Annotated in this window: 107 protein-coding genes (2 of these 107 only partly in view); 60 read left to right on the forward strand and 47 right to left on the reverse strand. The window is 70.2% G+C overall.

Features of this window, described 5'->3' with window-relative positions; all coding sequences use genetic code 11:
• From FXO23_RS00875 to FXO23_RS00910, 8 genes are all read right to left on the reverse strand, one after another.
• Positions 1-325, reverse strand: the beginning of a protein-coding gene (locus tag FXO23_RS00875; protein WP_158879542.1) for a phosphoenolpyruvate carboxykinase (GTP). It extends 1,499 nt beyond the left edge of the window; the window shows 325 of its 1,824 coding nt (coding positions 1-325); it begins with the start codon at positions 323-325; the stop codon falls past the left edge of the window.
• Positions 326-741: 416 nt separating this feature from the next.
• Complete coding sequence (locus FXO23_RS00880) at positions 742-1,443, reverse strand: hypothetical protein (RefSeq protein ID WP_158879543.1); 702 nt, start codon at positions 1,441-1,443, stop codon at positions 742-744.
• A 92-nt stretch (positions 1,444-1,535) separates the two neighbouring features.
• The gene (locus tag FXO23_RS50685; protein ID WP_179956629.1) at positions 1,536-2,075 is read right to left on the reverse strand and encodes an Rv0361 family membrane protein; all 540 of its coding nucleotides are present in this window, start codon (positions 2,073-2,075) and stop codon (positions 1,536-1,538) included.
• Positions 2,076-2,079: 4 nt separating this feature from the next.
• Complete coding sequence (locus FXO23_RS00890) at positions 2,080-3,927, reverse strand: dynamin family protein (RefSeq protein ID WP_425484828.1); 1,848 nt, start codon at positions 3,925-3,927, stop codon at positions 2,080-2,082.
• 9 nt (positions 3,928-3,936) lie between these two features.
• The gene (locus tag FXO23_RS00895) at positions 3,937-4,455 is read right to left on the reverse strand and encodes a nucleotide exchange factor GrpE (protein ID WP_179956637.1); all 519 of its coding nucleotides are present in this window, start codon (positions 4,453-4,455) and stop codon (positions 3,937-3,939) included.
• Between the two features lie 3 nt (positions 4,456-4,458).
• Positions 4,459-5,055, reverse strand: coding sequence for a TetR/AcrR family transcriptional regulator (locus tag FXO23_RS00900; RefSeq protein WP_158879545.1), 597 nt, complete (start codon positions 5,053-5,055; stop codon positions 4,459-4,461).
• Between the two features lie 3 nt (positions 5,056-5,058).
• The gene (locus tag FXO23_RS00905; protein ID WP_218951866.1) at positions 5,059-5,724 is read right to left on the reverse strand and encodes a YqeB family protein; all 666 of its coding nucleotides are present in this window, start codon (positions 5,722-5,724) and stop codon (positions 5,059-5,061) included.
• 126 nt (positions 5,725-5,850) lie between these two features.
• Entirely contained in the window at positions 5,851-7,422 is a 1,572-nt protein-coding gene (locus tag FXO23_RS00910) for a dynamin family protein (protein ID WP_158879547.1), read from the reverse strand.
• Between the two features lie 153 nt (positions 7,423-7,575).
• Between FXO23_RS00910 and FXO23_RS00915 the strand changes: the two genes are divergently transcribed.
• Together FXO23_RS00915 and FXO23_RS00920 are read left to right on the forward strand one after the other, a co-directional pair.
• Entirely contained in the window at positions 7,576-8,742 is a 1,167-nt protein-coding gene (locus FXO23_RS00915) for a sensor histidine kinase (protein WP_425484829.1), read from the forward strand.
• Positions 8,739-9,395 (forward strand): response regulator, encoded by a 657-nt coding sequence (locus tag FXO23_RS00920; RefSeq protein WP_158879548.1) that lies wholly within the window; start codon positions 8,739-8,741, stop codon positions 9,393-9,395. The genes FXO23_RS00915 and FXO23_RS00920 overlap by 4 nt, the downstream gene beginning before the upstream one ends.
• Here FXO23_RS00920 and FXO23_RS00925 read toward each other — a convergent pair.
• The 3 genes from FXO23_RS00925 to FXO23_RS00935 all read right to left on the reverse strand — a co-directional run bounded on the left by FXO23_RS00925 (position 9,392) and on the right by FXO23_RS00935 (position 11,976).
• Positions 9,392-10,381 carry an endonuclease domain-containing protein gene (locus tag FXO23_RS00925; protein WP_246256801.1) on the reverse strand — a complete coding sequence of 330 codons (990 nt, stop codon included), beginning with the start codon at positions 10,379-10,381 and terminating at the stop codon, positions 9,392-9,394. The two genes, FXO23_RS00920 and FXO23_RS00925, sit on opposite strands and share 4 nt — an antisense overlap.
• Before the next feature lie 79 nt (positions 10,382-10,460).
• A complete protein-coding gene (locus FXO23_RS00930; RefSeq protein ID WP_158880056.1) occupies positions 10,461-11,381 on the reverse strand; it encodes an SDR family oxidoreductase in 921 nt (306 codons plus the stop codon).
• A 28-nt stretch (positions 11,382-11,409) separates the two neighbouring features.
• On the reverse strand, positions 11,410-11,976 hold the full coding sequence (locus tag FXO23_RS00935) for a TetR/AcrR family transcriptional regulator (protein ID WP_158879549.1): 567 nt from the start codon (positions 11,974-11,976) through the stop codon (positions 11,410-11,412).
• A 291-nt stretch (positions 11,977-12,267) separates the two neighbouring features.
• Between FXO23_RS00935 and FXO23_RS00940 the strand changes: the two genes are divergently transcribed.
• The 6 genes from FXO23_RS00940 to trmB all read left to right on the forward strand — a co-directional run bounded on the left by FXO23_RS00940 (position 12,268) and on the right by trmB (position 17,332).
• Entirely contained in the window at positions 12,268-13,212 is a 945-nt protein-coding gene (locus FXO23_RS00940) for an ATP-binding cassette domain-containing protein (protein WP_158879550.1), read from the forward strand.
• A 24-nt stretch (positions 13,213-13,236) separates the two neighbouring features.
• On the forward strand, positions 13,237-13,995 hold the full coding sequence (locus tag FXO23_RS00945; RefSeq protein WP_158879551.1) for an ABC transporter permease: 759 nt from the start codon (positions 13,237-13,239) through the stop codon (positions 13,993-13,995).
• A gap of 159 nt (positions 13,996-14,154) precedes the next feature.
• A complete protein-coding gene (locus FXO23_RS00950) occupies positions 14,155-15,066 on the forward strand; it encodes an ABC transporter ATP-binding protein (RefSeq protein ID WP_158879552.1) in 912 nt (303 codons plus the stop codon).
• Positions 15,063-15,809 carry a hypothetical protein gene (locus tag FXO23_RS00955; RefSeq protein WP_158879553.1) on the forward strand — a complete coding sequence of 249 codons (747 nt, stop codon included), beginning with the start codon at positions 15,063-15,065 and terminating at the stop codon, positions 15,807-15,809. The genes FXO23_RS00950 and FXO23_RS00955 overlap by 4 nt, the downstream gene beginning before the upstream one ends.
• Before the next feature lie 280 nt (positions 15,810-16,089).
• Complete coding sequence (locus tag FXO23_RS00960; RefSeq protein ID WP_246256803.1) at positions 16,090-16,584, forward strand: hypothetical protein; 495 nt, start codon at positions 16,090-16,092, stop codon at positions 16,582-16,584.
• 52 nt (positions 16,585-16,636) lie between these two features.
• On the forward strand, positions 16,637-17,332 hold the full coding sequence (gene trmB / locus FXO23_RS00965) for a tRNA (guanosine(46)-N7)-methyltransferase TrmB (RefSeq protein ID WP_158880059.1): 696 nt from the start codon (positions 16,637-16,639) through the stop codon (positions 17,330-17,332).
• A 54-nt stretch (positions 17,333-17,386) separates the two neighbouring features.
• Here trmB and FXO23_RS00970 read toward each other — a convergent pair whose 3' ends face one another.
• Together FXO23_RS00970 and FXO23_RS00975 are read right to left on the reverse strand one after the other, a co-directional pair.
• Positions 17,387-19,615, reverse strand: coding sequence for an ABC transporter permease (locus tag FXO23_RS00970; RefSeq protein WP_158879555.1), 2,229 nt, complete (start codon positions 19,613-19,615; stop codon positions 17,387-17,389).
• Positions 19,612-20,307, reverse strand: a complete 696-nt coding sequence (locus FXO23_RS00975) for an ABC transporter ATP-binding protein (protein ID WP_179956638.1) — start codon at positions 20,305-20,307, stop codon at positions 19,612-19,614. The genes FXO23_RS00970 and FXO23_RS00975 overlap by 4 nt, the downstream gene beginning before the upstream one ends.
• A gap of 178 nt (positions 20,308-20,485) precedes the next feature.
• Here FXO23_RS00975 and FXO23_RS00980 point away from each other — a divergent pair, with 178 nt between their 5' ends.
• The 4 genes from FXO23_RS00980 (at position 20,486) to FXO23_RS00995 (ending at position 24,825) form a co-directional block, all read left to right on the forward strand.
• On the forward strand, positions 20,486-22,222 hold the full coding sequence (locus FXO23_RS00980) for a sensor histidine kinase (RefSeq protein WP_246256805.1): 1,737 nt from the start codon (positions 20,486-20,488) through the stop codon (positions 22,220-22,222).
• Positions 22,219-22,875, forward strand: coding sequence for a response regulator (locus tag FXO23_RS00985; protein ID WP_158879557.1), 657 nt, complete (start codon positions 22,219-22,221; stop codon positions 22,873-22,875). The genes FXO23_RS00980 and FXO23_RS00985 overlap by 4 nt, the downstream gene beginning before the upstream one ends.
• Before the next feature lie 172 nt (positions 22,876-23,047).
• Positions 23,048-24,361, forward strand: coding sequence for an amidohydrolase family protein (locus FXO23_RS00990; RefSeq protein ID WP_158879558.1), 1,314 nt, complete (start codon positions 23,048-23,050; stop codon positions 24,359-24,361).
• The gene (locus tag FXO23_RS00995; RefSeq protein WP_158879559.1) at positions 24,358-24,825 is read left to right on the forward strand and encodes a hypothetical protein; all 468 of its coding nucleotides are present in this window, start codon (positions 24,358-24,360) and stop codon (positions 24,823-24,825) included. Before FXO23_RS00990 ends, FXO23_RS00995 begins: the two co-directional genes overlap by 4 nt.
• 140 nt (positions 24,826-24,965) lie before the next feature.
• Here FXO23_RS00995 and FXO23_RS01000 read toward each other — a convergent pair whose 3' ends face one another.
• Positions 24,966-25,658 (reverse strand): SDR family oxidoreductase, encoded by a 693-nt coding sequence (locus FXO23_RS01000; RefSeq protein ID WP_158879560.1) that lies wholly within the window; start codon positions 25,656-25,658, stop codon positions 24,966-24,968.
• 57 nt (positions 25,659-25,715) lie between these two features.
• On the opposite strand from FXO23_RS01000, the gene FXO23_RS01005 reads away from it, so the two are divergent.
• Positions 25,716-27,035, forward strand: coding sequence for an MFS transporter (locus FXO23_RS01005; RefSeq protein WP_158879561.1), 1,320 nt, complete (start codon positions 25,716-25,718; stop codon positions 27,033-27,035).
• Between the two features lie 48 nt (positions 27,036-27,083).
• Here the strand turns inward: FXO23_RS01005 and FXO23_RS01010 are convergent, their stop codons facing one another.
• The 3 genes from FXO23_RS01010 to FXO23_RS01020 all read right to left on the reverse strand — a co-directional run bounded on the left by FXO23_RS01010 (position 27,084) and on the right by FXO23_RS01020 (position 31,079).
• Positions 27,084-29,177 (reverse strand): PhoX family protein, encoded by a 2,094-nt coding sequence (locus tag FXO23_RS01010; protein WP_158879562.1) that lies wholly within the window; start codon positions 29,175-29,177, stop codon positions 27,084-27,086.
• A 233-nt stretch (positions 29,178-29,410) separates the two neighbouring features.
• Complete coding sequence (locus FXO23_RS01015) at positions 29,411-30,625, reverse strand: MFS transporter (RefSeq protein ID WP_158879563.1); 1,215 nt, start codon at positions 30,623-30,625, stop codon at positions 29,411-29,413.
• Positions 30,618-31,079, reverse strand: coding sequence for a MarR family winged helix-turn-helix transcriptional regulator (locus FXO23_RS01020; protein ID WP_158879564.1), 462 nt, complete (start codon positions 31,077-31,079; stop codon positions 30,618-30,620). Before FXO23_RS01020 ends, FXO23_RS01015 begins: the two co-directional genes overlap by 8 nt.
• Before the next feature lie 65 nt (positions 31,080-31,144).
• Here FXO23_RS01020 and FXO23_RS01025 point away from each other — a divergent pair, with 65 nt between their 5' ends.
• Complete coding sequence (locus FXO23_RS01025; RefSeq protein WP_158879565.1) at positions 31,145-31,801, forward strand: HAD family hydrolase; 657 nt, start codon at positions 31,145-31,147, stop codon at positions 31,799-31,801.
• On the opposite strand, the gene FXO23_RS01030 is transcribed toward FXO23_RS01025, so the two are convergent.
• The 3 genes from FXO23_RS01030 to FXO23_RS01040 all read right to left on the reverse strand — a co-directional run bounded on the left by FXO23_RS01030 (position 31,787) and on the right by FXO23_RS01040 (position 34,266).
• Positions 31,787-32,389, reverse strand: coding sequence for a Uma2 family endonuclease (locus FXO23_RS01030; RefSeq protein ID WP_158879566.1), 603 nt, complete (start codon positions 32,387-32,389; stop codon positions 31,787-31,789). The genes FXO23_RS01025 and FXO23_RS01030 overlap by 15 nt on opposite strands.
• Positions 32,390-32,545: 156 nt before the next feature.
• Positions 32,546-33,637: an inositol-3-phosphate synthase gene (locus FXO23_RS01035; RefSeq protein WP_158879567.1), complete on the reverse strand. Its 1,092-nt coding sequence runs from the start codon at positions 33,635-33,637 to the stop codon at positions 32,546-32,548.
• 62 nt (positions 33,638-33,699) lie between these two features.
• Positions 33,700-34,266, reverse strand: a complete 567-nt coding sequence (locus FXO23_RS01040; protein WP_158879568.1) for a PadR family transcriptional regulator — start codon at positions 34,264-34,266, stop codon at positions 33,700-33,702.
• Positions 34,267-34,530: 264 nt separating this feature from the next.
• Between FXO23_RS01040 and FXO23_RS01045 the strand changes: the two genes are divergently transcribed.
• Both FXO23_RS01045 and FXO23_RS01050 read left to right on the forward strand, forming a co-directional pair.
• Positions 34,531-34,929 carry a DUF5318 domain-containing protein gene (locus FXO23_RS01045; protein WP_158879569.1) on the forward strand — a complete coding sequence of 133 codons (399 nt, stop codon included), beginning with the start codon at positions 34,531-34,533 and terminating at the stop codon, positions 34,927-34,929.
• 70 nt (positions 34,930-34,999) lie between these two features.
• A complete protein-coding gene (locus tag FXO23_RS01050; protein WP_246256807.1) occupies positions 35,000-37,762 on the forward strand; it encodes a transglycosylase domain-containing protein in 2,763 nt (920 codons plus the stop codon).
• 20 nt (positions 37,763-37,782) lie between these two features.
• Here FXO23_RS01050 and FXO23_RS01055 read toward each other — a convergent pair whose 3' ends face one another.
• Complete coding sequence (locus FXO23_RS01055) at positions 37,783-38,841, reverse strand: Gfo/Idh/MocA family protein (RefSeq protein WP_158879570.1); 1,059 nt, start codon at positions 38,839-38,841, stop codon at positions 37,783-37,785.
• Between the two features lie 424 nt (positions 38,842-39,265).
• Between FXO23_RS01055 and FXO23_RS01060 the strand changes: the two genes are divergently transcribed.
• The gene (locus tag FXO23_RS01060) at positions 39,266-40,831 is read left to right on the forward strand and encodes a glycosyltransferase family 87 protein (RefSeq protein ID WP_158880067.1); all 1,566 of its coding nucleotides are present in this window, start codon (positions 39,266-39,268) and stop codon (positions 40,829-40,831) included.
• On the opposite strand, the gene FXO23_RS01065 is transcribed toward FXO23_RS01060, so the two are convergent.
• From FXO23_RS01065 to FXO23_RS01075, 3 genes are read right to left on the reverse strand one after another with little or no spacing between them, the layout of a single operon-like run.
• The gene (locus tag FXO23_RS01065; protein ID WP_158879571.1) at positions 40,795-41,337 is read right to left on the reverse strand and encodes a hypothetical protein; all 543 of its coding nucleotides are present in this window, start codon (positions 41,335-41,337) and stop codon (positions 40,795-40,797) included. The two genes, FXO23_RS01060 and FXO23_RS01065, sit on opposite strands and share 37 nt — an antisense overlap.
• A gap of 40 nt (positions 41,338-41,377) precedes the next feature.
• Complete coding sequence (locus tag FXO23_RS01070; RefSeq protein ID WP_246256808.1) at positions 41,378-42,763, reverse strand: glycosyltransferase family 87 protein; 1,386 nt, start codon at positions 42,761-42,763, stop codon at positions 41,378-41,380.
• The gene (locus tag FXO23_RS01075) at positions 42,760-43,536 is read right to left on the reverse strand and encodes a deoxyribonuclease IV (protein ID WP_158879572.1); all 777 of its coding nucleotides are present in this window, start codon (positions 43,534-43,536) and stop codon (positions 42,760-42,762) included. The genes FXO23_RS01070 and FXO23_RS01075 overlap by 4 nt, the downstream gene beginning before the upstream one ends.
• Positions 43,537-43,657: 121 nt before the next feature.
• Between FXO23_RS01075 and FXO23_RS01080 the strand changes: the two genes are divergently transcribed.
• From FXO23_RS01080 to FXO23_RS01200, 25 genes are all read left to right on the forward strand, one after another.
• Positions 43,658-44,476, forward strand: a complete 819-nt coding sequence (locus FXO23_RS01080) for a hypothetical protein (RefSeq protein WP_158879573.1) — start codon at positions 43,658-43,660, stop codon at positions 44,474-44,476.
• Positions 44,477-44,622: 146 nt separating this feature from the next.
• On the forward strand, positions 44,623-45,522 hold the full coding sequence (locus tag FXO23_RS01085) for a hypothetical protein (protein ID WP_158879574.1): 900 nt from the start codon (positions 44,623-44,625) through the stop codon (positions 45,520-45,522).
• A 73-nt stretch (positions 45,523-45,595) separates the two neighbouring features.
• A complete protein-coding gene (locus FXO23_RS01090) occupies positions 45,596-46,480 on the forward strand; it encodes a hypothetical protein (RefSeq protein ID WP_158879575.1) in 885 nt (294 codons plus the stop codon).
• Positions 46,481-46,560: 80 nt separating this feature from the next.
• Complete coding sequence (rpsF, locus tag FXO23_RS01095; RefSeq protein ID WP_179956639.1) at positions 46,561-46,908, forward strand: 30S ribosomal protein S6; 348 nt, start codon at positions 46,561-46,563, stop codon at positions 46,906-46,908.
• Positions 46,909-46,919: 11 nt separating this feature from the next.
• Positions 46,920-47,414 carry a single-stranded DNA-binding protein gene (locus FXO23_RS01100; protein ID WP_158879576.1) on the forward strand — a complete coding sequence of 165 codons (495 nt, stop codon included), beginning with the start codon at positions 46,920-46,922 and terminating at the stop codon, positions 47,412-47,414.
• Between the two features lie 34 nt (positions 47,415-47,448).
• Positions 47,449-47,697, forward strand: a complete 249-nt coding sequence (gene rpsR, locus FXO23_RS01105; RefSeq protein WP_020669136.1) for a 30S ribosomal protein S18 — start codon at positions 47,449-47,451, stop codon at positions 47,695-47,697.
• 14 nt (positions 47,698-47,711) lie between these two features.
• A complete protein-coding gene (rplI, locus tag FXO23_RS01110; protein WP_158879577.1) occupies positions 47,712-48,170 on the forward strand; it encodes a 50S ribosomal protein L9 in 459 nt (152 codons plus the stop codon).
• 191 nt (positions 48,171-48,361) lie between these two features.
• A complete protein-coding gene (locus tag FXO23_RS01115; RefSeq protein WP_158879578.1) occupies positions 48,362-48,742 on the forward strand; it encodes a hypothetical protein in 381 nt (126 codons plus the stop codon).
• Positions 48,739-49,344, forward strand: a complete 606-nt coding sequence (locus FXO23_RS01120; RefSeq protein WP_158879579.1) for a DUF3558 domain-containing protein — start codon at positions 48,739-48,741, stop codon at positions 49,342-49,344. Before FXO23_RS01115 ends, FXO23_RS01120 begins: the two co-directional genes overlap by 4 nt.
• Positions 49,345-49,436: 92 nt before the next feature.
• Positions 49,437-50,777 carry a hypothetical protein gene (locus FXO23_RS01125; protein ID WP_158879580.1) on the forward strand — a complete coding sequence of 447 codons (1,341 nt, stop codon included), beginning with the start codon at positions 49,437-49,439 and terminating at the stop codon, positions 50,775-50,777.
• Between the two features lie 40 nt (positions 50,778-50,817).
• Positions 50,818-51,651 carry an ESX secretion-associated protein EspG gene (locus FXO23_RS01130; protein WP_158879581.1) on the forward strand — a complete coding sequence of 278 codons (834 nt, stop codon included), beginning with the start codon at positions 50,818-50,820 and terminating at the stop codon, positions 51,649-51,651.
• Between the two features lie 384 nt (positions 51,652-52,035).
• A complete protein-coding gene (gene dnaB / locus FXO23_RS01135; protein ID WP_158879582.1) occupies positions 52,036-53,439 on the forward strand; it encodes a replicative DNA helicase in 1,404 nt (467 codons plus the stop codon).
• Between the two features lie 225 nt (positions 53,440-53,664).
• Positions 53,665-54,393: a TnsA-like heteromeric transposase endonuclease subunit gene (locus FXO23_RS01140; protein WP_218951867.1), complete on the forward strand. Its 729-nt coding sequence runs from the start codon at positions 53,665-53,667 to the stop codon at positions 54,391-54,393.
• Entirely contained in the window at positions 54,393-56,546 is a 2,154-nt protein-coding gene (locus tag FXO23_RS01145) for a Mu transposase C-terminal domain-containing protein (RefSeq protein WP_158879583.1), read from the forward strand. Before FXO23_RS01140 ends, FXO23_RS01145 begins: the two co-directional genes overlap by 1 nt.
• Positions 56,543-57,706: an ATP-binding protein gene (locus FXO23_RS01150; RefSeq protein ID WP_158879584.1), complete on the forward strand. Its 1,164-nt coding sequence runs from the start codon at positions 56,543-56,545 to the stop codon at positions 57,704-57,706. The genes FXO23_RS01145 and FXO23_RS01150 overlap by 4 nt, the downstream gene beginning before the upstream one ends.
• Positions 57,703-60,645 carry a TniQ family protein gene (locus tag FXO23_RS01155; protein WP_281356463.1) on the forward strand — a complete coding sequence of 981 codons (2,943 nt, stop codon included), beginning with the start codon at positions 57,703-57,705 and terminating at the stop codon, positions 60,643-60,645. The genes FXO23_RS01150 and FXO23_RS01155 overlap by 4 nt, the downstream gene beginning before the upstream one ends.
• Before the next feature lie 426 nt (positions 60,646-61,071).
• Positions 61,072-62,127 (forward strand): nucleotide kinase domain-containing protein, encoded by a 1,056-nt coding sequence (locus FXO23_RS01160; protein ID WP_218951868.1) that lies wholly within the window; start codon positions 61,072-61,074, stop codon positions 62,125-62,127.
• Positions 62,128-62,148: 21 nt separating this feature from the next.
• Positions 62,149-62,751: a dTMP kinase gene (locus FXO23_RS01165; protein WP_158879586.1), complete on the forward strand. Its 603-nt coding sequence runs from the start codon at positions 62,149-62,151 to the stop codon at positions 62,749-62,751.
• A 375-nt stretch (positions 62,752-63,126) separates the two neighbouring features.
• The gene (locus FXO23_RS01170) at positions 63,127-63,537 is read left to right on the forward strand and encodes an acyl carrier protein (RefSeq protein ID WP_158879587.1); all 411 of its coding nucleotides are present in this window, start codon (positions 63,127-63,129) and stop codon (positions 63,535-63,537) included.
• The gene (locus FXO23_RS01175) at positions 63,534-64,415 is read left to right on the forward strand and encodes a thymidylate synthase family protein (RefSeq protein ID WP_158879588.1); all 882 of its coding nucleotides are present in this window, start codon (positions 63,534-63,536) and stop codon (positions 64,413-64,415) included. Before FXO23_RS01170 ends, FXO23_RS01175 begins: the two co-directional genes overlap by 4 nt.
• Positions 64,412-64,810 (forward strand): holo-ACP synthase, encoded by a 399-nt coding sequence (locus tag FXO23_RS01180; protein WP_158879589.1) that lies wholly within the window; start codon positions 64,412-64,414, stop codon positions 64,808-64,810. The genes FXO23_RS01175 and FXO23_RS01180 overlap by 4 nt, the downstream gene beginning before the upstream one ends.
• Positions 64,794-65,249 (forward strand): helix-turn-helix transcriptional regulator, encoded by a 456-nt coding sequence (locus tag FXO23_RS01185; RefSeq protein WP_158879590.1) that lies wholly within the window; start codon positions 64,794-64,796, stop codon positions 65,247-65,249. The genes FXO23_RS01180 and FXO23_RS01185 overlap by 17 nt, the downstream gene beginning before the upstream one ends.
• The gene (locus tag FXO23_RS01190; RefSeq protein WP_158879591.1) at positions 65,246-66,616 is read left to right on the forward strand and encodes an ImmA/IrrE family metallo-endopeptidase; all 1,371 of its coding nucleotides are present in this window, start codon (positions 65,246-65,248) and stop codon (positions 66,614-66,616) included. The genes FXO23_RS01185 and FXO23_RS01190 overlap by 4 nt, the downstream gene beginning before the upstream one ends.
• Positions 66,613-67,359, forward strand: a complete 747-nt coding sequence (locus FXO23_RS01195) for a C1 family peptidase (protein ID WP_158879592.1) — start codon at positions 66,613-66,615, stop codon at positions 67,357-67,359. The genes FXO23_RS01190 and FXO23_RS01195 overlap by 4 nt, the downstream gene beginning before the upstream one ends.
• Positions 67,356-68,243, forward strand: coding sequence for a nucleoside triphosphate pyrophosphohydrolase family protein (locus FXO23_RS01200; RefSeq protein ID WP_158879593.1), 888 nt, complete (start codon positions 67,356-67,358; stop codon positions 68,241-68,243). Before FXO23_RS01195 ends, FXO23_RS01200 begins: the two co-directional genes overlap by 4 nt.
• Positions 68,244-68,304: 61 nt before the next feature.
• Here FXO23_RS01200 and FXO23_RS01205 read toward each other — a convergent pair whose 3' ends face one another.
• A complete protein-coding gene (locus FXO23_RS01205) occupies positions 68,305-69,378 on the reverse strand; it encodes a hypothetical protein (RefSeq protein ID WP_246256809.1) in 1,074 nt (357 codons plus the stop codon).
• Positions 69,375-69,680 carry a PadR family transcriptional regulator gene (locus FXO23_RS52620; RefSeq protein WP_158879594.1) on the reverse strand — a complete coding sequence of 102 codons (306 nt, stop codon included), beginning with the start codon at positions 69,678-69,680 and terminating at the stop codon, positions 69,375-69,377. The genes FXO23_RS01205 and FXO23_RS52620 overlap by 4 nt, the downstream gene beginning before the upstream one ends.
• 419 nt (positions 69,681-70,099) lie before the next feature.
• Between FXO23_RS52620 and FXO23_RS01215 the strand changes: the two genes are divergently transcribed.
• Positions 70,100-71,152, forward strand: coding sequence for an LLM class flavin-dependent oxidoreductase (locus FXO23_RS01215; protein WP_158879595.1), 1,053 nt, complete (start codon positions 70,100-70,102; stop codon positions 71,150-71,152).
• 26 nt (positions 71,153-71,178) lie between these two features.
• On the opposite strand, the gene map is transcribed toward FXO23_RS01215, so the two are convergent.
• Positions 71,179-71,973 carry a type I methionyl aminopeptidase gene (map, locus tag FXO23_RS01220; protein WP_158879596.1) on the reverse strand — a complete coding sequence of 265 codons (795 nt, stop codon included), beginning with the start codon at positions 71,971-71,973 and terminating at the stop codon, positions 71,179-71,181.
• Positions 71,974-72,035: 62 nt separating this feature from the next.
• Positions 72,036-72,476, reverse strand: coding sequence for a pyridoxamine 5'-phosphate oxidase family protein (locus FXO23_RS01225; protein ID WP_158879597.1), 441 nt, complete (start codon positions 72,474-72,476; stop codon positions 72,036-72,038).
• Between the two features lie 77 nt (positions 72,477-72,553).
• On the opposite strand from FXO23_RS01225, the gene FXO23_RS01230 reads away from it, so the two are divergent.
• Positions 72,554-73,162 carry a TetR/AcrR family transcriptional regulator gene (locus FXO23_RS01230; protein WP_158879598.1) on the forward strand — a complete coding sequence of 203 codons (609 nt, stop codon included), beginning with the start codon at positions 72,554-72,556 and terminating at the stop codon, positions 73,160-73,162.
• Between the two features lie 36 nt (positions 73,163-73,198).
• On the opposite strand, the gene FXO23_RS01235 is transcribed toward FXO23_RS01230, so the two are convergent.
• The 3 genes from FXO23_RS01235 to FXO23_RS01245 form a co-directional block, all read right to left on the reverse strand.
• A complete protein-coding gene (locus tag FXO23_RS01235; protein ID WP_158879599.1) occupies positions 73,199-73,606 on the reverse strand; it encodes a PPOX class F420-dependent oxidoreductase in 408 nt (135 codons plus the stop codon).
• Positions 73,607-73,687: 81 nt separating this feature from the next.
• Positions 73,688-74,293, reverse strand: a complete 606-nt coding sequence (locus FXO23_RS01240; protein ID WP_158879600.1) for a TetR/AcrR family transcriptional regulator — start codon at positions 74,291-74,293, stop codon at positions 73,688-73,690.
• Positions 74,294-74,347: 54 nt separating this feature from the next.
• Positions 74,348-74,791: a pyridoxamine 5'-phosphate oxidase family protein gene (locus FXO23_RS01245; RefSeq protein WP_158879601.1), complete on the reverse strand. Its 444-nt coding sequence runs from the start codon at positions 74,789-74,791 to the stop codon at positions 74,348-74,350.
• Between the two features lie 58 nt (positions 74,792-74,849).
• Here FXO23_RS01245 and FXO23_RS01250 point away from each other — a divergent pair, with 58 nt between their 5' ends.
• A complete protein-coding gene (locus tag FXO23_RS01250) occupies positions 74,850-75,524 on the forward strand; it encodes a cysteine hydrolase family protein (RefSeq protein WP_158879602.1) in 675 nt (224 codons plus the stop codon).
• Here FXO23_RS01250 and FXO23_RS01255 read toward each other — a convergent pair.
• Entirely contained in the window at positions 75,521-75,901 is a 381-nt protein-coding gene (locus FXO23_RS01255) for a hypothetical protein (protein WP_158879603.1), read from the reverse strand. The two genes, FXO23_RS01250 and FXO23_RS01255, sit on opposite strands and share 4 nt — an antisense overlap.
• Positions 75,902-75,933: 32 nt before the next feature.
• Complete coding sequence (locus tag FXO23_RS01260; protein ID WP_158879604.1) at positions 75,934-76,395, reverse strand: MarR family winged helix-turn-helix transcriptional regulator; 462 nt, start codon at positions 76,393-76,395, stop codon at positions 75,934-75,936.
• A 101-nt stretch (positions 76,396-76,496) separates the two neighbouring features.
• Between FXO23_RS01260 and FXO23_RS01265 the strand changes: the two genes are divergently transcribed.
• Positions 76,497-77,282, forward strand: a complete 786-nt coding sequence (locus FXO23_RS01265; RefSeq protein ID WP_158879606.1) for a dioxygenase family protein — start codon at positions 76,497-76,499, stop codon at positions 77,280-77,282.
• A 75-nt stretch (positions 77,283-77,357) separates the two neighbouring features.
• Here the strand turns inward: FXO23_RS01265 and FXO23_RS01270 are convergent, their stop codons facing one another.
• Positions 77,358-80,222 (reverse strand): beta strand repeat-containing protein, encoded by a 2,865-nt coding sequence (locus FXO23_RS01270; RefSeq protein WP_158879608.1) that lies wholly within the window; start codon positions 80,220-80,222, stop codon positions 77,358-77,360.
• A 187-nt stretch (positions 80,223-80,409) separates the two neighbouring features.
• Complete coding sequence (locus FXO23_RS01275; protein ID WP_158879610.1) at positions 80,410-81,402, reverse strand: hypothetical protein; 993 nt, start codon at positions 81,400-81,402, stop codon at positions 80,410-80,412.
• Between the two features lie 293 nt (positions 81,403-81,695).
• Here FXO23_RS01275 and FXO23_RS01280 point away from each other — a divergent pair, with 293 nt between their 5' ends.
• From FXO23_RS01280 to FXO23_RS01290, 3 genes are read left to right on the forward strand one after another with little or no spacing between them, the layout of a single operon-like run.
• Complete coding sequence (locus FXO23_RS01280) at positions 81,696-82,901, forward strand: AI-2E family transporter (protein ID WP_246256811.1); 1,206 nt, start codon at positions 81,696-81,698, stop codon at positions 82,899-82,901.
• Positions 82,898-84,037 carry a MacS family sensor histidine kinase gene (gene macS, locus FXO23_RS01285; RefSeq protein ID WP_158879618.1) on the forward strand — a complete coding sequence of 380 codons (1,140 nt, stop codon included), beginning with the start codon at positions 82,898-82,900 and terminating at the stop codon, positions 84,035-84,037. Before FXO23_RS01280 ends, macS begins: the two co-directional genes overlap by 4 nt.
• Positions 84,034-84,699 (forward strand): response regulator, encoded by a 666-nt coding sequence (locus FXO23_RS01290; RefSeq protein WP_158879619.1) that lies wholly within the window; start codon positions 84,034-84,036, stop codon positions 84,697-84,699. The genes macS and FXO23_RS01290 overlap by 4 nt, the downstream gene beginning before the upstream one ends.
• On the opposite strand, the gene FXO23_RS01295 is transcribed toward FXO23_RS01290, so the two are convergent.
• Positions 84,696-85,742: a hypothetical protein gene (locus tag FXO23_RS01295; protein ID WP_158879621.1), complete on the reverse strand. Its 1,047-nt coding sequence runs from the start codon at positions 85,740-85,742 to the stop codon at positions 84,696-84,698. The genes FXO23_RS01290 and FXO23_RS01295 overlap by 4 nt on opposite strands.
• Before the next feature lie 72 nt (positions 85,743-85,814).
• On the opposite strand from FXO23_RS01295, the gene FXO23_RS01300 reads away from it, so the two are divergent.
• Both FXO23_RS01300 and FXO23_RS01305 read left to right on the forward strand, forming a co-directional pair.
• Entirely contained in the window at positions 85,815-86,453 is a 639-nt protein-coding gene (locus FXO23_RS01300) for a DUF1707 SHOCT-like domain-containing protein (RefSeq protein WP_158879623.1), read from the forward strand.
• A gap of 4 nt (positions 86,454-86,457) precedes the next feature.
• Positions 86,458-87,084: a DUF1707 SHOCT-like domain-containing protein gene (locus FXO23_RS01305; protein ID WP_158879625.1), complete on the forward strand. Its 627-nt coding sequence runs from the start codon at positions 86,458-86,460 to the stop codon at positions 87,082-87,084.
• Here the strand turns inward: FXO23_RS01305 and ptsP are convergent.
• From ptsP to FXO23_RS01340, 7 genes are all read right to left on the reverse strand, one after another.
• A complete protein-coding gene (gene ptsP, locus FXO23_RS01310; RefSeq protein ID WP_158879627.1) occupies positions 87,065-88,705 on the reverse strand; it encodes a phosphoenolpyruvate--protein phosphotransferase in 1,641 nt (546 codons plus the stop codon). The genes FXO23_RS01305 and ptsP overlap by 20 nt on opposite strands.
• Before the next feature lie 30 nt (positions 88,706-88,735).
• Positions 88,736-89,530, reverse strand: a complete 795-nt coding sequence (locus FXO23_RS01315) for a hypothetical protein (protein WP_246256812.1) — start codon at positions 89,528-89,530, stop codon at positions 88,736-88,738.
• Positions 89,531-89,644: 114 nt separating this feature from the next.
• Positions 89,645-90,505, reverse strand: coding sequence for a ribokinase (locus FXO23_RS01320; RefSeq protein ID WP_158879629.1), 861 nt, complete (start codon positions 90,503-90,505; stop codon positions 89,645-89,647).
• Between the two features lie 306 nt (positions 90,506-90,811).
• Positions 90,812-92,047 carry a hypothetical protein gene (locus FXO23_RS01325; RefSeq protein ID WP_158879631.1) on the reverse strand — a complete coding sequence of 412 codons (1,236 nt, stop codon included), beginning with the start codon at positions 92,045-92,047 and terminating at the stop codon, positions 90,812-90,814.
• Positions 92,040-93,140 (reverse strand): hypothetical protein, encoded by a 1,101-nt coding sequence (locus FXO23_RS01330; RefSeq protein WP_158879633.1) that lies wholly within the window; start codon positions 93,138-93,140, stop codon positions 92,040-92,042. The genes FXO23_RS01325 and FXO23_RS01330 overlap by 8 nt, the downstream gene beginning before the upstream one ends.
• Complete coding sequence (locus FXO23_RS01335) at positions 93,133-93,453, reverse strand: hypothetical protein (protein WP_158879635.1); 321 nt, start codon at positions 93,451-93,453, stop codon at positions 93,133-93,135. Before FXO23_RS01335 ends, FXO23_RS01330 begins: the two co-directional genes overlap by 8 nt.
• Positions 93,446-93,982, reverse strand: coding sequence for a YbaB/EbfC family nucleoid-associated protein (locus FXO23_RS01340; RefSeq protein WP_158879637.1), 537 nt, complete (start codon positions 93,980-93,982; stop codon positions 93,446-93,448). The genes FXO23_RS01335 and FXO23_RS01340 overlap by 8 nt, the downstream gene beginning before the upstream one ends.
• Positions 93,983-94,136: 154 nt before the next feature.
• On the opposite strand from FXO23_RS01340, the gene FXO23_RS01345 reads away from it, so the two are divergent.
• Complete coding sequence (locus tag FXO23_RS01345) at positions 94,137-94,880, forward strand: TetR/AcrR family transcriptional regulator (protein ID WP_158879639.1); 744 nt, start codon at positions 94,137-94,139, stop codon at positions 94,878-94,880.
• A 1-nt stretch (position 94,881) separates the two neighbouring features.
• Here FXO23_RS01345 and leuS read toward each other — a convergent pair whose 3' ends face one another.
• The gene (leuS, locus tag FXO23_RS01350) at positions 94,882-97,716 is read right to left on the reverse strand and encodes a leucine--tRNA ligase (RefSeq protein ID WP_158879641.1); all 2,835 of its coding nucleotides are present in this window, start codon (positions 97,714-97,716) and stop codon (positions 94,882-94,884) included.
• 179 nt (positions 97,717-97,895) lie between these two features.
• Entirely contained in the window at positions 97,896-98,984 is a 1,089-nt protein-coding gene (locus FXO23_RS01355) for an esterase-like activity of phytase family protein (RefSeq protein ID WP_425484825.1), read from the reverse strand.
• Between the two features lie 120 nt (positions 98,985-99,104).
• Here FXO23_RS01355 and FXO23_RS01360 point away from each other — a divergent pair, with 120 nt between their 5' ends.
• Positions 99,105-99,527, forward strand: a complete 423-nt coding sequence (locus tag FXO23_RS01360) for an SdpI family protein (protein ID WP_158879645.1) — start codon at positions 99,105-99,107, stop codon at positions 99,525-99,527.
• A 1-nt stretch (position 99,528) separates the two neighbouring features.
• Here the strand turns inward: FXO23_RS01360 and FXO23_RS01365 are convergent, their stop codons facing one another.
• Positions 99,529-100,110 carry a YqgE/AlgH family protein gene (locus tag FXO23_RS01365; protein WP_158879647.1) on the reverse strand — a complete coding sequence of 194 codons (582 nt, stop codon included), beginning with the start codon at positions 100,108-100,110 and terminating at the stop codon, positions 99,529-99,531.
• 371 nt (positions 100,111-100,481) lie between these two features.
• Here FXO23_RS01365 and FXO23_RS01370 point away from each other — a divergent pair, with 371 nt between their 5' ends.
• From FXO23_RS01370 to FXO23_RS01390, 5 genes are all read left to right on the forward strand, one after another.
• On the forward strand, positions 100,482-101,720 hold the full coding sequence (locus FXO23_RS01370) for an MFS transporter (RefSeq protein ID WP_158880085.1): 1,239 nt from the start codon (positions 100,482-100,484) through the stop codon (positions 101,718-101,720).
• Between the two features lie 111 nt (positions 101,721-101,831).
• Entirely contained in the window at positions 101,832-102,479 is a 648-nt protein-coding gene (locus tag FXO23_RS01375) for a YbaB/EbfC family nucleoid-associated protein (RefSeq protein ID WP_179956641.1), read from the forward strand.
• Positions 102,479-102,802, forward strand: coding sequence for a WXG100 family type VII secretion target (locus tag FXO23_RS01380; protein WP_246256813.1), 324 nt, complete (start codon positions 102,479-102,481; stop codon positions 102,800-102,802). The genes FXO23_RS01375 and FXO23_RS01380 overlap by 1 nt, the downstream gene beginning before the upstream one ends.
• 3 nt (positions 102,803-102,805) lie before the next feature.
• Positions 102,806-110,338: a WXG100-like domain-containing protein gene (locus FXO23_RS52180; protein ID WP_158879649.1), complete on the forward strand. Its 7,533-nt coding sequence runs from the start codon at positions 102,806-102,808 to the stop codon at positions 110,336-110,338.
• Positions 110,299-111,507, forward strand: coding sequence for an amidase family protein (locus tag FXO23_RS01390; RefSeq protein WP_281356464.1), 1,209 nt, complete (start codon positions 110,299-110,301; stop codon positions 111,505-111,507). The genes FXO23_RS52180 and FXO23_RS01390 overlap by 40 nt, the downstream gene beginning before the upstream one ends.
• Positions 111,508-111,512: 5 nt before the next feature.
• Here FXO23_RS01390 and FXO23_RS01395 read toward each other — a convergent pair whose 3' ends face one another.
• Positions 111,513-111,995, reverse strand: a complete 483-nt coding sequence (locus FXO23_RS01395; RefSeq protein ID WP_158879651.1) for a hypothetical protein — start codon at positions 111,993-111,995, stop codon at positions 111,513-111,515.
• Between the two features lie 191 nt (positions 111,996-112,186).
• Here FXO23_RS01395 and FXO23_RS01400 point away from each other — a divergent pair, with 191 nt between their 5' ends.
• Positions 112,187-113,680, forward strand: coding sequence for a TNT domain-containing protein (locus FXO23_RS01400; protein ID WP_158879653.1), 1,494 nt, complete (start codon positions 112,187-112,189; stop codon positions 113,678-113,680).
• A protein-coding gene (locus FXO23_RS01405; RefSeq protein WP_158879655.1) for an ADP-ribosylglycohydrolase family protein crosses the window boundary here: on the forward strand, positions 113,680-115,343 show its 5' portion. It continues 529 nt past the right edge of the window; the window shows 1,664 of its 2,193 coding nt (coding positions 1-1,664); the start codon lies at positions 113,680-113,682; the stop codon falls past the right edge of the window. The genes FXO23_RS01400 and FXO23_RS01405 overlap by 1 nt, the downstream gene beginning before the upstream one ends.

The following is a 115,343-nucleotide window of genomic DNA, read 5'->3' on the forward strand; positions in this document are numbered from 1 at the left end:
TCGCCTTCATCTCGACCGGGTCCATCCAGTGGTTGGTCGGCCCGGCGTCCTCCTCCTTTTCGGAGCAGATGAAGGTGCGCTCCTCGACCCGCGCGACGTCGCTCGGGTCCGAGGCGGCCCAGTAGGAGTTCGGCTTCGACTTCAGCGGCACGAACGTGCCGGCTTCGACGAGTTCGGCGTTGATCCGTGCGGCTTCTTCGTCGGAGCCGTCCACCCACACCACTCGGTCCGGGGTGGTCAGCTCAGCGACCTCCCGCACCCAGGACAGCACGCCACTGTGCGAGGTCGGCGCTTTGTCCAGTCCGGGGATGGCTACTGCAGTCATCTCTTCTCCTTGACTCCGACGACAAGAGCCCACACCGAACGACGTTGTCCGGATGCGGGCTCCTTTGCCGGCGACCGAATGGCTTCGCACACCGGCTGCGAACCGGTGTGCAGATTTTGGGATTCTCCGAGAGTAGCCGGGTGACCGGCAGGTAACCGAGGGCTGGCCTGTCGGTTCTCTCACAGGAACGATAAGGGAATCGATTCAGATCTTGCTGAATCGGGCCAGAGAGAAAGACTTTCCTGTTCGGCGACTTGGACAATCCGGCGATACGTCCCCGCGGCGGCGTTTTCCGATCCGGAAATGAGCGCGACTCGCCGCCGAATTGTGACGCCCGTCTCCCACCAATGGGGCAACGAAAACAAAGGCCCGGCACGGGGAAGCCGTGCCGGGCCTTCGGGAATTCGGAGCGCGGATCAGTTCTGGCTGATCCACTGACCGGTCGCCGAGTCGATCTTGGCGACGCCCTCGACGGTGTCGTGGCCGCCCCCGCCCCAGACCGCGTCGCTGTCCGCGGCCGGTGCGGCGTCGCCACCCACCACGCCGCTGGCGCCCGGGACCTCGGTCCACTCGCCGTCGCCGGTGTGGTTGTAGGTGTGCGTCTCGCCGTCCGGCGTGATGATCGTCTGGACGTCGGCCTTCCCGTCGCCGTCGACGTCGGTGAACATCCGGGTGTTGCCCTCGGAGTCCTCCACGACCGCGGTGTCGTTGGTGCCGTCGTGGTTGGAGTCCACCGTGGCCGGGCCGACGTTGACGTCCCCCTCCCGCATGTCCGCGGTGATCCCGCCGCTGGAGCTGGTCTGGGAGTCGGTGCTGTCCTGGCCACCGCCGTCGGTGGCGATCCAGTCGCCGCTGGCCTCGTCGAACCGCGCGCTCTCCAGGACGTTGCCCTGTGCGTCGATGTGCAGGTACTGGTCGGCGTCACCATCACCGTCGGTGTCGGTGTACCCGGTGATCGTGCCGTCCTCGTTCTCGATGCGCACGGTGTCGTTGGTGCCGTCTTCGTCGATGTCGAAGTTCACCTGCGCGGTGTACTCCTGACCCTCGACGGTGACTTCCATCTCACCCGAGGCGCCCGTGTCGGTGGTTTCCGTGCCGCCACTCTCGTCGACCCACACGCCGAACTCCCCCTCTTTGAGGCTCTCCGTTTGCGCTGTCGAGAATTATGACTCACCGTAGGCCGGTTCGGTTCCCGTGCACAACCGATCCGCTAGCTGGGCAACCCGGTAGTGGAGAGGAAGCCTTGGTGGCACCACCGCTCGCCCTTCCAGTCCAGCGCGAGCATCAGCTTCGACTCCGGGCGCGAACCGCGCTGGGTGTAGTGGAGCAGCACGTAAGCCGAGGTCCCGCCCTCGCTCTGCTTCTCCACCCGCAGGATGCGCACCGACTTCTGGTTCAGCCCGGCGAGCCAGTCCTGCTTCTCCTTGTCGGTCGGCGCGTCGCACAGCACGTTGGCCATCGCGTTGACGTCCCGGCTGTTGACCGCGTCGGCGTAGGCCTGCGCGACCGGCACCGGATCGGAGTCCGGTCCCGAGTCGCCGAGCAGCAGGATCACCGCGGCCGCGCCACCGCCGAGCAGGACCACCAAGCCGATCACCAGGCCGATGATGAGCCCGGTGTTGCTCTTCTTCGGCGGCGGACCGTAGCCGTACGGCCCCGGCTGCCGGCCGTAGTAGGGCTGGCCGCCCGGTTGCTGACCGTACGGCGGTTGCTGGCCGTACGGTCCCGGCTGACCTGGCGGATAAGTCATCGGTTCACCCCTGGTCGCGCAGCGTGCGGATCCGGGCAAGCAGCGCTTCGGCCCGATCCCGGCCCTCGGCGACCTCCTTGAGCCGCTTGCCGACCACGGCGAGCTGCTTCGCCCGTTCCTGGGCGCCCATCTTGATGGCCTTGTCGACTTCCTTCAGTTCGGCCTCGATCGCGTCGATGCGCCGGCCGAGCGCTTCGTCGAGGGCCAGCGACAACTGCTGTTCGGCTTCGATCAGCTGCTCGGCGACGAGCTGGTCCAGGGTGGACCGGGCGTCCGCGATCGATTCGACGAGCCACTGCTTCAGGTGCTGCTTGTCGGCCGCGTGCCGCCGGGTCCGCGCCATCCACCAGCCCGCGCCGAGGCCGATGATGATCGTCGCCGGGAGCACCACCGGGTTGAGGATCGCCACCCCGGCCAGCGGCAGCGCGGCGACCTTGCCCGCGCCGACCCCGCCGGAGACCCCCATGAACACCAGCAGCTTGTCCTCGGCGGTCGGCGGGCGCTTGTCCGGCGGCCGCAGCACCACGGGCGGCCCGCCGGCGCGGGCGAACTGGGCGCGGATGACGTCGAGTTCCTCGGCCGAGAACAGTTCGGCCAGCGCGACGTTGGTGACCTGGTTGAGCCGTTCGGCCAGCGCGACCGAGACCTGGTGCGAGATGCTCTGCAGCGCGAGGTCCACCTGCTGCGGCAGTTCGGCGAGCTGGTCGCGCTTCGCCGCGTCGATCCGCTGCCGGAAGTGGGCCTGCGCGTCACGCATCTGGCGGGCGCCCTCGTGCCCGATCTCGACCCGGGTCCGCTGGATCTCCCCGCGGAGCTTGAGCTGCCACCCGCGGGTCGACGACCGGCGCTCGGCGGTCAGGACGTCCCGGCGCTCGCGCAGCGATTCGGCCTCGGCCTCGCCCGAGGACAGCGCGCGGCGCTCGCCGAGAAGTTTCGTGTGCTGCTCGCCGAGCGCGCTGGACAGCGCCCGCAGCGTATTGGCCTCGCCGAGCATCGCCGACCGGCCGACGAGCAGTTCCTGCAGGGCGCCCTGCAACTGGGCCACCCCGGACCGTTCCCGCAGCATGGCGGCGGCCTGCTCGTTCGGTGCCTTGGCCGCCATCTCGAACATGCGCGCGGAAACCGGATGGATCATCGCGTCGGCGAACCGGGGCGCGTGTTCGGCGAGCAGGCGGCGGTCGGCTTCCAGGATCTCCCGCCAGCCGCGGAACTGATCGGTCTTCGACAGCGCGAACAGCACGGTCTCGACCCGGTCGCCCATGTTGCGCAGGAACTGCAGTTCGGTCGAGGTGAAGGGGGCGGAGGCGTCCACCACGAAGAGCAGGGCGGTCGCGTTGGCCGCGGCCTCCATCGCGAGCTCGCCGTGCACCGAGTCCAGTCCGCCGACTCCCGGAGTATCCACAATGGACAGACGTTCCAGGAGCGGGATGGGGCCGCTCACCTCGACGTACCGCGGCGGGAGCTGGCCTTCCGGCAGCTCGTGCGACGCGGACACCCAGCGGACGAGTTCCTCGAGCGGAACCGCGACCGGCGCGAGCTGACCGGGATAGCACGCCTGCGCGGCCCACTGCTCGGCGTGCGCGAAGGCGAGGTAGGTGGCGGTGGCGACGTCCGCGTCGACCGGGGACAACCCCGGCGTGGCGAGCAGGGCGTTCACCAGCGAGCTCTTGCCCCGGTTGGTTTCCCCGACCACGACCACCGACGGCAGTTTCGGCCGGGTGCGGCGGATGTCCTCCACCCAGGCGGCGGCCCGCGGATCGGCGTCGCGCAGCAGCGCGAGCAGGGCTTCGCGGGCCTGTTTGACCTGGGCGGGCAGGCCGAGACCGCGGACCGAGGAGGGGGCGCTCACAATTGTGAAACCCTAGCCCAATCTGCTCGCGCGCAGCGTGTACACCGTGACAATCGGGGCCCGCAGCAGGCGGTCGCCCTCGGCGAAGCCGACCACCTCGGTCTCCGCGACGACCCCGTCCAGCGCCGCGTCCTCGGTCTCCACCGCGCCCCCCGCTTCGTGCCGGGCCGGGTCGAACCGCTGGCCGTCCGGGCGCAGCGCGGTCACCCCGATTCCGGCGAGTCCTTGTTCGATGCGCTCGACCACCCCGCCGCTGCGCGCCCGATCCAGCGCGTAGAGGCAGAGCTGGATCAGCGCCTGGCGGTCGGCCAGCGCCTGTTCGAGGGAGCCGGGACCGGCCGGGGCGAGTGCGGGTACGGGTTCCACACCGGGTTTCGACGCGCCGGTGTCCGGATCGGTTCCGGGTTCGCCCGCTTCGGATTCCGCTTCGGTCTCGGCGGCCAGTTCGGCGATGACCCTGGCCGGGATCTGCCCGGTCGGCTCGTCGTCCGGATTCTCGTCCGGCGCGTCCCTGCGGAACCACGCAGCCACCCGTCACCGCCCCTGCAGGAATCTGGTCAGGACCAACCGAAGTATGGGCAGTTGCCCGGAGAGTGTGAAGTCCGGGTCCATGCTCGCCCGCGAGTACAGCGCGTCGACGAGCGTCACGATCCAGGTCGCGGCCGTGGCGGGGTCGAGGTCCTGGTCGATCCGGTGCTGCGCGGCCGCCCGCCGGAGCAGTCCGGCCAGGCCCTCGCGCAGGGCGTGGTCGTTGCGGGTGATCAGCGCGGCGAACTCGGGGTCCCGCCCGGCTTGCGCCACGGCCTCGACCGCGAGCCCGGCCACCGCGGGATCGGCGAGCGGGGCGGTCAGGAAATCGACCAGGTCCAGGATCGCCGCCCACGGGTCCGCGGCGTTCCCGGCTTCCGCGATCTTCCGGGCGGTCTCCTCGCCGTCGAGTTCGAAGACCGCCCGGAAGATCGCCCGCTTGCTGGGGAAGTAGTGGAACAGGCTGCCCGTGCTGATCCCGGCCGCGGTGCGGATCTCGGCGGTCGTGGTCTTCTCGAAACCCTTGCGCGCGAAGCAGACCGCGGCCGCCTCGACGATGTGGCGGCGCCGGGCCTCGTGCCGGACCGGATCGACGGTGCGCACGCGCTAGTTCTGCTTGGCCAACCGGTAGTACTGGCGCTTGTTGTCGTCGCGCACCACGACGCCGAGCTTGACCAGTTCGCGGCGCATCTCCGCCGCCTCGTCGGTTTCGCGCTTCTCCTGCGCCCGCTTGCGGGCCTTGAGCAACGCGTTCGCCGAACCCGGGAGATCGGGGGTGTCCTCGACCCAGAGCTTGTACTCGCCCGCGTACGGATCGCCGCCGTCGTGCCACGGATACCCGTGCTCCCGGAAGACCTCGCGCAGCCGCTCGTTGTTCATCTCCCAGGTTTCGCGGGCCAGTTCCTCACCCGACTCGCCGAGGAACACGAGCTTCTTGCCGTCGAGGAAGACCGAGCTGATCGCCGGGCGCTCGAGGTGGTTTTCGGTGTCCCCGCGCTTGAGGCCGACGCGCTCGGCGGAGATGGTGACGAAAAGCCGGTCCTGCGCCCAGAAGAACGCGAACACCAGCCCGGCGATCACACCGATGGCGATCGCGCCGAGGGTCCGCGCCGGTTCCGGGATCGAGTTGTACAGCTTGAGCGGGCCCTCGAAGGGAACCCAGGGCAGGTTCACCACCCAGCCCGCGAGCAGCCGCAGCAGGTAACCCGCCACGGCTCCGAGCACCGGGCAGATGATCCACGAGCCGATCTGCACCCACTTGGGCTCCGCCACGGTTGTTTCTGTTCCGGCCTGACCCGTCATCTGCGTCCCCGAACTGTCGGCCTGCATAGGGCCCCATTATTAGACCGCGCGCTCGGGCTAACAACCCGGGGTCGGGGTGGCACTGGGCGTAGCCAGTCAGTTCTCGCGGAGTTGTTGCCAGATGAGGAAGTAGGCGCGGTGCACGACGTGCGCGACGCGGCTCTGCGCGGGTGTCGCGCCGAAGGAAGCGAACGAGCGCCACCAGCCCGCGCGCTCCAGCGCGAAGGCCGCGAGTTCGGGGCGGGGGCGGCCGGGCATGCCCAGCTGGGCGCCGAGATCGGCGTTGCTGCCCACCCGCAGGACCTCTTCGACCAGGTCCTCGGGCATGTCGACCGCGCCGGAGGCGACCAGGGTGAGCGCCTCCAGCAGCCGGAGCTGGTGCGCCTCGGGTTTGGCCAGCAGCACCTCGATGGCGTCGTGCACGCGCTGGCGCTCGGCCGGGTCGCCGGACGCGTGCGCGAGCGCGGTCACCGAGGCGAGCGCGGCCGCCGCCTTGATGCCGTCCGCGCGCGCGGCGAACACCACGTTCAGGCGCGCCCGCACGGCGGCCAGGCCGGAGGCGTCGAGCAGGGTGCGGCGCAGGGCCCCCGCGGTGATCCGCGGTTCCGCCCGGATCGCGGTCACCGCCCGGCGAACGCCGTAGAGGTCGAGTTTCTCCAGCAGCCGCAGCCGGGTCCCGCTCGGCACCTCGCATTCCCAGCTGGTGAAGATGTCCGCCGAGAGCAACATCGTGTCCAGGATGTCGTCGTCCAATGTGGACAGTTGGCGGAGGGCTTCGGCGTCGGCCGAGGTGAAACCGCCGGACTCGGCGGATTCGGCGATCAGCCCGATGACCGGGAGCACGTCGGCCACCCGCGGTTTGAGCGTGGCGGCCTGCTTCTCGGCGAGGATCCGCGCGGCGGCCCACACCGGGTCCTCCGCCCCGTCGGCGCCCTCGACCGACTCCGGCGCGATGGTGTCCGCCTTGTTCAGCACGGCGATCGCGTTCACCGGGCCCGCCTCGCGGCTCGCCGTGGCGGCGGTGAACGCGGCCAGCGCCTGCTGGTCGTCGGCCCGGATGCCCTGGGTGACCACGTAGAGCACGGCCTCGGCGCCGGCGACCGCGTTGCGGGAGGTGTCGTCGAGCTCGTCGGAGCCTTCCTCGTCCTCGTCGTCCGCGCGGTGCTTGGCGGCGCCGAGCAGCTGCTCGGTCCGGGAGACCGACGCGGCGTCCAGCGAGCCGAGGCCCGGGGTGTCGATCACGGTCATGCCCTGCAGCACGGCGTTGGTCAGGTAGGCCTCGATGTGCGAGACCTCGGCGATGTCCACGCCCAGCTCGGCCGGGATCATCCCGTCCGGCGCGAACGGCAGCACCTGCTTGCGGCCGTCGTTGAAGACGACCTCGATCCGGTCGACCGTGCCGTACTGGAAGCGGGTGACCAGGCGGGTGCACTCGCCGACGTCGGTCGGCGCGACCCGGCGGCCGATCAGCGCGTTGACCAGGGTGGACTTCCCGGACTTGATCCGGCCGGCGACGGCCACCTGCAGCGGCGCGCCGAGCCGGCGCATGACCTCGGCGAACCCGGCGGCCGTGCGCGCGGAGACCTGCGGCTGCAGGCGCCGGCACAGGTTGGCGACCGAGACCGACAGCGGGCCAGCGAGGTGGCCCTGCTCCGTGGCTGCCGTCACGAGTCCGTGCCCTCCCGTCGAACCGCGTCCTTCCCCGGCGTGAATCGTGCCATGAGTGTCATCCTCCGGTCGCACCCAGCGTGCTACCGCCGGGCGACGCGGGACCGGCGGCGCCGGACATAGGCTGCTGGCGTGCGACGGCTGAGTCTCTGGATGCGGGCGCACCCGATGGTCGGCGACAGCCTCATCGCGGTGACGCTCGCCCTGTTCGACCTGCTGTTGCTGGTCGGAGACGCGGTCGAGGATGAACCGCCGCTGCCCGCCTGGTACGTCACGCTGCCGCTGGGCATCGCGATCGTGACGCCGCTGGTGTTCCGGCGGAAGTACCCGCTGACGGCCGCGTACCTGGTGCTGCTGGTCGGGGTGCCGCACAGCGTCCTGAAGCTCGGGGTCGCGAGCTTCCTCGGCGGGGCGATCATGGTGTACACGGTGGTCGTCTACGCCGGGCGGCGGCGCGGCGCGCTCTACCTCGTCGCGACGTTCGTGGTCAGCGGCGTGCAACTGATGCTGGACACCCCGAACGACCTGCCCGCCGAGGCGCTGATGCTCGGGCTGACCCTGGCGTTCTGCTGGGTGCTCGGGGAGTTCGTCGGCGCGCGGCGCGCGTACCACGCGGAAGTGGAGGCCAGGTTGCACCTGCTGGAGACCGAACGGGACCAGGCGACCCGGCTCGCCGTCGGCGAGGAACGCGGCCGCATCGCGCGCGAACTGCACGACGTGGTGGCGCACGCGGTCAGCGTCATGGTGGTGCAGGCGGACGGCGCCTCGTACGCGATCCGGTCGAATCCCGAACTCGCGGAACGGGCGGTGCGGACCATTTCCGAGACCGGGCGGGAGGCGCTGGCCGAACTGCGGCGGCTGCTGGACGTCCTGCGCAACGACCACGCCCAGGGGGAGCCGCGGGTGCCGCAGCCGGGGGCCGATTCGCTCGCCGAACTCGCCGACCGGGTCCGCGCGGCGGGGGTGCCGGTGCGGCTCGACCTGGAAGGCTCGCTGACCGGGCTGCCCGCCGGGGTGTCGCTCGGGGTGTACCGGATCGTGCAGGAATCGCTGACGAACACGCTGAAACACGCCGGCCGGGGCGCGCGGGCCGAGGTGCGGATCCGGCAGGACGGGGAAGTGGTGGACGTCGAGGTCACCGACGACGGCGGGGGCCGCTCCCCGGCGCTGATCCCGGCGACCGGGCCGATGCCCGGCGGGAACGGGCTGATCGGGATGCGGGAACGGGCGCACGTGTTCGGCGGCTCGCTGGAGGTGGGCCCCCGACCGGGTGGCGGGTGGCGGGTGCACGCCACGTTGCCGGTTAGGTTGGCGCCGTGATGCGGGTTGTGGTCGTGGACGACCAGGAGTTGATGCGGGTCGGGTTCCGGATGGTGCTGAGCGCCCAGCCGGACATCGACATCGTCGGCGAGGCCGGGGACGGCGAGGAGGCCGTGCGGCTGGCCGCGGAAACCCGGCCGGACGTGGTGCTGATGGACGTGCGGATGCCGGTGCTGGACGGGGTCGAGGCGACCAAGCGGATCGTCGACGCCGGGACCGCCCGGGTGCTGGTGATGACCACGTTCGACCTGGACGAATACGTGTACGCCGCGTTGCAGAGCGGGGCGAGCGGGTTCCTGCTGAAGGACACGCCGCCGGACCACCTGGTGTCGGCGCTGCGGGCGGTGGCCAGCGGGGACGCGGTGGTGTCGCCGAGCGTCACCCGGCGGCTGCTGGACCGGTTCATCGGCGCCGGCGGGCGGCCGTTGCGGGACGAATCGGTGCTGAGCGCGCTGACCGACCGGGAACGGGAAGTGCTGGTGCTGATCGCCAAGGGCATGTCGAACCTGGAAATCGCGGAAACCCTGTTCCTCTCCGAAGCCACCGTGAAAACCCACGTGGGCCGGATCCTGTCGAAACTGAACCTGCGCGACCGGGTGCAAGCCGTCGTCCTCGCCTACGAAACCGGCCTCACCCGCCCCGGCCTCACCTAGCCCCTCCGCCGATCCCGAAAGTGCGCGCGCTTTCGGGCCAGCTGGTCGCGCACGAGGTCCACCACCCCCGCCGGGTCGCCGTAGAGCTGGTCCTTGGTGACCACGACGAAATCCCAGCCGACCGCACGCATTCTCGCTCGGCGCTCGGCGTCCAGCCTCGGTTGGTCGCCTTCGCCGTGCCATTCCCCGTCGTACTCGACCGCGAGCTTGCATCGAGGAAAGGCCAGATCCAGGCGACCGAGGAACAGACCCCGCTCATAGACCTCGAACTGCACCTCGGGTTCTAGCCCGCCGAGCCGAAGCCAGACCCTCAGTTCGGATTCGGGAATCGACTCCGCGCGGGAATCGGCCAGCTCCAGTGCCTTGCGCGCACGAACCACGCCGTGGTCGTGGCGCCGTTTGACGAACGTCGCGAGGGCAGCCAGGTCCACGGCTCCGCCGCGCACGAGCACGTCCAGCAGTCCGACTACGCGGGGCAGCGATCTGTGCAGCCGAGTGTTGATCAGGATGTCGAAGGCCATGCGCAGCGGTGTGGCCAGGCCGATGTCCCGCCACGGCTCGCTGTCGATATCGGGATACTTGGTTCGCCGGATGTGCATGCCGCGCTGGGCGATGAACCTCGCCCGCTCCGGCACGATGAATTCGACCGGCTCCCGCTCGGTCACCAGACCGAAACCCCGCACCACGGCGGCCGAACATCCCGTGAGCACTGCGTCCGGTGGCGCGACCAGTGCCGCCGCCGCACAGCGCAACTCATGAGTGAGTGGAATTCCTGCCGGTACGTGGACCCGGTGGAAAAGCCGTCGGAACAGCGGAGAGTAGAGCTGTTCCTTGGACAACCAACCCTCACTGACGGCTTGCCCGCCGAGGAAAGGGCCAGTCAAGTCGCCGGGATCGAGAACATCTGTGCGAGCCACGTAATTCAGCATGCCGGTAGACCCTGACCAGAATCCCGGACCAAGATCATCAAGCCCTGAGTTGTCCACATCCGGCGACGCCTGTGGATATCCGAAAGTGGCGGCACTTTCGGGAAGGAGGAGCCCGAAAGTGCCGCCACTTTCGGGGTCAGCGGTAGGGCGACGGGTCGGTGGTGGCGGGGTTGAGGCCGCGGTCGCGGACTTCGGTCATCCAGCGGCCGAAGTCGGGCTGGGAACCGTCGACGTCGGTGAAACCGTATTCGTGCATGAGGGTCCACGAGGCGAGGGTTTTCCCGGCGAAGCGGGAGACCTCCGGATCGGCCGCCAGGGCGGCGACACCGCGGCCCAGGTAGGACGGGGTTTCCGAGATCGCGAAATCGGGGCCGTGCGGATTGCCCGGATCGGTCACCGCGTCCCGCCAGTTCTCCTCGGTGACCCCGAAATGGTCCAGCATGAACTCCGACCGCAGGAAACCCGGGGTCACGGTCAGCCCAGTGCACCCGTGCTTCGGCAATTCCGCGCCCAGTGCCCGGCCGATCGCCCGGATGCTGCACTTGGCCAGGTAGTACGGGATCCCGGCACCCACGTAGTCGTCGTTGTCGCCGTCGGTGACCTCGATGACCAGCCCGCCCGGCCGCCGCACCACCAGCGGCAGCAGGCGGTGCAGCGCGATCAGATGGGTGTCCACCGCGTTGCGGACCACCAGCAGCGCGTTGTCGAGTGAGGACTCCCAGTACGCCGAATCGAAGTCGACGAACGGATCCCCGCCCCACACGTCATCGACGAGCACGTCCAGCTGTCCGTCTACTTCGGACTCGATACGATCCCGCAGGGAGTCCACATCGGACACCGAGGTGAAGTCGCAGCGCACCGCGATCCCGCGTCCGCCCGCCGCGTCGACCAGTTCCGCGGTGTCCTCGATGGTCTCCGCTCGCTTCATCGGCGACCCCGCCGACCGGGTGGTCCGCCCGGTGACGAACACCGTCGCCCCCGCCCGGCCCAGTTCGACCGCGATCGCCCGGCCGCAGCCCCGGGTCGCCCCGGTGACCACCGCGACCTTGCCCGTCAGATCCTTGTTCACCGCTCGGTCCCCATTCTCAGCGCCAGCCCGCCAGCACCGCGTCGATGTCTTCTTCCAGCCGGTCGACCAGGGGGCCCTCGGGCCGGATCGACCAGTCGATCGCGACCCCGTTGATCACCGACAACAGCGCACGCGCGGCCCGGTTCACCGGCGGCGCCCCGGGCAGCTGCGCGGCCCGCACGAGCACCCGCAGTTCCCGCTCCACCGCGGTGAAGTGCTCGCCGAGCAGCGCCCGCAGTTCGGGATCGCCGATGTCCACCCCCAGTTGCCCCAGGTGGTTCGCCGCCGTCTCCGCGTCCCCGAGCAGGTCGTATACGCAGACGAGCGCCGCCCGCAGCCCGGCCACCGGACCGTCCGGATGCTCGGCCAGCGCCCGCATCCGCTCGACCACCTGCCGGGTGTTCTCCCTGCTCAGCGCCCGCAGCAGGCCCAGTTTCGAACCGAACCGGTGGGCCACGGTGCCGACCGCGACCCCCGCCTCCTCGGCGACCTGCGCGAGCGTGAACCCGGGCCCGTGCCGGCCGATCACCTCGCCGGTCGCGGTGAGCAACCGCTCGTCGGTGATGCTGCGTGGTCGCGCCATGGAGTTATTGAAGCACCGTTCATTAACTTCGGCAAGCCGGGGGTGACCCTGGTCGCACCCGCGCCGGGGATCAGGGTCTATTCAGGGTCATCACCGATCGCCTACCGCCGGAAAATGGCCCAAAGTACTACCCGAGTCGGGGTGAAAGTTCGGCCTGCAGGATGACGCGCTTCCACCTGTGAATCCGAAAAGATGACGTCAGTCGCAATGAATCGGCATCGGCGCCACGCTCAGTAGGACACCGATCCACCACGCGTCACCGCGGGGGAGAAACCGCAGCCAGGAGGAGACATGATCGAGGCGGCAGGCCTCACTAAGCGGTATGGCAAGACGCTGGCGGTGAACAATCTGTCGTTCAGCGTTGAAGCCGGTCGGGTGACCGGTTTTCTCGGCCCGAATGGCGCCGGAAAATCGACAACCATGCGCATGATTCTCGGTTTGGACAATCCCACTTCCGGGCATGTGACGATTGCCGGAAAGCGCTACCACGAACTGAAGCACCCGCTGCGCACGGTCGGCGCGCTGCTGGACGCGAAGTGGGTGCACCCGAACCGCTCGGCGCGGGCGCACCTGGCGTGGATGGCGAAGTCGAACAAGCTGCCCGCGCGCCGGGTGGACGAGGTGCTGGAGACCGTCGGCCTCACCTCGGTGGCGGGCAAGCGGGCCGGGGGCTTCTCGCTGGGCATGTCGCAGCGGCTGGGGATCGCCGGGGCGTTGCTGGGGGACCCGGAGGTGCTGCTGTTCGACGAGCCGGTCAACGGCCTGGACCCCGAGGGCATCCTGTGGATCCGGAAGTTCATGCACCGGCTGGCCGACGAGGGCCGCACGGTGTTCGTGTCCAGCCACCTGCTCTCGGAAATGGCGCTGACCGCCTCCCAGCTCGTGGTGATCGGCAAGGGGCAGCTGATCTCGCAGAGCAGCACCAAGGACTTCGTCGCCCGGGCGGCGGAGAACACGGTGAAGGTGCGCAGCCCGCAGCTCGACCAGCTGGCCGGTGCGCTGCGCTCGGCCAGCGCGGGCATCACCCCCGACCCCGAGGGCGGCCTCGTCGTGTCCGGATTGGACAGTGAGAAGATCGGCGAACTGGCCGCCAACAACGGCATCGTGCTGCACGAGCTGAGCCCGCAGACCGGCTCGCTGGAGCAGGCGTTCATGCAGATCACCGGGGACGCCGTCGAGTACCACACCGGACTGGAAGCCGAGGCCACCCAGGTGCTCGCGCCCACCGGCCGCTGACCAGCCAGGAGATTCGAGAAGACCATGACTCTGCTCGCAGTGGAACGCATCAAGCTGTTCACCACCCGATCGCCGTGGTGGTGCGCGCTCATCGCGCTGGCGGTCACCATCGGCTTCGCCGCGCTCATCACCGGCACCGCGGACAGCGGCGCCGGCACGGTCGCCAGCACGCAGTTCGGCTACCAGTTCGGCCTGCCGGTCATCATGGTGCTGGCCGCGCTCGCGGTGACCACCGAATACCGCTTCAACACCATCCGCACCACCTTCCAGGCGGTTCCGAACCGGGCCGCGGCGCTGCTGGCCAAGACCGGTGTCGTCGCCGCGCTCGCACTGGTCATCGGCGAGCTGTCCGCCTTCGGCTCGTGGGGCATCGCCAACGTGATCAAGCCGAACGCCGACTTCGCGCTCAACAGCGCGGCCGAATGGATCAACGTGGCCGGGGTCGGCGTGGTCTACGCGCTGGCCGCGGTGATCGCGATCGCGGTCGGCGTCCTGGTCCGGCACAGCGCCGGCGCCATCGCGCTGCTGATGATCTACACCCTCGCCGTGGAGAGCCTGGTCCGGCTCATCCCCAGCGTCGGCGACGACATCTACAACTGGCTGCCGTTCAACGTGGCCAACAAGTTCCTCACCGGCGACGGCGCCGCCCGGGGCGCCGAGATGGACGGCCCGCCGCTGTCCACCTCGACGCTGAGCCCGGCCTGGGCGCTGGCCTACTTCGCCGGATTCGCACTGGTCATGCTGGCCATCGCGATCGGCGTCGCGAAGAAGCGCGACGCGTGAGAGACCACCACAGGGAAAACTCCGGAGACCGTCGCGAAAAACGGGGAGCGGCAACCACCGGATAGGGGAAAGAAGGCCCGGGTCGCCTTTCGGGGGGCGACCCGGGCCTTACCCGTACGAGCATTCGCCCTCCGCCGCCGGGGCTGGAAGGATGCGGACATGATCGAGGCAACCGGGCTCACCAAGCGCTACGGCAGCACGCTCGCGGTGGACGATCTGTCGTTCACGGTGAACGCGGGGCGGGTGACCGGGTTCCTCGGCCCGAACGGCGCCGGCAAGTCGACCACCATGCGGATGGTCCTCGGCCTCGACCGCCCGACCGCGGGGCGCGTGCTCATCGACGGCAAGCACTACCGGCAGCTGCGCGATCCACTTCGGACGGTCGGCGCCCTGCTGGACGCCGGGTTGCGCCATCCCGGCCGCTCGGCCCGCGATCACCTCCGCTGGATCGCCGCCACGAACAAGATCCCCCGGGCCCGGGTGGACGAGGTGCTGCACCTGGTCGGGCTGAGCGGGGTGGCGAAGAAGAAGGCGGGCGGGTTCTCGCTCGGCATGCTGCAGCGGCTGGGCATCGCGGTCGCGCTGCTGGGTGATCCGCGGGTGCTGCTGTTCGACGAACCGGTCAACGGGCTCGATCCCGAGGGCATCCGGTGGATCCGCGAGCTCATGCACGCGCTGGCCGACGAGGGCCGCACCGTCTTCGTGTCCAGCCACCTGCTGTCCGAGATGGCGCAGACCGCGCAGGACCTGGTGGTGATCGGCAAGGGTCAGCTGATCTACCAGGGGACGACCGAGGACTTCATCGCCCGCGCCACCGAGCACACCGTGCGTGTGCGCAGCCCGCAGCTGGACGCGCTGCGCACGGCCCTGACCGAACGCGACGCCGAGTTCCGCGAGGAGGACGGCGCCCTGCTGGTGTCCCATTTGGACAGTGACGAGATCGGCGAGCTCGCCTTCGCGGCGGGCGCCACGCTGCACGAACTGAGCCCGCAACGGGGATCGCTGGAGGCGGCCTTCATGCAACTCACCGGGGACGCCGTGGAGTTCCACACCGGGGAGGTCGTCCGATGAGTTTGCTGACCGCCGAGCGGATCAAGCTGTTCAGCACCCGGGCGCCGTGGTGGTGCACCGCGATCGCGATCGCCGCGTCGCTCGGCTTCACCGCCCTGTTCGTCGGGCTGTCCGGCGAAGAGGTCAGCATGTCCGTGGCGAACACCCAGGTGGCCGCGTCCTTCGGCCGCACGGTGATCCTGGTGCTGGCCGTGCTCGCCGCGTCGACCGAGTTCAACTGGGGCACCATGCGCATCACCTTCCAGGCGGTGCCCAGCCGGAAACCCGCACTGCTGGCCAAGGGCGTGGTGGTCGGCGCCTGGTCCGCGCTGGTCGGGCTGGTCGTCGGATTCGGCGCGTGGCTGATCGGCACGCTGCTCGCCCCGGACGTCGACCTGGCGCTGAACAGCGGCGCGGACTGGCGCGCGGTGGCCGGGCAGGCCCCGCTCTTCCTGCTCACCGGGCTGCTCGGGGTGGGCGTCGGCCTGCTGCTGCGCAACACCGGCTTCGCGCTCGCCGTGGTGCTCGTGTGGACCCAGCTCGTCGAGGGGCTGGTGCTCCTCATCCCCGGGATCGGGGACGACCTCTACAAGTGGATGCCGTTCTTCGCCGCGGGCCAGTTCACCGGCAGCGACTTCGCCATGTCCGCGATGAAGCTGGGCGACCTGCCGATGGGCCCGCTCGGCTACGGCCTGTACTTCGCGGCCCTCTGCCTGGCGCTGTTCGCCGCCGGGGTGCTGGTCACCGATCGCCGCGACTCCTGATCAGCTGTCCGATTTGCCCGAAGTAACGTTTCGCGAGATCAATACGACGTAACGTGTCGCAATACCGCAGGGCGGCGGATTAAGACCACGTTAAGACCGCGTGGGCCGCCTCACAGCGAGCGGACGCGCGGCCGTCACCAGGCGATATTCGAGGTATCGGAACGGAAACGAGCAATCCCGTCACGCAGCTCTACGGAGGTGACCCTTGACGGTGGATATCGGTCGAGAAGTCGAACGTCCCGCGGTCCGGCCCAGTCTGCCCCGGCCCCGGCTTGAGCCCATGGTCGGTCTGGAATGGTCGCAGGCGATCGAACTTCCCCGGATCGCGGCCACCGCGACCAAACCGTCCGAGATCCGCCAGGCCTGGGTGCACCGCGCGCCGGAGGACCACGTCCTGGCCCTGTTCCGCTCGATGAGCGCGGGCGGCGATCCCGTTCCCGCGCCGTGGTGGCTGCGGGCGGTCGCGAAGGGCGAACTGGAATCGCGGGACGACGGGTTCCGCGTCGAGGACCGGGTGGCGCAGCTGCTCAGCCGCCGGCCGGGCTGGGAGTACGTGCCGTGGGCCGCCGACGGCGAGTCCGGGTACTGGGAGTTCATGCCGTCCGAGCGGGGCCCGTCCGGGCACCGGATCCCGACCACGGTGCTCAACACCGACCGGCATCCGGGCTGGATCGACGTGCTGCCCGCACACAGCGGCACCACCCCGGCACCGATCGCGGTCGCCGGTCTGGCCGGGCTGCGCGCCCGGCTGGGGGAGTTCGAAGCCGTTCGCTGAGCCCCGGCTATCGTGCGACTTCCTGGGATCGAACGGGAAGTTGAGCGGGGTTTTGGAGAGCGAGCAGCGGCCGCGCATGCGCAGCGTGGTCAGTTACGTCCAGCGCGGCGGGCGGATGACCGTCGCCCAGCAACGGGCCTGGGACGAACTCTGGCCGTCGATGGGCTGGAAGGTTTCCGAACTGCCCCCGGGCCCGATCGATTTCGCGGACTGGTTCGCCCGCCCCGCGCCGGTGCTGCTGGAGATCGGCTCCGGGATGGGCGAGACCACTTCGCAGCTCGCGGCGGCCGCACCCGAGGTCAACTACGTCGCGGTCGAGGTGTACGAGGCCGGGCTGGGTCAGCTGATGCTGCGCGCCGAGCGGCTGCGGGTGCGGAACCTGCGCCTGCTCAACGGGGACGCGGTGGTGCTGCTGACCGAGCACATCGCCCCGGAGTCGCTGTCCGGGGTGCGGATCTTCTTCCCGGATCCGTGGCCGAAGAAGCGGCACCACAAGCGGCGGCTGGTGCAACCGGAGTTCGTGGCGCTGGTGGCGTCCCGGCTGGCGACCGGCGGGACCCTGCACCTGGCGACCGACTGGGAGCACTACGCGGAGCAGATGCTCGAGGTGTGCTCGGCCGAGCCCGCCCTGCGGAACCGGCATCCGGACTGGGCGCCCCGGCCGGGCTGGCGCCCGGTGACCAAGTTCGAGAGCCGGGCCCGGGAAGAGGGCCGGATCAGCCGGGACCTGATCTTCGAAAAGGTGTGAAGCCCCGGTCGCCCTCCCCCCGACGAGAGGGCGACCGGGGCGCGACCCCCTGGCCTATTCGTCCGCGAGTGGTTCGGAGCGGACGCGGTTGAGGGCGGGTGTGCACACCGACGCGGCGAGCACCGCCACCCCGACGCCGAGCACCACCGGCGCCAGGATCCACGGGCTCAGCACGATCGATCCCTGGTTGACCATGCTGAACAGGCCGAGCCCGACGAGCACACCGGTCACCCCGGCCCCGATCGTCGCGACCAGCGCGGGCAGCGCGGCCTCGGTGCGCAGCGCCCGGGCGAGCACCCGGACCGGCGTCCCGGCGGCCATCAGCGCGCCGAACGTCCGGCGCCGGTCCATCACCGAACCCGCGGTCGCGACGGCCGCGCTGCATCCGGCGAGCACGCCCGCGGCGACCAGCCCGATCACGGTGACCCGGCGCAGATCGGACAGCTGCGTCTGCTGGCTCTCCAGGCGCAGTTCCCGGCTCTGCACCTGGGCCCCGGCCGCGGCGCCGACCAGCGCGGTGCGCACCACCTCGCGGTTGGCGGCGGTGCTGGGCACGGCGACCGTGACGTCGTCCGGGACCACCCCGGCGGGCACCACGGACGGGTCGACGATCGCGGAACCGTAGAGCTCGGACGAACCCCGCGGGAGCTGGTGCAGCGGCGTGCCCACCGCGAGGGGCGCGCCCGGTTGCCCGTACCGCGCGCTCACCGACAGGTTCGACACGTTCAACGGGACCGTGCTGTAGACGCCCGGCCCGCCGCACGCCCCGGCGAGGTCGAACCGGGTCAGTTCGGCGGCCTTCGCGCACGGCATCACCAGGGCGCGCACGCTGGAGCCGTTGGTGTCGGTCACCGTGGCCTCGCCGATCGGCGTGGCGCGTTCGGCCAGGCCGTAGCGCGCGAGTTCGGCGTTGGCCTTGTCCACCATCGGCCCCGCGTGCGCCGCGTCGGTGTCCACGTAGAGCACCGAATCCTGGAAGGACCGGCCGCCGCCGGCCATGGACTCGAAACTGGGCAGCAGGGTCAGCGCCATCGATCCGGCGAAGACCGCGAGCACGACCCCGGCCGAAGCCCGGTAGGCGCCCTTCGGATCGTCGCGCAGCCGCCGCCCGGCCAGCAGCCCGGCGGGCCGGCGCCAGACGCGGACGAACGTGCCGCCGACCGCGGCGGTCACCCACGGGCCGACCACCGCCGCGGACCCGACCACGAGGGCCAGGCCGAGGAAGACGAAACTCGGGCCCCCGGCGCTCTTGGTGGTCGAGATGGCGAAGAAGAACACCAAACCGGCGGCGGGCAGGGCGAGCAGCCGCCACCAGTGCGGCGCCTTCGGCGCGTGCCGCCCGGCCGCGCCGAGCGGGGACCGGACCACGCGGCGCAGCCCGAGCACCCCCGCCAGCACCACCAGCACCGGGATGGCCACCACGATCGCCGCGGTGAGCGGGCCGGGCAGGGTGAAGTCGCTCGCCTGCCAGGTGCCGCCCGCCCACGGCACCAGCGTGGCCAGCCCGTGCAGGGCCGGGCTGATCGCCAGCCCGAGCAGCGCGCCGCCGACCGCGCTGAGCGCGGTTTCCGCGGCGACCATCCCGCTCACCTGGCCCGGGGTCGCCCCGGCCAGGCGCAACGCGGCGAGGCGGCGTTCCCGGCGGGCCGCGGTGAGCCGCGCGGACGAGGCCACCAGCACCAGGCTCGGCACCAGCAGGACGACCACGCCGACCCCGGCGAGCAGCTCGAGCAGCGGATCCGGTTCCGCGGTCCCGGTGCCGAACCCGGCGATCGGCATCCCGCTTTCCGGCATGTCCTCGGGCGTGTGCCCGACCAGCGCGACCAGCTGCTCCGGGAACTGGAGGGCGTCCGGGCCGAGCGCGCCGACCGGTTTCGCCCCGAAGCGGTCGGCGAGTTCGGAGCCGGGCAGGCCGTGCAGCCGCTTGCCGAGTTCCGGTGAGACCAGGACCTCGCCCGGTCCGGGGAGTTTCCCGATCCCCGGTGGAAGCTCCACTGTGGACGGATCGGCGACGGCGGCCACGTCGACCCGGGTGATCTTCTCGCCGTGTGAGTAGTCGCTGCTGGTGGCGTAGAGCAGCGCGGCCTTGTCCGGACCGGAGATCGAATGCGGCTGCTCCTGCCAGAGCGCACGCTGCGCGCGGGCCTGGGTGGCGAACGGCAGGCTCACCAGGAGCAGCACCAGACCGGTCGCCACCGCCACGCCGACCGCGGTCAGGATCGCCGAGGTACGGGTCCGCCGGTCGACGCGCAGCACCCGGAACGCGATCTTCAGGGCGTTCATGCGGCGACCTTGGTGGCGATGAGCCCGTCGCGGATGGCCACGGTCCGCGGCAGCGAGTCGGCGAGTTCGCGGTCGTGCGTCACGACGATCACCGCGGCGCCGGTGTCCGCGGCGGCGACCAGCAGCGCGTTCATGGTGTCGCGACCGGTCCGGGTGTCCAGGGCGCCGGTGGGCTCGTCGGCGAAGATCACCTTCGGCCGGTGGGTCAGCGCCCGCGCGATCGCGACCCGCTGCGCCTCACCGCCGGAAAGCTGGCCCGGGCGCCGGGTTTCCTTGCCGCGCAAGCCCAGCTTGCCCAGCCACTCGCGGGCGGCGGCGATGGACTCGCGGCGACCGGCGCCGCCGAGCAGCAGCGGCAGGGCCGCGTTCTCCTCGGCGGTCAGCTCCGCGACGAGCATCCCGGACTGGAACACGAACCCGAACTCGCGGCGGCGCAGTTCGCTGCGCTTCTTCTCGCCGAGCTGGTCGATCCGGCGGCCGGACAGGGTGATCTCGCCGGCGTCGGCGCGCAGGATCCCGGCGAGCACGTGCAGCAGCGAGGTCTTGCCGGAACCCGACGGGCCGACGATCGCGACCGCCTCACCCGGCTGGATGTCGATGTCGATCCCGGCGAGCGCGTGCTGGTCGCCGTACCGCTTGACCAGTCCGCGGCCGGAAAGTACCGGCGCCCCGGTCGGCCATGCTGAAGTCACCACGTTCTCCTTCGGTTTTTCGCTGGCGAATTGCTCGGGACGCAGCGTCGCCGAAACCGCGGAGTGTCCACTTCGGGCAGACGGCCATCAGGCGCGGGCGAAGGGTCGGCCGATCGGCCGACCCGCGGTGGCCAGGCGGCCAAGGTGCGCCCGCGCGGGAATCCTCTAACGTCACGGTGTGCCCGCCCCGAACGACGCCTCCGCACGGGTCAGCGCGATCCTGCGCTGGCTCGGCCTGTCCGGTGTCGTGTTGCTGGCCGCGTTCATCGTGGACCTGGCGATCCTGCTGCCCGCGAGCGTCGACGACACCGGTCCGCGCGGAGTCGATCTGGCGATGCTGCCCGGCATCGTCGCGATGTCGGCGTGCGCGCTGTGGGCGCGTTCCCGGGCGGCGGTCGCCGCGTTCGCCGGGGCCGGGGCACTGGTGGTCTCGACCGTGCTGATCCGGCTGTCCGACGCCGTTCCGTACACGCCGTTGCTGGCCAACATCTCGCTCGCCGAGACGGTGGCGGGGTTCGAACTGGTGTACCTGTGCGTGCGCCGGGTGCGGCCCGGGGTGGCGTTCTGCGCGGTGAGCTCGCTGGTGGTGGCCTGCCTGCTGGCGGTGGCCGGGCGGTCCGAGTACACGGAGCTGAACTCGGACAAGTTCACCATTTCGCTGGTGGCCGGGCTGGCGCTGCTCATCGCGGCGGTGGTGTTCGGGTTGCAGGGGCGGCGGCCGCATCCGAAGCAGAAACCCAACCGGCTGGCCGAACTCCTGCGCGGGCAATGGCCGCTGCTCGGCGGGCTCTCGTTCCTGCTGTTCTTCGAGCTGGCCTCGGCGGTCAACGGCGGGGTGCGGGCGTTCCCGCTCGTGCTGTGCTCGATCGCGGCCGCCGGGCTGGCGGTCCTGGCCTCGCGGCATCCGGTGCCCGCCGCGCTGGGTGTGTCGGCCGTGGTGTTCTTCTCGGCGGTGGGGAACGAGGTGCTCAACCTGGGCTCGCGTTACCCCATGCCGGGCGGGGTGCCGACCACGCAGATCGGGGCCGGGATGGCCGTGGTGGCGATCCTCGTCCGGTACGTGAAACCGGCGCGCGCGTGGTGGTGCATCGGCCTGCTGACGGCGGTCGTCGCGATCGCCTCGCTGACGAACGAGAAGTACGGCGGCCTGTCCACCATCCGGCAGAACTTCGTCGCGGCCAGCCTGCTGCTGGGGATCTCGGTGGCGGTCGGGATGTTCCTGCGCTCCCGGGACTCCGAGCGCGCGCAGGTGGTGCAGTCGGCGGTCACCGACGCGCAGACCTCCGAACGCATGGCGCTGGCGCGCGAACTGCACGACGTGGTCGCGCACCACGTGACCGGAATCGTGGTGCAGGCCCAGGCCGCGAAGATGATGGGCGGCAAGGATCCCAAGCTCGCAATGGACGCGCTGGACCGGATCGAGGACGCGGGCACCGAGGCGCTCGCCGCGATGCGGCGGCTGGTGCGCAGCATGCGCGGGGACGCGCCCGCCGGGAGCAGCGGGTTCAGCGAGCAGGCCACCACGGACCTCGCGGCCGACCTGCGGCGGCTGGTCGACGGCGCCAACCACGGCGTGCCCACCGAGGTCGACCTGGACCTGCCGCGGGCGGTGCCGCAGGAGGTGGCGCGTTCCGCGTTGCGGCTGGTGCAGGAATCGCTGACCAACATCGGGAAGCACGCCGCGGGCGCGCGCGGCGCGACCGTGCTCGCCGAGATCGCCGGGGAAGAACTGCACCTCCGGATCGACGACGACGGCCGCGGCCAGGACCAGCGACCGGCCGGTGGGTCGGGCGGCTACGGTTTGATCGGGATGCGCGAGCGGGTCGAGCTGCTGCACGGCCGGCTCGCCGCGGGGCCGGCGCCGGACGGCGGCTGGCGGGTCGAGGCGTGGTTGCCGCTGGAAGGAGTGGAATGATCCGGGTGCTGATCGCGGACGACCAGGACATGGTGCGCATTGGTTTCCGGATGATCCTCGACGCGCAGGACGACATCGAGGTGGTCGCCGATGTCGCGGACGGCGTCGCCGCGGTGGGCAAGGCGCGTGAGCTGCGGCCGGACGTGTGCCTGCTGGACATCCGCATGCCGGGCCTGGACGGCCTGGAGGTGACCCGGCAGCTGGCCGGCCCCGATGTCGCCGACCCGCTCAAGGTGGTCGTGGTGACCACGTTCGACCTGGACGAGTACGTGCACACCGCCCTGCGCAACGGCGCGAGCGGCTTCCTGCTCAAGGACGCCGGCCCGGCACTGCTGATCGAGGCCATCCGCGCCGCGGATCGCGGTGACGCGCTGGTCTCCCCGCAGATCACCGTGCGCCTGCTGAAACATTTCGACGGCGCCACCGCCAAACGGGACGTGCGGCCGCCGAACGAACCGCTCACCGCACGCGAACTGGACGTGGTCCGCGCCGCCGCCCGCGGCCTGACGAACACCGAAATCGGCGCGGAGCTGTTTCTTTCGCTGTCCACGGTGAAAACACATCTGGCATCGGTGCAGGGCAAGATCGACGCCCGCAACCGCGTGGAAATCGCCGCCTGGGCCTGGCGCTCCGGCCTGATGGACGAGAACTGAAACCCCACCCCCCACCACTCCCTGGGGGGCGACCCCACTCCATTTTATCGGGCCACGCCCCGGAAAAGGGGTGCGCGGGAAATCTGTGGACAACTCGACCCCGAGCAGGCCGCCTGTGGACAAAATCGATCCATCGCCGCGGACCGTCGCCGGAATCGGGCAGGATGGCCGCATGAACACCCGCCGACTCCGTGCCCCCATCGTTCTCCCCGCCGACCCGGCCTGCTCGGTCATCCGGGACGGCGTGGTGGACATCGACGACGACGGCCGGATCGCCTACTGCGGTCCGGCGGCCGGTGCGCCTTCCCCGGAGGGTGCGCTGGTCACCACCCTGCCCGGAATCCTGTTGCCGGGCTTGGTGAACACACACGCGCACAGCCCGATGACACTGCTGCGGGGGATGGGCGGCGAACTTCCGCTGCTGCGCTGGCTGCGGGAGGTGATCTGGCCCGCCGAGGCGAACCTGCGGCCGGACGACGTGCGGGTGGGGATGACCCTGGGTTCGCTGGAGATGTTGCGTCACGGCGTCACCACCAGCGCCGAGATGTACTTCCACGCCGAACAGATGACCGAGGCCGTGCTCGCCACCGGTGGGCGGGTGCTGCTCGGCTCGCCGATCATCGACCTGCCCGGCCTCGACTGGCACGCGATGATCACTGAGACCGAGCGCTGGATCGCGGCGGACGGATTGCGTTTCGGCCCCGGGGAACGCGTCGAACTGTCCTACGCGGCCCATTCCGCGTACATGCTGCCGGAGGAAGCGCTGCGGCTGACCGCCGAATCGGCCGCCGCGCGCGGGGCGCTGGTGCAGATCCACGTGGCGGAGGCGCCGGACGAGGACGCGCGCCAGCGCGCCGAGCACGGTTCGGTGCCCCTGCTGCTGGACAAGGTGGGCATGCTCGACGGCCGGATCATCGCGGCGCACGCGGTGCATCTGTCCGATGAGGACATCGCCCTGTTCGCCGCGCGGGGCGTGGGTGTCGCGCACTGCCCCGGGTCCAACGCCAAGCTGGCGTCCGGTATCGCGCGGCTGACCGACCTGCGCGCCGCGTCGGTCCCGATCGGGCTCGGCACCGACGGGCCCGCGAGCAACGACGATCTCGATCTTTGGGAGGAGGTGCAACTGACCGCGATGCTGGCCCGTCTGTCCACACAGGACTCCACGGTGCTCGGCGCGCGGGACGCCCTGCTGCTGGGCACCCGGGGTGGCGCGGAAGCGCTGGGGCGAAACGACATCGGGGCGCTCGAGACCGGCCGGTGGGCCGATCTCGTGCACGTCGACGTCGACGATCCCGCGTTCGCCACCGGGCTGGACGTACCGGACGAGCAGCTGCTGGCGAACCTGGTGTGGGGAGCCGGATCCCGCCGGGTGCGCGATGTCTGGGTGGCGGGGGAACAGGTGGTCGGCGAAGGCGAGTCGCTGCGGGTGGACCGGGACAAGGTGCAGCACGGCGTGGCCGAGGCGGCGGCGCGGATCCGCGGGTGACCGAGCCCGCGCTACCGCCGGTCGCTCCGGTGCGGGTGGTGCTGGACGCGCTGGCGGCGCGGGGCGCCGAGGCGGCGGTGGGTGGATCCGGCCTGCTCGCCGCGCTCGGGCTCGGCTCGGTGGTGCACGACTGGGACGTCACGACCGAGGCGCCGGCCGAGGTGGTGCGGTCGGCGCTGGGCGACACCGGGCTGACGTTCCGGCCGGACACCGTGCGCGACGGCCCCTACGCGACGCGGGAGCGGTTCGCGGTCGACGAAGGGCCGGTGGACGTGCTGGTCGGTTTCGCGATCCGGACGGCGACCGGCGTCGAGGCGCTGCCGACCCGGGTCACCGGGCACTGGCGGGGCCTGCCCCTGGCCGATCCGGCGGTCTGGGCACGGGCCTACCGGTTGCTCGGCCGCACCGCGAAGGCCGACCTGCTCGACGAGTGGCTCCGGGCGAACCCCGACCGCGCGCGCTGACCGTGGAACTCGGCGACGTCCGCTGGCCGGGATCGGTCGGGATCGGCGGGAGCGCGCCGGGTTCGCTTCGCCGCCGAGGGGGCCGGACCGCTCGTCACGCCGACATCGTTCGAGGTGGCCGGGTTCGGGCGAACCTCCGGCTAGCGGGCCGGGCGGGGGCGGAGCACGAGTTCGGTGAGGTGGGCGTCCGGGGTCGCGGAGACCGCGGCCAGGACGGCGGTGGCCACCGAATCCGGACGCAGGTACTGCTCCGGCGCGTAGTCCTTGCCTTCGCCCGCGATGATGTCGCGCTGCATCTCGGTGTCGGTGCGGCCGGGGAACACCGAGGTCACCCGCACGCCGTGCGGCTCCTCCTCGGCGCGCAGCACGTCGGCGAAGGCGCGCAGGGCGAACTTGCTGGCCGCGTACGGGCCCCAGCCTTCGCGGGCGGTCAGGCCTTGGCCGGAGTTGATCAGCACCACGTGTCCCCGGGCGGCGCGCAGCGTGGGGAGCAGCAGGCGGGTCAGCTCCACCACGGCGAGCACGTTGACCTCGTAGTTCTTCCGCCACGCCGCGGTGGGGGCCTGCTCGACCGTGCCGAGTTCGGCCACGCCCGCCGAATGCACCAGCACGTCCAGTGCGCCGATCTCGGCGGTCGCGGTGCGCAGCGCCTCGGGGTCGGTCAGGTCCACCGGCCACGGCCGCGCGCCGGGCAGTTCGGCGGCCCGTTCGGTGAGGGTGTCCGCGTCGCGGCCGCCGAGCAGTACCCGGTGGGTCGGTTCGAGGGCGTGTGCGACGGCGGCGCCGATGCCGCGGGTGGCGCCGGTGACGAGCGCGAGTGGGGTGTCCGCCATGGGACAAACCCTAGGCGGCCGCTTGACTCGCCGCTCTTCGCGGCATGAGATGCCCGAATGGACTCGACGAAGATCCAACCGGGCAACCGCGTGCTCGCCAAGGTCGCGCTGCGGATCATGCCGTTCCTGGCGCTGCTGTACTTCGTGAACTACCTCGACCGGGTCAACATCGGCTTCGCCGCGCCGAACGGGATGAACAAGGAACTGGGGCTGAGCGCGACCGCGTTCGGGTTCGCCTCCGGGGTGTTCTTCCTCGGCTACCTGGTGCTCGAGGTGCCGAGCAACCTCGCGCTGCACCGGTTCGGCGCGCGGCGCTGGATGGCGCGGATCATGATCACCTGGGGTGTGGTGGCCACGGTCATGGCGTTCGTGCCGAACGCGACCACGCTGATCATCCTGCGGTTCCTGCTCGGGGTCGCCGAGGCGGGCTTCTTTCCCGGGATCATCCTGTACCTGACCTACTGGTTCCCGGCGTCGCAACGGGCGAAGGCGGTGGCGCTGTTCATGGCGGCGGTGCCGGTGTCCACCGCGATCGGGTCCACGCTGTCCAGCCTGCTGATCGCGCACGGCCACGGCGTGTTCGGGCTGTCCGGGTGGCGGTTCATGTTCCTGGTCGAGGGCGTGCCCGCGATCCTGCTCGCGGTGGTGACCTGGTTCTACCTGACCGACCGGCCGGAGAAGGCGAACTGGCTCACCGCCGCCGAACGGGACTGGCTGGCCGCCGAACTCGACGCGGAGCGGCGCGCCACCGAGGCCGAGCACCACTGGCCGCTGCGCAAGGCGCTCACCCATCCGCGAATCCTCGCGCTGGCGTTCGTCTACTTCGGAATCGCCTACGGCCTGTACGCGCTCGGGTTCTTCCTGCCCACCATCATCAAGGGGTTCGCCGAGCAGTTCGGCACGAGTTTCACCACGACCCAGTCCGGGTTGATCAACGCGATCCCCTATGTGATCGGCGCGGTGGCGATGGTGCTCTGGGCGCGGCACGGGGACCGCACCGGCGAGCGGAAATGGCATGTCGCGCTGCCGATGCTGCTCGGCGGGGCGGCCATCCCGATCGCGCTGTACCTGGGCAATCCGTTCGCCGCCATGGTCGCGGTGACCGTGTGCGCGACCGGGGTGTGCGCCGCGCTGCCCACGTTCTGGGCGCTGCCGTCGAACTTCCTGTCCGGGGCGGCGGCCGCCGGCGGTATCGCGCTGATCAACTCGCTGGGCAACATCAGCGGATTCGCCGCGCCCTACCTCACCGGCTGGCTGCGGGACCTGACCGGCACGCAGCGCGCCGGGATGTGGGCGGTCGGCGGGTGCATGATCGCCGCCGCCTGCGTCGCGCTCGCCCTGGGCGCGAAACCCAAGGCGAGCGCGAGCCGGGAGTGACCGCGCCCGCCGCGCCCGAGCCCGCGGCGGGTGCGGCCGCTGCCGGGTCTAGCGGCGGCCGATCTGGCCGACCGTGCCCCAGCGGCCCTTCTTCCACACCGAGACGATCGACGGGCGGGGCTGGGAGGCGCCGCCGTCGGGCCAGTGCGAGGTGGGGTTCGCCGAACTCGGCGCGTCCTCGCCGGGGTGCTGGACCGCGACCAGCACCAGGTGGTCGGTGATCACCGGGCCGCAGGTCTCCGCCCCGACCGGCACCGAGAGGAACTGCTTGACGTGCCCGCGCTCGGGCCCGGTGACCGGCACCGAGAACAGGCCGTCGTTGGCGCCGAGGGCGTTGCCGTCGGTGGAGATCCACAGGTTCCCGTGCCGGTCGAAGGCGACGTTGTCCGGGCAGGAGATCGGGCTCACCTGGTCCTTCGGGAAGCCGCCGAAGTAGGTGTCCGCGGCCTTCGGGTCGCCGCAGACCAGCAGCAGGCGCCAGGAGAACTTCGTCGACGCGGCGTCGCCGTTGGCCTCCTCCCACTCCAGGACGTGGCCGTTCTTGTTGCGGTTGCGCGGGTTCGCCTCGTCCGCACCGGCCTTTCCGGTCGCTCCGCGGTCGGTGTTGTTGGTCAGCGCCGCGTAGATCCGGCCGTTCACCGGGTTCGGCTCGATGTCCTCCGGGCGGTCCATCTTCGTCGCGCCCGCCTTGTCCGCGGCGAGCCGGGTGAAGACGTACACCTCCTCCGCGGTGAAACCGTCCACAAAGGACTGATTGCCGCTGGCCAGCGGGATCCACTCGCCGGTGCCGTCGAACTCGCCGTCGGCCGGGAGCTTGCCGCTGCCGTCGATCTCGGCGGCCGGGCTGTCGCCGGTGAACCTGGCGACGTACAGCGTGCCGTCGTCCAGCAGCGCCGAGTTGTGCCGCCGGGCGTGCGCGCTCTTGCCCTTCTTGTACTTGCCCTTCGAGACGTACTTGTAGATGTAGTCGAAGCGCTCGTCGTCACCGGAGTACACCGCCACCCGGCCGTCGGCGGTGATCTTGATGTTCGCGGCCTCGTGCTTGAACCGGCCGAGGTGGGTGTGCTTGATCGGCGTGGAGTTCGGGTCGTTCGGGTCGATCTCCACCACCCAGCCGAAGCGGTTGGGCTCGTTGGGTTCCTGGGCGATGTCCCAGCGCTTGTCGAAGCGCTCCCACTTGCGGGTGCTCGCCGTGCCCTTGAGCCCGTACCGCGCCTGCCGAGCCTTCGCGACCGGATCGGTGACGCTGTCCGCGTTGGCGAAGTACTGGTTGAAGTTCTCCTCACCGGAGAGCACCGTGCCCCACGGCGTCACGCCGCCGGAGCAGTTGTTCTGGGTGCCGAAGACCTTCTTGCCGGTCGGATCGGCCGAGGTCTTCAGGAACTTCGACCCGGCGGCCGGCCCGCGCACCTCGAACGGGGTGTTCAGCGTGATGCGGCGGTTGTACGGGCTGGGCACGGCGCGCAGCGCGCCGCCCACCGGGTCGCGGAAGGTCTGCACCACCGACAGCCCGTGCGCGGCCCAGGCGATCCTGGCCTGCTCCTCGGTCGGGTTGTCGGGGTCGTACTGGTCGGCCGGGAACATGTGCACCTCGGTGGTGTACTCGTGGTTGACCACGAGCAGGTTCCGGATGCCCAGCGGGTCCTGCGGGATCAGGCCGGTGAAGTCGTTGTTGTAGCCGAACTGCTTCTCCTGCGCGGCCGCGGTCTGCTTGGTGAAGTCGAACTTCGGCGCGCCGGGCACCACCGGGTCGCCCCAGCGGATCACCACGCTCTGCGCGTACCCGTCCGGGATGGTCACCGCGTCGGCCGTGTTGGGCGGCACCGGGTCGAAGTCGGTGCCCGGCACACTCCGCCCCGCACCACCCGCGACACCGGGCGCGGCGGGGGTCGCGGGCTCGGCGGCCGCGCTGCCGGACAGGGCGGCGAACCCGCCGGCGGCCGCGGCCATCACCGCACCGGCCTTGAGCGCGCCGCGGCGGGAGACCACGTCCTTGACCACGTCGCCGAAGTATGCGTTGCCGGACTCGTTCGGGGCTTCATGCGCGCACGCGTTGCCGCAGCGGTACTCGCACGTGATGGGCGAACGGCCACCGGGGTGGTGGGCGAACAAGGGCAGCAGCCGCCCAGGCTCGACTGACACAAGGCCTCCAGGTCACTCAGTCGGGGAACGGCCCGACGCTAAGCAACCAAAACAAGGCGACTAGGACATTCAGGTGAACAACGCGCGAACGCGAATATCCGTTCGATCACTCTCCGAAGTCGCCGAGTTCGACACCCGCACCGGACCTCCGACACCAGTTCGGAGCTCCGACGCTAAGGCAACGGGCCGGCGATCGGTACTACCGTTCGTTGGCCCGTTGTTCACCCGGAGCTTCAGAACTCCTCACCGACGAGCGCGGCTTCCGCGGGCACGTCGTGCGGGTCGCGTGCGCGCTGCCGCACGGCAAGCAGGCCCCCGGCGAGCAGGCACAGCACGGCGGCCACCACGAACGGGGCCTGCGGCGAACCGAACCACTCCGCGACATGACCGACCAGGGTCGCGGCCGCGGCGCCGCCGAGCCAGCGGCAGAAGTTGTAACCCGCGCTGGCCACCGGCCGGGGCGCGTCGCTGATCGACATCGCGGTACCGGTGAACAGCGTGTTCAGCAGCCCGGAGACCAGACCGGAGGCGATGATCGCGACGACCAGCAGCGGTTTGCTCGGAACCGCCATCACCAGCATGAGCAGCGCGTAGCCGAGAACGGCGACCACGGTCGCGTGCCGCTCACCGAGCTTGCCCGCCAGCTTCGGCGCGAGCAGCACGCCCGCGACGGCGACGCACACGCCCCAGCCGCAGAACACCAGGCCGACGGCGATCGCGTTCCACTTCAGCACGAACGGCGACCAGGCCAGCACCGCGAAGAAGGCCGCGGTGTAGAGCGCCGAGCCGATCGACGTGCGCAGCAGGCCCGCGTGCCCGAGCGCGCGCAGCGGGTCGAGCAGGCGGATCCGCGCCCGTTTCTCGTGGGCGTCCCCGGCCAGGTACACCGCGCAGAGCACCAGCGCACCGGCCATCAGCACCGCCGTGCCGAGGAACGGCCCGCGCCAGGAGATGCTGCCGAGCAGGGCGCCCAGCAGCGGGCCCACCGCCAGGCCGACGCCGAGCGCCGCCTCGTAGAGCAGGATCGCCCCGGCCTGCCCGCCGGTGGCCGCGCCGACGATCACCGACAGCGCGGTCGCGATGAAGAACGCGTTGCCCAGCCCCCACACCGCGCGCAACCCGACCAGCTGCTCGATCGACCCGGCGGCGGCGCACAGCGCGGTCGCGGCGACGATCAGGGTCAGCCCGGCGAGCACGGTGCGCTTGGCGCCGAACCGCGCGCTCGCCGCGCCGGTGATCAGCATCGCGAGCACCTGGACGCCCAGGTACGAGGAGAAGAGCAGGGTCACCTCGGACGGCGTGGCGTGCAGCCCCTCGGCGATGGACAGCAGGATCGGGTCCACCAGGCCGATGCCCATGAACGCGATGACCGCGGCGCCCGCGGTGATCCACACCTGCTTGGGCTGTCCCTTGACCGCGTCCAGCAGGCTCGAATGACGCTCACTCACCGGGGATCAGTTCCTCCTTCTTCTCGTTCGCGGGTTCGAGCAGCCGGCGCAGCGCGGGCAGCGCCGCGTCGATCGCCACGCGCTCACCGGGATCCAGCGCGGCCAGCCGCTCGCGCAGGAACTCCTCCCGGGCGACCACGATTTCGTCGTAGTACCGCTCGCCTTCGGCGGTGACCCGCACCAGCACCGCGCGACCGTCCTCGGGATCCCGGGCGCGGCTGACCAGGCCGAGACGCTCCAGGCGACCGACCACGTCGGTCATCGACGGCAGCCGCACCCCCTCGAGCTCGGCCAGCGCGGTCATCCGGCGCGGGCCGCGCGCGATGAGTTCGGAAAGGACCGAGCCCTGGGTGAGGGTGAGCTGGTGCTGCGGGGTCTGCCGCCGCACGACGTAGTAGAGCCGGAATACCAGCGGGCGCAGTTCGTGGGCCAGTTCGGCTACTCCGGAAGTCACTTAGCCAGGCTAACTAATATTGCTTAGGGTGTCGAAGTAATTTCAGGCACAGGTACCGTCGCGGCATGGACGCGGTGGTTTTCGATCTCGACGGCGTGCTGGTCGACTCCGAGCAGACCTGGGACGAGGTGCGGCGCTCGGTGGTCGCCGAGCACGGCGGCGCCTGGACCGCCGAGGCGACCCGGGCGCAGCAGGGCATGAGCACCCCCGAGTGGGCGCGGTACCTGGTCGAGGAGCTGGGCGCGCGGCTGACTCCGGAACGGATCGCCGAGGTGGTGGTCGAGCGGATGGTCCAGGCCTACGCGGACGGCCCGCCGGTGCTGCCGGGCGCCACCGAGACCGTGCGCGCGGTCGGCGCGCGCTACCCGGTGGCGATCGCCAGCTCCTCGCCGCCGGTGCTGATCAAGGCTTTCCTCGACGCCACCGGACTCGGCGAGCTGGTGCGGGTCGCGGTCTCCAGCGAACAGGTGGCCGCGGGCAAACCGGCGCCGGACGTCTACCTGGAAGCCGCTCGTCAACTGGGCGTGGTCGCGAGAGAGTGCGCGGCCGTCGAAGACACCACGAACGGGCTGCGCGCGGCGATGAACGCGGGCATGACCGTGTACGCGGCGCCCAACCCGCATTTCCCGCCGGATCCGGAAGTCCTGGCGAAGGCGACCGCGGTGCTCGACGGGATCGGCGACCTCCCCGCCGCCCTCGGCCTGCCCTCAGGGCTCCAGTAGCTCGGCGGGGTCGAAGTCCAGCTTGATCGGTTCATCGATCGCGAACCGCTGACCGCCGCGCGCGGTCGCGTGATCCACGTAGTGGTCGCCGTCGAGGCGGCCGAGGCGAAGCGCGACATACCGGGCTGCGTAGTTGATCTCAACCCGGAGGTACCACGGGACTCCGGCCGCGGCGCACAAGTGCGGCTTGTCGATGCGATCTCGCCTGCGGCTGGACGGGGACACGAACTCGATCGGCATCAGCACCCGATCGGCGGGCACCCAGGTGGCACCCCGCGCGGATTCTTTCAAGATCGTCAGATCGGGCTGGGTCCAGGTGTCCGACGAGAACCGCACGTTGACCGTGCCGTAGGGCAGTAGCCCCGCGCTTCGAACAGAACCATCGAGGATGACTCCGAGTCTTATCTCGCCATAGGAATTCGCCGCACCTTCGTACGGGCTCATGATGAGGTAGCCCCCCAGGCACTCGTATTTGTGCGCGTGCACCCGGGGGATCGGCAGGTAGTGCTCGGCCAGCTCGGTGTTCCACATCCCGTAGAACTCCACCAGCGGATCGAACTCCGAGGGGACAGTCAGCGGCTCGGCCATGGCACTCCTCCTTTCCTTCGCGGGTCGCTGAGTCCTGGGGAGGACGAGTTCCAGTGTGCCCGAGCGGGGCTCAAAGGCAAGCCCTGACCTGCACGAACGGCCCGTTCACCGCGAATTCTGCGATGAACGGGCCGTTCGTGCGGACCAGCGGCAGGACTACCGGTCGACTTCGCCGCGGATGAACTTCTCCACCGCGTCGCGTGCCTCGGAGTCGTTGTACTGCACCGGCGGCGACTTCATGAAGTAGGAGGAGGCGGACAGGATCGGGCCGCCGATGCCGCGGTCGGCCGCGATCTTCGCGGCGCGCACGGCGTCGATGATGATGCCCGCCGAGTTCGGCGAGTCCCACACCTCGAGCTTGTACTCCAGGTTCAGCGGCACGTCACCGAAGGCGCGGCCCTCCAGCCGCACATAGGCCCACTTGCGGTCATCCAGCCACTGCACGTAGTCCGACGGTCCGATGTGGACATTGCCCTTGCCGAGCTCCCGGTCGACCTGCGAGGTGACCGCCTGGGTCTTGGAGATCTTCTTGGACTCCAGGCGCTCGAGCTCCTTCATGTTCAGGAAGTCCATGTTGCCGCCCACGTTGAGCTGCATGGTGCGGTCGAGCTGGACGCCGCGGTCCTCGAACAGCTTGGCCAGCACGCGGTGCGTGATGGTCGCGCCGACCTGGGACTTGATGTCGTCGCCGACGATCGGCACCCCGGCCTGGGTGAACTTCTCCGCCCACTCCGGGTCCGACGCGATGAACACCGGCAGCGCGTTCACGAACGCCACCCGGGCGTCGATCGCGGCCTGCGCGTAGAACTTGTCGGCTTCGTCCGAGCCCACCGGCAGGTAGGAGACCAGCACGTCCACCTTGGCGTCGCGCAACGCGGCCACCATGTCGACCGGCGCCTCGTCGGACTCCTCGATGGTCTCCCGGTAGAACCGGCCGAGCCCGTCCAGGGTGTGCCCGCGCTGCACGGTGACGCCGAGCGGCGGCACCTCGGCGAACTTGATGGTGTTGTTCTCGCTGGCCACGATGGCTTCCGAAAGATCGCGGCCGACCTTCTTCGCGTCCACGTCGAACGCGGCGACGAACTCCACGTCACCCACGTGGTAGTCGCCGAACTGCACGTGCATCAAGCCGGGCACACGCGAGTCGGGGTCGGCGTCGCGGTAGTACTGGACGCCCTGCACCAGCGATGCCGCGCAGTTGCCGACGCCAACGATGGCCACCCGAACTTTCCGGCGGTTCTCGCCCATGCCGGTTTCTCCTTAGCTCGTTATCTGTGTAGTAGGTGCTCGCCGAACCCGCGTCCCGCGGCTCAGGCCTGCTGGCCGCGCTGCTCGGCTTGTTCGTGCGCGATCAGCTCGTTGAGCCAACGCACCTCCCGCTCGCTGCTCTCCAGACCCAGCCGGTGCAGTTCGCGGGTGTAGCGGTCGATCTTTTCCTCGGCCCTGGCCAGGGCGGCGCGAAGCCCTTCACGGCGTTCCTCGACGCGACGGCGGCGGCCTTCCAATATGCGCATCCTGACGTCGGCCGGTGTCCGGGAAAAGAACGCCAGGTGGACGCCGAAACCTTCGTCGTCCCAGGTCTGCGGGCCCGCGTCACCGAGGAGTTCGGCGAAGTGTTCCTTGCCCTCCGCGGTGAGCTTGTAGACCCGGCGGGCGCGCTTGCCCCACGTTCTGGTCTGGGATCGGCCGGCCTCCCGGGCGACCTCGTCCAGTTCTTCCACGATGAAGCCGGCCCGCTGCAACCGCCTCAGGGTCGGGTACAGCGAGCCGTACGAGAACGTGCGGAACATGCCGAGGGTGTCGTGGAGCCGTTTGCGCAGCACGTAGCCGTGCATGGGCGCTTCGTGCAGCAGTCCGAGGATCGCGAACTCCAGCACAGTGCACCCCCTTCCGGGAACAAACGGCCAAGCGGTGCGTTGCCCTGGATACCGCTTGGTGACTAGCGCAACCTACCCGGCCATTATATCGCGCCGATACATCGAAGTGGTGTACCTAACCTTTCGGGAAGCACTACCTCGGCCGAATTACGGTGATGAAATTCACCAGAGAGTTACCAAATCGTCGGCGTGTCCCGCGCGTCCTGACGATCACTAGGCAGAACGGCTCATGTCGCCCCCTTGCCGGACACGTACTCTGTCAGCGTGCGAAACCAGCGGCAGGTCGTGGACTACGCGTTGCAGCGCCGTGCGCTGCTCGCCGGCGTCTACTCCGGTCGCGTCGGCACCATGGACGTCTGCGACGCCACTCCGTACCTGCTCAGAGCGGCGAAGTTCCACGGTGAACCGAGCGACGTCAGCTGTCCGGTGTGCCGGAAGGAAGCCCTGACACTGGTCTCCTGGGTGTACGGCGACGAGCTCAAGCACGTCGCCGGCTCGGCGCGCACGACGGCGGAACTCCAGCGGATGGCCGCGCTGTTCGAGGAGTTCACCGTCTACGTGGTGGAGGTCTGCCGGTCGTGCGGCTGGAACCACCTGGTGCAGTCATACGTCCTGGGCACAGGGACCCCGCAACGTCCGTCGCGAAGGACAGCGGGACAGTGACGGCAGCGAGAGGCGCAGTTGTTGACCGCAGAACGGCGAACCCCGACTCGCCGGTCTGGGAGGCTCATTCGTGAACGACCATCGCAACCGCTCCTGGCCTGGTCAGGAGCCTGATGCATACCGCCATGCCCAGTGGCCGACCGGCGACGAGCAGGCACCCCAGTGGCCGACCGGGGACGAACCGCCCCGGCGCGTGCGGCAGGCGGCCCCGCAGCCTCCGCAGTGGCCGACCGGGGACGAACAGGCTCCGCGGTGGCCCGGTGGCGGCGACCCCGACGCCCCTCGTGGCACACGTCACGTCCGCCAGGTCCCGCCGCCACCCCCGCCACCGGGCCGGCGGCCGCAGGGTCCGCCACCGGGCGGCCCGCCGCGCGGCGGGCGGCCCCCGCAGAACGGCGGCTACCGGCCGCCGCCTCCGCCGCCGCCCCCGCGGCGTCCCCAGGTCGAGCAGCCGACCGGGATGATCGGTGAACGGATCGGCCCGAACGACCGGGAACCGGAGCTGCTCACCCACGAGCACAACGGCGCCGGGCTGTCCGGATACGACGACGGTTACGACGATGGACACGACGACTGGCACTCCGGTGAGCAGGCGCGGTTCAACGAGTTCGGCCCGGACGACGAACCGGGCGACGAGGAACCGGACGGCAAGAAGAAAAAGCCGGTGCTGACCGCGAAACAGCGCAAGAAGCGGCGTTGGAAGATCGTCCGCCGGACCCTCTACGTGCTGTTCGGCCTGTTCGTGGTGCTGCCCGCAGTGGCGTTCACCGTCGCCTACTTCGTCGTCGACGTGCCCACCCCGGAAGAGGTGGCCGCGCGGCAGAACCAGGTCGTCACCTACTTCTACGCGAACAACACCGAGATGGGTAAGGAGGTCCCGGCGGGCGGCAACCGGCAGCTGCTCAAGCCCGAGGAGATCCCGGACGTGGTCAAGCACGCCGTGTACGCGGCGGAGGACTCCTCGTTCGAGACCAACAACGGTTTCGACCTCAAGGGCATCCTGGGCGCGGTCTGGAACAACGTCACCGGCGGCACCGGCGGCGGGTCCACCATCTCGCAGCAGTACATCAAGAAGGCCACCGAGAACGAGGACCCCACGCTCACCCGTAAGGCGCTCGAGCTGGTGAAGTCGTTCAAGATGAACCAGACCCAGGACAAGCGGGACATCATCACCGCGTACCTGAACACGATCTTCTTCGGGCGCAGCGCCTGGGGCATCCAGACCGCGGCGAAGGGCTACTTCGGCAAGGACGTCAAGGACCTCAACGCGTCCGAGGCCGCGCTGCTGGCCGGGATGATCCAGGGACCGGGCAAGGACAAGAACGTCGAGTACATGCACCGCCGCTGGAACTACGTGCTGGACCAGATGGTGGCCAACAACTGGCTGTCCAAGACCGACCGCGCGGCGGCCCAGTTCCCCAACCTGATCCCGCCGGAGGACAGCAAGCCGCAGCTGATCAAGGGCCCGAACGCGCTCATCCAGGCCAGGGTGAAGGCCGAGATGCTGGCCCGGGGCTACCCGGAGGAGAAGATCCAGGCGGGCGGCTACAAGATCTACACCACGATCGACCCGAACGCGCAGAAGCTCGCGGAGAACGCGGTCAACGAGGTGATGAAGGACCAGCACTTCAAGCCCGAGGACCAGATCGGGAAGGCGCTGGTCGCGGTGGACCCGAAGACCGGCGGGGTGATCGCCTACTACGGCGGCCCGAACACCAAAGAGGACGCGCGCGACGGCGCCGCCACCCCGCGCAACCCGGGGTCGTCGTTCAAGCCGTTCGACCTGGTCGCGTTGCTGCAGAAGGGCAAGGGACTCGGCGAGACGTACGAGGGCAAGTCCGGGCAGAAGTTCCCCGGCTTCCCCAAGGGCGTCAACAACGTGACCGACTGCGACAGCTCGCAGTGCACGGTGGCCGAGGGCATGGAGAAGTCGGTCAACTCGGTCTTCACCGACATGGTCAGCAACTACCTCAGCGTGCCGCCGGTGATCGAGGCCGCGAAGCAGGCGGGCATCCCGGAGAAGAACGGCAACGGCGCGGAGACCATGGCCAACGGCGACTTCAACATCGCCATCGGCGGTGGCAAGACGCAGGTCACCGTGGAGGACATGGCGGCCGCGTACGCCACCTTCGCGAACCAGGGCATGCGCAACGAGCAGCACTTCGTCTCGAAGGTCACCACGCCCAGCGACGAAACGGTCCTCGAGGTCACGCCGAGTGCCCAGCCCGCGTTCGACCCCAACTCCGAGAAGAGCAAGCAGATCGCGGGCAACGTCACCGAATCACTGATCCCGGTGGTCCCGCGTTCGAAGCTGAACTGCCCGAACGGGCACGAATGCGCGGGGAAGACCGGTACGCACCAGGCGGTCGGCGGCACCACCAAGGACAACAACCAGGCCTGGATGGTCGGCTACTCGCCGTCCATCTCGGTGGCCACCTGGGTGGGCACGTTCGCCAACCCGTCGATCGCGCTCATCGACTCGACGACCCACAAGCCGATCTACGGCAGCGGCCTGCCCGGCAAGATGTGGGAGAAGTTCATGGAGGACTTCCTCAAGGGCAAGCCGAACGAGAAGTTCGAGAGCGTCAAGCCGATCGGCAAGCAGGCGGTCTCCGCGCCGCCGTCGAGCCCGAAACCGCCGCCCAGCACGTCCACGCCGCCGAGCACGAGCACGCCGCCGCCGGACACCTCGACCCCGACCGAACCGCCGGACACCGACACCTCGACGCCGTCGCGGCCTACCGGGCGGCCGACCGGCTTCCCGGATCCCGGGCTCGGCGGGCCGGGCAACAACAACGGCGGCCTGATCCCGGGCACGCGGGAATCGGGTTAGCCGAGCCCGGCTCCCGGGAGCTAGGCGCGGAGTGAAACCACTCGGCGCTCGGCGGCGGCGAGGCGGGCGGCTTCGATCACGCGGAGGGCGGCGAGCGAACTCGCCGGATCGACCGGGAAGGCGCCCGCGCCGAGCACGGCGTCGCGGACCTCGGCGTAGAAGCGTTCGTAGCGCCCGGTTTCGGTGGGCACGCGTTCGGTGTCCTCGCCGACGCCGAGCACTCCGGCGTCGGATTCGGGTTCCACGCCCCAGCCGGGATCGCCGGGCCGCAAGCCCGCGAGCACCTGCGGCTCCTGCACGTCGAGCCCGTACTTGGTGAACGTGGCGCGCTCGCCGAGCACCCGGAACCGCGGGTTGCGGGTCGCGGCCAGCGCGGAAGCCCACAGGTGCGAGCGCACGCCGTTTTCGTGGTGCAGCGCGACGAACGTGTCGTCGTCCACGGCGACCCCGGGCCGTCGCCGGTCGAGTTCGGCGTACACCTCGGCCGCCGGGCCGAACAGCTGCAGCGCCTGGTCGACGATGTGCGCGCCGAGGTCGTAGAGCAGCCCGCCCGCCTCGGCCGGATCGCCGAACTCGCGCCAGTTGTCCTTCGGCTTCGGCACCCAGCGGTCGTAGCGGGATTCGAACCGGAACACCTCGCCGAGGCGGCCCGAGTCCAGGATCTTGCGCACGGTCAGGAAGTCCGAGTCGTAGCGGCGGTTCTGGAACACGGTCAGCCCCACGCCCGCGTCGGCGGCGCGGACGACCCGCTCGGCCTCGGCGGCGGTCGGCGCGAACGGCTTGTCCACCACCACCGGTTTGCCCGCCTCGATCGCGCGGAGCGCGAGCGGCACGTGGGTCCGGTTCGGCGTGCTCACCACGACCAGATCCAGGTCCGCGGCGCGGGCGAAGAGCGCGTCGGCGTCCGGCAGCACGGCGGCCTCCGGGTACGCCGCGCGGGCCCGGTCGGCGCGTTCGGGATTGCCGGTGACGATCGCGGACACCGCGAGGCCCGGGGTCGCGGCCACCAGCGGGGCGTGGAACCGCTGCCCGCCGACGCCGTAGCCGAGGATGCCGACGCGCAACTCAGGAGAAGCCATGCGGCCAATTAGACAACAGCGAGGATTTCCCCTGCCCAGCCGCCGGAACCGCCCGACCTTTCCCCACCAACCGCGCGCCCCATACCTAAGGCACCCCCCACCCGTCCCGGGGGCCGAGCCCTGCACCAGTCTACCGGGGCCGGGGGCTGGCGCCTCGGAAAAAGCGGGGTTGTCCACAGGATGAGGCCGATGTGGACAAACCTGTTTTCGGGCGGGGCAAGAGTCTTTCGGTAAACCCCGCACCCTGGTGGAGATCGGCGAACGGGCCGCGCGCCTGCTCGGGATCGGGCTGGCCGATCTCGTGCGGTTGCTCGATCTGGCCGGGCGCGCGGAAGCGCGGCTGAGCGCCTGCTCCCGCTGCCGCCGAGCCGAATTGACGGGCGGTTCACCTGGGGGCGACCCCGGTGGAACTAACATCCCGCGAGTGCCCAGGCCGACCGAGCAGAACGCCACATCCGCGCCCGAGTCCCTCGACGCGCGGCAGAGAGTGGCGCCGAGCCGGACCGAGCCGCTGGTCGCCGCGGCCACCCGGCCGATCGGCGGACCGCTGGGCGACCACGCCGCGGTGGGCCGCCACTGGTTCTGGTCACCGCTGCGCGTGGTGCTGCTGCTCGCGATGCTCACCCTGGTGTTCGGCTGGTTCGGCAAGGCGGGCTGCATCCAGCAGTTCACCAACGACCAGGGCCAGGCCGAACTGGACTGGCGATCCGGCCGGCCGTACGTGGCGATGTGCTACTCCGACATCGTCCCGCTCTACGGCGCGGAACGGCTGAACAACCCGGACACGTTCCCGTACGCCACCAAATGGGTCGACGACGAGGGCACCCCGAACGCGCACGACCGGTACATGGAGTACCCGGTGCTGACCGGGCTCTTCCAGTGGGTCAACGCGAAGCTCACGCACGGCTGGCTCGCGATCGCCGGCTCCGGCTGGTTGCCGAGCGCGATCCCGGTCGCGGTCTACTTCAACATCACCGCGTTCTTCCTGGCCGTGGCGTGGCTGGCGACCGTGTGGGCGGTGAACCGGATCGCGGGACGCAGACCGTGGGACGCCGCGCTGGTCGCGCTCTCCCCGCTGGTCATCGTGCACGCGTTCACCAACTTCGACGCGATGTCCGCGGCGTTCGCGGCGACCGGCATGCTCGCCTGGGCGCGGCGCAGACCGTGGCTCGCCGGAATCCTGCTCGGGCTGGGCGCGGCGGCCAAGCTCTACCCGTTGTTCCTGCTCGGCCCGCTGCTCGTGCTGTGCCTGCGCGCCGGGAAACTGCGCGAGTTCGGCAAGACCGCGGGCGCGACCGTGGGCACCTGGCTCGTGGTGAATGTCCCGTTCGCGCTGACCCTGCCGACCGGGTGGCGCGAGTTCTTCCGCCTCAACACCGAGCGCGGGATGGACCCCGACTCGCTGTACAACGTCATCTCCTACTTCACCGGCTGGACCGGGTTCGACGGGCCGCTGGCCCGGGGCGAGACGCCGATCTGGCTGAACATCGTGAGCGGCGGGCTGTTCCTGATCTGCTGCGCGGGCGTGGCCTACCTCGCGCTGACCGCGCCGACCCGGCCCCGGGTGGCGCAGCTGGGTTTCCTGGTGGTCGCCGCGTTCCTGCTCACCAACAAGGTGTGGAGCCCGCAGTATTCGCTGTGGCTGGTGCCGCTGGCCGTGCTGGCGATCCCGCGCTGGAAACCGATCCTCGGCTGGATGCTGATCGACGCGCTGGTCTGGGCGCCGCGGATGTTCTACTACCTCGGCGAGGACAAGAAGGGCCTGCCCGAGGGCTGGTTCCTGGGCACCGTGGTGATCCGGGACCTCGCGGTGCTCGCGCTGTGCGTGCTGGTGATCCGCGAGATCTACCGCCCGGCCACCGATCTGGTCCGGCTGAACGGGGACGACGACCCCGCGGGCGGGGTGCTCGACCGCGCCCGCGACGTCGTCACCTTCCCCCCGATCCGGTGGCCTCAGCGCACCAGCAGCCCGCCCGAGCTCAGCGGGTAGAACGGGACGGTCCCGCTGCACGGCAGCGCGTCGTGCTCGAATCCGGCGAACGCCCAGCTCCAGCCGATCCGGTCCCCGCGCGGCCCGTTGTCCTGCACGGTCAGGCCGACCCGCTTGCCGACCACGTTCACCCCAGGCAGGCCCGGCAGCTCGGCCGTTTCGACGATCCCGGTCACCACGGACACGTTCCCCTGCGTGGCCACGCAGTCGACCCGGCCGCCGAACTCGCCGAACGGCGCCCCGTCCGCCCGCCGATGATTCACGTGGAACCGGCCCTTGGCCTGGGTGAGCTGCCCGTGCGCGGCGATCGAGAACCGCACCGGGTCGCCCTGGAAGCCGGGGAAGTCGAGCACGAGCCCGCCGGACCCGGCGACGGTCGACGCGGGCGGGATCGTGGGTCCCGCCGGGGCGTCCGCGTGCGCCGGGGTGGCCGCCACGAGCGCGGTGCCGACCCCGGCCAGCACGGCGAACATGATCCTGGTCGCACGAGATCCCTTGATGCGCATGGAGTTCCTCCCTCTCACCGGACCTGGGTGCGGTCCGTGACTACGGGATCGACTCTCGCGCGGAACCGGCCGCGAACCCTCCCGCCGCGGGGCGAACCGGCCCCCTCCCGCGGGGGAGACGCGGTTCCCGCGGTCGCACCGGCTCGGCGGCGAGGAAGGCGAAGAACAGCCCGGCCAGCAGCGCGGCCCGGCCCCAGACGCCGATCATCACCGCCTGCGCGGCGAACCCGTCGTAAATGCCCGAGCCGTGGCCGGTCTGCAACGCGCCGAACCAGCGGAAGAGCCCGATGCCCAGCGCCAGATCGGCGGCGAAGTAGGCGAACACCCACGGCAGCCGGACCCGCACCAGCACGAACATCGGCAGCAGCCACAACGTGTACTGCGGCGAGTGCACCTTGTGCAGCAACAGGAATCCGCACAGCATGGCCGCGCACACCGGCAGGAACGGGAACTCGCCCTCGCGCCGGTAGCGGCGCCAGCCGAGCACGCAGGCCAGCGCGAACGAGGCGAGCACCAGCACCGGGGACAGCACGCCGACCAAGGACTGGAAACCCGCCTTGTCCGGATCCGACTCCGGCCGGAACGCCCAGTACCACAGCGAGTTCGTGGTGACGTCGATCTTCCGGTCCGCCTGGAACTCGAACGACGCCCACCAGCCCCGGAACCCGGCGAGCGCGAACGGCAGGTTCACCGCGACCGCGGTGCCGAGCGCGACCGCGACCACCCGCAGCGCGCCCCGCACATCCAGCCACGGGCTCGCCGGATCGCCTTCCTTCCCGGCCCGCCCGCCGGTGAGCACGTACAACGCGAGCGGCGCCACGAACAGCGCCGGGTACAGCTTCAGCGCGAACCCGAGGCCGAGCAGCACGGCGGCCGCGGTCGCCCGCCGCCGCAACGACCAGTCGTCCTTCAGCAGCAGGACCGCGAAGGCCGCCACCGAGGCGGCCACCGCGGCCAGGTCCCAGTTGTGGAAGGCGTACAGCACCAGCGGCGGCCCGATCGCCCACAGCAGCGCGCGCCAGCCCGCGAGCCGTCCCAGCAGCCACCCGGTGAGCAGGCCGAAGGGGGCGAGCAGCAGTGCCGAGAGCGCGAGGAAACCGGCGTCGGTGTTGGCGAACGCGGCCCCGGCCCAGATCAGCATCCCGGTGAGGACCGGGTACTCGACGGTGCCGCCGACCGGATCGCCGCGTTCGTTGAGCCCGCCGCCGACATAGGGGAAGACGTGCTTGTCGACATCCCGGCCCTGCCACAGGAACTGGATGTCGGAGTAGCAGAAATCGGCGAAGTTGCGCTGCCCGTAGTCCGGCTCGCTGCGCCCCGATTCGCTGAAGAACGGTCCGGTGCAACGGTCCTTGTTGGCGAAGCCGAGCGCGAGGGTGACCCCGCACAGCAGCACCAGCACCGCGGCGATTCGCCTCGCGGTCACTTCCGCACTGCCTCCCGCACGTACGCGATGTCCGCGGCCTGGCCTTCGTCCGGCGTCTCCACGATCACCGGCGCTCCCGCCTCGGCCGCGACCTGAACCAGCACCTCCGGGTCGATCGTGCCGTCCCCGCCGACGACGTTCGCGTGCCGGTCCCGGGTGGAACCGAACTCGTCGCGGGAGTTGTTCAGGTGCACCAGGTCGATCCGTCCGGTGATGGCCTTGACCCGGTCCACCACGCCGTCCAGCTCCCAGCCCGCCGCGAAGGCGTGGCAGGTGTCCAGGCAGAACCCGGGATCGAACTCGCCCACCTCGTCCCACAACCGGGCCAGCGCGTCGAGGTGCCGGGCCATCGCGTTGTCCCCGCCCGCGGTGTTCTCGATCAGGATCGGCACCGGGAACCCGCCGTCCGCGGCCTGGCGTTCGAAGAGCTTGCGCCAGTTGGCGAACCCCTCGGCCGCGTCCTCGCCCTGGCGCACGTGCCCGCCGTGCACGATCAGGCCCTTCGCGCCGATGCCGGCGGCGCCCTTCGCCTGCTGCAGCACGGATTTGCGGGACGGGATGCGGATGCGGTTGTTCAGCGACGCCACGTTCAGCACGTATGGCGAGTGGATGAAGACGTCCACATCGGACGCGATGATGGCGTCCGCGTTCGCGTGCCGGACCGGCGCCTTCCAGCCCTGCGGATCGGAGAGGAAGAACTGCATGACCTCGGCGCCCCGATCGAGCGCGGCGGTGAGCGGATCGTCGTCCCGGACATGAGCACCAATTCGCATGCCGCGACGCTACAGGCGACCCACTGGACGGGAATTTCCCAACTCGAAGGACAGCGGTCACGCAGGTGGAGTACGGTGAGCGCGTTCCGTGAGGCAGCGTCGGGATGCCGGAGGGCGACACATGGGGAAGACCGCACGTCGGGTCAGCACACTGGGTTTCGCGGTGGCGGCTTCCGCCGCACTGGTCCTGCCCGGTACCGCGAGCGCCGCACCCGGCCCGGATCCGCTCCTCCACGGCGACTGCCACGCCACGCTGAAGGACAAGGACGGGCGGCCGGTGACGGTCGACGTCGGCGCGCTGGTCGACAAGCCCGGCCTGCTGGACCTCGGCCTGGGCAGTGAATCGACCGGCGCCGGGAAAGACGGCAAACCGCTGCTTTCCCTCCCGGTCTCGGACCTCGTGCACGGGCTCGGCCTGAGCAATGTGCCCGTGGTCAACGAAGCCGCCACGGTCGTCTGCGACACCGCGAAGACTGCGGGCAACGGGGTGGCTGGCGCGCTGGAATCAGCGCTTCCCGGCGACGACAACGAGCCCGCCCCGCCGGACCACAAGCCGGGGCCGGGCAAGCCTATCCCGCCGACTCCTGGCAAACCCACTCCACCGAACCCCGGCAAGCCGGGTGGGGACCAGGTCAGCCCGGTGGTGAGCAACCCGTTCAACCCGGACGTGTTCGCCCCGGTCTCCGCCTTCCCCCGCGTCGGCACCGCGATCTCGGCGACCCTGCCGCTGACCGCCCCGGGCATCATCCCGCCGGTCGCGCCCGGCCTCAGCCCGGAGACCCCGCCGCCGCCGAACGTGGTCGCGCAGAACTCCGGCACCGCGGAAGCGCTGCCCGCCGCCAACCCGCCCGCGCGGCTGCCGCTGCTGCTCGCCGTGCTCGCGCTGGCCCTGGTGGCCGCAGCGCTGGTGCGGAGCTGGATGCGCCGCAAGGCCGCGTAGGACCGTCCGGCGCCAAACCTTCACACTGCGTCACCGCGTTTCCACCCGTTTGCGCGGGTCGTCGCGGTATGCCCGCGTCACCTGGCCCCGTTAGCGTCGTTGTCCTTAAGAGGTCGACCAGAGCAAAGGCGCTGGAGGGGCAACTGATGCAAGGGCGAACTCGCAGGGCGACAGCGGTCGGTGCGGCGGCCTTCGTACTCGCGGGCTCGGCGGCGCTGGCCGCACCGGGCACGGCCGAGGCGACGGTCATCACCGGGAGTTGCGGCAGCACGATCACCGGCAAGCCCGGCGACGCGATCCGCGTCGATCCGTCCAGCCTGCTCGGCCTGCCCAAGGGCACCCTTCCGGCCCTCGACCTCGGGTTCATCTCGCTGGGCACCAAGACGCTCTCCAAAGCGATCCCGATCGTCGGGTCCGTGCTCACCAAGATCTGCTCGGTCACCGTGACCGGGGTCAACACCGCCGCGTCCCCGGTGGAATCCGGCGCGAGCGCGGTCAACCAGGCCGTCACCAACGGCGCGAAAGCGTTCGGGGACGCGGTCGGCGGCGCCCTCAAACCGGGCGGATCCTCGCAGAAGCCACCCGCCAACGGTTCGCCGCAGACCCCGCCGGGCAACGGCACGAACACTCCGGGTGGTCAGGTCGGCGGGCCCGCGCCGGGCGGTCATCTCCCGGAATCCACCAGCCCGGTCCTCGGCGGCGACCCGGCGAGTTTCGGGATCCTCCCGGCCAGCTTCGGCGGCGGCTGGGCCGGAATGCGCGACTACAGCGGACTCCCGTACGCGACCGCGGGCCTGTTCGCACCCTCGCCGGGCGTCCGGTACGGCGGCCAGATCCCGGGATACGCGCCGGAATTCGGCATCCTCGGCCAGGACGGCAAGCAGAGCGCGGGCAATCCCGGAATCCAGAACGCGGGCAACGCCGAGGCGCTGCCCGGCGGTGCCGGTGACGGCGTCGGCTTCCCGGTGCTGCTCGCGGTGCTGGCGCTTTCCGGCGTGAGCGCGGCCCTGGTGCGGACCTGGGTGCTGCGGAAAATTACCGGCTAGTATCTTCGAGCGTCTCGGCTCGTTGTTTACCGTGGAACCTTTCTGCCCTCGATACGACCGAAGGAAAGTGCTCGTGCGGAAACTGCAATCCCGGATCGTCCGCAAGGCCCTGGGCGGCGCCGCGATCGCGGCGATCATGACCGGCAGCGCGTTCCTCACCGGGGGCACCGCTTCGGCCTCGACCCAGCTCGCGCCGAACTGCACCGGCGGGGTCACCGGTTCGCCTGGGGACGCGGTGGCGATCAACTCCACCCCGCTCGCCGAGATCGTGCGCAGCGCCGCGAAGCAGAAGGTGTTCGTCCTCAACGGTGTCGACCCGGACAAGCTGGCCACCGCGGTGAACAACGGCGGGCCGGTCGAGGCCGGGGCCGTGCCCGGCAGCGGCACCACGCAGTTCAGCGGCGCGCAGGTCGCCGAGCTGGTGGGCGCGCGGATCAAGGGCAACCCGGCGCTGGGTTGGTGGCCCGCCACCAACCCGACCGAGAACCTGAATTTCATCAAGAACAAGCTCGCCGGGACCTGCGGGCTGACCATCCAGAGCAACTGGGTGCCGCCGACCACTTCGTCGCAGCAGCCTGCCGGCGGTCACCCCGGTCGCCCGGGCACCGCCGCCCCCGGCACCGGCGGCAGCCTCCCGGGCTCCGGCGCCGGTGGCATCGCCCCGCCGCGCGACTACAGCAACATCCCGGCCGCCACTCCCGGTGCCGCCCTGCCGCCCGGCGCGCGGTACCCGACCGGCGCGCCGATCCCCGGCCAGCAGTCGCCCGAGTTCGGCATCCTCGGCCAGGACGGCAACGCCGCGCCCGGCCAGGCCGACGTGCGCAACGCCGGGCAGGCCGACGCGCTGGCCGCCGACTCCTCGCGCGACACCGTGCAGCTGCCCATGCTGCTCGCCGTCGTCGCGCTCGCCGGCGTCACCGCCGCGCTGGTCCGCACCTGGGTGCTGCGCCGCGCATAGCGCCACGTAGACTGCTCGATCGGACAACCCTCCTGCCACGGACAGTCCGTGGCCGCTGAGCCCACAGGAGGTGAGTGGTTGTGTCGCGTCATTACGAGGTCATGGTGATCCTCGATCCCACCCTCGACGAGCGCACGGTCGCCCCGACGCTGGACACGTTTCTCAACGTGATCCGGACGTCCGGCGGCAGCGTCGAAAAGGTCGACGTCTGGGGCCGTCGCCGCCTCGCGTACGAGATCAAGAAGCACGCCGAGGGCATCTACGCGCTGCTGGACCTGAACTCGACGCCGGACGCCGTCAAGGAGCTCGACCGGCAGCTGTCGCTGCAGGAGACCGTGCTGCGCACCAAGGTCGTGCGCCGCGAGGTCCCGCGCCCCGGTTCGCGCCTCGTTCGGAAGCCCGCAGCCAAGCCGACCGCGAAAGCCTGAGGCGATAGGCGATGGCAGGAGACACCGTCATCACGGTCGTCGGCAACCTGACCGCCGACCCCGAACTGCGGTTCACCCCGTCCGGCGCGGCCGTGGCGAACTTCACCGTGGCGTCCACCCCCCGCACCTTCGACCGCCAGTCCGGCGAGTGGAAGGACGGCGAGGCGCTGTTCCTGCGCTGCAACATCTGGCGCCAGGCGGCGGAGAACGTGGCGGAGAGCCTCACCCGCGGTGCGCGCGTCGTCGTGCAGGGGCGGCTCAAGCAGCGCTCGTTCGAGACCAAGGAAGGCGAGAAGCGCACGGTCGTCGAGCTCGAGGTCGACGAGATCGGCCCCTCGCTGCGCTACGCCACCGCCAAGGTGAACAAGGTCAGCCGCGGTAGCGGCGGCGGCGGTTTCGGCGGCGGCCCGGGTGGCGGAGGCGGCGCGCCCGCCGACGACCCGTGGGGCTCCGCACCGCCCGCGGGCGGTGGTGGCGGCGGTTTCGCCGACGAGCCCCCCTTCTAGACCAACCACTTGTTAAGTACCCCAGGAGTTAACCGTGGCCAAGCCACCCATTCGTAAGCCGAAGAAGAAGGTCTGCGTTTTCTGCAAGGCCGAGAAGAAGGGCCGTCCGGAGTCGATCGACTACAAGGACACCAACCTGCTGCGGAAGTACATCTCCGACCGCGGCAAGATCCGGGCTCGCCGGGTCACCGGTAACTGCAGCCAGCACCAGCGGGACATCGCGATCGCGGTCAAGAACTCCCGTGAGATGGCGCTGCTGCCCTACACCTCGACCGCTCGCTGAGGGGGCACGGAGTCATGGCGAAGATCATTCTGACCACTGACGTCGCGAACCTCGGCGGCCCCGGCGACATCGTCGAGGTCAAGGACGGCTACGCCCGCAACTACCTGCTCCCGCGCGGGTACGCGATCGTGGCCACCAAGGGCGCCGAGAAGAACGTCCGGACCATCCGCCGCGCTCAGGAGAGCCGCCGCATCCGGGACCTGGACCACGCCAAGGAGGTCAAGGCCACCCTCGAGGGCCTGGGCACCATCCAGCTGTCCGCGAAGGCGGCCGAGGGCTCGAAGAAGCTGTTCGGCTCGGTGACCACCGCGGACATCATCTCGGCGATCAAGGCCGCCGGTGGCCCGGTGCTGGACAAGCGGGTCATCGACCTGCGCGACCACATCAAGACCGTCGGCAAGCACCAGGTCAACGCCCGGCTGCACCCGGACGTCCAGGCCTCGGTCCGGCTCGAGGTCAAGGCCAAGCAGTAAGCGCGAACCACGAGGACGGGGCCGCTCTTTCGACATCGGAGGAGCGGCCCCGTTCGTCTATCCGGGGAACGCCCGCACCCCTTCCCACGTCGGAAAAGCTGGGACGGTGGGGCGGATCGATCGGCTTGACGACGTCTGACGGCCCCAGGAAACTAGAATCTCACTGAGGGTGAACGAGGGGATGGGCGATCATGGGTGATGCCCCGTACGGCGGCCCGGCCAACGGGAAGGTCTCGGTGCCCGCACCCGGCGGGAGCGGGGGCTTCGAATTCGACGCCGACAAGCTCGGCGACATCATCAAGAAGTGGCAGGACCTGCACGACGACCTGCTGAAGGACAAGCGCGACGCCGAGTTGATGGCCGGGGTGAAGGCCCCCGGCAAGGAGTTCGCCAGCGGCGACTGGGAGAAGCGCGCCAACCCCTCCGGCAAGGCGTTCCTCGAGCAGAACGGGCAGATGCTGAAGTACGTCGAGGACTACATCACCGCCCTGCAGAACGCCCAGAAGAAGATCACCACCAACGAGGCGGACACCCGGGCGGGCCTCGCCAAGACGGGCAACCAGGCCACATGAACCCTCGTCGCGTCCTCGCCGCCGGCCTGACCGCGCTCGCCGCGGGCGCGGTGCTGGCGGGCTGCTCGGACAAGAAGACCGGCCAGCCGAGCGCCTCGACCGGCGCCGCGGGCTCGAGTTCGGCGAGCGCGGGCGCCGCCCCGCGGGTGAGCGATCCGATCGACCCGGCCCAGCTGCTCAGCGACCCGTGCAAGGCACTCGCCGACTCGCAGCTGTCCGGGCTCGGCCTGGCCACCGGGGAACCGGAGCAGGCCGCGGACAACGTGAGCCGCTGCGTCTGGAAGTACCCCGAGTACCAGTTCAACACCGTGAGCGTCGAGGGCGCCCCGAGCCGCACCCGCGGCCTGGACGACATCTACGAGCTGAAGGCCCAGTCGGCCTACTTCGAGGAGACCACGGTCGCCTCGCACCCGGGCGTGTTCCGGTCGGATTCCGACCAGCGCTCGGACGGCTCCTGCACCCTGTGGGTCGGCCTGAGCGACCAGGCGGTGATGCTGGTCCAGGGTTACTTCTCCGGCGGCTCCCCGCAGGTCGCCAAGTCCTGCGAGGAGACCGCGAAGATCGCCGAAGCCGCGGTCACCACGCTCAAGGGCGGTTCGTGATGAACCGGCCCGGAACCACCTCGCCGGTCGCCGCGTCCGAGATCACGCGGCGGTCGACCGCTGCCCGAGCGCGTTCCTAAGGACTGATCGTCATGGTGCTTTTTCTCGTTCCGATCATCGCGGGTGCGGCCGCGTACGGCGCCACCGCCTACGCCACGCGGGACCAATCCGGCAACTACACCTCGGGCGAAGGCGATCGCAAGATCAACTGCTACGACATCTGGGAGAAGATCGTCACCGGCCCCGGATCGAGTTCGATCAGTGAGGGCCAGCAGGCCGCGGGCCGGTTGAAGGGCTGCTACGACCAGCGGATCACCACGATCGACAACCTCGCCAAGGACATGGACGACGCCTGGAAGGGCGATTCGGGCACCCAGGCGCAGAACGTCGGCGCGCATCCGCTCAAGGCGTGGATGACCGATTCGCACGGCAAGCTCAACGACAGCGACAAGTACCTCGGGGAGCAGCACAGCGCGTTCGTCACGGTGAAGGCGAACGTGCAGGAGGTCCCGAAGGAACCGCCGCAGAACAGCTTCCTCAACTCGATCACGCCGTGGACCACCGACACCGACCGCGCGATCGAGGACTACAACAAGAAAGGCCAGGCCAACGTCGACGCGTACAACGCGTACGTGAAGGCGAGCACCGCGAACGCCAACGGCATGCCCACCTACAGCAAGGTGGACGGCGATGTCGGCACCGGTGACGACGATGGCAAGGACAAGGGCAAGCCCGATCCGAAGGACCCGCGGCAGCCCGGTTACCCGCCCGGCCCCGGCGGCTACCCGCCCGGTGGTCAGCCGAACCTCCCGCCGGGAGGCGGCACCCCGCCGGGTGGCACGCCGAACATCCCCGGGGGCAACTACAAGCCCGGTGAGGTCCCCGGCGGGAACTACAAACCGGGCGAGATCCCGGGTGGCAACTACAAGCCCGGCGACATCCCCGGGGGCAACTACAAACCGGGCGAGATCCCGGGCGGGAACTACAAACCCGGCAACATCCCCGGCTTCGACGGCAGCACCGGCGCCGCGGGCTTCACGCCGAGCAAGATCCCCTCGAGCAACCTGCCCGGTGGTTCGGGCGGGTTCGGTCCCGGCGGTGCGGGTGGCCTCGACGCGGGCGGGTTCGGTCCGGACGGTGGCTTCGGTCCCGGCGGCGCGGGGTTCGGCCCGGGTGGCGCGAGCACGGGTTCCGCACCCGGTGGCGCGGGTGCGGGCGCCGGAGCGGCGGGCCGGGGTGGCGCCGGTGCGGCGGGCGCCGCGGGCAAGGCCGCCGGGATGGGCGGTATGCCGATGGGCGGCATGGGTGCCGGCCGGGGCGGCGGCAAAGGCGGGGAAGATGAGGACCGGCAGGCCAAGTTCCTCGTCGGCGACGACCCGAACGAGCTGTTCGGCACCGACGAGCTGACCGCGCCGCCGGTCATCGGCGAGTAACACCCGCCGGAGCGTTCGAGGACCAAAGGGGACACACACGGTGCTGCAGCAGCAGGTCACGTTGACGACCGACACCCTGCTCAACCTGATCCGGCGGCGTGGCGCCGAACCGCACACCGTGCTCGCCGGCACGCCGACCTGGTACAGCGAGGAAGCGCAGCGGGCCGAGGACGAGCAGGCGAACGCCGAGCTGGCCAAGTACGGCCTGATGGGCCCGCGCGGCATGGACTCCGGGCTGGCGGCCACGCTGGACGCGGTGGCGCATCCGCGGGTGGAGTACTACGCCTGGATCAACGGCGGCTACGACGGCAAGGCGGTGGACTACACCGTGCTCGCCGGCAGCGCGGGCGGTGAAGCGTTCGTGCTCGGCCGCAATCCGCGGCACGAGGGCGTGGTCCTGGCCTCGGTCCGGCCCAGCGAACTCCTGGCGGGCTTCCTCGAGCAGATCCCGAAGCTGGCGCCCGGGCGGGGCAGCCCGATCGCGGTTCCGCGGAGCGAGCTGGACGGGGGGCGGAGCAGCAGCACCGCGCAGGAAGAGGGCTACACGGTGCTGCGCAGCGGGCAGGCCAGCGCGGGCAGCAAGGACGCCGAGGAGCTGCGGCGGTTGCTCAAGCTGCGCCGGCTCGGCGGCGGCAGCCTGTACGTGGCCGCCCGCGGCCGCGGCGGGACCCGCCAGCGGGTGGACCGGCCGCTGAACTACATCGACACCACCGAGGGCCGCTGGCTGACCGAGGAGGTCCCGGGCAGCGGGGAAACGCTCATCTCGTTCACCCCGGCGACCCCGCAACTGCTCGCCGAGAAGCTGCGCGCGGCCTACGCGGCGCTGTCCCCGGACGCCGTCGGCGAGGAAACACCGCAGACCTTCCGGGTGTAGCGGCGGCCACCCGTTCAGCCCAACGGGTCACGCGTCTACCGTCCGTAGCATTCATCCACAGGCGCCGTGCACCGGGGTCCGCCGGCGCGCCGCGCGACACGCCGAACGCGCCCTTCGCCGCGACACGCCGAGCGGTTTCCAACAAAGTTTTCCACAGCTTCTACACAGGCGCTGACCTGGTATTTCTCACTATCGGATGGTTGTTGCCCCCAAGCTGTACACAGGGGATCGCGAGCCTGTGAAGGGTTACCGGGATTCATCCACAGGTAGTGCACAGGCTGGTCCCCAACCCGGTTTGCCATGGTCCTTATGGGGGACTTAGCGTGCCGTGTCCGGAGCAGATATAGTCGAACTGGTGTTCGAAACGAGGAGGTGTCCCCAGCGGTGGCGCTGACCGACGACCGCGGTCCCGGCTACGTACCGGACGACCCCGGCCCGAGTGATCCCGGGCCGCGGGAGTTCGAACGCCAGCCACCCCAGGACATGGCGGCCGAGCAGTCCGTGCTCGGCGGCATGCTGCTGTCCAAGGACGCCATCGCCGACGTGGTGGAGGTGCTGTCGCCCGGCGACTTCTACCGCCCCGCGCACCAGGCGGTCTACGACTGCGTCCTCGACCTCTACGGCCGCGGCGAACCGGCCGATCCGATCACCGTCTCCGCCGAGCTGGAACGCCGCGGCGAGCTGGGCCGGGTGGGCGGCGCGCCGTACCTGCACACGCTGATCGCCACCGTGCCGACCGCCGCGAACGCCGGCTACTACGCCGAGATCGTCGCGGAGAAGGCGGTGCTGCGCCGCCTGGTCGAGGCCGGGACCCGGATCGTCCAGTACGGCTACGGCGCGAACAACAACGAGGGCGCCGACATCAACGAGGTCGTCGACCGCGCGCAGGCCGCGATCTACGAGGTCACCGAGCGGCGGACCAGCGAGGACTACGTCGCCCTGGAAGAGCTGCTGCAGCCGACCATGGACGAGATCGACGCGATCGCGTCCCGCGGCGGCACCGCGCAGGGCATCCCCACCGGGTTCATGGACCTGGACGAGGTGACCAACGGCCTGCACGCCGGCCAGATGGTCATCGTCGCCGCGCGGCCCGGTGTCGGGAAGTCGACCCTGGGCCTGGACTTCGCGCGGTCGTGTTCGATCAAGCACGGCATGACCAGCGTCATCTTCTCGCTGGAGATGAGCCGCACCGAGATCGTCATGCGCATGCTGTCGGCCGAGGCCCGGATCCGGCTCGCGGACATGCGCGGTGGCCGGATGTCCGACGACGACTGGACCCGGCTGGCGCGGCGGATGAGCGAGATCAGCGAGGCGCCGCTGTTCATCGACGACTCGCCGAACATGACCATGATGGAGATCCGGGCGAAGGCGCGGCGGCTCAAGCAGCGCAACGACCTCAAGCTGGTGGTCGTCGACTACATGCAGCTGATGACCTCCGGGAAGCGCGTCGAATCGCGGCAGCAGGAGGTCTCCGAGTTCTCCCGGCAGCTCAAGCTGCTGGCCAAGGAGATCGAGGTCCCGGTCATCGCGATCAGCCAGCTGAACCGCGGCCCGGAACAGCGCACCGACAAGCGGCCGATGCTGTCGGACCTGCGCGAGTCCGGCTCCCTGGAGCAGGACGCCGACATGGTCATCCTGATCAACCGGCCGGACGCCTGGGAACGCGACGACCCGCGCGCGGGCGAGGCCGACCTGATCCTGGCCAAGCACCGCGCCGGCCCGACCAGCACGATCGTGGTCGCCCACCAGCTGCACTACAGCCGCTTCGCCGACCTCGCCCAGGGCTAGGCGGTCAGCTTGTAGGGTCCCAGAATCGATGACACTTTCTCGATGATCTTGGCACTTGGATGGCACTTGTGCCATCCAAGCGAGACTCGCCGTCGGCCGTTCTGATCCGCTGGGCCGTTCGGGTGGTGTCGTCGACTCGCCGCCCGAGCTCGCCACCTCGTCGCCGCAGGCGGTGTACCTGTGGCCACTCCGGTACCTCACCGACCATAGGCGGGAGGAAAGCCCATGGTGGCGGTGGCCGACCCCTGCTCGGTATCTGTGCATGTCCGGCGTTCGGCCAAAGACACAGAGTTGGTCTGTCCGTGGGTGGACGTGGATGTTGGTCTGTTGAGTTCGGCGGTACCGTGGCGGACTTTTCGTTGGCACAAAGGCCAGAAGCACTACTCCGGCAGCTTCTGGTCGGCCACCGAAAACGATCTTGTGATCTACGAATCGCGGCTGGAACTGGCGCGGTTGTTGTTCGCTGACTTCGATGTGTCGGTGCGGCGCATCATTGCCCAGCCATTCCTCTTGCGAGCTGACGTCGATGGGGGCCTGCACAAGCACATCCCGGACTACCTGTTGCTTACCGACGCCGGGCCGGTCGTCGTGGACGTGAAGCCGCAGCATCGGGTCGCCAAGCCTGAGAACGCATTCACGTTCGCGTGGACGAAACGGGCGGTGGAGTCGCGTGGCTGGCGATACGAAGTGTGGAGCGAACCCCCGCAAGCGGAGTTGGAGAACATACGGTTCCTGGCGGGATATCGCCGCGCCTGGTTGGTCGATCAGGAGGTGCTCGACGAACTGTGCGCGACAGACCTGGTCGGGGCCACGTTGGGGACAGCATTTCGGGCCCTGCCGAAGCGGCCAAAGGCGTTGGTGCGGTCGGCCGTGCTGCACCTGTTGTGGCAGCAGCATTTCACGGTCGATTTGACTCGACCATTGAGCCTTGGGCATGTGCTGAGGAGGTCATAGTGAGCAGCACTGCGGTGCGGGTTGGTGTGGGGACCCGATTTCACTACGACGGCGAGGTCGTCGAGGTCGTGGAACTGTTGAGCACGACTGCGGGCAACGAGGTTGTGCTCAAGAACGCCACGGGGCGCCGGATCGTTCGGGTGTCGCTGCGGGAACTGTTGACCTCTGACCGTGCTCGGGTCATCCCGAGCGGGCCTGGACCTGCCGCAGATGATCCCGAGGACACGGCGACCGTGGTGCTGGCCGAGTTGACCGACTCCGAGCGACAACGCGTGCTGGAGCGTGCTGAGCACGTGCGGGAGGTACTTACCGGCTACCGGTCCGGCACAGCCGAACTCGCTGCCGCGAGTGAGCCTCGTCCCGAATACGCGCCTCATCTGTCGGCGACGACCAGATATGAGTCGAAGGCGGCCGAGCTTGGAATAGGACTGCGCACCCTCAAACGCTGGATTGCTGACTTCCGCCGAGACGGCGAAGCCGGGCTGGCTCCCAAGAGGGAGCGTGGGGCGAGCGAGCCGCTTGGGCGAACCGACGAGCGGTGGGTGGAGACAGCACTGGAGGTGATGGTCGAGCACACTGGGGAGTCGAGGCCGTCGCGGACGATGGTCATTGACCGGGCCAACGCGCGGATCACTGCGAGGTTCGGGTCGGATGCGGTGCGATTGCCGAGTCGGACGACGGCGTTTCGGGTGTTGGAGGGGTTGGAGCGTCGGCATCCGACGTTTCGGTTGAGTACCAAGCGGAACCGGGACATTGCTGACCGGCCGGCCGAGGCTTACGGAAAACTGCGGCCGACGAGGCCGGGGGAGTACGTGTTGATGGATTCCACGCGACTGGATGCGTTCGCGCTGGATCCGGTCACGCTGCGATGGATCAACTCCGAGCTGACGGTCGCGATGGACTGGTACGACCGCTGTGTCGTCGGGCTGAGGCTGACCCCAGTGTCAACGAAGTCGGTGGACGCGGCATCCGTGCTCTACCAGGTCTTTCGGCCGCGCCCGGCGGGGGCGGAGTGGCCGGAGTATGCGGTCTGGCCCGAACACGGGATCCCGCAGGCGGTGCTGATGGACCCGGCCGCGATCGAACGACCTGGCGCGGCGGGGCCAGCGATGGCGCCGGAGACGATCGTGGTCGATCACGGCAAGATCTACGTCTCGGAGCATTTGACCAGTGTGTGTCGACGGATGGGGATCTCGATCCAGCCGGCCCGGTTGCGCACGGGCCGGGACAAGGGGCCGGTGGAGCGTTTCTTTCGCACCTTGCGCGAGGACCTGTTGCAGGCGCTGCCGGGTTACAAAGGCCCGGACGTCCACTCTCGCGGGCTCGCTCCGGAGGCGGACGCGTTCTTCTTCCTCGACGAACTCGAAGCGATCATCCGGGAGTGGGTGGCGACCGTCTATCACCACCGGCCGCATTCGAGTTTGCTGGACTCGCATCTGCCGAAACTGAAGATGTCCCCGGCGATGATGTTCGAGCACGGGATGGAACGGGCGGGCTACCTCGAGGTGCCCCGCGATCCGGACCTGGGCTACGAGTTCCTCAAGACCAAGTGGCGCACGATCCAGCATTACGGGGTGGAGATCGACGGCCGCCGCTACAACGGCCCTGTGCTCAAGGATTATGAGCACGAGACCAGCCCCTACACGGGGAAGGGTGAGGGGCGGTGGCCGGTGCAGGTGGACCCGGACGACATCACCCGCGTCTACTTCCGGGACCTGGACACCCCACGCAGATGGCACACCCTTGCGTGGGAGCACGCACCGTCGTTGGAGATGCCGTTGAGCGAGGACGCGCTGCTGTTCGCGCGCAGACTGGCCGCGTCCAAGTACACCTATCCCGACGACAAGCTCGCGGTTGCCGACTTGTTCGAGCGGTGGAACGTCGGGCTGGGCAAGACGTTGCCGGAGCGGCGGATGGCGCTACGGCTGTCCCGTGAGCAAGCCACGATCGACCTGCCCGAGGAGAGCCAGGAGCCGGCGGTGTCGGCGTTGCCGTCGGTGGCGCGCGTGCTGGCGGCCAGTACAGCATCCTGTGAAGTGCTGACGGCCGTGGACGACGAACCGGTGGCGGAGATGGGCGACGACGACGCCGACGACCTCGAAGCCCTGGAGATCGAAGACGACTTCTACGCCGATGCCCTGGAGGACGTGTGAACCGCACACCACGCCACGGGCAACCGCCCAAGGGCGAGGGCCCCTCAGCGGAAGGCAACGCTCAGCTGGACAACCTCACCCTGGCACGCAAGGAAGGCTGGCGCCGCTTCGTCGAAGCCTCCACCCGCCGCCAACCTAAGCAGCTGACCACCAAGGACCTCCGGCGGCTCGGTGATGACGCGCTCGTCGACTACAACAAGCAGCGGCGTATCTGGCACGCCAACCTCGGCCCGATCAAAACCCCGCAGCTGGCCGAGTTGCACGAGGATTTGTGGGACATCGTGGACAGCAACGTCCAGGACGGGGACAAGGCCAAGGGCGCGATCGCGATCGACGCGTTCCCCGGGCTGGGCAAGACGACCTCGGTGCTGTCATTCGCCAAGCAGTTCCATCTGCGAGAAGTCGCCGAGGAGGGTGAGTTCACCGAGCAGGGCCATGAGCGGTGGCCGGTCTGCCGGGTCGGGTTGACCGGCAACACCGGCATGAAAGATTTCAACCGCGCCATGCTGGAATACTTCGCACACCCCGGAATCAGCAGCGGGACGACAGCGCAGTTCGCCCACCGGGCCTTGGATTGCATGTTGTCCTGCGCGGTCAAGGTCTTGATTGTCGACGATCTGCACTTCCTTCGATGGCGGGCGAAATCCGGAGTGGAGATCAGCAACCACTTCAAGTACATCGCCAACGAGTTCCCGGTGACGCTGGTGTTCATCGGTGTCGGCCTGGCCGAACGCGGTCTGTTCTCCGAGGGCGACTCCTACACCAACGCGGTACTGGCGCAGACCGGCCGGCGCACCACCCCGCTGGACATGCGGCCTTTCACGATCGACACCGACAAAGGGCGGCACGAGTGGCGGCAGATGCTGCTGGCCATCGAGCAGCGACTCGTGCTGGCGGAGAAGCACCCCGGGATGCTAGCCGATGACCTGTCCGACTACCTGTTCGCTCGCAGTACCGGCCATATCGGGTCGTTGATGACCCTGATCAACCGCGGATGCCAGCGAGCTGTCCGGACCCGCGCCGAGCATCTGAGCCAGGACCTGCTGGACAGTGTGAAAAACGACGCTGCTGCGGAGACTGCCCGCCGGGAGCTAGAAGCTGCGATGGATGCCCGACGAATCACCAGCCGTGTCACGCGAACCCGTCGCAAAGCGGGATGAACTGGCCACGCGCGCTGCCGATTCGGCTGGCGCCACTACCCAGCGAGCCGTTGGACTCCTGGCTGGAAGCTTATGCCCACCGATGTGGTGTCGACTACGGGCAGATGCTGATGGCGGTCGGCCTGCACAGCTATCGGCAGCAGGTTGCTGATCACACCGTCTACCTCCATCACGAGGAAGCGGAGCACATCGCGCAGATCACCGGCTTGTCGGTCCAGCGGCTACACGCGATGACGCTGCGCCGCTACGACGGCCACGCGTTGGTGCTCAACGACACACGGCGATCGGTCAGCCGCATGCAGTTGTGGGGACGAGGCCGAGGCTCTCGCTTCTGCCCGCAATGTTTAGAAGAACGAGGAGGCCGATGGATGCTGCGCTGGCGGCTGTCCTGGACCTTCGCCTGCACCCGGCATCACCTGCTGCTACCGCACTCCTGCCCACAGTGCCAGAAACGAACCCGCTACGGAAAGATCACCGTCCACCGTGACACTCCACCGCATCTGTGTCCTACTCCGATGGCGAAACGAGGCCATCCGTGTCGGACCGATCTGACCACGGCCTTGGCCCTGCAGATCGATCTCGGCAGTCCGATGTTGGACACGCAAGCCTGGATTGACCAACTCTTGGACCGCGTCGAAGCCGGTGACACCCGGCCAGATCCCACGCCCCGAGTCGTCCTGAACGACCTGCGCAGTCTGGCGTCCTGGATCTTGCGAAGAGCACGACCAGGCGACTTCCTGTTCCTCGGCGAGGAGATTGACCAGGAACTTCACACGAGTCAGGACGACGGCGCCTTCGCCCCGGTGTCCGCAGCGGTCACGGCTGCGGCCCTCAGCCGCGCCGCGCGACTGCTTCAGCAACCCGAGCACGACTCCACCATCGACTTCGTGCGCACTCTCATCGATCGCGACATCGACCAGGTCGACCTGATCAACCCGGCCGATGTCCGCAAACGTTGGAGTAATTGCTCAACCGGCGTTCAGCAGCTCATCTGGCGGGCGATGGACACCCGCTTGGGCACCGTCGACCGCCTGCGCTACCGATCCTGCACCTCCACTCCACAGCCACCACCGGCGGATCGGCACGTCACCGCCCGAGCCCGGCACATCCCCCAGCTCCTCTGGCCAGGATGGACCGTCCGATTCCTCCCGCCAACCGGCTTCCGCTCCACCGAGAAGTTCCGGGCAGCAATGGCAGTCGCGTTACTGCTACCAGGGTTTAACCGGCGCCAATTCGCCCCCTTGATCAAGATGCTGCACACCGAGCGGGAACCCGACGTCCACTACACCTGCGCCAAACTGATTCGCCACGGCGGCGACGGCCCCCTCGCAGCGCTCTGCCAGATCGCCAGCTACCTCGACAAACACGGAAGCCTCATTGACTACGCCCGACGCCGCGAAGTCATCGGCGCCGATCTGCTGCCCGAGGCCGACTGGCTGGACATCTGTGTGTCCACCACAACCCACCCCGGCACCCAGACACGGCTGCTCATGATGCGTCGTTACCTCTACCAGCGGCTCACGGGAAACGAACTCCGGCACGCCCCTGCACCCCTGCGCCTGACAAGTGCTCAGCATCTGGCCGCGTTCGCCCAAATACCGTTCACACTCACCGCGCCACTGCTGACCGCTCTCGATCAGTACGCAAGGACCTACCTGGCAGCCAAAGGAATCGACGAGCCAGTGACCTGGGAACCACCCACCGACCACATCGACAAGCTCACGCTGCCCGGACGAGAGCCAGACGACATCGACATCAGCACCGCTCAGCACCTCGTTTGCGTCCGCCGCATGAAGCCGACGGAGGTCGCCGTCAAACTGGGGACCACGCTGGAACACGTGCGCGTCGCGTTCGAGCAGCACCCACTGCCCGTTGCCCGGCCATCGCGACGCGCAGCACACAGGGCCCGGCCACAGACCGCCCCGATGCCACGCCGCCTGAAGCCCGCTCCACGGACCAAACTCGCCGCGGCGCAGGCACGCCACCGGGCCGCTCATCTGCTGACCGTCGACTTCCTCCGCGAGCACCACGTCACACAGCGGAAGCCAATACGCCAGATTGCCGCCGAAAACGATCTACCCCGCCCCCTCGTCGCGGGCTACCTACACCAGTTCGACCTCATCCAGCACGCCGCCGATCGCGCACACCCCGTCGACGCAGCCTGGCTACGCGAGCAATACCTCCACCGCGGCCGCCCACTCAGTGACCTGGCCGAAGAACTAGGAATAAGCGTCACCCGTTTGAACGCGCGCGCCAAGCAACTCGGTATTCCGCTCCGCCCGCGCGGAGCGGCCAGCACAGCCGCCGTGACACTCACGGCCCCGGACAACCTCCCGCCGATCCTTCAACGCGCAGTACACGGCACCAGTAGTTGGTCGCGGCTACGCCGTTTCCAAGCAGCAATGCGGTTCCGCACCATCAGCGAGGCTGCCACAGCCCTCGGCCTGCGGCAGCCGGTCCTGTCCTCACAAATCGCTCGCATCGAATGTGACCTCGGAACCCCTCTACACACGCGCCCGCGCAAAGGCGAGGCACTCCAACTCACCGACCTTGGCCGTGCCTTACTCGACGCCTTGGACGCACTGCCCATCCGCGATCCCGTCTTGGAATCCGTCACCGCGAGGAAGAGCCCAGACCAGCGCCCCAGTCTCGAAGGCCCTCCACAGCCCGGGGAACTCACCAACACCGCATGGGGCCGGATCGAACCAAGACTTCCCACGTCGAGCACGGGCAGACCACCACAGCATCGACGGATGATCATCAATGGAATCCTCTGGAAGCTGCGCACAGGCACAGGTTGGCGCCGCGTCCCAGCCCGCTACGGCAACGGTGCCACTCTGCACAGCTACTACCGACAGTGGACCGCCAACGGCGTCTGGCAAGGCCTTCAACCTTTCATCGACACCGTACCCACGAAGACCGCATCCGAATTGCCCTGAGTTTCAGTTTGATCTTGGCGACATCGTCGTGAGACAACCGAAGACAGTCACCTGCTTCTCGACAGGAGCTGGCAGGTCTGCTCGAGTGCCTTCCATACGGCTTGGTCCACTCGGACCTGGTGATAGCTCGGACCACGCGGACGTTGTTGCTCCCGGGGTACCAGAAGGCCAGCGTCAACCAGGCGCTTCACCACCGGTCGCACGAGGCTGTCAGTAAGCCCAGCACGCTGGGCAATCATGCGGACCGTAACGCGGCTCTCCGACACCGGGGCCAGAGCCACGATCGCAATCACTACCTCGGCGACATAGCGATTGCCGAATACGGCCGACGACCGTGCCCGCAACGCCTCGTCCCCTGAGCCATGCACCAGTATAGTGTGACGTGTGACGCGGATCGCGTCACGCTGGATGTGGAGGAGCTCAGTAATGGGATCTGCGGTCACCAGCACACGACACCTAGATGAACTGTCTGGTCTGACGATGGCCGCAGAGGCTAAAAACGGGGTGGGGCTACCCCCGTCGACTATCCGTGTCGCGGGACGGACGTTGCGACCGACGGCGGTGTTCGACACGTATTGGCGTTTCGCCGCGATGCGCCACGCGATCTACTTGGCCCGTCTGGCCGGTGCGCCAGGGCCATGGACCAACGACCCGATCTTGCAGCGCCACCGCTTTACCAATTGTTATCGAGCTGCCGATCGGGTGAGCCAGTACCTGATACGTCACGTCTCCTACCAGGGTTCACAGCAGCTGGAAGAGGTGGTGTTCCGGACGTTGCTGTTCAAGATGTTCAACCGCGTATCCACCTGGCAGATGCTGCAGGAGGCATTCGGCGAGATCTCGTGGGAGCAGTTCGACTACGCCGCCTACGACAACGTTCTCAGTCATGCCTTCGCCAGGGGACACAAGCTGTACTCTGCGGCTTATGTGGTGCCGCCACCACCCCTAGGTGCCGACCGCAAGCACAGCAACCACCTGCGGCTGCTGGAGCTGATGATGACCAGTGGTATCGGCGGCCAGATCGCGGACGGCGGATCGCTACGAGGAGCGTTCCAGGTGTTGCGAACCTTTCCGGCGATGGGCGACTTTCTCAGTTACCAGTTCGCGATCGATCTGAATTACTCTGCGGCCTTCGACTTCGACGAGATGGAGTTCGTGGTGCCCGGCCCCGGGGCGCGCGACGGCATCCGCAAATGCTTCGGACCGGCGTCTGATGGCATCGAAGCCGACGTCATCGCATACATGGCCGATCATCAACATGAGCACTTCGACCGCCTGGGCCTGGACTTCTCGGGCCTGTACGGCCGTCCATTGCAGCTGATCGACTGCCAGAACTTGTTCTGTGAAGTAGACAAGTACGCACGTGTGGCTCACCCTGACATCGCGGGCCACAGCGGTCGCAGCCGGATCAAACAGCTGTTCGAGCCAGTCGCCGAGCCGGTCGTCGCGTGGTTCCCTCCGAAGTGGAACCTCCAGACCTGACATCAAGCGGACGGGGTAGAGATGACGCTACGTCGCGCGATGCACCTGCGGCGTGGCTGCCTGGTGGTGTTGGAAGGCCTGGACCGCAGCGGCAAATCGACCCAGTTGCGACGGTTAGGCGGGTTGGACTGGAACGCTCCCGCGCCGGTGTTCACGCATATGCCGTCGGGACTGACCGGACTGACGGAGAACATCTACCAGCTCACCGAACGGGAGCCGATCACCTCGGCGTTGGCACGGCAATTGCTGCACATGGCCTGTCATGCCGAGAACATCGCGGCACTGGCCGACGCGCGCCAGCACGGCGGCGTGGTGCTCGATCGGTGGTGGTGGTCCACGGTGGCCTACGGTTGGCATGGTGGACATCTTGCTGACCTGGGCGTAAGCGAGTCCGCTTTCTTCGGCATGATCGACGCGATCTGGTCGAGCCAGCCCGCCGACCTGATTTTCCTGTTCACCACGCCGTACGCGCACGACGACCTCAATCGCGAAGACGTGAGCCGCGGTTACCACCAGCTCGCCGCACAACACGCCTCCGTCACGGTCGAGGTGCCGCCCAGTGCCCAGGACGAGACGACCGACTTCCTTCTTTCCCGGCTGCGTGATTCGGGCCTTCTCCAGTAGCACGACCGTCCGCGTCATCCGAGCCCCCACGCCATACGTGCAGGCTCCGCTCTGCCGACGTCAACCTTTCTGCGGCTCAAAAGACGGTGCATGGATGAACCGCGGCCTGTACGGCATCGCGAGGATTGACAGGCGTCGGGGCCGTGGCGACGAACGACCGAGCCCGGAGTTTGGCTGGAAGTGGGAGAGCGCACCGGGCACAGTAGTTACTAAGCGCTGATCGCGCGTATACGGAAGCTATTCGGCGGTCGACCTACGCGGAAGGTCTTCGCCTGGCGTGACTGCGGAGCTGGTCCGCGCAGACTGCACGGCCCCCGCCAGATCACCCCAGAAGCACCCTTGACAACAGATGTCGGATTATCCGACACTCATGTCATGGCAGAGAACATGGAGGGTACCTCGGGTGCTCCGCTGTTCTTCCCGTCGCCGGACACAGCTCAACCAGTGCCGGACGTCGCCGATCTTCAGCCGAGCGCCATCAACCTGGACCCGGTCGCCCTGCAGGCGATGAACCGGGAGGAACTTGGCAAGGAAATCCTGGAGATGCTGGCGTGCCTGCGTCGCCGACCTCTGCAGGAGGTGACCGAGGGCGCGCCATACACAGACGGCACCCTGGCACTCGACAGCATGACCGCGGTGTGGGTGATCTCAACCGTCGGCAAGGCATTCAAGCGACGCCTGGTGCGGCTCTCAGAGGTCGACAACGAGAGCTTGCGCAGCGTCGGCGGCGTCGCGCAGCTGATCCAGCAGGCCATCGTCCCGATCGACGTGGCTGGTGCGGCATGAGTGACTTCGTGGACCCTGCAGGCAATATCGGCGAAGCGTGGCTACGGACGCTGGAACTCGTGCACAACAGCGGCGGGCGACGGACGAACGTCCTCACCACCGTGGTGGAGCCGCTGGCACCCGAAGACCCAGCCATCCGCGCGGTAGTCGACAAATTGCTGGTCCCTGGGAAGCGCAAGGGAACGACCGTATACGCGGTGGAGACGGTCGCCAACACGATATTCCCCCGCGATCTCTACCGCGACATGAACCTGACTTGGTCCCCAGACCTCGATGCGGGCCAGGCCGCGATCCTGGATGCGGCCGCGGCCGACCTCTACGGCGCCTACAGCGGGATGCTGGACGTGTTGTGCAGCGCGGACGGCAATAAGGCCGGCACGTACTTCGGCCGAATGGTCAGCTGGCCTGGAAAACAGGCTAAGGGCGTCAACCAGCTGGCCGACCGGGTGAAATACCTTCGCGACCAGCGACGAAAGGGCAACCAGCGTTACAACCTCTCCGACATCGCGATCGGCGGTGAAGCTGATCCGGCGGAGCCCGAATCTGCGGACATGGGCGACGTGGGGCTGCAGGTGTATGCCCCGACCGACCGCAGGCAGCGGGGTTTCCCGTGCCTGGTGCACATCGACCTGACCCTGCTGGACAGCAAACTCAGCATGCTCGCGGTGTACCGCCACCAGTACCTTGTCACCAAGGCCTACGGAAACATGCTCGGTCTAGCCCGGCTGCTGGAATTCCTAGCTCAGCAGACCGGGTTCGACGTTGGTGAGCTCGCTGTGCTGGCCACTCTGGCCGACACCCAAGAAGAGTTCGCGGGTGGCAGGCGCGGCGTTGCCGCACTGATCGACTCTGCCCGATCACAGGTAGTGTCGGGATGACTGCGATACTGCTGCGAACCGGTGTCGACATGGTCGACGTGGAACGGCTGACGCGGATGATCGAGCTATCGGGGGCAGAGTTCCTGGAGAGTTCGTGGACCGCCGCAGAACGATTGTACTGCGCGGACCGCCCCGACCGGCTGGCATCGCGATGGGCGGCGAAAGAGGCCACGATGAAGGCGCTGGACCGGGGAATCGGTCAGGTCAGCCCGTTGGAGGTCGAGGTCGTCGCTGGCGAAGGCCAGATGCCCACGCTGCTGCTGCGAGGTCATGCCGAGGCGCGGGCCCACGAGCTCCGACTCGACACCTGGTCGGTTTCACTCACCCACGAGGACCGTTGGGCCCTCGCCTTCGTCGTTGGAATAGGAAGTACGCCCCATGAACAACACCGGTGATGCACGCGAAGGCCATGGCGGCTCCGAGCAGCAGCCGACCGAGCAACAGCTGGTTGGTCGGCAGTTGCGGACCGGGCGCGAGACACTGGGGCTGACACAGGACGACGTCGCCGGAGTTCTGGGCATTCCCCGCACCAGTGTTATCGCGATGGAGGCGGGCCGTCGTAATGTGACCGCCCTGGAGTTACGGCGGCTGGCCCGGCTATACCGCAGGAGCGTGCAGTGGCTACTCGGCGAGGAGAATGACGCCGCCGAAGTCGACAATGCGCTCTACAGGGCCACCGCAGATCTGTCTGATGGGGACAAGCAGCAGGTACTGCGCTTCGCACAGTTTCTCGCCGCCGCGGACGGCCCACCCTCGGATGCTGGACGGCGACGTCAGGCGCCTGCGTCGTTCACCCAGGGACCTCAGCACTCACCCCGTTCATCGGCGCCATGATGGCCCCCTCACCGTCACTTAGTCGCCGCCGCCGTGCCCTGCAAGCGGCCGCAGAACTGCTGGACGAGCTGGACATCGATCAAGACCGGCCGGTCGATGTCTTCGCCGCGATCGACCGTCTCGACTTGTGGTTGGTGTTCCAGCCGCTTGCGTCGCTTCTTGGGGTGGTACTGCCCGCCGGAGGCATCATGATCACTACTGAGCGGCCGCCGACGGTCCAGCGTTACACCGCCGCGCACGAGATCGCGCACTGGAGCATCGACCACAACCCCACCGCGTTCGACACCGAGGCTGACGTGTTCCATTACGGCGGGACCGAGCGTGAACAGCTCGCACAGTGGTTCGCCTCGTACTTCCTGATGCCCCCGTCGCTAGTCCACGGCACGGCGAGCCGTTACGGCGTGCGTACCGGTACGCCCCCGAGCCCGGTCGAAGCGTACCTGATCGCACGTGACATGCACGTCAGCTACGAGGCGGCGATACGTCAGATGGACAATTTGCGGCTCATCACCGGCCATGAACGTGAGGCCCTGCTAGGCGTGCCGCCGTTGAGCATTAAGAAACAACTCGCCCACGGGCACCGACCTCGCAATGGCAGGGCGGACGTGTGGCCGGTCGACGAGCGGTCGCTGCATCACAGGGTCGAGGTTGCTATCGACGACGAGATCGTGATCGGGCTGCCGGAGAATCGTACGACCGGCTTCCGCTGGCTCGACGCCGAGGCGAACGCGCGACGATCGACCTTGCGGGCACGCCCGGCTCCGCCCGCTTTTGCACCTCCAACCTCGCCACACGCGATTGGGTCGGCCCCGACCACCGAGGTTCGACGAACGGGCGCCGACGTGGCCGCCGCATTGGCGCTGCTGCCACCGGCATCACAATCCAACTCCGATGCTCAGCAGACGCCCATGGCCGACGCTGGCCCCCACGACGAGCTATTGGTCGTGTCCGACGAATACCAAGCGGACGGGAACGACCTCGACACCCGTAGTGCCGCGAGGCTCCGGCGCGCCATCGCTGGCGCCGTGCCCTCGCCAACGACCGACGACCCGGCCGCGTCGGCAACGGAGAACGCGGCCGTTGCGCCCTCCGATCCCGAAGCCACCCGGATTGGGGCGACTGGACGACGATGGCTCGTCCTACAGGCGCAAGCAGAGGGACGTTTCACCTACCTGCTGTACTACGCGGCGCCCCACGACCCGGCCAGCGCGCCAGCGGCCACCTTCACTGTAGAGGCCACCGTCGAGCCGTCCCCGGAGGTGGTGAACAGACGTCGCTTGCTGCAGGTGGACCTCGGCGAGGAGGACGTAGTTGACGAGGACACCGACAGCACCGATCCACGCGTAGAGGATGAGACGGACCGGTGACCGCACAGTTCTCGACCAGCAATAGAGGCCCCGCCGCACGCGCCGCGCGCCTGGCCGCGTCCCTGACTCGTCCCGACGTCGACCTGCGCGGCCTGCTCGCCCCCGACGTCGTGTCGCAGGGCCCGCGCCCGCTGTGCGTGGCTTTCGCCGTCGCCGGGGGCCACGAGGCCACCCGATCACGCCCCGACGTACCACCGGAGCCTTTCGCTCCGGAGGCGATCTGGTGGTACTGCAGTGAACGAGGCCAAACCGGCAACGACGGCATGCTCCTGACCGACGCCGCAACAGCAGTGTCCGACCTCGGGCAGCCGCCGCTGGATCACTGGCCTTACAACCCCGCCCTGGGCAGCGGCACTGAACCCCCGCCCCCGACAGCGGGCGCGCCGCCATGGTCCACGGCCACCATCCGGCAATTGCGGCTGGCCCACGACGGTGTCGAGGACCGTGTCGAGGACGAACTCGCGGCGGGCGCGCCGGTCATCCTCCTGGTCGAGGTGACTGAACAATTCGCCGTCCCCAACGACGACGGGCACGTGGAATTGCCGGACCTTCGGGCCCAGCCCGGGGGCTACCACGCGGTGCTGTGTGTAGGCGCGGCCACCGATCCGCTGCGGGGCCGCCGCCTGCTCATCCGCAACAGCTGGGGAGAGTACTGGGGCCTGGGTGGCTACTGCTGGCTGCCGATGGCCTACCTGGTCGCGTTCGTACCGCAAGCCGCAGTGGTGGAGTTAGGAGTGCGATGAACCTCACCGACTATGAACAGACAGTCGTCGACACCGATGTGCTCGCCTCAGACGATCTGGTTCTCCCAATGCTGGGGCTGGCTGGTGAGGTCGGCAGTCTCGTGGCCGAGTACAAGAAGAACCGGCGCGACGGCACCGGTTACCGGGCATTCTCCGAGGAAGTGCGTGAAGAGCTAGGGGACCTGTTTTGGTATGCGACAGCCTTAGCGCGGCGCTGCAACCTAAGTCTGGAGGAAATCCTCACAGATAACGTCCGCAAGACACGCGAGCGGTTCCTGCGTCCGGTCACGCCACCTCCACATCCGCTATTCGACGACCACGTCGCGGACCATGAAAAACTCCCGCGCACCCTCGACGTGACATTCACCGAGAGGGTCGCGCACAACCGCGGCAGCTCACCGGTACGTGTCGTGCACATCCACCGCGGCAGCAGCCCCATCGGCGATCCACTCGACGACAACAGCGATGATGACGACGAGTACCGCTACCACGACGTATTCCACCTCGCACACATGGCAGTGCTTGGGTGGTCACCGGTGATGCGCAGCCTTCTGCGAGTCAAGCGCAGCACCGACCGCGACGTGGACCGTGTGCAGGACGGCGGCCGTGCCATCGCCGTAGAGGAGGGCGTGAGCGCCTACGTGTTCTCCGCCGCCCGGGCCCACAGCTACTTTCGCAACAGCACAATGATCCCCACTAAAACTATTAAGGCGTGCCAGGCGATGACGGCACACCTTGAGGTGTCGCGACGCTCTGCGCAGGACTGGGAGTACGCGATCCTCGCCGGCTACCACGTATTTCGCGACCTAGTCGATAACCGCGGCGGCACGGTCCACGTTGACCTGCACGCTCGAACGTTAACCTACCAAAGAATAGCACTGTAGACTGCACACCGCTGACTCCGAATTCCTCCGGTCCGGTGCGCATGGTGTTTCGGTGGGCGTGTTAAGCACCTGTTTGAGGGGCAGGCATATGAGAAAGCTCGGCCCCTAACTCGACATCTGGAGAGAAGTCCGCCATGAACGCGTCGAATTTCACTTCCAGCTCGCGGAACTGCTCGTCCGACAACACGACACCGGTGATCGTCTTGGATAGGGCCAGGAAATCCTCCCGCGTGGTCGCAGGCGTGATACGGAAGTGACGACCGGTGGGCGCCTGCGATATACGGAGAAAATCGGCCCGTTCCATGTTATAGATGAAGGAGGCCTCGGTGAACCGCAGCGTCCGCGGGTACACCTCGGTCACGGCGTGCTGGTCGCCGTGGAGCGACACCCACACGCTGTCGTCGAACAACTCCAGCCGATCCAGCGGCGGGTCCGCCATCACAGTGATGTCGACCTGCACACACCGGTGGCGGGCTAGAAACAGCCCGACTAGCCCGATCTTGATCTCCTCCTCGAGCCGTGCCTGGATCTGTTCGAAATCGTCGTCCGCCGGTCCGTGGCGCAGCAGGTAACGAGCGCGTCTGTTGATCGAGCCGGCATCGCGCGGATCGGCGATGATTACGCGAGATTCCCGTTCCGTGCGGGATAGCAACAGCCGCGCCGCCGCGTGTTGCCCGGAGAAACCACGGAAGAAGTACTTCTCGGTCGCGTTGAGATCGGCCATCAGCAACCGGTTGAACGCTGGGTCCGGGTGGGTGGTCGCCTCGAACACGTCGCTGGGAAAGAACTCCTTCTTGAGCGTACGCCGACTCTTCTCGACCACCGACGCGCGCTGCAACGTGCTAGTCGTGGTCTTACTTGCGCGAATTCGACGCCGAGCCCGCACGTCGCTGACGCGGGCTGGAATACCATCGAAGAGAACCGTAGCGAGTTGCTCGGCCACCCACACCAGCCTTTTTCTACACGGAATCGCCTCCAGTTCGGCTAGAAGTTCGAGACGGCGAGGATGGTTTCGTGGATAGATCAGGACAAGTATGTGCACAACAAACTTAGGGAAAAAGCCAAAGACGACAGCTGCCGCCAGCACTGTCGAAAAGCCCCACGTGGCCACCTGGTCAAGTACTTCCTTTGTCACGCAAACCCCAGATTGACGCCGTGAAACCGCTGGTCCCGCTCGGCCCTTGCCAACACCGCTCCGAGTTCGACCCTCCCTTTCGTTGTCAAGGTGTAATACCTGCGAGGCGGCCTACTACCGGCCTCCTTTCTGGTTTCCCAGCCGTCCACCAGCCAGCCCTGCTCAAGCATCTGAGTGAGGCGGGGGTACATCGCACCAGACCGGACGCCGGACCGCTTCGACAGCTCGTAGCCCCAGTGTCGATCATTCGGTGCGGCCATTAGCGCAGCGGCTAACTGAACCAAAGCGTGCGTCATACGCATCGGTCAAGTATGACATATGTCGTGCAGACTTGGATGGAGTATGCCTCAACGAAGCGACACACGGTGCAGTAGTGCGTACCTTCCCCCGAGGGGCGCGTCCATACTGCGGCGAGCTCTCGGCCGACGCCATCCGGCCACGACCGAGTCTTCTTTCGGTGACCACCGTGGGCTGCTGGGCCGACACCACGTTGCCGGCAACGATGCACACCTCTCGATGCAGCGCGGGTAGGTCGGTCGCAGCCGAAGAAATGCCACGGATTTGAGACTGATCTTGGTGACATCTACGTGAGACATCCGAGAAACCGCAGGTCATTCAAGATCGACATGCCATCGGCGGTGAGACCCTACACAGCTGTAGGGGCTCACGACGCGTCACGTGAGACACGCGGCCGAAGCAAGGACAGCACGTTGGAGGCATCATGCGCGCAGGCGTCGTGGTCACGGCACACCCCGGTGTGGAGGACCTCGCCGTGCTGGCCGAGGAGTTGGGCTTGCACAGTTTCTGGGTCAACGACACCCCGATGGTCCACGGCGACCCCTTTGTCGCCCTCGGACTGTGCGCGAAGGCCACCAGCCGCATCAGGCTCGGCATCGGGGTGACCTCACCGGCGCTGCGTTCGGCCCCGGCCGCCGCGAGCGGGTTCGCCAGCCTCAACGCCCTGGCACCGGGCCGGATCATCTGCGGGGTCGGCACCGGAAACACCGCCCGGCGCACCCTGGGCATGCCGCCGACCACGGCGGCCACCCTGGAGAAGTTCACCGCCGCGCTGCAGGATCTGTGCGCCGGACGCTCGACCGAGTACCGCGAAGGCGACCGGGTCCGCGACACCCGGTTCCTGCACACCGGGGCGCACGTGAACACCGCCGACCCGATCGAGTTCGTGGTGGCCGCGCTCGGACCGAAGGCCGCCGCCGTCGCCGGTCGCCGCGGCACCGGCCTCATCTCCTTCGGCCTGCTGGACCCCACCGCCTGGCACGCGCTGCACGACGCCCGCCGCCACGCCGCCCAAGACACACCCCGCCACCCCGACTCCTACGTGGTCACCGCACTCCACATCCTCGACGAGGACGAGGACCCTTACAGCGACGCAGCCCGCGACGCGACCGGTCACCTCGTCCTGTCGCTGCTGGCCTTCGCCGCCGACACCGCTGCCGAGACGCCCGCCTTCGCCGAGCGACTAGGCCCCGAGGAACGCGAGGCGGTGCGGCGACTCCTCGACCGGCGCGGCACCACCGCCACCGCGCCGGACCGGCACACCAAGCTCTACCCCAACTACCTCGGACGCATCGCACCGCAGGACCGCGACTTGGTCCTGCCCTCGCTGATGAACACCCTGGCCCTGGTCGGCACCCGCGACGACCTTCGCACCCGCATCACCACCCTGGAACAGGCCGGCATCGACGAACTGCTCATCCAGCCGGTGATCGACCCACCCACCGAGATGGCCCAGCTCGCGAAACTCCTCACCTGAGCGGATCCCATTGGCTTCGGCCGGGTTCACGCCGGGGCTGGGTCCGGGTCGGGTGGCGGGCACTGGGTGAGCACCAGGGGGCCGTCTTCGGTGATCGCGACCGTGTGTTCGGAGTGGGCGGTGCGCGAGCCGTCGGCCGAGCGGATGGTCCAGCCGTCGGGGTCGTAAACGATCCGGTCGGTCGTGCGGGCGAACCAGGGTTCGAGCGCGAGGGTCAGCCCCGGCCGGAGCTTCAGGCCGCGGCCCGCCCGGCCCTGGTTGGGAACGTGGAGATCCTCGTGCATGGTGCGGCCGATGCCGTGGCCGCCGAACTCGGTGTTGACCGGGTAGCCGTAGTCGCGGGCCACCGCCCCGATCGCCGCCGAGATGTCACCCAGGCGGTTGCCCGGGCGTGCCATCTCGATCGCCGCCGCCAAGGCTTCCTCGGTGGCGCGGATGATCCGCAGGTCCTCTTCGGCGGCGGTGCCGACGACGATCGTGCGCGCCGAGTCGGCCGCCCAGCCGTCGATGCTGACCGCGAGGTCCGCGGTGAGCACGTCCCCGTCGCGCAGCGTGTAGTCGTGGGGCAGTCCGTGCAGGACCGCGTCGTTGACCGACAGGCAGATGACGTTGCGGAACGGGCCCTTGCCGAAGGACGGGGCGTAGTCCCAGTAGCACGACTCCGCCCCGCGCTGTTTGATCATGCCGCGCACGTGGTGCTCCAGGTCCAAGAGGTTGACGCCCACGTCGGCGAGCCGGCCGACCTCGGAGAGCACCTCGGCGACAAAACGCCCGGCCACCCGCATGCGTTCGATCTCCGCGGGCGTCTTCAGTTCGATCATGGGCACCCCCACCTAGCCGGTATAATAATACCAGTCTAGCAAGTGCGGTATTAAAATACCAGTTATCCGCGAGTGAACGCGTGGAGCCGGGTAGGCGTGATCACAATGGCCTCGGAGAACACCTCGGCGAACCATTCGAGCGTGCCGAAGCCGGATGAGGCGATGTATTCGCCGTACTTCGCCACGTGCGCCGCGACCTCGGGCGCCGGTGGATGGCCGGGGACGTGTTTCGCCGTGCCCTCGATCCGGATGACATCGGTGCTCGCCGCGGTCTCGTCGAGCGTCAGCGTCACCCGGGGATTCGCGGCGATGTTGCGGAGCTTGGTTTTTCCCGGCTGGCTGTAGACGAGGATGGTGTCGTCGTCCTGGACGACGAACCCCACGGGCACGCAGTCCGGCTGCCCGCTCGGCCGGACGGACGTGAACCAGCCGACGATGTTCTCGCGGAGCCGGCGCTCGGCGTGCTCACGCAGCCCGGTAGGCAAATGGGACGTGAACTCCACGACTCTCCCCTGGGTTGGCTACTAACCTGACGCTATCGTCAAGTTGACGCAAGGGTCAAGTTGCTAGCCTGGAACCCGTGACATCCAGTGCGGGAACGGCGAACACGCCGGGCGGCGCGTCGGCCACGCCCTTGCGCGCCGACGCCGCCCGCAACGTCGCCCAGATCCGGGCCGCGGCCATCGCCGCCTTCCACGGCCGTGGCCTGGGCACGCCCCTGGAGGAGATCGCCGCGACCGCCGGGGTCAGCAAGGCCACCATCTACAACCGCTTCGGCGGCCGCCAGGGCCTCATCGACGCGGTCATCGACGAACTCGTCGGGGCCGAGATGCGCGCCATCTACGACCGGGCCCGGCAGCCCGGCGACCCGTGGGAGCGGCTGGCCACCTACGTCACCGACCTGCGCGACCTGCAGTACCGGGAACCCGCGGCGGTCGACGTGCATCTCAAGACCTACCCCGACTCCGCGCAGGTCACCGCGCAGTGGAACGCGGGCAGGGCCACCGGAACCGCACTGGTCGAGCAAGCGCACCGGGCCGGCGTGCTGCGCGCCGACTTCACCGTCGACGACCTGTACCAGGCCCTCGTCGCCAACGCGCTGGTGCTGCGTCACCGGCCCAAGCCCAAGCGCGAGGACTACGACCGGCGCGGCCGCTTCTTCCTCGACAGCCTACGGCCGCGCCCCTGACCCGCCGCCACGAAGCGAGGCACCACAAGCCGACCCTCACGCCGCGCCGGGAACGGGCGGCCAGTGGTAGAGCTTCTCCGGGGTGATCCGGACGATCAGCCGCTCGGCCTCCGGTTCCGGGGGTGGGGTCGCGCCGGCCAGGTACCGGTCGTACATCTCGTGCAGGAGTACCTTCTCCGGGTCCTCGGTGATCTCCACGGTGCCGCGGATCTCCAGGTAGTGCCTGGCTTCGGGGTGCAGCACCAGCAGGCTGATCCGCGGGTCGCGCAGCATGTTGCGGGTCTTCAGCCGCCCCTTGATGGTGCTGAACACCACGGTGCCGCCCTCCCGCTTGACGAAGATGACCGAGGACTGCGGGCGGCCGTCGGCGTTCGCCGTCGCGATGATCGCGACATGCGGCCCGTCGAGCAGTTCGCGGGCCACCTCGGTGAGTTCTGCGGTCATCGGGTCGTCCTTCCGTTCCCTTGGGTTCGCGTCCATACCGGTACGGACCCGGGGGCGGGCGGAAAGGAATCGGTGCGCTGGTCAGCGCAGGAGCGCGGTGACCAGGGTGTGCCTGAGCCAGTCCTCGTAGTCGTCGTAGGACCAACCGGCGTCCACGACGAGGCTGTCGTGGACGCCCGCGCTCATCAGGGCCACCGCGATGTCGGCGGCGCGGGGGTCGAGGTCGCCACCCGCGTCGCGGATGCGTTCGACGATCATCTCCACGCCGGCCCGGTTGCGCCGGGCCCCCTCCGCCTGGGTGGCCGCGATGTCGGGATCGACCGCGGCGCCCGAACTCAGGATCGTGACGATGTCGCCGCAGCGTTCCCGGACCTGGCGGCTGACCCGGGCCAGCAGGCCGATCAGCTCGGCGGGCTCCGCCGGCGCCGCCGAGCGGGCCATCAGGTCCGGGATACCGGCTTCGTCGTCCAGCAGATCGACGAGCCCGCCGAGCACGCCCGCCTTGGAACCGAAATGCGCGTAGATGGTCTGCGGCGCGACCCCGGCCTCCCGCGCGATGAGGCGGATCGGGGTGCGCGCGTAGCCGCGTTCGGCGAAAAGCCCGCGCGCCGCGGTGAGGATCGTGCGCAGGGTCAGCGCCTCGCGCCGGTCCCGCAATCGGACGATGCCGGGCAGGTCCGCTGACATGAGCACTCCCAGGAGAACGTCGTCCGGGCAACTGGACCGACTATCCAAGCACCGCTAGCCGAACCGCCACCGGGTGAGGTCCCCGGGGAATCCGGCGAGCGTCCACGCCAGCACCGCGCGGGGGCGCACGAGGAAGAAGGCCCGGTCGAAGGTGATCGCGTCCGCCGGGGTCTCCGGGTACTTGGCCGTCCAGGCGCCGACGAGCTCGCCGGCCTCGGGCAGCGCGGCCGGTTCGGCGATCCGGTCCGCGACGCCTTCGACGATGACGACGTGCTCGGCGCTTTCCAGGTGCACGGTCACCTCCGGCCGGGCGGCGAGGTTCCGCGCGGTGCCCGCGTCCGGGCCGGTGTTGAACACGAAACCGTCCCGCCACCAGAGCCCCCACATCGGCCGGGAGTGCGGCGTCGCGCGCGGCCCGACGGTGCCGACCCAGTAGTTGCGGGCGCGGGCGAGTTGTTCGCTGACGCGCTCCCACGGCAGCCGCTGGTCGTCGCTCATGGCAAACCCCCTGTATCCCGTACATGTACGTTGTACAGCTACGGTACCGTGGTCATCGATGAAACGGCACGCGTGGCGGATCGAGGCGCGCGAATACGCCCGGCACGAGGCGCGCCGCGGCCGGCGGTTCGCGTTCACCCGGCTCACCCCGGCTCGCACCGCGCTGGTGGTGCTCGACATGGTGCCGTTCTTCGTGGCCGATAATCCGTACTGCCACGGCATCGTGCCCGTCATCGGCCGCCTGGCCGAAACCCTCCGGACGGCGGGTGGCACGGTCGCCTGGGTGCTGCCCGCGGCGGGTGAGCGCACGCCGGTGACCGACGAGTTCTTCGGCCCGGAGGTCGCCGAGCGCTACCGGACCTGCGGCGGCACCGGCCCCCTGGCCGAGCGCTTGTGGCCGGATTTCACGGTGCAGCAAGGCGATCTCCTGGTGGAGAAGTCCGCCGCCAGCGCCTTCTTCCCCGGGCGCTGCGATCTCCCGCGGCTTCTGGCGGAACGCGAAATCGACACGGTCCTCATCACCGGCACGGTCACCAACGTGTGTTGCGAGTCCTCGGCCCGGGACGCGAGCACGCTCGGTTTCCGGGTCATCCTGGTCGCGGACGCCAACGCGGCGCGGCGCGACCGGGACCACAACGCCACGCTGCACACCATCTACCGGTCGTTCGGCGACGTGCGACCCGCGGCCGACGTGCTCGCGCTGATCGGCCAGTACGGATACGGCGGCAGCTAGGGGATGACCAGGCCCGCGTCCCGCAGGCCCTGTTCGACCCGCAACCGCTCGACCTCGCGGTCCACCCCTTCCGGCACGCGGTCGAGCCGGTGCCGCACCCCCACCTCGCGGCACGCCTGCATCAGCAACGCGTCGTAGGCCTGGCGGGCGGCGTACCTCCGGGTGGCCGGGGTGCCGGGGGCGAATTCGGTGAGGGCCCGGTGCACTCGTCGCAGATCGGCGGCGAGACGTTCGATCGGGAGCCCTTCCGGGCGCGGGGCGCGGCGCCGGGCGACGAACGTGCGCACCGCCCGGCCGAGCCGGAGCGCGAGCCAGAACCCGATCGTCGGCGCCGTCGCCACGACCGCGTAGAGCAGGAGGTTCCCGACCGGGACCATGACCGATGATAGGCACCCGCCACAGCCGGAAACTAGCGGCCGAGCTCGGTGAATCGTTGCGCGAAATCGGTCAGCAACCGGCCGAACGTCGCCCGGTCCGCCGCGGACCAGTCGCGCATGGCCTCGGCGAACATCGCGCGCCGGAAGGTGTGCATTTCGTCGATGCGGGTGCGCCCGGACTCGGTGAGCACGAGCACCGCGCGGCGGCCGTCGGCCTGATCGGCTTCGCGGCGCAGCAGCCCCTCGTCGACCGCCCGCGACACCAGCCTGCTCGCGCGGGGCTGGTCGATGGACAACGCGGCGGCGACCGCGGTGACCGTGCTCGCCTCGCCCCGCTGCTCGCCCTCCTCGACCGCGTCGAGAACACCGATCACGGCCGAGTCGAGCCGCGCCCCGGCGGCGCGCTCGCGGGCCAGCCGGGACAGCGTCCGGCGCGCCTGGCTCCGCCGGATCGCGATCATCGCGCGCTCCACCTCGGCCACCGGATCCGCCATCGCTCGCCCTCCGCCTCCTTCGCCGATTTGGCCGGAATACTTCCACGACCTCCGGTGTAGTGATACACATATAGTTGAAGATTCAAACACCGGAGGCCGGGATGCCCGCCACAACTCCCGCGCCCGTGCTCTACCTGAGTCACGGCGCGCCGCCGCTGGCAGATGACGCCACGTGGACCCGTCAGCTCGCCGGTTGGTCGGCGAAACTGGCCAGGCCGAAGGCGATTCTGGTGGTCTCCGCCCACTGGGAGGAGGCTCCGCTCACCCTCGGCGCCACCACCACCGTGCCGCTGGTCTACGACTTCTGGGGATTCCCCGAGCGCTACTACCGGGTGACCTACCCGGCGCCCGGGGCGCCCGAACTGGCCGCGCGGGTCCGCAAGCTGCTGCACGGTCCGAAGACGCCGGTGCACGAGGCGCCGGACCGCGGCCTCGACCACGGCGCGTACGTGCCGTTGGTGGAGATGTTCCCGAAGGCCGACATCCCGGTGCTGCAGCTCTCGATGCCGTCCCTGGATCCGCGCGCACTGTTCGAGCTGGGCCGGAAACTCGCGCCGCTGCGCGACGAGGGCGTGCTGATCATCGGCAGCGGGTTCTTCACGCACAACCTGGACGCGATGCGCTCGGTGCGCAGCACCGACGGCACGCCGCCGAACTGGTCGGCCGAATTCGACGAATGGGGCGAGCGGGCGCTGGCCGCCCGCGACCTGGACGCGCTGCTCGACTTCCAGCACAAGGCCCCGGCCGCGGCGATCGCGCATCCGCGAATCGAGCACTTCGCCCCGCTGTTCGTCTCGCTCGGGGCGGCCGCGGACGGTGCGACGCCCGAGACCGTGATCGACGGCTACTGGTACGGCCTGGCGAAGCGGTCGGTCCAACTGGGCTGACGGCACGAAAAAGCCGGGCCCGGGACGGCTTCCCGGGCCCGGCCGCTACTTTCGATCAGTCAGCCGAAATCGGCTTCACAGGATGTGCAGGTTCTTGCCGGACAGGCCGCCGAGGAACCGCTGCATCATGGCCTCCGGGCTGGAGTCCACCGAGGCGATCGCCGGAACGTCGGCCGCCTGCGGGGCCGCGTGGCCGCCGACCCCCTTCAGGCCGACCCCCTTCAGGCCGACCCCCCTCAGGGAAGCCAGCTTGCTCAGGTCCAGCCCACCCAGGTTGACCGGGTTCTTGACCTCCGGGGTGTCCTGGACGTCGGCCCGCTGCTGCGGCAGGCTGGGCATCGCGGGCAGCGCGGTCGGGGACAGCTCGGACCCGTCGATCGGCAGGTTGATCTGCGGCACGGTCTCGTCCACGGTGATGTCCGTGGCGTTGGTGGCCACGCCCAGGGCGTGCCCGAGCACCGGCAGCGAAACGCCGAAGATCTGCACCACGGCGCCCAGCGGCAGCTGACCGTCCACACCGGACAGTGCACCGAGGTTGGCCGGGCTGGTCGTGGTGGCGCCGCCGACCGAACCGGTGGTCTGGTTGTCACCGGTCGCGTCCGCGACCCCGGCCGCGGCGATGGCGTTGCCGAAGACCTGGGCCACCGCGGCCACCGGAACATCGATGATGTTCCCGGCGCCGCCGCCGTTCACGCCCGAGGTGGTGATGTCGCCGCCCGAGGTGGCCTCGGTGACGTTCGCCCCGATGCCGGTGGCCTTGGCGCCCGCGGCGACGGCGTCGCCGAAGACCTGGGCGATCGGCAGCATCTGAGCGCTGATGACGTTGCCGGTCACGCCGCCGCCGTCACCGTTGGTGGTGCTGTCGCCGCCCGCGGTGGCCGTGACGTCGTTGGTGCCCTCGCCCTCGACGAGGGCGATCAGGCCCGCGGCCGAGCTGTACAGCACCCCGGCCCCGGCGAACGGCGCCTGGATGATGTTGCCGGAAACCGCCCCGTCCATGCCGCTGGTGTCGGCGGTTCCGCCCGCCGTCGAGGTGGTCAGGTTGTCGGCGGTGCCGGAACCGGTGCCGATGAACGACCCGCCGATGCCGTGGACCTGCAGCGGCAGCGCGATCGGCAGGAAGCCGATGTTCCCGGCCGCACCCGCCTTGTCACCGGTCGCGTGCACATTGCCACCGGCCTTGGTGGTGGTGTCGGCGGTGGCTTCACCGACGCCGCGGCCGATGTGCGAACCGCCGATGCCGAACACCTGCGCGGGGATCGACAGCGGGGTGGCGACCAGGTTGGACGTGGCGAAGCCGTTGTCGTCCTGGGTGTTCCCGCCGCCACCGGCCTCGACGACCTTGGTCTCGGTCGCCGAACCCTTGCCCTGGCCGATGTAGGAGCCGCCGATGCCGAACACCTCGAAGGGCACGGCCAGCGGAACCTGCACCAGGTTGCCCGAGCCGGAGGCGTCGTTGCCGGTGGTGCCGTTGTAGCCGCCGGCCGTGACCTCCTTCTCCTCGGTCGCGGTGCCGGAGGCGTTCCCGATGTGCGAGCCGCCGATGCCGAACAGCTCCGCGGTCGAGGCGAGCTGCCCGGTGACCGTGTTCGACCCGAGGAACGAGCCGTCGCCGTTGGTGTAGGTGCCGTCCCCGGCCTCCAGGTCGGCGGTGTTGTCGCAGGCGGCGTGCGCGTTGCCGATGTAGGTGCCGCCGATGCCGCACAGCTCGGCGGGCAGCGCGACCGGCAGGTCGGCGATGTTGCCCGAACCGGCCGAGTTCTTCCCGCTGGTGCTGGAGAACCCGCCCGACTCCACCTCGCTGGACGAGCTGCTGGCGGTCGCACCGTCGCCGAGCGCGTTGCCCGTGGTGGCGTTGCCGATCCAGGACGCGGCCACGCTGTCGACGTTCGCGAGCAGCGAGCCCTGCGGCTGGATGATGTTGCCGTCGACGAACGAGTTGTCCCCGCCCGTCTGGATGTAGCTGTCGATGTTGTTGATGCCCGGGGTGGTGCCCCCGGCCTTGGCGTCCGCCGAGGAGTTCGACACCGCGTCGGCGTCGGAACCCCACGCGGCGGCGGCGTTCCCGTTGAACTTCACCGGCAGCGCGATCGGTGCACCGGCCACGTTCCCGGAGGTGGACCCGCCCTCGCCGTCGGTGACGATGTAGCCGCCGGACTCCGCGCTGGTGTCCGCGGCGAAGTCGCTGTAGCCGTTGGCCAGCGGCCAGGACGCGGCGTTGCCGGTGATCTGGATCGGCGTCGCGAGCGCCGGGGCCGCCACGTTGCCGGAGGTGCCGGAGCCCTGGCCGGTGGTGGTGACGTTGCCGGTCTCGACCGCGCTCTGGCTGGCCGTGCCGTTCGTGCTCCCGCTGCCGCCGAGGGCGCCGACGCCGTTACCCGCGATCTGCACGGGCGCGGCCCAGTCCAGCGCGACGACGTTCCCGGCGATGCCGGACTTCTCGCCGCTGGTCGTGACGTCCTGGTGGTGCTCGTAGGTCTGGGTGCAGTCCGCGCCCTCGACCTTGGCGTCGCCGACGACCCCGATCGCGTTGCCGCAGAACTGGATCGGCACGGCCAGGTCGCCGGTGACCTTGTTGCCCTTGAGCAGGTCACCCGAAGGGGCCTGCTGGGCGTCCGCCTTCGCGTCGCCGCCCTTGGCGGCCTTCGCGGTCGCCTTGGCGACCGGCTCCGCGGCCTTGGCCACGCCGTTGACCGGAGCGGTCAGCGGTTTGGTGGACAGCGGGACCTCGGCGTCGGGGAGCTTGACCGTCCCGACGACCGGCAGGCCGAGCGCGTTGTCCTTGAACTGCAGCGGTGCGCCGAGGGTGACGTCCAGCGGACCGGCCGGTTGGTCGGGCCCTGCGACCCGTTCGTCAGCGGAAGCGATGCCGGTACCCAGCATCAGCAAACCACCCGTGACCAGCGCGGTCTGGAGTCCGCGCTTCGCCCAGGTTTGCATTGGAATGGTTCTCCTTTTTCTTGGGGTTCCCTTGCGGGCTTTATGGGGCGGGCGCCCGGGGCGCCCGGAAACCGCGCACGCGCTCAGCGGGCGTTTGCGGGGGGCGAGGGCGGGGAAGCACGCACGGCCGCACGAAAAGGAGTGGTGCGGCGACGCGGGGTGCGTCGGTTGCTACCCCGCGACCGAATCAGTCAGGCGTGACGCCGGGCTGCGCGCCCGGTTCGACCATCACGTGCCGGACGCCGGACCGGACCGAACCGGCCGCGGCGGAATCGGCCGCGCTGGGAACACCGGTCGGCAGACCGATCAGCGAGCCGTCGAAGTGACCACCGGCAGAAGAACCGCCGGGGGCGTTGGGCGCGGTGAGCGGCGCGAGCGGCACGCGCACCGGAGCGAACGGCAGCGGAAGGTCACGCTTGGCCGGGTGCTCGACATGCGGAGCGGCGTCTCGAACCAGGACACCGCGTGCGGCGGACCAGACGGCGCCGAACGGATCGGCGGACGCCTCCGGCGCCGCGTTCGGCGCGGGCGGGGTGACGGCGTCGGCCGGTGGCTGGGGACCGCCGGGGACGGCCGGTCGCTCGGCGCGGTCGCCGGTCAGCTCGGGGAGCGGGAGCAGGTCGTGGCCGCCCGCGTGCAGGACGCTCCACACCGTCTTACCGAAGTCCTTGGCCGGGGTCAGCGCCTGGTCGATCACCCGCGGGGTCTCGGCGGGCTCGCGCACCAGGTGCTCGACCGTGCCGAGGGTGCGCTGCACCGGGCGCAGCACGGCGTCCTCGGCGAGATGGTGGACCGCACCGCCGACCTCGCCGGCCACGTCCGCGTCGGCGAAGTCGGGGGCGAGCACGCGGTGCGCGCGGTGCCTGAGCGGCGCGGGTTCGGCGACCTTGCCGACCGGCCGCACCACGTGGGCGACGGTGCCGCCGGTCGCGCCGACGAAGTCGGACACGCCCCAGGTGACGTCGTTGACGCTGCCGACGGCCGCGACGGTGGCCGAGGTGGTGTCGCCGTCGTTCGTCTCGGCGGCCGGGGTGCTGTGCACGGTGTCGGCGGCGGCGTTCGCGGTGGCGCTGGCGATCGCCCACGCGATCGCGGTGCCGGCGACCACCAGGAGGGCGCGCGCACACCAGCGGAGGGCGTGTGCCACGCCCCGCTGCCGCTCCGCCGCTGCCCTCGTCACCGCGCTCCCGTCGAGTAGTGCCAGAAGTCCTTGCGGCGTCGAGGTAAACAAACACCGGAAGGGCCCCGCATCTTTGACACGACTTGACTGCACGATCGTGTGAAGAACACTCCGTGTGGCCGGGTATCACGAAAAGTGATCATCAAAGGCGAGGCGTGGTTACTCGGGAGTCGGTAGATTCGCCACTGTCAAGGGCCACCCGGGCGAACTTCACCCTGGTAATTTCTTCACCGGTCCCGGCGGCGGGTGTTTCCGCCCCCGTCCCGTCAGACCGGACCGATACTGTGTGCCGCGTGAGCGAGCGCGAAGGCACAGCCGCGAAAAGCCCGGTCCTGTCCGAGGAAGCGGACGTCACCACCCTGGTACCGCGGTCGCTGCGCGTCAGCGCCGCGCTGTCCTGGCGCTTCCTCGTGGTGATCGCCGCGCTGTACGTGATCATCTGGCTGGTCGGCTACCTGTCCGTGGTGGTCATCCCGCTGTCCATCGCGCTGCTGCTCGCCGCCCTGCTCGCGCCCGCGGTGGCGCAGCTGGTCAAGGCGAAGTTCCCGCGCGGGCTGGCCGCCGCGATCGTGCTCATCGGGGGCCTCGGGTTGCTCGGCGGGCTGCTCACCTTCGTGATCATCCAGTTCACCGACGGCCTGCCGGAACTGCAGAAGCAACTCAACGAAAGCCTCGACCAGATCAAGAACTGGCTGGTCAACGGCCCGATTCACCTGCGCCAGGAACAGATCCAGGAGTTCATCGACAAGGCGTTCAGCTTCCTCAAGGACAACCAGGCGGCACTCACCAACAGCGCGCTGACCACCGCGAGCACGGTCGGCGAGATCCTCACCGGGTTCGTGCTCACGCTGTTCATCCTCATCTTCTTCCTGGCCGGTGGTGACCAGATCTGGGGCTTCCTGGTGAAGGGCGTCCCGCAGCGGGTGCGCAGCCGGGTCGACGTGGCGGGCCGCCGCGGGTTCGCCTCGCTGGTCAGCTACGTCCGCGCGACCGCGCTGGTCGCCGTGGTGGACGCGGTCGGTATCGGCATCGGGGTGGCCATCCTCGGGGTGCCGCTGGTGGTCCCGCTGGCCACCCTGGTCTTCCTGCTCGCGTTCGTCCCGATCATCGGCGCGGTGGTCGCCGGGACGGTCGCGGTGCTGATCGCCTTGGTGACCAAGGGATTCATCACCGCGCTGATCGTGCTGGCCGTGGTGATCGGCGTGATGCAGCTGGAAAGCCATGTGCTGCAACCGCTCCTGCTCGGCCGCGCGGTCCGGCTGCATCCGCTCGCCGTGGTGCTGGCCATCACCGGCGGCCTGGTCGCGGCCGGGATCGCGGGCGCGTTGCTGGCGGTGCCGCTGCTCGCCGTGCTCAACGCGGGGATCCGGTCGCTGCTGCACGAGGTCGATCCGGTGCCGGAGGAGGTCGACGTCCTGCACGACCAGGGCGCGCGGCCCAACGAGCGGACGCCGGAAGAGGACGAGGAACAAGGCGGGCAGTCCGCCGAGACCCCGTGACCGGTCCGGCGGACCGGGATCCGGCCACCCCGCTGTGGCTGGCGACGGTCGTGCTGCGGGTGCTGACGCTGCTGTTCGCCCTCGGCGCGGTGGTGGTGCACCGCGACGACTTCGCGCGGCCGTGGCTCGCCTGGACCGTGCTGGGCGCGATGACCGCCTGGACCGCGGTGACCGGGGTGGTCTACGCGCGGGAATCGTTGCGCGGCAACTGGTTCGTGGTCGCCGACCTGCTGCTCACCTGCGGGTTGATGCTGACCTCGCCGCTGATCCTGTCCGACGCGCAGTACGCCGTGGACGCTCCGCTGATCACCACGGTGTGGGCGGCCGTGCCGCCGCTCGCCGCGGGCGCGCGGTTCGGCGCGAGCGGCGGGATTCTGGGCGGGCTCGTGGTCGCCGCCGCCACCGGCCTCGCGCGGCTGGACTTCGATCTGGACGTGGCGCGCGACGGCGTGCTGCTGGTCGCGAGCGGCCTGCTGGTCGGCATGGCCGCGACCATCGCCCGCCGCTCGGCGGCCGCGCTCGCGCAGGCTTTGCGCACCGAGGCGGCGACCGCGGAACGGGAACGGCTGGCCCGGTCCATCCACGACAGCGTGCTGCAGGTGCTCGCCCGGGTCCGGCGGCGCGGCGCCGAACTGGGCGGGGAGGCGGCCGAACTCGCGGAACTGGCCGGGGAGCAGGAGATCGCGCTGCGCTCGCTGGTCAGCACCGAACCGGCCCGCACCGGTGCGAACGGCACCGCGGACCTGCGCGCCGCGCTGCAACTGCTGGCCACGTCGAAGGTTCAGGTGGCCGCCCCGGCGGGCAAGGTCGAACTGCCCGCGCGCACCACCGAAGAACTGGCCGCCGTCGTCCGCGAGGCTCTGTCCAATGTGGACAAGCATGCCGGGCCGGACGCGCGGGCGTGGGTGCTGCTGGAGGATCTCGGCGACGAGGTCGTGGTGACCGTGCGGGACGACGGCCCGGGCATCCCGGCGGGCCGCTTGGCACGGGCGGAAGCGCAGGGACATCTGGGTGTCGCGAAGTCGATCCGGGGCCGGGTTGCCGAACTGGGTGGCACCATCACGCTGGAGACCTCACCGGGTGCGGGGACCGAATGGGAGGTCCGGGTGCCGCGGACGGGAAGGGGAGCACGATGACCGAGACTTCGATCTCCGTGATGGTCGTGGACGATCACCCGATCTGGCGGGACGGGGTGGCCCGGGATCTCGCCGAGAACGGTTTCGAGGTGGCCGCGACCGCCCCGGACGGCGACGCCGCGGTGCGCATCGCCCGCGCGGTGCGCCCGGACGTGGTGCTGATGGACCTCAACCTGGGCGCCACCTCCGGGGTGGCGGCGACCCGGGAGATCACCGGCGAGCTGCCGGAGACCCGAGTGCTGGTGCTGTCCGCGAGCGGCGCGCACGACGACGTCCTGGAAGCGGTCAAGGCCGGGGCGTCCGGGTACCTGGTGAAATCGGCGTCGGCGGCCGAACTGGTGGACGCGGTGCGCCGGACCGCGGCCGGGGATCCGGTGTTCACCGCCGGACTTGCCGGGCTGGTGCTCGGCGAGTACCGGCGGATGGCCGACGCACCCGCCGACGGCGACCCGCCGCCGCGGCTCACCGAGCGCGAGACGGACGTGCTGCGCCAGGTCGCGAAGGGGCTGACCGCGCGCCAGATCGCGGAGAAGCTGGTCATCTCGCACCGGACCGTGGAGAACCACGTGCAGTCGACGTTGCGCAAACTCCAGCTGCACAACCGGGTCGAGCTGGCCCGGTACGCGATCGAGCACGGGCTGGATTCCGAGGAGGAGGGCTAGACCACCGCGACGGAGTCGCCGCGCTCGCCGGGCGGGGCGGTCGCGGTGAGCGTCCAGGTGTCCGCGCCGGGCCGCCAGAGCGCGACGCCGGGGAGTTCACCGGTGAGCACGAGCGTTCCGGATTCGGTCCAGTCCAGCGCGGCCGCGTCGAACTCGGTGGCGATCGGCATGGCCGGGGTCCGCAGCCAGCGCAGCGTGTCCAGTTCCAGCACCCAGAGATCCAGGACCCGGGTCGCCCCCGCCTGCCACGCCGGATCTTCGATCGGCACGGCGAGGTAGCGCCCGTCCCGGCTGGCCACGGCCGGGCCGGGGGAGCCGTTCGGCACCGGGCGCGCGATCTTCCGCCGCGCGCCGGTGGGCAGGTCCAGCACGCTGAACTCGGTGAGTTCGGTGAGCACCAGCCGCTGCCCGGCCATCGCGGCGATCCGCGGGGCCTGCTGCACGGTCCGCCCGGTTTCCGGTTCGACGAGCACGTCCTCGGCCTGCGGGCGCCCGGCCTGCACGGTGATGAGCAGGCCCGCGGGCCCTTCGCCGCGCACGGCGGTCTCGCAGCTGGCGGGCCGCCCGGCGTCGGCCTCGGCCCCGGTGAGCGCGACCCGCTGCAGGCGGCACTGGTCGTCGCCGTCGTCGCGGATCAGCCAGACCGCGGCCCCCTCGGCCGGGCCGGCGCTGCGGGCGCGGCCGAGCGAGCGCACCGGCCGATCCGGTTCGGCGACCAGCACCTCGGCGGGTTCGACGCAGGACGGCCCGCAGCGCGCCGCCGAGGTGATCACCGGGGTGCGCCCGGCGCGGAAGACCGCGGTGACCCGGTCACCCGGCGGAACGCCCGGGATCGGCCGGGCGGTTCCGGCGTCCACGTCGAACAGGACCGGGGGCGCGGTCGGCAGCAGCAGGCGCAGGCCGGTCGGTTCCCGCGGCGGCGTCCCGTGCAACGCGCCCGGCGTGGGCAGTGGGGCGGGTGGCGCCGGAGCCGGGGCGGGCGGGGTGGTGGCGCAGGCGGTGAGCAGGAAACCGAGGAGCGGCACGGCGACGCGGCGGCCCATGGTCGGCACTCCTCCCCGGTTCAGGGTTTTTCCCGGATTTACCAGGTCCGGGCCGCCCATAACATGGTTCCTATGGGTGATGATCAGGCGAGGACCGGCACGAGACCGCTGAGCCCGCGGGATCTGCGCGTCTCCGACGCCGAACGGGAGCACGTCGTCGGCGTTCTGCAGAAGGCCATCGGCCGCGGCATGCTCGATCTCGACGAGTTCACCGAGCGCACGGACACCGCGCTGGCCGCCCGCACCCGCGGCGAACTCAACGCCGTCCTCGCCGATCTGCCCGGCCTGATCCACTACGACGCGCGGCCCGCGAGCGCGATGGCGCCACCGCCGCCGCCCGGTTTCGTAAGCGACCGGCTGGAGCTGCGCGCGAAGGGCTCGAACCTGGTCCGCCGCGGCGCGTGGGTGGTGCCCGGCGAGCTGTCGGTGGTCAACAAGTTCGGCAGCGTCGAGCTGGACTTCACCGAGGCCCAGCTCACCACACCGGTCGTGCACATCAAACTGAACCTCAAATGGGGTGGCGCGGAACTGATCGTCCCCGAGTACGCCTCGGTCGACGCGAACGCGATCTCCGAGGTCAAATGGGGTTCACTGGACGACAAGACGCGTTCGCCGGGGCAGGGCTCGCCGCGGTTCGTGCTCACCGGCCGAGTCGTCGGCGGCGGTTTGACCATTCGCAACCCAAAACGGCTCCGGTGGGGTGCATTCTGAGGGCGTGGCCACACATACCCCCGATCCCCGCGGACTTCGCGTCTCCGACGCCGAACGCGAACATGTGACCGCCCTGCTGCAGAAGGCGGTCGGCCGGGGCCTGCTCACGCTCGAGGAGTTCGCCGAGCGCACCGACACCGCGCTGGCCGCCCGCACCCGCGGCGAACTCAACGCCGTCCTCGCCGATCTGCCCGGCCTGGTGCACGCCGAGACCGCCGCCCCCGCACCGCCGGAACGGCTCGAGCTGAAGACCACGATGTCCGCCACCAGGCGCCGCGGCGACTGGCACGTGCCCGGGGAACTGGTGATCCGCAACCGGATGGGCGCCACCGACCTCGACTTCACCGAGGCCCGGATCCCGCACCGCACGGTCCACCTCCGGCTGGATGTGGCGGCGGGTTCGGTCCGGCTGCTGGTGCCGTGGAACGCCACGGTGTCCAGCGAAGACGTGGAGGTGCTGGCGGGCAAGCTGACCGACCGGACCGGGTACGACCGGCGCGGGAACGGCACGCATTTCGCCGTCACCGGCAACGTCCGCGCCGGATCGGTGGAGATCCGCAGGCCGTGGATCTTCCGGCTGGGCGGGCTGGTGGTCCAGTGGCCGTTCCGGATCAGCTGGTCGCGGCCCTGACCGCTGCCTTCGCCGCCGCCGGATCGGGCGCGGCGAGCGCGGCCCGCGCGGCGGCCGCGCACTGCTCGAACGTCACCTCGGCCAGGCTCGCCCCGACCGCGCGCACGGCGGCCGCGTTCATCGACAGGCTGGTCAGCCCGAGCCCGGTGAGCACCCGTGCCAGGAGCGGATCGGCGGCGGCCTCCCCGCACACCCCGGCCGGTTTCCCGGTGGCCTCGGCCGCGTCGCCGACCGCGCCGAGCAGGCGCAGCAGCGCGGGCTGCCACGGATCGTTCAGCGCGGCGACCGCGCCGAGCTGCCGGTCGGCGGCGAAGGTGTACTGGGCGAGGTCGTTGGTGCCGACCGAGACGAAGTCCACCTCGGCGAGGATCTCGGCCGTGGCCAGCGCGGCCGCCGGGATCTCGATCATCACCCCGGCCCGCGCGATCCCGGCCGCCCGCACCCGCTCGGCGAACCAGGCGGCCTCCGCCGCGGTGGCGACCATCGGCGCCATCACCGACACCTCGGCGCCGGACTCCGCGGCGGCGCCCGCGATGGCTTCGAGCTGGCGGTCCAGCACGTCCGGGCGGTCGAAGGCGATCCGCACGCCCCGCACGCCGAGGGCGGGGTTCGGCTCGTCCTCCGGCGACAGGAAGGCGAGCGGTTTGTCGGCGCCCGCGTCCAGCGTCCGCACGATGACCGGTTTCCCGCGGAAGGGTGCCAGCACGGCGGCGTAGGCGGTCCGCTGCGCGGCCACGTCCGGTTCGGCCGGGGCGTCGAGGTAGCAGAACTCGGTGCGGAACAGCCCGACGCCTTCGGCGCCCGCCTCCGCCGCGGCCCGCGCGTCGCTGGCCGAGCCGACGTTGCCGAGCACCTTGACCCGGTGCCCGTCGGCGGTCCGCCCGGCGCCGTCCCAGGCGACCGGGCCGCTCGCGGTCGCGGCGACCACCGGCGCGTCCGGATCGGCGACCTCGACGGCGCCCGCGTCGCCGTCCACGGCCAGCGCCTCGGCGTCCAGTTCGAGCACGCCGCGGACCGCGACCACGGCCGGGATGCCGAGCGCGCGGGCCAGGATCGCGGTGTGGCTGGTCGGACCGCCCTCCTCGGTGACCAGGGCGAGCACCTGCTTCGGGTCGAGTCCCGCGGTGTCCGCGGGCGCGAGGTCGCGGGCGACCAGCACGCTCGGCCCGGTCAGCTCGGGCACGCCGGGGGGTGTGACGCCGAGCAGTTCGGCGACGATCCGGTCGCGCACGTCCTCGATGTCGCGCACGCGCTCGGCCAGGTACCCGCCCGCGGCGGCGAGGGCCTTGGCGAACCCGTCGGCCGCCTGGAAGATCGCGCGCGCGGCGGGCAGGCGCTCGGTGGCCACCAGCTGTTCGGCCTGGCTGACCAGCGCGGGGTCCCCGGCCATCGCGGCGGTGGTCTGCAGGATGGTGGCCGCGTCACCGGTCGCCGATTCGGCGAGCGTCTCCAGGCGGGTCACCACCGCCTGCGCCGCCGGGGCGATCCGCGCGGCTTCGGCGTGCGGATCCTCCGGGGACGGGGTGCTCGGGGGTTCGCCGAGCGGCTCGGCCACCCGCACGACCGGGCCGCTGGCCCGGCCCGGGCTCACCGCGACACCCGTCAGACGCTTCTGAGACATGGTCTAGACCATACCGTTCCACCTAGGCGATCAACAGTCCACATTGAAGTCCCGCCGGAGCCGCTCGACAACCAGCTCGACGGATCCCGTGCCGCCGAGTTCGTCCCGGGCCGCGAGTGCCCGCAGGTAGGCGCGGACATCGTAGGGTTCCGGGCCCACTCCGCGCCGCCGGAGCGCTTCCGTTAGCGGCAGCACCTCGTGCGTCCACCACGCCTCGGCGAGTTCGGCGCGGTCCGCGATGCCGCGGCGGAACCCCCACGCCTCCGCGGAATCGGCCAGCCGCGCCCAGTCCGCGGGGTGGTCCAGCCAGAGTCCCCAGCGCACGTCGTCGGGCAGCGGGACGCGTTGCAGGAACATGCGTTCGGCGGTCTTGGCCGGGAGATCGGCGACGGTGAGGCAGCGGGTGGCGCACGAGATCGTGCAGATCTTGCGCACCCGGGCGGACACGGTCGACTGCCCGCGGGCCCGCACGATGGACACCCGGTGGTGCCCGTCCTCGACGAAGTACAGCTCGCCGATCCGCACCAGCCGGACCGGCGGCAGCTCGGCGCAGGTCTCGGCGAGCGCCTGCCACCGGTGCCGCAGCGCGCGGTTGCGCGGGCGGAAGTCCCGGTCGAAGTCCCCGGCGCGGGCGACCGTGCCGACGATCGCGGGCACCGGCACCTCGGCCATCCCGAGATCGGTCTCGCCGTCGTGGCCCAACGCGGCGAGCGCGTCGGCGAGCGGCATGATCTCCAGCTCACCGGGTCGCCGCGCCGCCAGCAGGGCGCGCAACTGCGCGAGATAACCGCGTCGCCAGGCGGAACCGAAGGTGGCGGGGCTCATGCGCCCGCTTCGCGGACGCTCCGCGTGGCATTCGCCAGATGCGCAGCGTTGAATGATTCGCTCGCAAGCTCGCTCATACCTTTTGGCAACGCGGGCCCGCGAGGCGCCATTCCGCTACAGCTCGGCGGCCGTCGGGTAGGAGGGCTGCGCGCCGTGGCGGGTCACCGAGATCGCGGCGACCCGGACCGCCCGCCGGGCGGCTTCGGCCAGTTCGGCGCCCCCGGCGAGCGCGGCGGCCAGCGCGCCGGCGAACGCGTCGCCCGCGCCGGTGCTGTCGACGGCCTCGACCTTCGGTGAGGAGACCTCGGTGACCCCGTCCGCGGTGACCACCAGCGCACCCCGCGCGCCGAGGGTGACCACGGCCGACCGGGGGCCGAGCCGGAGGAGGTCGCCGGGGTTGTCGTCGCCCAGCAGCCAGGCCGCCTCGTGCTCGTTGACCAGGAGGACGTCCAGCGCGGCCAGCGTCTCCGGGCGCACCTGGGCCACCGGGGACAGGTTGAGCAGGGTGCGCACCCCGGCCGCCGACGCGGCTGCCACGGCGTGCTCGACCGTGGGGATCGGGATCTCCATCGAGGCGACCATGACCCGGGCCCCGGCGAGCGCGCCGTCGACGTCGCCGGGCTCGACGGCGCCGTTCGCGCCGGGGGAGACCAGGATCGAGTTCTCGCCGTCCGGGGTGACGGTGATGTAGGCGATGCCGGTGGGGCGGTCGGCGGTTTTGACCAGTCCGGTGTGCACCCCGGCGGCGCGCAGGGAATCGAGCAGGAGGCTCGCGTAGGCGTCGTCGCCGAGCGCGCCGAGGAACGCGACGGAGGCGCCGAGCCGGGCCGCGGCGACCGCGGTGTTGGCTCCCTTGCCCCCCGGAGAAATGTCCGTGTCGCCCCCGAGTACCGTCTCCCCTCCACCAGGCCGTCGGTCCGCCGCGACCACCAGGTCCGCGTTGGCCGAACCGACCACGAGCACGTCATGGGTCATGGTCACAGCCTGCCACGAGCTTCTTTCACCACGGGGAACCAAGGGCACGTATGCAAATGTGAAGAACTTTGTAACTTATCCAGCCCGGAATGCGACACTTAGGCAGATGCTTGCTTGCCATCACCCGATCGGGGTATATCCACCCCCGAGCCGTCACTTCGGGAGGCAGGTGGGCTCTCCAGTCACGCCGCCGCGTTCGCGCGGCCGCGTTGTCCGACGACGGCCACCCAGGTCGTCGGAAGGGCATCGGGTCGCCGGCACCGATCGCGTAGCCCCCCGAGTGATCGGTGCCGGCGGCGCCCTTCCCTACGCGGGCAGCCGCCGCAACATCCCGGGCCGGACGGTTTCCACGGCCTCGGCCAGCCGCGCCGCACCAGCCGGGCTGAACTTGTCCGGCAACCTGAAGGCACCGTCGGAATGGGGCAGGAGGCTGCTACCGACCTTGATCCGCGCCCTTCGCAGGAACTCCATTTCCGGGTGGCGCCCGGCGAATTCCTGATCCCCGGGCACCAGTTCGACCACGCGAACGGCCTTCCTCCCCGACCGCACGGTCACCAGGCGTACCTCCCGGAGTTCCGGCCAGCGCACACCGAATTCCGCTTGTTCTCCGGTCCACCACCGCGGTTTCCAGGACCCGTACCACTGAAACCGGTCCTCGGTGAGCGTCACCTTGCTCCGCAGCGACTCCTTCTGGTTCCAGCCCAGGTACCAGAGGGTGGTGCCGAAAACACCCATGACAGCGGCGGCCGTGATGCCCGCGAACAACTGGACCGGCACCTGCGGGACTATCCGGGTCAGTGCCAGGGCGATGAGTGCGACTCCGGCGAAAGCGGCACCGACCATCGCCGCGCGCCGGGGAGCTACCGCGTCAGGACGCACCACGATGCTCCGCGCCGACGTTTCGACGCGCGACTCCGTCCACGCCGTCGCGGGCTCCACGGGGGAGGAAACCGCCACCGCGGGCGTTTCCGACGGGCGTTTCGGGCGCGGAACGTCCTCGCCGTGCACCTCGACACGACCAAGACGCTCGGCCGCCTGCCGCACCTCCTGCGCTTCCGTTTCCGACAGCGTGGCTTCGACCGTGTACGAAAGCGCGTGCCCGCCGCGCCAGGCGCCCTTCAGCTTGGTGTGCCGCTTGCGGAAAGCAGCCGAGTTCAACAGCACCGTGAACTGGTAGGTCTCGATCGGCCCCGTCGGTCTCGCGTGGGCACGAGGTTGCCGGGTGAGCCGAACCCCGGCGATCTCCGTCCACGCCATCGACCACGCCACCCGATCCGCACTGGTCCAGCGAATTCCGGTCGCGTCGATGACGACGGCTCCCGGCACGGGACGCGCGAAAGCGCGCCGGAGCATGGCAATCGCGCACCCCAGTGCGGCCAAGCCCAGGGCTCCGCCGGTGAACACACCGAGAATTCCGTAGCCCCAACTGTCGGTGGCCGCGCCATAAACCCAGTACGTCCCGAGCGCCGCCGGGAGCAGCGCCACGACGGCAACCAGCCAACTGCGCCGCTCGGATTTGTCGATGACAACTGACTCAGTCAATTTTCCCCGAAATCCGCCGCGTAGAGCCATCCGGCGAGATCCGTGTCTCCTGCCAATCGTGCTTGTTCTTTTCCGCGGATTCGTGGCCGCTGGGCTGCTTGTCCGGGTCCGTGTCCGACGCGGTCGCCCCGTCGACCCAGTTCTTCAGGATCGTCTTGCCCATCTCCTTGCCGCCCTCGATGGCGACGTCCTTACCCAATTTCTTGGCGGACTCCTGCGACGCCTCCTTGGCCGCGTCTTTCATAGCGGCCCTACCGGCTTCGGTGCCGAGCTCACGCATCGTCTTGATCGTGTTGTCAAAGACCACGCCCGTGTTGTGCGCCAGCTGACGCCCGAGATACCGGGCCGCGTCGCCCAGTAGTTTCCCGAGTTTGGCGATGTGGTTCATCGCCTTCTGGAAGACCCTGGTGAGTTTCTGCACCCAGGACATCGCCTCGGTCGCCTTCTCCACCGCGAACGGGACCCCCTCGGCGGCAAGAGCAGCCGGATAGGCAGGCGGCGGGTACCGGGTGAGGATCTTGATGATTTTGGCGAGCGCGTCCGCGATCAGATCACGGATGATGGTCCGCACGACGTTGAGGATGGACTTGCAGATGTCGACGAGCCCGGAGACACCTTTGGCGCCTTCGGAGAGCCCCACATAGAGATTGATCTGATCCTGCAGGTATGCGCGGTACTCGTCAGCTGCCGCCCCTTCCCAATGCGCGCAGTCTTTTCGCGCGCTCTCGGTGAGGTCTTCCGCGGTCTTCTGGATGTGCTCGCTGATCTTCTGCCAGGTCTGCACGGTGAGGTCCAGCGTGTCCTGGTTACCGGTGAGCCAGTCCAGCGGTTCCTTCAAGAAGCTGACGTGCTCGATCACCCAGCCGAGCCCCATGCTCACCAAGGCCTGCATCGGGTCCTTGATGAGTTCCTTGATGTCGAGACCACCGGCTGCCAGGTCCAGCAGTCCCTCGGTCCAGTCACCGCTGAGAATCTTTTCCGTGCCGCCGATGAAGTCCTGAGCCATCCCAGCGCCCTCGAGCGCGTGCGCGACCGGATGCTTCTCCGCGGTCGTCTCACCCTTGGCCTCATTGACGACCGCGTTCTCAGCCATGGGCTTCCGCCTTCTTCAACAGGTTCTGCACGCTCTCCTCGTCAACGCGTTTGACCTGAGCCCACTGGTGCACGGTGTCGACATGTCGTTTCCCCGCATCCGCGGCGGCCTGCAGGGTCTCCGTGGCGCGCTCCATCGTGTTGTTGCACCAAAGGCCCAATCCGAGCACCGTGCCGATCAGGCCGAAGCCGCCTTCGTCCATGCGCTGGTGGGCGGCTTCGAGGGCGGTGGTGAGTTCGCCGTAGGTGGCTTCGACCTGTTTCGCGTGGGCGTCGATCTCTTCCGGGTCGACGTGGAAGCCGTCGTCAGTCATGGACGAAGCCTCCGCTGGAGAAGTAGTCGTCGTCGTGGCCCTCGTCGGTGGGTGGGCGTTGGGGGCGGGGTTTCGGGGCCGGTGGTGGCGGGGCGGGTGGGTCCTCGTCTTCGGGGCCGAATCGGCGTTCGGTCTGGCCGGTGGTGTCGCCGTGCCCGCCGCCGCCTTCGACGTAGCCTTCGGGCTCGGGTTCGGGGTAGGTCTCGCGCAGCTGGTGCACGAGTTCGCCCATGGTCTCGGTGCCCGCGATGGACGGGACGCCGGTCTGGACCGCGGTGGCGAGTTTGCTCTGGGCGAGCTGAACCGTGCGCAGGATCTCTTCGGCCAGGTCGGGTTTGGCGCGGGCGTTCGGGCCGATCCGCAGGCCGGTCAGGTTGCCGAGGTGGTTCACCTCGACGACGATCTGCCCGTCCTTGCTCCGCTCGCTGACCTGCACGTTCGCCATTTCGGCGCGCATCACGTCGGCCTTCTGCCGGGCGGCGGCCAGTTTGGCTTCGTAGTCGCTGAAGAGCTGCTCGGCGCTCGTCACGCGAACCCTCCCTGTTCGGTGTCGGTGACCGTTCGGCGACCGAGTGTGGCACAGCCGTGCCGATCGTGGTGCGCGAACGGGTGAACCACACCCGTTTCGCGGGTCATCCGTGTTTTGGGAAAACGAAGTGCCCCGAGCTCCTAGAATGCGGGGAATGGACAAGCCGACGCGGCGGGGTCGCGTGCGGGCGGCGACCGATCACGACATCCGGCAGACCGCCCGCACGCTGTTGATCGAACAGGGACCGGAAGCGGTCACCCTGCGCGCCATCGCCCGCGAGCTCGGCATCACCGCGCCCGCGCTCTACCGCTACTACGGTTCCCGGGACGACCTGATCGAGCACCTCCGGCTGGACGTGTGCGCCGATCTCGCGGCCGAGCTGGCCGAGGAGATCGCCCCCTTCTCCGACAACGGCATGCTCCAGCTGTTCGCGATCTGCAAGGGCTTCCGCCGGTGGGCGCTGACCCACACCAAGGAGTTCACGCTCGTCTTCGCGTCACCGACCGGGGGAGTCGGCTCCGCGGCGGGCAGCGTGGCCACGCTGAACCGGGTGGACGAACCGTTCGGCCGGATCTTCCTGACCGCCGCGGGCCGGGTGCTGGCCAGCCACGACCTGGCCCTGCCGCCGGTCGAGGCGGTGCCCGCCGAACTCCGCGACGACCTCACCGCGTTCAAGGAAGAGCTGCTCACCGTGCTCGGCGAGTCCGGCCTGGACTTCCCGGCCGACAAGCTCGACCTGGGCACCACCTACGTGATGATCCAGTTCTGGGCGCGGCTGTACGGGCACGTCACCCTCGAGGTGTTCGGCAACTACCCGATCCCGGTCTCCAAACCGGACGCGCTGTTCGACGCGATGCTGGCCGATCTCGCGCGCGAGATCGGCCTCACCCTCGAATGAGCTAGCGCACCACGTTGACCAGGCGACCGGGCACCACGATCACCTTGCGCGGCTCGGCGCCCTCCAGCAGCGCGACGATCTTCTCGTCCGCCAGTGCGGCGGCCCGCACGTCGTCCTGACCCGCGCCGGCGGGCACGGTGACCCGCGAGCGGACCTTGCCGTTGACCTGGATCGGGTACTCCACGGTGTCCTCGACCAGGTACTTCTCGTCCACCACCGGGAACGGCCCGTGCGCCAGGGAATCGGGGTGGCCCAGGCGCTGCCACAGCTCCTCGGCGACGTGCGGGCACAGCGGCGCCAGCATCAGCACCAGCGGCTCGGCCAGTTCCCGCGGGGTGGCCGCGGCCGTGCCGTAGGTCTTGGTCAGGTAGTTGTTCAGCTCGATCAGCTTCGCGCCCGCGGTGTTGAACCGCATCTCCGCGTAGTCCTCGCGCACCCCGGCGATCGCCTTGTGCAGCTGCTTGCGGTCCTCGTCGGTGGCACTGTCCGAATCGGACACTCGCGGCTCGCCGGTGCTCTCGTCGACCACCAGCCGCCACAGCCGCTGCAGGAACCGGTGCGCGCCCACCACGTCCTTGGTGGCCCACGGGCGGGAGACGTCCAGCGGCCCCATGGCCATCTCGTAGAACCGGAACGTGTCGGCCCCGTAGTTCTCGGACATCTCGTCCGGGGTGACGACGTTCTTCAGGCTCTTGCCCATCTTCCCGTATTCCTGGGTGACTTCTTCGCCTTCGTAGAAGAACTTTCCGCCGGACTCCTCGACCTTCTCGGCCGGGACGTAGACACCGCGGGAATCGGTGTAGGCGAACGCCTGGATGTAGCCCTGGTTGTACAGCCGCCGGTACGGCTCCTCGGCGGACACGTGCCCCAGATCGAAGAGCACCTTCTGCCAGAACCGCGAGTACAGCAGGTGCAGCACCGCGTGCTCGACCCCGCCGATGTACAGGTCGACGCCGCCCGGGTCGGCGGCGCCGTGCTCGGCCGGGCGCGGGCCCACCCAGTAGCGCTCGTTCTCCGGATCGACCAGCTTCTCGTCGTTGACCGGATCGATGTAGCGCATCTGGTACCAGCAGGACCCCGCCCAGTTGGGCATGGTGTTGGTGTCGCGCCGGTACGTCTTCGGCCCGTCGCCCAGGTCCAGGGTCACCTCGACCCAGTCGGTCGCCCGGGACAGCGGCGGCGACGGTTCGCTGTCGGCGTCCTCGGGGTCGAAGGTCTTCGGCGAGTAGTCGTCGACCTCGGGCAGTTCCACCGGCAGCATGCTGTCCGGCAGCGGGTGCACGCGGCCGTCCTCGTCGTACACCACCGGGAACGGTTCGCCCCAGTACCGCTGGCGGGAGAACAGCCAGTCGCGCAGTTTGTACTGCACGGTGCCGTTGCCGTGCCCGTGCTCCTCCAGCCATTCGATGATCGTCTTCTTGGCCTCGGTGACGCCCATGCCGTCCAGGAAGCCGGAATTGACCGCCGGGCCGTCGCCGGTGAACGCCTTGCCGTCGAAGCCCTCGCTCGGCTGGACGGTCCGGATGATCCGCAGGCCGAACTTCTCCGCGAAGTCCCAGTCGCGCTGGTCCTGACCGGGCACCGCCATGATCGCGCCGGTGCCGTAACCCATCAGCACGTAGTCGGCGACGAAGATCGGAATCTCCTCGCCGGTCACCGGGTTCACCGCGTGCGAGCCGGTGAACACGCCGGTCTTGTCCTTGTTCTCCTGCCGGTCCAGCTCGGACTTGCGGGAGGCCGCGCGCCGGTACTCGGCGACGGCCTCGGCCGGGGTCGCCGCGCCGCCGGTCCACCGCTCGTCGACGCCGTCGGCCCATTCCTTCGCGGTCAGCTCGTCGACCAGCGGATGCTCCGGGGCCAGCACCAGGTAGGTGGCGCCGAACAGGGTGTCCGGGCGGGTGGTGAACACCTCGATGGCGGCCGATCCCGCCGGGAACCTGACCCGCGCGCCGTGCGAGCGGCCGATCCAGTTCCGCTGCATGGTCTTGACCTTCTCCGGCCAGTCCAGCCGGTCCAGGTCGTCCACCAGGCGGTCCGCGTACGCGGTGATCCGCATCATCCACTGGCGCAGGTTGCGCCGGAACACCGGGAAGTTGCCGCGCTCGCTGCGGCCTTCGGCGGTGACCTCCTCGTTGGACAGCACGGTGCCCAGGCCGGGGCACCAGTTCACCGGCGCCTCGGAGATGTAGGCCAGGCGGTGCGAGTCCAGGATCTCCAGTTGCTCGGCGCGGGTCAGCTCGCACCAGCCGCGGCCGTCCGGGGTGCGGCGCTTGTCCTGCGCGTACTCGGCCTCCAGCTCGACGATCGGCCGCGCCTTGTCCTGCTTCTCGTCGTACCAGGAGTTGTAGATCCGCAGGAAGATCCACTGCGTCCACTTGTAGTACTCGGGGTCGATCGTGGCGATCCGGCGGCGCTCGTCGTGGCCCAGGCCCAGCCTGCGGATCTGCCGCAGGTAGGTCCGCATATTGGCCTCGGTGGTCTTGCGCGGATGCTCGCCGGTCTGCACCGCGAACTGCTCGGCGGGCAGGCCGAACGCGTCGAAGCCCATCGTGTGCAGCACGTTGCGGCCGATCATCCGGTGGTACCGGGCGAACACGTCGGTGCCGATGAAGCCCAGCGGATGGCCGACGTGCAGGCCCGCGCCGGACGGGTACGGGAACATGTCCTGCACGAACAGCTTGTCCGAGGGGATGTCGTCCGCGGCGAGCGGGCCGACCGGGTTCGGCGCGTGGTAGGTGCCGTGATCGGCCCAGTAGTCCTGCCAGCGCTGCTCGAGCTGGCCCGCCAGCTCCGCGGTGTAGCGGTGCGCGGGAGCCGCGTCGGTCGCCTCGGTCATGGCCGGTTCCTCCGTGTAGTTCGCCTGTTCGCCCGGGACCCGCAGAAATGAGTCGACCCCCCAGCCGGTGGCATGAGGGGTCGCCGCGCTGGGCCGCTTCTCGCGGTCAGCGCGGCCGGCTAAGGAGCAGGCGTGCGATGCTCACGGACTCATGGTAACGGGCACGTCGAACGGGTTGCCTACCGGACCGCCAGCGCGACGAGCTGGGTCACCTGGGTCGGCGCGAAGTTGTTGTCGCTGATCAGCAGCAGGGTGCGCTCGCCGCCGGGCAGCCGCGGGCCCCAGGTCATCCCCTCCACGTTGTCCACTGTGGACAATCCGAGCGTGCCGAGGTCGGTGAGCAGCCGCTTCCGCACGGGTTTCACGCCTCCCGCGGACAGGGACGGCACGTTCAGCACGTTGGTCGCGCCCAAGGTGTCGATCTCGTAGATCCGGATCTTGTTGCCGGCTCCGGTGACGAACGAGCGCTCCATGACCAGGAACCGGGTCGGGTCGACCGGATCGGCGGCCAGGATCGAGGAGACGCCGGTGGTGGCGAACCCGCCCGGCGGCTTCGGCGCGGCGAACACCGGCTCCTCGGGGTAGGCGTACTGGGCGAGCACCCGGCCGAACCGGCTCTGCATGGTGAGCCGGTTGAGCGCGCCGTGCTCGGTGGTGGCGTCCGGGCCGTCCTGGAGCAGGGGACCTTCGACCGAGGAGACCACCAGCGAGCCGAGCCCGGCGAAGGTCAGGCCCTCCAGCACCAGGTTCTGCCGGGGCCCGGCCTCGGGGGTGATCTTCTCGTTGGCCGGGATCGGCAGGTCGCGGACGTACCGGCCGTCGCGTTTCGCCTCCCGCAGCGACGGATCGATCAGCGTGGTGGCGTTCCGCTCGCCCTCCTGGGACCAGAAGTAGTCACCGGACCACGGATCGACCCGCAGTTCCTCGGGGTCGACGGTCCGCATGTTCTGCGGCTGGCTCTGGTCGTTCTTCGCCAGCGGCGGGTACGTCGTGCCGTCCGGGCGCAGCAGCGGCCGGGTGCCGGTGAAGGTGACCGGGCCGGGGCCGTGCGCGGTGACGTCGAACTTCGCGGTGTAGAAGCGGGCGGGCTGCAGCGCCGATCGGTCGTCGCAGATGAACACGTACTGCCCGGTGCGCGGGTCGTAGTCGATGCTGGAGAGCCCGCCGACCGTGGTCCCGTCGAAGACGAGGCCGTTCGGCACGATCTGCTCGCCGAGCAGGCGCACGGAGTGACCGCTGTCGGCGGCGGCCGCGGGCAGACCACTCATGAGTGTGAGGGACAGCGACCCGATCAGGGCGGCTGCGAGTACGCGTCGTGACATGGCGTGTAGCACAACCGACCAGGGTATCGGCGAAGTTGCCGTCAGATGACGCTTATCCTGAAACCCGTGATCGTGATCGCGCTGGTTCCCGTGTTCTTCGGTGTCCTCGTCGGCTGGGGCGGCCTGCTCGGCTGGCGGGAGAAGCTGCCGCGGGACCGCGCGACCGGGGTCCGCACCGCGGCCACCCTGCGCAGCGACGAGGCGTTCCGGATCGGGAACAAGGTGGCCGGCCTGCCGACCATGATCGGCGGCGCGGTCGGCGTCCTCGGTGGCGTCGCCGGGCTCGTCATGCCGACCCTCGGCGGCACGATCACCGCGGCCGCGGTCGGCCTGGTCGGCGCGTTCGCGCTGCTCGCGGCCGGTGGCGTGCTCGGGCACCGCGCGGCGGCCGCGGTCCCGCCCCCGGCGGCCCGTCCCGCCGGTTGCTCCGGTTGCGCGTGCGGCGGTTGTTCCGCCCTGACCAAGGCCGCGCCCGCCGAAGCCAACTGACTCAGTTGCGCTGGAGGTCGCCCGGGTGGGTGGCCAGCAGCGCGGTCGGCACGCCCTGGCGGCGCAGCACCTGACCCCAGAGATCCCGTTCCGGCGTCGCGAGCACGTCGCTCGGCAGCGCCGGGACGATCAGCCAGTCACCGCGGCCGATCTCCCCGGCGAGCTGACCCGAATCCCAGCCCGCGTACCCGGCGAACACCCGCAGCCCGCGGACCTTCGGCACCAGCAGATCCGGATCCGCGTCCAGATCGACCAGCGCCACCGGGCCGCGCACCGCGATCAGCCCGGGCACCGCGGCCGCGGTCTCCCCGGTGCGGAGCGCGGCGAGGCACAACGCGGTCTTCTTCTCCACCGGGCCGCCGACGAACACCGCCTGCGGCTCGACGACGTGGCGGCCCCAGCTGGGCAGCACGTCGTCCACCGGTACCTCGCTCGGCCGGTTGAGCACCACCCCGAGGGTGCCCTCGTCCCGGTGATCGATGATGAAGACCACCGTCCGGCGGAAATTGGGATCGAACATCGTGGGGGCAGCGACCAGGAGTGTTCCCGGCTCAACCTCGGCGTCCGCTGACACGCGCCCCATGATCCCACCGACGCCGGAAAGAAGTCGCGGCGCACGGGAACAACACGCCTAGTCCTTCCGTTCTATTGGGTGGCCGGCGCACTCCGTGTCCCCCGGGCCCACTTGAGAAGAGCCTTTGTGGAATACCGTTCGGCAGGAGCCACACTGCGCCACGCCGCCGAGAGGCGACCAAGTGCGTCGTGCCACTTTCGTCTGCGGAACGGGGTCTCGCTCGATGGGACCCCGTTCCGCTTTCGGCAATCAGTGAACAAGTCGGCACGCTGGGTTTACCGGAACCTCGCTCGCGGGTCTTAAGCTCGGGGCTTGTGACTACACAGGCGGACTCCGCGGGTTCCCGGGTCGACCGGCCGGGCCTGCGCGCGTTCCTGGCGATGCCGGGGTTCCGGCGGCTGCTGTTCGCCCGGTTCGCCTCGCAGTGGGCGGACGGGATCTTCCGCGCCGGGCTCGCCGGGGCGGTGCTGTTCAACCCCGAACGGGCCGCCGATCCGCTGACCATCGCGGGCGGCTTCGCCGTGCTCCTCCTCCCTTACTCCTTCATCGGGCCGTTCGCCGGGGCACTGCTCGACCGGTGGGACCGCCGCCGCACCCTGGTCTTCGCGAACCTCCTGCGCACGGCCGCGATCGCGGCCACCGCGATCGTCGTCGGCACCGGGGGCGAGGGCGCCGGGCTGTTCGCGCTGGCCCTGGTCGCCGAGGGGATCTCGCGGTTCGTCGGCTCCGGGCTGTCCGCCTCGCTGCCGCACGTGGTGCCGGTGAACACCCTCGTCTCCGCCAACGCCATCGCCACCACCACCGGCGCGATGGTCGCCGTGCTCGGCGGCGGTTGCGCGATCGGCCTGCGCGCGGTGCTCGGCTCCGGGGACGTCGGTTCGGCCTGGACCACCTCGGTCGCGGTCGTCTTCACGGTGGCCTCCGCGGCGATCGCCGCCCAGTTCGCCCGCGGCAGCCTCGGCCCGTCCACAGTGGACGAACCGGCGGACCCGGTGCTGGCGGTGGCGCGGGGATACGTCGACGGGGCCCGGGCCGCCCTGGGCGCGCCGCGGGTCACCGCCGGGTTCGTCGCGCTGTTCGCGCACCGCGCCGCGTACGGCATCTCGCTGCTGCTGACCGTGCTGCTGATGCGGTACTCGTTCACCGACCTCGGGCTCTTCCGCGCCGGGCTGCCCGGACTCGGCCAGATGGCGCTGATGGCGGGGGCGGGCACCCTGCTCGCCGGTTTCCTGACGCCCCGGCTGGTCCGCCGCTTCGGGCGGCACCGCGCGGTCCTCGGCGCGCTCGTCGCGGCCGCCGCCGCGCAGGCCGGGCTCGGCCTGCCGATGGTGCTGCCGACCGCGCTGCTCGCCTCGTTCGCGATCACCTTCGCCGGGCAGGTGCTCAAGCTGTGCGTCGACTCGGCGATCCAGCAGGACATCGGCGACGAAGCCGTCGGCCGGGTGTTCACGCTCTACGACACCTTGTTCAACCTCACCCTGGTCGCCGCGGTCTCCGGCGCGGCCGCGCTCACCCCGCTCGACGGCCACTCGCCCGCGTTGCTGATCATCGCCACCTTCTGCTACCTGCTCGGCGCGGCGGGTTACCTGGCCGTCGCGCGCCGCGACCGAGCAGCGTGATTCGCGAAAGCGAACGATCGTCGCCCCTTTGAATGGAACCTCGATTGGTCCATTCGCCTTGCCATTAGGGTGACGCGTGTTCGAACAAACCCACCATCCCCGGGGGCCGGAGTGACCACGCCTGGCGACGATCGCGCGAGTCTCGAAGCGCGCAACGCCGCGATGAAGAACCAGGTCGACGAGCTGCTCGAGCAGTTCAACCGGCAGACCGAGCAGCTCCACGAGGCCCAGGCCGCCGCGGCGCAGGCGACGGCCACGCTGACCTCCCCGGACGGCCTGGTCACGGTCACCGTCGACGCGGCCGGCGTGCTCAGCCAGTTGCGGTTCGCCCCGAACACCTTCGAGCGCAGCAACCCGGAATCGCTCGCGCGCACGGTCCAGGACCTGGTGCGACGCGGGACGCTGCAGGTCAAGCAGCAGGTCGCCGAGCTGATGCGCCCGCTCACCGAAGACCTGCCGGACCTGTCCGACTTCATCGAGGGCGCGCCGTCGCTCAAGGGCCTGCTGCCGGAGATCCCCGACTACCGCCCGCCGGAACCGGAAGCCGCGCCCGCGCCGCTGGACCGCGCCGAATCGTTCGAGGACCCGAACGCCGGTTCGATCATGCAGAGCGGGCAGTCGGCGCCACCGCCCCCGCCGCCTGTGAGCCGACCCACACCGCCGCCCCCGCCGAAACCGAGCACGCGGCGAGCACGTCCGACGCCGGAAGAAGAGGACGAAGAACCGCCGGACAGCTGGCTGACCAGGGGGCGTGACTGATGCCGGAGGGCAGCGGCTTCACGATGGACCCGGACGCCGTCAAGACGGGCGCCGGGCGATTCGGACCGGTGGTGGACGGGTTGAACGCCGCCAAGCGGGAACTGGAGAGCGCGCTGCAGGCCGCCGGGGAGTGCTGGGGCGGCGACGAATCCGGCAAGGAGTTCGCGAAGGACTACGTGCCCGGCGCGCAGCAGGCCGTCGAGGCGTTCGGCACCCTCGCCCAGGGCGTGGCCGGGCTCCGGAAGAACGTGGAGTCCGGCGCCGAGGGGCATGACGCGAGAAACGCGGAGGCCATGAAGAACATCAGCAGCAAGGGGCCGTAGCGCATGGGTATGGAGATGCCCGACGCGGTCAAATGGCTGCTGCCGATCGTCGTGGGGGAGAGCTGGCCCGAGGGCGACGAGGACAAGCTGCGTGAGCTGCGCGACGCCTGGCACACCGCGTCCAAGGCCCTCGAACCGATCATCACCAACGGCAACCAGGCCGCCGAGGCGGTCCTGGGCACCTGGACCGGCGACTCCGCCGAAGCCTTCAAGGAGAACTGGAACAAGTTCGTCCAGGGCGACGAGGCCTACTTCAAATCCCTGGCCGAGGCCACCAAGGCGCTCGGCGACTCGTGCGACCAGACCGCGCTGGACGTCGAGTACACGAAGTACATGATCATCATCTCGCTGATCATCCTGGCCGCGCAGATCGCGGCGATGATCGCGGCCGCCGCGCCCAGTTTCGGCGCGTCGACGGCCGGGATCGTGCCCGCGCAGGTGGCCACCCGGATGACCGTCCAGATGATCTTCCGGCAGCTGCTCCAGAAGCTGATGCAGGAGGGCTTCAAGAAGCTCGCCAAGGAGCTGCTGGAGAAGTTCCTCAAGGAGGGCCTGAAGAAGCTCGCCAAGGAAGTCGGCAAGAACGTGGCCATGAACGTGGCCATGGACGCCGGGATCCAGGGCGTGCAGATGGCCAAGGGCGACCGCAAGGAATGGGACTGGGGCAAGACCAAGGACGGCGCGATCGGCGGCGCCGTCGACGGTGCGGTCGGCGCGGCCAGCGGCGGCATCAGCAAGAAGATGCGCGGCGACGAGGGCTTCAGCGTCCCCGGCAAGATGGTGCAGGGCGCCGCAGAAGGCGCGGCGAGCACGGTCGGCCAGGCCGTGGTCACCGGGGAGGACCTCTCCCTCTCCGATGTCGCCAAGGGCGCCTCCGCCGGTGCGGTCAGCAGCGGCGTCGACGGCGCGAAGGACCACTTCAAGGGCATCAACAGCCCGAACACCCCGCACACGCCGGACGGCGGTTCGCCGGATCCGAGCGGCGGTGACCCCGCCGGCCCCGCACCCGGTTCGGATCCGGCCTCCGCTCCCCCCGACTCCGGTTCCCGTCCGGACTCGGGCTCCCGTTCCGATTCCGGTTCGCGGTCCGACCCGGGTTCCCAGCCGGATCCCGGGTCCACTTCGGACTCGGGATCGCGGCCGGATTCCGGTTCGCGGGCGGACTCCGATCCCTCTACCCGGTCCGCCCCGGCCGATCCCGGTGCGCCGGACACCCGGGGTTCCGGCCACGCGGACCCCGGCACGCGATCCGATCCCGCCCCGCGGACGGACTCCGGTTCGCCCGGGGACACCGGTTCGCGTTCGGACGCCGCCTCGACCCGGTCCGCGCCGGACACCTCGCCCGCCCCGGCGACGCATTCTCCGGCGCCCTCGGCCACCGCCGATCCGCCCGCTCACCACGCCTCGTCCGGCGGGGACTCCGGTGGCGCGCCGCACCACACCCCGGATCCGGAAGCGCAGCCGCCGCGGGGGAGCGAGCACGTCTCGTCGCAGTCCGCGGTCACCCTCGATCGCCCGGAGAGCGGACCGGACGCCGGTCAGCACACGGCCGCCCCCGCGCAGCAGCAGCCCGCCGCGGCGGCCCAGCAGCACGGCACTCCCGACGGCGGGGGCACCTCCAGCCCCGGCAACCAGCCCGGCGGTCAGCCGGGCGGCGCCCCGATGGGTGGCGCCCCGGCCGGGGGCAGCCCCGGTTCCGCCGGCGGCGGATCCGCTTCGCACGCCCCGAGTTCGGGTTCCGGCGGCTACGGCCAGGCCCCGGCCGCGTCGACCGGACACGCCCCGGCCTCGGGTGGGTACGGCCAGGCGCCACCCGGTGGTTTCGGCCCCGGTTCGCCGGGCGGGCAGCACCCCAACCCCCGGCAGGACGCCGTCACCGCGGCCGGGTTCACCCCCGGTTTCGGTCAGCGGCCGGACGGGACACCCGGACGTCCGGAGAACCAGCCGCCTCCGCAGCAGGGCCCGGCCCCGCAGCACCAGGGCCCGCCACCGGGCGGCTTCCCGCCGCCCCAGCCGATGCCGGGTGGCGGCCAGCCCGGCGGCCCGAACGGCGGTGGCCGCCCGGGCGGTCCGCAACCGCCCCGCCAGCCCGGACCACCGCCCCCGGGACATCCGCAGCAGCGCGGTTTCCCACCCCAAGGACCGCCGCAACACATCCCGCCGGGGGCGCGCCAGGGCCCGCCGCCCATGCCACCGCCTCCGCCCCGGCCCCAGGGGCCGCCACCGCCCGGATACCCGCAGCGTCCCGGCGGACCGCAGAACTACGGCCCGGGTCCGCGCCCGCAGGGGCCGCCGCCCCCGCCGCGGCCACAGGGCCCGCCACCACCCGGACCGGGTGGCCGCGGCCCGCTGCCGCCGCCGGGTCCCGGTCCGCGTCCGCAAGGACCGCCGCAGGGCTTCGACCCGCGCCAGGGCGGTCCCCGCCCCGGTCCGGGCGGGCCGCAGGTTCCGGATCCGCGGGCCGGTGGCTGGCCGTCGCGCGGCCAGGAACCGCCCGCGCAGCCGCCGCAAACGCGTCCGGACATCCCGGCCCAGCCGCCGCAGACCCGGCCGGACGTTCCGGCGCGCGCACAGGATCCGCGCGTGCAGTGGGCCGAGCGCACCCCGGAAGCCGAGCAGCAGCCGCCGCACGACCGGCAGGACACCCAGGAACGCCAGGACCACCAAGAGCGCCAGGAGGCCCAGGACCAGCGGGACACCCGCGAACAGCAGCGGGACCACCAGGACCAGCAGCAGCACGCGGAGACCGGCGCCGGTCAGCGGCACGAGTTCGGCGAGGGCACCCGGATCCATCCGGACGAGGCGTACCTGGCCGACCCCGAGGGCTTCCGCACCGACCGGCGCGAGGACTTCGCCCAGCTGGAGGAGACCCAGCTGGACACCGGGATCGTCAACCACAACGGCGAACTGCGGCACGAGCAGGTCTACCGCGAAGCGCTGCTGCGGCGCGACCAGCTCGCGTCGCTGCGGCACATGTCCGACGACGGCGCCTACGCCGTGCACAGCTACACCCGGCACGAGGTCTTCCGCGCGCTCAACGACGCGCTGCGCACCGGCAGCCCCGAGCTGGCCCATCTGGTGCACCAGGCGCGCGCGATCGTCTCGGGCCTCAACGAGCTGCCGCGGTTCGAGGGCGAGACCGTCCGCACGATCCACTGCGAGAACAACCCGCACAAGGCCGCGCTGGTCGCCGGGCACTACGAGCCGGGCCAGATCACCGTCGAAACGCAGTTCAACAGCTCGTCGCGGGTCACCCCGGAACACCGCAACAGCGCGTTCCCCGGCGAGGTCGAGCTGCGCGTGCGGTCGAAGACCGGCCGCGACATCTCCGACCTCGCGTCGGTCCAGAAGGAACGGGAGGTGCTCTACAAGCCGGGCACCCAGCTCCTGGTGCACAGCAAGGAACTGGTCACCCTCCCCGGCGGCAAGCAGAAGTGGGTCATCCACGCCGAGGAGATCGCGCCGGGCGACCCGCGCTACCTCGACCCGGACACCGCGCGCCAGAAGATGGACGAGCGCCGGGCCCGGGCCGCGGACGAGGAGGTCGCCACCCCGCCGCGCAACGACATCAAGGCCCTGCTGAACCCGTTCGACCCGCCGGACGCGCAGCCGGAACCGACCCCGGCGCACACGCCCGAGCCCGAGGACAAGCCGAACATGGGCGAGCCCGAGGGCGGCTGGTCCGGGCTCAACCAGACCACCCACCCGCCGGGCGTGCCCGCGATCCACGCCGGGACCGCGGAAACCCCGCAGCAGCAGGTGCGCTTCCTGCGCGACCAGTTCCCCGGGATGGCCGGGGTCAACGCGCGCGAGTTCTACGCGCCGGGCGCGATGGACAACGGTTTCCGGACCAACTGCACGCGGTCGGTGGAGGCGTTCGAACACCACCTGCAGGGCAACTCGCATCCCGCGGAACCGGTGCTGCCGCACGAGATGCGCGGCAAGGGCACGCTGGAGTACCTGCAGCAGAGCCTCGGCGGGCAGTGGCAGCACCACAACCAGGACTTCGCGAGCGCGATCAACGAGGTCGCTCGCCAGCCGGTCGGGTCGCGTGCGGTGCTGGCCTACCAGTACGACGTGCCGCCGGACCCGAACGCCACACCCGGTTCGCCGGAGTCGTACCCGCGCCGGCGCGGCCACGTGGTTTCCGTGGTGCACACCGAACACGGGGTCGCGATCGTCGATCCGCAGCGCAACCGGCTGGCCAGCCTGCCGCCCAACCCGGCGACGGTGAGCCTGCTGCCGTACCACCGCGCGGAGGCGCCGGACGCGGCGCACCAGGGCACGCGCGGCGAGCCGGAGTCCGCGCACACCGAGCAGAAACCGGACACCGATTCCGCGCCGCGCACCGAGGAACCAGCCCGTGCCGAAGAACCGGCGAAGCCGGACGAACCCGCGGCCGACCGCACCGAACAGGAACCGAACGAACGGATCGACCACGCCGGGCAGTCCCCGAGCGAGGACTACCTGTTCGATCCCGAACACCGTGCCACCCGCGCCGACACCGCGAGCGTCCGCGAGGCGCTCGGGGACCACTTCGAGGGAGCCCGGGACAAGGCGCTGCGCCTGCGGGACGAAAACCCGGCGTACGCCCACATGTCCGACGAGGGCGCGGTCGCGGTCCACGGCTACACGCGCAGCGAGATCGCCTACCACGCCAACGAAACGCACCGCGTCGGCGAAAGCCACGAAACCTTCGAACAAGGTCGGCACCAGGTGCGCGCGGTGGTCGCCGGGCTGCGGGAACTGCCCGACTTCCACGGCGAGCTGATCCGCGGCATCGACTTCAGCGGGGACCGGCGGCTCGCCGAACTCGCGGCCGGGCACTACGAACCGGGCCAGATCACCGTCGAGCCGACGCTGACCAGCGCGTCGATCAAGGACGAGGGCCAGACGCGCTCGAAGTTCGGCCAGGACGTCGAACTGCACATCCAGTCCAGGACCGCGAAGGACATCTCGGGGCTCGCGGAGAACCCCGGCGAGCGCGAGGCGCTGTCCCGGCCCGGCACGCAACTGCTGGTGCACAGCAAGGAACTGGTCACCCTCGACAACGGCCGCCAGAAGTGGGTCATCCACGCGGAGGAGATCGCCCCCGGCGATCCGCGCCACCTCGACCCCGAGGCGACCAAGCAGAAGATGACCGAGCGGCGCGAACGGTTCGCGCAGGAAGCCGAAGAAGTCCGGCAGCGGCAGGCCAACCGGTTCCTCGACGCGTTCGGCGAAAGCCCGGAGGAACCCCGTTCCACCGACCGCGGCCCGGCGGAAGCCGAGCACTCGGCCGTGGCCGACCGGCTCGACGGCTACGGCGATCCGGGCGACCACCCGGCGGCCCTGCCGGATCCGGCGGCGGGCGGGCACGACTGGTCACCGCTGGCGCAGGCCACCAACCCGCCCGGCGAACCGGCGATCCACGCCGGTACCGCGAACCCGCACCAGCAGGCGGCCTACGTCGGCGAGCGGCATCCGCAGCTGCCCGCGGTGAACCCGAACTTCCACACCCCGGACGCGTTCGCCAACGGCTACCAGACCAACTGCACCCGTGCCGTGGTCGCCTACGCGCAACGCCTGCTCGGCATCGACGCGCACGCCGGACCGATCCTGCCGCACGAGATGGGCACCCTCGGCACCCGCGATTACGTGCGGCAGCAGCTCGGCGGCGAATGGCAGCAGCACGGCGACTACGACAGCGTGATCCGCGAGATGCGGCAGCAGCCGGTCGGATCGCACGCGGTGATCGCGGTGAAGTACCTCGATCCGTACGGGAACGAGTTCGGCCACGTGGCGATGGTGACCCACACCAGCGAAGGCGTGGCGTTCCTCGATCCGCAGAGCGGCACCCTGATGCACCTGCCGCAACCGGCGGTCCGGATGCACCTGCTGCCGTTCGGCTCGCTGGAGCACAGCGACGGGGCCGCGGCGCCCCAGCACGCGAAACCGGACACGAAACCGGACGCCGAACCCGCGCAGGCACACACCCCGGCCGAGCCGAAGGACCACGACACGACGGATCTCGGCTCGAAACACCACGAGCCGAAGGACACCGACGCCGATCCCGGCGACCGGCCCCGCGATCCCCGCGAGGACTTCCAGCGCCGCGACGAGGACCACGCGGAAACCGAACACGCCAAGAAGACCGACGACCCCGCGACCCGGCACGAGGAACCGGCGGATCGCGGCCCCCGCCACCGCGACGAGGAGGCGACCGGGCAGCACCGGTCCGAACGCCCGGTGGATCCGCGGGTCGAATACTCCCGGCCGGAGAGTGCCACCCCGGTCGACCCGCGCGTCGACTACGCCCGCCCGCGGGATCCGCGACTGGAGTACGCGCTGCCGGAGAACGCGCAGCCGTCCCGGATCGGGCCGGACGGGCGCCCGGTGCCCTCGGTGTCCCAGCCGGTCGCCATGCCGGACTCCCCGGCGGGGCACGGCCGCCAGCCCGGGACCACCCCGCCCGCGGGCGTCTCGCGCGCGGCCGCGGTTCCGCACGACGGCGGCTACGGCGCCGCCCCCTCCGATCCTTCCGATCCGCACCACCGGGACGAAAGCGGCGGCGACCGGGACGAGCACCAGCAGCCGGTTCCGCCGCGGACCGACGACACCCCGCCGCTGCCGGGCGAGGTCCGGACGGAGCTTCGGGTCGACGAGCCCAACCAGATCTCGGGGCGCGCGATCCTCGCCGACATCCGGGAGGCCTACCAGCGCGAGTACCGGCACCTGATCGAGCCGATGGGCCGCCGGGTCGCGATCATTCGCTTCGCCCAGGACCCCGACGCCGATCCCGCGTGGAACGCGCGGATGGACGCGTCCCGCGTGTCCGCCAACCAGAAGGTGAAGAACATCGGCGCGCTCGGGTTCGGCATCGACCACCACGAGCTGCCACCCGGCACCACCCCGGCCGAGTTCGCCGCGATGCTCGAGCGGTACAACGAAAGCGACGCGCACACCGCGATCATCGTGCAGCTCCCGGCCCCGCCGGAATTCCAGGGTTACGTCGCCGATCTGTCCCCGGACAAGGACATCGACGCGATCCTGCCGCACGACACCGGTTCGGCCTACCCGGCCTGCGCCACCGCGGACGGCATCAGCCGCGTGGTGGAGCCGTTCCTCGCCGACCAGCCGACGGTCGCCGTGGTCGGCGCCCGCGGCTTCGTCGGGCGGGGCGTGATGCACCAGATCCGCCAGCACGAGGGCGTGCACATCATCGAACTGGACGCGGGCGACGACCTCGGCCGGGTCCGCGAGGCGGACGTGGTCATCTCGGTGACCGGCGCCCCGCGCATCCTCGGCGACGAGCACCTGCGGCCGGAGCACCGGCTGGTCGTGGACTCCGGGTTCGTGCCCAGCCCGGACGGCTCCTCGGTCACCGGGGACGTGCGGCGGGAATCCTCCGCCACCCCGGGCCTGGTCACCCCGGTGCCGGGCGGGATCGGCCCGGTGGAGATGGCGATCCTGCTGGAACGCCTGGTGCGCAAGGAAGTCAACCCCGAGCTGCCGCCGTGGAAAGTCGTGCTCCCGGCCGACCGCCCCGAGCGGTGATCGGCGCCCAGCGGTACCGCGGGCTCACCGCGTCCCGGATCGCCGAACTGGTCACCACCGGCGCGTTGTCCGCGGTGGCGGTGGTGGACGCGGCCTTCGAGCGCCTGCGCGAAGTCGACGACCGCCTGCGCGCCTTCCGCGAGCACTGGCCGGAGGAGGCGAAGGCCGCGGCGGCCGAGATCGATCGGCGCGCCGGCGCGGGCGAGGACCTGCCCCTGGCCGGGGTGCCGATCGGGGTCAAGGCCTGGGAAGGGACCGGCTCGCTCCAGGTCCGGCGGCTGGTCGCCGCGGGCTGCGTCCCGATCGGCGCCACCTCGGTCCCCGGGCGCTCGACGCCGTGGCAGACCTGGGGCGAGACCGACCGCGGGCCGACCGCGAATCCCTGGCGGGCCGACCGGACACCCGGCGGATCGTCGGCGGGTTCGGCGGCGGCGGTCGCGGCCGGGATCGTCCCGCTGGCGACCGGGACCGACGGCGCCGGGTCCACCCGGATTCCCGCCGCGTGGTGCGGAGTTCTCGGGATCAAGGTGACCGGTGGCGCGCTGCCGTCGAAGGATCCGGCCGGGTTCACCGCACCGGGCCCGGTCACCCGGACCGCCGCGGACGCCGCCCGTGCCCTCGCGGTCGTGCTCGATCGCCCGGTGGCGGCGGCCGACGATCGGCTTCCGGTGGCCACCTGGTCGGCGACCCTCGGTTACGCCGACACCGATCGGCCGGTCGCCGCACTCGCCCGGGCGGCCACCGAGCGACTGGCCGGGGCGGGCGCACTGGATCTCATCGAGGAGCCGGTGGAACTGCTCGATCCCGAACCCGCCTGGCCGGCGCTGCGCGACCCCGCCGCCGACCACGCGCCCGCGAACGCACTGCGGGCGGAGAACGACCGCCGCCTCGCCGAGCTGTTCGGCCGGGCCGAGCTGCTGCTCACCCCGGTCACGCCGGGGCCGCCGCACGGCCACGAAGGCCCCGGCAGCCGGATGAACACCAGCCTCACCTGGGCGTTCAACCTGAGCGGGCATCCCGCGATCAGCATCCCGGCGGGGTTCACCGAAGACGGCTGCCCGGCCGGGCTGCACGTGGTCGCCCGGCACGACCGCGAGGACCTGCTCCTGCGGATGGCCCGGGAGTACGAGCGCCTCGCGCCCTGGCCGATGCCCGGGGACGTCCGGTGATCAGGTCAGTAGCGCCAGCCGAGTTCCTCGAGCACCCGCGGGACCGGATCGAGTTCCACGCCGTGGAGCAGTTCCGCGGCGTCGGCGCGCTTGAGGATGTGGTGCCCGGAGACGTCCCCCCGGTAGTGCTCGCCGTCCCAGTCGAGGTCGATCCGGAGGAACCGCTCGGGTGCGTCGAGCGCTTCGAACGAGGAGAACTCGCCGAAGTGGGCGAGCCACACGAGGTCCCCCGGGGCCACCTCGACCTCGGGCGGCAGCGCCGCGAGCACGGCGTCCGCGACGGCCGGGAACTCGCTGCCGATCCCCTGGGCTCGCTCGTTGGTCCGGATCTCGGACACCACCGCGATCGGGGCGCCGCCCGAGCCCGGCAGGTGCAGCCGGGCCAGGCAGTGCGCCGGGCCGAATCGGTGTTCCCAGCCGACGACCGCGCGGAACTGGCGGGCCCCGGAAGGCAGCGTGACCAGCTGGGAATGTGGATTACTGACCAATGAGAAACCTCACCGACACCGAGGGGCACCCGGATGCGCGCCGTCCGAGCCTGGACAGTCCGCATCTTTTCACAGAGCGGCCGGGCGGGACGGCACATCCGGCAGGTTCGATCTCGGCGAACGCGGCTCGAGGCGAGGACGGGCTGACTAGAGTGATCGCCGATCGGGGCGCGGCAGGAGACGTGGGAGCGATGGATCAGCCTGACCGAGGAGGGGACCCGCATCGGGCGCTGCTCGCCCGGATCGGCCGGTTGCTGCGCGACCACGCGCCGACCGGCTGGCAGCGGCTCGAGGCCGGCTTCCGGCAGGCGGGCGCGCACACCGAGGTCGAGCTTTACGCCGGTGACCACGAGATCCCGGCACCCGGCGAACTCGCCGCGCTGCTCGGCGAACTGCGCGCCGGGATGTACGAACCGGACCGCGGCGCCTGGCTGCAGGCGCGGTACACCCTCGACGATTCCGGGGCGTTCGATTTCGACTTCGCGCTGGACGCCGAACCGGTGTGGCGGCGGCCGCCGGAGGATCCGGCGGGCGTGTTCGCCAAGGAACTGGCCGACTTCCCCCGGACGCCCGAGCACGTGCCCGACTGGTGGCGGCTGCTCTCCGGCGCCCCGCTGAGCCGGACCTTCCACCACGCGCGCGTGGTGGACGCGTACACCGAGGGCGAGCCGCCGGTCGTCGACCGGCCGCCGCTGCCCGAGGCGGAGGTCCCGCTCGTGCTGCGCTACCTGGAGCGGGAACCGGCGGTGCTCAGCGGGAACCGGCCCGGACCGGACATCTTCGCCCCGGACGCCGCCCCGGACGTGCCGGAGACCTACCACACCGACGGCACCTGGGTCTGGCACGCGTCGGTGCCGCACTACCTGCGCAAGTACGGCACGCCGCCGGAGAACGAGCTGGTCGAGCACATCCGCGGGCTGAACTTCCAGCCGCCGTACGTCGAGCACCTGGTGCGCCGCACGGTCGCCGCCGACCTGCTCGGCCGCCCGCGCCCCGCGCCCGAGCCCGGGGACCTGGCGAAGGCGCCCGCGGAACTGGCCGCCGAACGCGAAGTCCAGCCGAACCCGGCGCTGGCGGACGAGGACCTGCTGACCGTGCTCGCGGCCCGCCTCGACGAGCACGGCATCTGGCCGGACGCCTACCGCATCGGCGAACGGGCCGACGGCGCGTGGTGCCTGAACGGCACGGCCGCGGGCTGGGAGGTCGCGCGGCACGCGGGCGGCGAACCGGTCGATCCGGTGCGGTTCACCCGGCTCGCCGACGCGGCGCAGCACCTGCTCGGCGCGCTCCTGCTGCACCCGGCGCGGCGCACAGCGGGCCGGGAGACCCCGCTGGAAACCGCGCGGGAACTGGGCGACTGGCCGATCCAGCCGGTCGACGGCGAACCGCCGCTCACCCTGCTCCGGAACAAACGGGTCATCCAGCTGGCCGCCGGTACCGTCCTGCGGCGGTTCGGCGACGAAACCGGCAACCTGCTGCACCGCCGTGGAGTACGGTTTGCCACCACGTCCCTGCCTCTGGAGCGGGAAGTCCAGGCGCGGGAGTACCGGCTCCAGCGCACGTTGCACGCGGTCACCGGCATCACCATTCCGTGGGCGAACCTCCCCGGCGGGGCGATCGCGTACGTGCTGCCGAAGACGATCGGCGAGCATGTGTCCGAGGGCAGTCTGATCGAGGAGTCGTAGTGGAACCGGCGGAAGCGGTAGCCAAGGTCGAGCAGTGGCTGCGGGCGGTGCACGGGCCGGAGATGTCCGAACCCGGCGGGGTCGCGCTGCGGGTGGACCGCGATCGGGTGCTGCGCGTCCCGGAGGGCTGGGCGGTGCCGTACAACACGGTCGCCTACCTCGACCAGGGCCGGGACGACCAGGAGATCTTCCCCCAGCCGAAGCTGATCGTGCGCGAACCGGACGGCGAACTGCGCCAGGCGCATCCGCATCCCGGCGGGCTGAGCGTCCCGGTCACCTACCCGGGCGAGGAGACCTGGCGCGAGATCGTCGATCCGGAGTACGCCGAATCCGGCCTCGGCCACCTCGGTGTCCCGAAGCAGGCGGTCGCGGGCTGGGCGAAGGTCGGCGAGGACGGCCGCCCGACCGGGGAGGAACGGGAGAACCCCGAGTACACGCCCGGCCCGATCCGCCGCGGTTTCCCGCGACCGGAGAACCCGCTCGAGTACCTGCTGCAGTTCCACGGCGTCGGCTGGCTGGACCGGGAACGCCTGCTGATCGGGCTGCTCGCGTGCGAGTTCTACGCACCCCTGGACCTGGCGACCGGCCGGACGCCCCGGCAGTACTTCCACGCCGACCGCAACGAACTCGAGGTCGCCACCGCACCCCGCTTCCTGCCGCCGCGCCTGCACGGCTGGTGGAAGATGGACGCGAGCACGCTGACCTCGTTCCAGCCCCCGATGAGCGTGGCGATCAAGGGGCCCGGGGTCTACGAGCAGGTCACCGCCGCCGAACTCGCCGGGGCCCTGGCCGAGTTCCCCCGGCACACGCCCCAGGTCGACGTGCACGGCCGGTGCCCGGAGGCCGAGGCCGACCTCGCCCGGCTCGCCGCCGAAACCGCCGCCAAACTCGGCTTGAACGAACCGGTCGACCCGCCGCTGTCCGCCGCCGAGAAGGCCCGCAAGCGCGGGTACGCACTCACCCCGGCCGAATGCGAGCTGACCGTGGTCGGCGAGACCTGGGTCCGCCGGTCGCGGCAGCCCGACCCCCCGGCCTGGCCGGAGGACCTGGCGGCGCACGGCCTCGCCCCCGGCTACGACAACCAGGGCCGGGTCGAACCGCGGGTGGACACGTTCGGCAAGTACTTCGCCGTCGACCTGCCCGGGTTCCGCCACGGCTGGCAGCGCGTCACCGGCGCGTACGTCGGGTTCGCGATCGGCGAGGCGCTCGGCGCGGCCGTCGACACGCTGAGCCTGGCCGAGATCCGGGCGAAGTTCGGCGAGCGGGGCGTCACCGATTTCGAGACGGCCTTCGAACGTCCCGGCCAGATCGGTTCGCTGACCCAGCGGCTGCTGTTCTTCACCGAATCGGTGATCCGCAGCCCGCACCGCGAGGACCCGGCCGCGCAGGAGCGGTTCGCCGAGGTCGCCCGGGGTGGCCTGCGGCGCTGGCTGGACACCCAGGGCGTGCCCTACGACCAGGCCGACGGCTGGCTGGTCCGGGTGCCCGGGCTGTGGGCCCAGCGGCATCCCGAACCGGCCGGGCTCGCCGGGGCGCTGGACCAGCCGCCGAACCTCACCGGACCGTCGGCGCTGCTGCCCGCGCTGCCCGCCGCGCTCACCGAGGGCGGCCCCGGCAGCGGGCTGACCGGCGGCGCCCGGCAGGCGGTGCGGCTGCTCGCCGG

This window comes from Amycolatopsis anabasis (genome assembly GCF_009765355.1).
Taxonomy (GTDB): domain Bacteria; phylum Actinomycetota; class Actinomycetes; order Mycobacteriales; family Pseudonocardiaceae; genus Amycolatopsis; species Amycolatopsis anabasis.

Coding starts and splice junctions, on each gene's coding strand:
- FXO23_RS50685 (WP_179956629.1), bottom strand. CDS start 2,075: ATGACTTATCCGCCAGGTCAGCCGGGACCGTACGGCCAGCAACCGCCG.
- FXO23_RS00915 (WP_425484829.1), top strand. CDS start 7,576: ATGCGGGCGCACCCGATGGTCGGCGACAGCCTCATCGCGGTGACGCTC.
- FXO23_RS00935 (WP_158879549.1), bottom strand. CDS start 11,976: ATGGCGCGACCACGCAGCATCACCGACGAGCGGTTGCTCACCGCGACC.
- FXO23_RS00940 (WP_158879550.1), top strand. CDS start 12,268: ATGATCGAGGCGGCAGGCCTCACTAAGCGGTATGGCAAGACGCTGGCG.
- FXO23_RS00945 (WP_158879551.1), top strand. CDS start 13,237: ATGACTCTGCTCGCAGTGGAACGCATCAAGCTGTTCACCACCCGATCG.
- FXO23_RS00950 (WP_158879552.1), top strand. CDS start 14,155: ATGATCGAGGCAACCGGGCTCACCAAGCGCTACGGCAGCACGCTCGCG.
- FXO23_RS00955 (WP_158879553.1), top strand. CDS start 15,063: ATGAGTTTGCTGACCGCCGAGCGGATCAAGCTGTTCAGCACCCGGGCG.
- FXO23_RS00960 (WP_246256803.1), top strand. CDS start 16,090: ATGGTCGGTCTGGAATGGTCGCAGGCGATCGAACTTCCCCGGATCGCG.
- FXO23_RS00970 (WP_158879555.1), bottom strand. CDS start 19,615: ATGAACGCCCTGAAGATCGCGTTCCGGGTGCTGCGCGTCGACCGGCGG.
- FXO23_RS00985 (WP_158879557.1), top strand. CDS start 22,219: ATGATCCGGGTGCTGATCGCGGACGACCAGGACATGGTGCGCATTGGT.
- FXO23_RS00990 (WP_158879558.1), top strand. CDS start 23,048: ATGAACACCCGCCGACTCCGTGCCCCCATCGTTCTCCCCGCCGACCCG.
- FXO23_RS01000 (WP_158879560.1), bottom strand. CDS start 25,658: ATGGCGGACACCCCACTCGCGCTCGTCACCGGCGCCACCCGCGGCATC.
- FXO23_RS01005 (WP_158879561.1), top strand. CDS start 25,716: ATGGACTCGACGAAGATCCAACCGGGCAACCGCGTGCTCGCCAAGGTC.
- FXO23_RS01025 (WP_158879565.1), top strand. CDS start 31,145: ATGGACGCGGTGGTTTTCGATCTCGACGGCGTGCTGGTCGACTCCGAG.
- FXO23_RS01030 (WP_158879566.1), bottom strand. CDS start 32,389: ATGGCCGAGCCGCTGACTGTCCCCTCGGAGTTCGATCCGCTGGTGGAG.
- FXO23_RS01035 (WP_158879567.1), bottom strand. CDS start 33,637: ATGGGCGAGAACCGCCGGAAAGTTCGGGTGGCCATCGTTGGCGTCGGC.
- FXO23_RS01055 (WP_158879570.1), bottom strand. CDS start 38,841: ATGGCTTCTCCTGAGTTGCGCGTCGGCATCCTCGGCTACGGCGTCGGC.
- FXO23_RS01065 (WP_158879571.1), bottom strand. CDS start 41,337: ATGCGCATCAAGGGATCTCGTGCGACCAGGATCATGTTCGCCGTGCTG.
- FXO23_RS01075 (WP_158879572.1), bottom strand. CDS start 43,536: ATGCGAATTGGTGCTCATGTCCGGGACGACGATCCGCTCACCGCCGCG.
- FXO23_RS01080 (WP_158879573.1), top strand. CDS start 43,658: ATGGGGAAGACCGCACGTCGGGTCAGCACACTGGGTTTCGCGGTGGCG.
- FXO23_RS01085 (WP_158879574.1), top strand. CDS start 44,623: ATGCAAGGGCGAACTCGCAGGGCGACAGCGGTCGGTGCGGCGGCCTTC.
- FXO23_RS01100 (WP_158879576.1), top strand. CDS start 46,920: ATGGCAGGAGACACCGTCATCACGGTCGTCGGCAACCTGACCGCCGAC.
- rplI (WP_158879577.1), top strand. CDS start 47,712: ATGGCGAAGATCATTCTGACCACTGACGTCGCGAACCTCGGCGGCCCC.
- FXO23_RS01115 (WP_158879578.1), top strand. CDS start 48,362: ATGGGTGATGCCCCGTACGGCGGCCCGGCCAACGGGAAGGTCTCGGTG.
- FXO23_RS01120 (WP_158879579.1), top strand. CDS start 48,739: ATGAACCCTCGTCGCGTCCTCGCCGCCGGCCTGACCGCGCTCGCCGCG.
- FXO23_RS01125 (WP_158879580.1), top strand. CDS start 49,437: ATGGTGCTTTTTCTCGTTCCGATCATCGCGGGTGCGGCCGCGTACGGC.
- FXO23_RS01140 (WP_218951867.1), top strand. CDS start 53,665: ATGGTGGCGGTGGCCGACCCCTGCTCGGTATCTGTGCATGTCCGGCGT.
- FXO23_RS01155 (WP_281356463.1), top strand. CDS start 57,703: ATGAACTGGCCACGCGCGCTGCCGATTCGGCTGGCGCCACTACCCAGC.
- FXO23_RS01160 (WP_218951868.1), top strand. CDS start 61,072: ATGGGATCTGCGGTCACCAGCACACGACACCTAGATGAACTGTCTGGT.
- FXO23_RS01165 (WP_158879586.1), top strand. CDS start 62,149: ATGACGCTACGTCGCGCGATGCACCTGCGGCGTGGCTGCCTGGTGGTG.
- FXO23_RS01170 (WP_158879587.1), top strand. CDS start 63,127: ATGGCAGAGAACATGGAGGGTACCTCGGGTGCTCCGCTGTTCTTCCCG.
- FXO23_RS01175 (WP_158879588.1), top strand. CDS start 63,534: ATGAGTGACTTCGTGGACCCTGCAGGCAATATCGGCGAAGCGTGGCTA.
- FXO23_RS01180 (WP_158879589.1), top strand. CDS start 64,412: ATGACTGCGATACTGCTGCGAACCGGTGTCGACATGGTCGACGTGGAA.
- FXO23_RS01185 (WP_158879590.1), top strand. CDS start 64,794: ATGAACAACACCGGTGATGCACGCGAAGGCCATGGCGGCTCCGAGCAG.
- FXO23_RS01190 (WP_158879591.1), top strand. CDS start 65,246: ATGATGGCCCCCTCACCGTCACTTAGTCGCCGCCGCCGTGCCCTGCAA.
- FXO23_RS01200 (WP_158879593.1), top strand. CDS start 67,356: ATGAACCTCACCGACTATGAACAGACAGTCGTCGACACCGATGTGCTC.
- FXO23_RS52620 (WP_158879594.1), bottom strand. CDS start 69,680: ATGCGTATGACGCACGCTTTGGTTCAGTTAGCCGCTGCGCTAATGGCC.
- FXO23_RS01215 (WP_158879595.1), top strand. CDS start 70,100: ATGCGCGCAGGCGTCGTGGTCACGGCACACCCCGGTGTGGAGGACCTC.
- map (WP_158879596.1), bottom strand. CDS start 71,973: ATGATCGAACTGAAGACGCCCGCGGAGATCGAACGCATGCGGGTGGCC.
- FXO23_RS01235 (WP_158879599.1), bottom strand. CDS start 73,606: ATGACCGCAGAACTCACCGAGGTGGCCCGCGAACTGCTCGACGGGCCG.
- FXO23_RS01240 (WP_158879600.1), bottom strand. CDS start 74,293: ATGTCAGCGGACCTGCCCGGCATCGTCCGATTGCGGGACCGGCGCGAG.
- FXO23_RS01245 (WP_158879601.1), bottom strand. CDS start 74,791: ATGAGCGACGACCAGCGGCTGCCGTGGGAGCGCGTCAGCGAACAACTC.
- FXO23_RS01250 (WP_158879602.1), top strand. CDS start 74,850: ATGAAACGGCACGCGTGGCGGATCGAGGCGCGCGAATACGCCCGGCAC.
- FXO23_RS01255 (WP_158879603.1), bottom strand. CDS start 75,901: ATGGTCCCGGTCGGGAACCTCCTGCTCTACGCGGTCGTGGCGACGGCG.
- FXO23_RS01260 (WP_158879604.1), bottom strand. CDS start 76,395: ATGGCGGATCCGGTGGCCGAGGTGGAGCGCGCGATGATCGCGATCCGG.
- FXO23_RS01265 (WP_158879606.1), top strand. CDS start 76,497: ATGCCCGCCACAACTCCCGCGCCCGTGCTCTACCTGAGTCACGGCGCG.
- FXO23_RS01270 (WP_158879608.1), bottom strand. CDS start 80,222: ATGCAAACCTGGGCGAAGCGCGGACTCCAGACCGCGCTGGTCACGGGT.
- FXO23_RS01290 (WP_158879619.1), top strand. CDS start 84,034: ATGACCGAGACTTCGATCTCCGTGATGGTCGTGGACGATCACCCGATC.
- FXO23_RS01295 (WP_158879621.1), bottom strand. CDS start 85,742: ATGGGCCGCCGCGTCGCCGTGCCGCTCCTCGGTTTCCTGCTCACCGCC.
- FXO23_RS01300 (WP_158879623.1), top strand. CDS start 85,815: ATGGGTGATGATCAGGCGAGGACCGGCACGAGACCGCTGAGCCCGCGG.
- ptsP (WP_158879627.1), bottom strand. CDS start 88,705: ATGTCTCAGAAGCGTCTGACGGGTGTCGCGGTGAGCCCGGGCCGGGCC.
- FXO23_RS01315 (WP_246256812.1), bottom strand. CDS start 89,530: ATGAGCCCCGCCACCTTCGGTTCCGCCTGGCGACGCGGTTATCTCGCG.
- FXO23_RS01320 (WP_158879629.1), bottom strand. CDS start 90,505: ATGACCCATGACGTGCTCGTGGTCGGTTCGGCCAACGCGGACCTGGTG.
- FXO23_RS01330 (WP_158879633.1), bottom strand. CDS start 93,140: ATGGCTGAGAACGCGGTCGTCAATGAGGCCAAGGGTGAGACGACCGCG.
- FXO23_RS01335 (WP_158879635.1), bottom strand. CDS start 93,453: ATGACTGACGACGGCTTCCACGTCGACCCGGAAGAGATCGACGCCCAC.
- FXO23_RS01345 (WP_158879639.1), top strand. CDS start 94,137: ATGGACAAGCCGACGCGGCGGGGTCGCGTGCGGGCGGCGACCGATCAC.
- leuS (WP_158879641.1), bottom strand. CDS start 97,716: ATGACCGAGGCGACCGACGCGGCTCCCGCGCACCGCTACACCGCGGAG.
- FXO23_RS01355 (WP_425484825.1), bottom strand. CDS start 98,984: ATGAGTGGTCTGCCCGCGGCCGCCGCCGACAGCGGTCACTCCGTGCGC.
- FXO23_RS01365 (WP_158879647.1), bottom strand. CDS start 100,110: ATGGGGCGCGTGTCAGCGGACGCCGAGGTTGAGCCGGGAACACTCCTG.
- FXO23_RS01370 (WP_158880085.1), top strand. CDS start 100,482: ATGCCGGGGTTCCGGCGGCTGCTGTTCGCCCGGTTCGCCTCGCAGTGG.
- FXO23_RS01380 (WP_246256813.1), top strand. CDS start 102,479: ATGCCGGAGGGCAGCGGCTTCACGATGGACCCGGACGCCGTCAAGACG.
- FXO23_RS52180 (WP_158879649.1), top strand. CDS start 102,806: ATGGGTATGGAGATGCCCGACGCGGTCAAATGGCTGCTGCCGATCGTC.
- FXO23_RS01400 (WP_158879653.1), top strand. CDS start 112,187: ATGGATCAGCCTGACCGAGGAGGGGACCCGCATCGGGCGCTGCTCGCC.